This window comes from Pseudomonas sp. GW821-FHT09E12 (genome assembly GCF_059416085.1).
In genome coordinates, this window is sequence record NZ_JBWKOM010000011.1 from 114,363 (window position 1) to 226,764 (window position 112,402).

110 protein-coding genes (1 of these 110 running past the window's edge) are annotated in these 112,402 nt (G+C 62.7%); 89 read left to right on the forward strand and 21 right to left on the reverse strand.

From position 1 onward, the window contains the following. The 42 genes from AC07PQ_RS27325 to AC07PQ_RS27530 form a co-directional block, all read left to right on the forward strand. Positions 1–325, forward strand: the end of a protein-coding gene (locus tag AC07PQ_RS27325) for a motility associated factor glycosyltransferase family protein (RefSeq protein WP_493186496.1). It extends 968 nt beyond the left edge of the window; only the last 325 of its 1,293 coding nucleotides appear in the window; its start codon lies beyond the left edge, outside the window; its stop codon occupies positions 323–325. Further along, on the forward strand, positions 322–591 hold the full coding sequence (locus tag AC07PQ_RS27330; protein WP_007922648.1) for a hypothetical protein: 270 nt from the start codon (positions 322–324) through the stop codon (positions 589–591). Before AC07PQ_RS27325 ends, AC07PQ_RS27330 begins: the two co-directional genes overlap by 4 nt. Before the next feature lie 251 nt (positions 592–842). Continuing rightward, positions 843–1,694, forward strand: coding sequence for a flagellin domain-containing protein (locus AC07PQ_RS27335; protein ID WP_007922647.1), 852 nt, complete (start codon positions 843–845; stop codon positions 1,692–1,694). A gap of 72 nt (positions 1,695–1,766) precedes the next feature. Further along, positions 1,767–2,132, forward strand: a complete 366-nt coding sequence (locus AC07PQ_RS27340) for a flagellar protein FlaG (RefSeq protein ID WP_007922645.1) — start codon at positions 1,767–1,769, stop codon at positions 2,130–2,132. 82 nt (positions 2,133–2,214) lie between these two features. Continuing rightward, on the forward strand, positions 2,215–3,633 hold the full coding sequence (gene fliD, locus AC07PQ_RS27345) for a flagellar filament capping protein FliD (RefSeq protein ID WP_007922643.1): 1,419 nt from the start codon (positions 2,215–2,217) through the stop codon (positions 3,631–3,633). A gap of 128 nt (positions 3,634–3,761) precedes the next feature. Continuing rightward, positions 3,762–4,157 carry a flagellar export chaperone FliS gene (fliS, locus tag AC07PQ_RS27350; RefSeq protein WP_007922642.1) on the forward strand — a complete coding sequence of 132 codons (396 nt, stop codon included), beginning with the start codon at positions 3,762–3,764 and terminating at the stop codon, positions 4,155–4,157. A 10-nt stretch (positions 4,158–4,167) separates the two neighbouring features. Then, positions 4,168–4,464 (forward strand): flagellar protein FliT, encoded by a 297-nt coding sequence (gene fliT, locus AC07PQ_RS27355; RefSeq protein ID WP_007922640.1) that lies wholly within the window; start codon positions 4,168–4,170, stop codon positions 4,462–4,464. Between the two features lie 173 nt (positions 4,465–4,637). Continuing rightward, the gene (locus tag AC07PQ_RS27360) at positions 4,638–6,113 is read left to right on the forward strand and encodes a sigma-54 dependent transcriptional regulator (protein WP_007922638.1); all 1,476 of its coding nucleotides are present in this window, start codon (positions 4,638–4,640) and stop codon (positions 6,111–6,113) included. 110 nt (positions 6,114–6,223) lie between these two features. Continuing rightward, complete coding sequence (locus AC07PQ_RS27365) at positions 6,224–7,435, forward strand: ATP-binding protein (protein ID WP_007922636.1); 1,212 nt, start codon at positions 6,224–6,226, stop codon at positions 7,433–7,435. 5 nt (positions 7,436–7,440) lie between these two features. Continuing rightward, a complete protein-coding gene (gene fleR / locus AC07PQ_RS27370; RefSeq protein ID WP_493186495.1) occupies positions 7,441–8,850 on the forward strand; it encodes a sigma-54-dependent response regulator transcription factor FleR in 1,410 nt (469 codons plus the stop codon). A 128-nt stretch (positions 8,851–8,978) separates the two neighbouring features. Then, positions 8,979–9,305 (forward strand): flagellar hook-basal body complex protein FliE, encoded by a 327-nt coding sequence (gene fliE, locus AC07PQ_RS27375; RefSeq protein WP_007922633.1) that lies wholly within the window; start codon positions 8,979–8,981, stop codon positions 9,303–9,305. A gap of 15 nt (positions 9,306–9,320) precedes the next feature. After that, positions 9,321–11,108 (forward strand): flagellar basal-body MS-ring/collar protein FliF, encoded by a 1,788-nt coding sequence (fliF, locus tag AC07PQ_RS27380; RefSeq protein ID WP_007922632.1) that lies wholly within the window; start codon positions 9,321–9,323, stop codon positions 11,106–11,108. After that, the gene (gene fliG, locus AC07PQ_RS27385) at positions 11,101–12,120 is read left to right on the forward strand and encodes a flagellar motor switch protein FliG (protein ID WP_007922630.1); all 1,020 of its coding nucleotides are present in this window, start codon (positions 11,101–11,103) and stop codon (positions 12,118–12,120) included. The genes fliF and fliG overlap by 8 nt, the downstream gene beginning before the upstream one ends. A gap of 9 nt (positions 12,121–12,129) precedes the next feature. Further along, positions 12,130–12,951: a flagellar assembly protein FliH gene (fliH, locus tag AC07PQ_RS27390; protein WP_493186494.1), complete on the forward strand. Its 822-nt coding sequence runs from the start codon at positions 12,130–12,132 to the stop codon at positions 12,949–12,951. Further along, on the forward strand, positions 12,941–14,299 hold the full coding sequence (fliI, locus tag AC07PQ_RS27395) for a flagellar protein export ATPase FliI (RefSeq protein WP_007922626.1): 1,359 nt from the start codon (positions 12,941–12,943) through the stop codon (positions 14,297–14,299). Before fliH ends, fliI begins: the two co-directional genes overlap by 11 nt. Positions 14,300–14,305: 6 nt before the next feature. Beyond that, complete coding sequence (gene fliJ, locus AC07PQ_RS27400; protein ID WP_493186493.1) at positions 14,306–14,755, forward strand: flagellar export protein FliJ; 450 nt, start codon at positions 14,306–14,308, stop codon at positions 14,753–14,755. A 118-nt stretch (positions 14,756–14,873) separates the two neighbouring features. Then, the gene (locus AC07PQ_RS27405; protein ID WP_007922622.1) at positions 14,874–15,179 is read left to right on the forward strand and encodes an STAS domain-containing protein; all 306 of its coding nucleotides are present in this window, start codon (positions 14,874–14,876) and stop codon (positions 15,177–15,179) included. A 5-nt stretch (positions 15,180–15,184) separates the two neighbouring features. Further along, entirely contained in the window at positions 15,185–16,891 is a 1,707-nt protein-coding gene (locus AC07PQ_RS27410; RefSeq protein WP_007922620.1) for an ATP-binding SpoIIE family protein phosphatase, read from the forward strand. Positions 16,892–16,921: 30 nt separating this feature from the next. Next, positions 16,922–17,266 (forward strand): Hpt domain-containing protein, encoded by a 345-nt coding sequence (locus tag AC07PQ_RS27415; RefSeq protein WP_007922619.1) that lies wholly within the window; start codon positions 16,922–16,924, stop codon positions 17,264–17,266. A 110-nt stretch (positions 17,267–17,376) separates the two neighbouring features. After that, positions 17,377–18,735 (forward strand): flagellar hook-length control protein FliK, encoded by a 1,359-nt coding sequence (locus AC07PQ_RS27420; protein WP_493186492.1) that lies wholly within the window; start codon positions 17,377–17,379, stop codon positions 18,733–18,735. A 178-nt stretch (positions 18,736–18,913) separates the two neighbouring features. Then, positions 18,914–19,417 (forward strand): flagellar basal body-associated protein FliL, encoded by a 504-nt coding sequence (fliL, locus tag AC07PQ_RS27425; RefSeq protein WP_053277964.1) that lies wholly within the window; start codon positions 18,914–18,916, stop codon positions 19,415–19,417. Positions 19,418–19,426: 9 nt separating this feature from the next. Then, positions 19,427–20,395, forward strand: a complete 969-nt coding sequence (gene fliM, locus AC07PQ_RS27430; RefSeq protein ID WP_007922528.1) for a flagellar motor switch protein FliM — start codon at positions 19,427–19,429, stop codon at positions 20,393–20,395. A 54-nt stretch (positions 20,396–20,449) separates the two neighbouring features. Next, complete coding sequence (fliN, locus tag AC07PQ_RS27435) at positions 20,450–20,917, forward strand: flagellar motor switch protein FliN (protein WP_007922527.1); 468 nt, start codon at positions 20,450–20,452, stop codon at positions 20,915–20,917. Beyond that, positions 20,918–21,355: a flagellar biosynthetic protein FliO gene (gene fliO, locus AC07PQ_RS27440; protein WP_087088873.1), complete on the forward strand. Its 438-nt coding sequence runs from the start codon at positions 20,918–20,920 to the stop codon at positions 21,353–21,355. It abuts the gene before it with no gap. Continuing rightward, on the forward strand, positions 21,355–22,104 hold the full coding sequence (gene fliP / locus AC07PQ_RS27445) for a flagellar type III secretion system pore protein FliP (RefSeq protein WP_007922525.1): 750 nt from the start codon (positions 21,355–21,357) through the stop codon (positions 22,102–22,104). The genes fliO and fliP overlap by 1 nt, the downstream gene beginning before the upstream one ends. 24 nt (positions 22,105–22,128) lie before the next feature. Then, positions 22,129–22,398, forward strand: a complete 270-nt coding sequence (gene fliQ, locus AC07PQ_RS27450) for a flagellar biosynthesis protein FliQ (protein ID WP_003184009.1) — start codon at positions 22,129–22,131, stop codon at positions 22,396–22,398. A gap of 3 nt (positions 22,399–22,401) precedes the next feature. Next, positions 22,402–23,184 (forward strand): flagellar biosynthetic protein FliR, encoded by a 783-nt coding sequence (gene fliR / locus AC07PQ_RS27455; protein ID WP_007922510.1) that lies wholly within the window; start codon positions 22,402–22,404, stop codon positions 23,182–23,184. A 3-nt stretch (positions 23,185–23,187) separates the two neighbouring features. Next, on the forward strand, positions 23,188–24,324 hold the full coding sequence (flhB, locus tag AC07PQ_RS27460) for a flagellar biosynthesis protein FlhB (RefSeq protein WP_007922509.1): 1,137 nt from the start codon (positions 23,188–23,190) through the stop codon (positions 24,322–24,324). 236 nt (positions 24,325–24,560) lie between these two features. Beyond that, positions 24,561–26,690 carry a flagellar biosynthesis protein FlhA gene (gene flhA, locus AC07PQ_RS27465; RefSeq protein ID WP_037033952.1) on the forward strand — a complete coding sequence of 710 codons (2,130 nt, stop codon included), beginning with the start codon at positions 24,561–24,563 and terminating at the stop codon, positions 26,688–26,690. A gap of 11 nt (positions 26,691–26,701) precedes the next feature. After that, positions 26,702–28,018, forward strand: a complete 1,317-nt coding sequence (gene flhF / locus AC07PQ_RS27470; protein ID WP_007922507.1) for a flagellar biosynthesis GTPase FlhF — start codon at positions 26,702–26,704, stop codon at positions 28,016–28,018. A gap of 118 nt (positions 28,019–28,136) precedes the next feature. Further along, the gene (fleN, locus tag AC07PQ_RS27475) at positions 28,137–28,967 is read left to right on the forward strand and encodes a flagellar synthesis regulator FleN (protein WP_007922506.1); all 831 of its coding nucleotides are present in this window, start codon (positions 28,137–28,139) and stop codon (positions 28,965–28,967) included. Then, complete coding sequence (gene fliA / locus AC07PQ_RS27480; RefSeq protein WP_007922505.1) at positions 28,964–29,704, forward strand: RNA polymerase sigma factor FliA; 741 nt, start codon at positions 28,964–28,966, stop codon at positions 29,702–29,704. Before fleN ends, fliA begins: the two co-directional genes overlap by 4 nt. 160 nt (positions 29,705–29,864) lie before the next feature. Next, positions 29,865–30,236 carry a chemotaxis response regulator CheY gene (locus AC07PQ_RS27485; RefSeq protein WP_003183998.1) on the forward strand — a complete coding sequence of 124 codons (372 nt, stop codon included), beginning with the start codon at positions 29,865–29,867 and terminating at the stop codon, positions 30,234–30,236. 29 nt (positions 30,237–30,265) lie between these two features. After that, positions 30,266–31,054 carry a protein phosphatase CheZ gene (locus tag AC07PQ_RS27490; RefSeq protein ID WP_007922504.1) on the forward strand — a complete coding sequence of 263 codons (789 nt, stop codon included), beginning with the start codon at positions 30,266–30,268 and terminating at the stop codon, positions 31,052–31,054. A 12-nt stretch (positions 31,055–31,066) separates the two neighbouring features. Continuing rightward, positions 31,067–33,358 (forward strand): chemotaxis protein CheA, encoded by a 2,292-nt coding sequence (locus AC07PQ_RS27495; protein WP_007922502.1) that lies wholly within the window; start codon positions 31,067–31,069, stop codon positions 33,356–33,358. Between the two features lie 49 nt (positions 33,359–33,407). Further along, positions 33,408–34,538 carry a protein-glutamate methylesterase/protein-glutamine glutaminase gene (locus AC07PQ_RS27500; RefSeq protein WP_007922501.1) on the forward strand — a complete coding sequence of 377 codons (1,131 nt, stop codon included), beginning with the start codon at positions 33,408–33,410 and terminating at the stop codon, positions 34,536–34,538. Further along, the gene (locus AC07PQ_RS27505) at positions 34,538–35,278 is read left to right on the forward strand and encodes a flagellar motor protein (protein ID WP_007922500.1); all 741 of its coding nucleotides are present in this window, start codon (positions 34,538–34,540) and stop codon (positions 35,276–35,278) included. Before AC07PQ_RS27500 ends, AC07PQ_RS27505 begins: the two co-directional genes overlap by 1 nt. Positions 35,279–35,293: 15 nt before the next feature. Continuing rightward, the gene (gene motD / locus AC07PQ_RS27510; RefSeq protein WP_007922499.1) at positions 35,294–36,178 is read left to right on the forward strand and encodes a flagellar motor protein MotD; all 885 of its coding nucleotides are present in this window, start codon (positions 35,294–35,296) and stop codon (positions 36,176–36,178) included. A gap of 50 nt (positions 36,179–36,228) precedes the next feature. After that, positions 36,229–37,017, forward strand: a complete 789-nt coding sequence (locus AC07PQ_RS27515; RefSeq protein ID WP_007922498.1) for a ParA family protein — start codon at positions 36,229–36,231, stop codon at positions 37,015–37,017. 84 nt (positions 37,018–37,101) lie between these two features. Next, complete coding sequence (locus tag AC07PQ_RS27520) at positions 37,102–37,998, forward strand: CheW domain-containing protein (protein ID WP_007922497.1); 897 nt, start codon at positions 37,102–37,104, stop codon at positions 37,996–37,998. A 78-nt stretch (positions 37,999–38,076) separates the two neighbouring features. Beyond that, positions 38,077–38,559, forward strand: coding sequence for a chemotaxis protein CheW (locus AC07PQ_RS27525; protein ID WP_007922496.1), 483 nt, complete (start codon positions 38,077–38,079; stop codon positions 38,557–38,559). Further along, positions 38,560–38,952 (forward strand): DUF2802 domain-containing protein, encoded by a 393-nt coding sequence (locus tag AC07PQ_RS27530; protein ID WP_037033950.1) that lies wholly within the window; start codon positions 38,560–38,562, stop codon positions 38,950–38,952. It begins immediately after the preceding gene. 110 nt (positions 38,953–39,062) lie between these two features. Here the strand turns inward: AC07PQ_RS27530 and AC07PQ_RS27535 are convergent, their stop codons facing one another. Together AC07PQ_RS27535 and fliK are read right to left on the reverse strand one after the other, a co-directional pair. Next, entirely contained in the window at positions 39,063–39,392 is a 330-nt protein-coding gene (locus AC07PQ_RS27535; RefSeq protein WP_053260133.1) for an EscU/YscU/HrcU family type III secretion system export apparatus switch protein, read from the reverse strand. Continuing rightward, positions 39,389–40,960 carry a flagellar hook-length control protein FliK gene (gene fliK / locus AC07PQ_RS27540; protein WP_493186491.1) on the reverse strand — a complete coding sequence of 524 codons (1,572 nt, stop codon included), beginning with the start codon at positions 40,958–40,960 and terminating at the stop codon, positions 39,389–39,391. Before fliK ends, AC07PQ_RS27535 begins: the two co-directional genes overlap by 4 nt. A gap of 198 nt (positions 40,961–41,158) precedes the next feature. Here fliK and ccmA point away from each other — a divergent pair, with 198 nt between their 5' ends. The 11 genes from ccmA (at position 41,159) to AC07PQ_RS27595 (ending at position 49,791) form a co-directional block, all read left to right on the forward strand. Next, positions 41,159–41,794 (forward strand): cytochrome c biogenesis heme-transporting ATPase CcmA, encoded by a 636-nt coding sequence (gene ccmA / locus AC07PQ_RS27545; RefSeq protein ID WP_007922031.1) that lies wholly within the window; start codon positions 41,159–41,161, stop codon positions 41,792–41,794. After that, on the forward strand, positions 41,791–42,459 hold the full coding sequence (gene ccmB, locus AC07PQ_RS27550) for a heme exporter protein CcmB (RefSeq protein WP_007922033.1): 669 nt from the start codon (positions 41,791–41,793) through the stop codon (positions 42,457–42,459). The genes ccmA and ccmB overlap by 4 nt, the downstream gene beginning before the upstream one ends. Positions 42,460–42,535: 76 nt before the next feature. Next, entirely contained in the window at positions 42,536–43,291 is a 756-nt protein-coding gene (locus AC07PQ_RS27555) for a heme ABC transporter permease (protein WP_493186490.1), read from the forward strand. Further along, entirely contained in the window at positions 43,288–43,464 is a 177-nt protein-coding gene (gene ccmD, locus AC07PQ_RS27560; RefSeq protein ID WP_007922041.1) for a heme exporter protein CcmD, read from the forward strand. Before AC07PQ_RS27555 ends, ccmD begins: the two co-directional genes overlap by 4 nt. Beyond that, positions 43,461–43,916, forward strand: coding sequence for a cytochrome c maturation protein CcmE (gene ccmE, locus AC07PQ_RS27565; protein WP_009047728.1), 456 nt, complete (start codon positions 43,461–43,463; stop codon positions 43,914–43,916). The genes ccmD and ccmE overlap by 4 nt, the downstream gene beginning before the upstream one ends. 3 nt (positions 43,917–43,919) lie before the next feature. Then, a complete protein-coding gene (locus AC07PQ_RS27570) occupies positions 43,920–45,908 on the forward strand; it encodes a heme lyase CcmF/NrfE family subunit (protein ID WP_007922045.1) in 1,989 nt (662 codons plus the stop codon). Further along, positions 45,905–46,441, forward strand: coding sequence for a DsbE family thiol:disulfide interchange protein (locus tag AC07PQ_RS27575; RefSeq protein ID WP_007922047.1), 537 nt, complete (start codon positions 45,905–45,907; stop codon positions 46,439–46,441). The genes AC07PQ_RS27570 and AC07PQ_RS27575 overlap by 4 nt, the downstream gene beginning before the upstream one ends. Continuing rightward, positions 46,438–46,908 carry a cytochrome c-type biogenesis protein gene (locus AC07PQ_RS27580; RefSeq protein ID WP_007922049.1) on the forward strand — a complete coding sequence of 157 codons (471 nt, stop codon included), beginning with the start codon at positions 46,438–46,440 and terminating at the stop codon, positions 46,906–46,908. The genes AC07PQ_RS27575 and AC07PQ_RS27580 overlap by 4 nt, the downstream gene beginning before the upstream one ends. Continuing rightward, positions 46,905–48,107: a c-type cytochrome biogenesis protein CcmI gene (gene ccmI, locus AC07PQ_RS27585; RefSeq protein ID WP_053260138.1), complete on the forward strand. Its 1,203-nt coding sequence runs from the start codon at positions 46,905–46,907 to the stop codon at positions 48,105–48,107. The genes AC07PQ_RS27580 and ccmI overlap by 4 nt, the downstream gene beginning before the upstream one ends. A gap of 11 nt (positions 48,108–48,118) precedes the next feature. Next, positions 48,119–48,520 (forward strand): hypothetical protein, encoded by a 402-nt coding sequence (locus tag AC07PQ_RS27590; protein WP_493186489.1) that lies wholly within the window; start codon positions 48,119–48,121, stop codon positions 48,518–48,520. Between the two features lie 128 nt (positions 48,521–48,648). Beyond that, entirely contained in the window at positions 48,649–49,791 is a 1,143-nt protein-coding gene (locus AC07PQ_RS27595) for a hypothetical protein (RefSeq protein WP_493186488.1), read from the forward strand. Between the two features lie 6 nt (positions 49,792–49,797). Here the strand turns inward: AC07PQ_RS27595 and AC07PQ_RS27600 are convergent, their stop codons facing one another. Further along, entirely contained in the window at positions 49,798–50,697 is a 900-nt protein-coding gene (locus tag AC07PQ_RS27600) for a LysR family transcriptional regulator (RefSeq protein WP_007922059.1), read from the reverse strand. A 62-nt stretch (positions 50,698–50,759) separates the two neighbouring features. Next, on the reverse strand, positions 50,760–51,677 hold the full coding sequence (locus AC07PQ_RS27605) for a LysR family transcriptional regulator (protein WP_007922060.1): 918 nt from the start codon (positions 51,675–51,677) through the stop codon (positions 50,760–50,762). A gap of 112 nt (positions 51,678–51,789) precedes the next feature. Between AC07PQ_RS27605 and AC07PQ_RS27610 the strand changes: the two genes are divergently transcribed. The 3 genes from AC07PQ_RS27610 to AC07PQ_RS27620 all read left to right on the forward strand — a co-directional run bounded on the left by AC07PQ_RS27610 (position 51,790) and on the right by AC07PQ_RS27620 (position 55,299). Next, a complete protein-coding gene (locus AC07PQ_RS27610; RefSeq protein ID WP_007922061.1) occupies positions 51,790–52,602 on the forward strand; it encodes a phytanoyl-CoA dioxygenase family protein in 813 nt (270 codons plus the stop codon). Positions 52,603–52,680: 78 nt separating this feature from the next. Next, positions 52,681–53,868, forward strand: coding sequence for a M20 aminoacylase family protein (locus AC07PQ_RS27615; protein ID WP_007922066.1), 1,188 nt, complete (start codon positions 52,681–52,683; stop codon positions 53,866–53,868). An 87-nt stretch (positions 53,869–53,955) separates the two neighbouring features. After that, positions 53,956–55,299 carry an MFS transporter gene (locus AC07PQ_RS27620; protein ID WP_493186487.1) on the forward strand — a complete coding sequence of 448 codons (1,344 nt, stop codon included), beginning with the start codon at positions 53,956–53,958 and terminating at the stop codon, positions 55,297–55,299. 8 nt (positions 55,300–55,307) lie between these two features. On the opposite strand, the gene AC07PQ_RS27625 is transcribed toward AC07PQ_RS27620, so the two are convergent. Continuing rightward, positions 55,308–56,516: an MFS transporter gene (locus tag AC07PQ_RS27625; protein WP_493186486.1), complete on the reverse strand. Its 1,209-nt coding sequence runs from the start codon at positions 56,514–56,516 to the stop codon at positions 55,308–55,310. 265 nt (positions 56,517–56,781) lie between these two features. Here AC07PQ_RS27625 and AC07PQ_RS27630 point away from each other — a divergent pair, with 265 nt between their 5' ends. Together AC07PQ_RS27630 and AC07PQ_RS27635 are read left to right on the forward strand one after the other, a co-directional pair. Next, on the forward strand, positions 56,782–57,411 hold the full coding sequence (locus AC07PQ_RS27630) for a DUF5666 domain-containing protein (protein ID WP_007922071.1): 630 nt from the start codon (positions 56,782–56,784) through the stop codon (positions 57,409–57,411). A 105-nt stretch (positions 57,412–57,516) separates the two neighbouring features. Next, the gene (locus AC07PQ_RS27635) at positions 57,517–57,966 is read left to right on the forward strand and encodes a RidA family protein (protein ID WP_493186485.1); all 450 of its coding nucleotides are present in this window, start codon (positions 57,517–57,519) and stop codon (positions 57,964–57,966) included. Positions 57,967–58,020: 54 nt separating this feature from the next. Here the strand turns inward: AC07PQ_RS27635 and AC07PQ_RS27640 are convergent, their stop codons facing one another. The 8 genes from AC07PQ_RS27640 to gcl form a co-directional block, all read right to left on the reverse strand. Next, positions 58,021–59,019: a sulfate ABC transporter substrate-binding protein gene (locus AC07PQ_RS27640; protein WP_007922075.1), complete on the reverse strand. Its 999-nt coding sequence runs from the start codon at positions 59,017–59,019 to the stop codon at positions 58,021–58,023. Between the two features lie 94 nt (positions 59,020–59,113). Continuing rightward, complete coding sequence (locus tag AC07PQ_RS27645) at positions 59,114–59,959, reverse strand: ion transporter (RefSeq protein WP_493186484.1); 846 nt, start codon at positions 59,957–59,959, stop codon at positions 59,114–59,116. Positions 59,960–59,980: 21 nt separating this feature from the next. Further along, the gene (locus tag AC07PQ_RS27650) at positions 59,981–60,904 is read right to left on the reverse strand and encodes an urea transporter (protein WP_277588137.1); all 924 of its coding nucleotides are present in this window, start codon (positions 60,902–60,904) and stop codon (positions 59,981–59,983) included. 164 nt (positions 60,905–61,068) lie between these two features. Next, on the reverse strand, positions 61,069–62,484 hold the full coding sequence (gene pyk / locus AC07PQ_RS27655; protein ID WP_277588138.1) for a pyruvate kinase: 1,416 nt from the start codon (positions 62,482–62,484) through the stop codon (positions 61,069–61,071). Beyond that, entirely contained in the window at positions 62,474–63,754 is a 1,281-nt protein-coding gene (locus AC07PQ_RS27660; protein WP_007922094.1) for a glycerate kinase type-2 family protein, read from the reverse strand. The genes pyk and AC07PQ_RS27660 overlap by 11 nt, the downstream gene beginning before the upstream one ends. A 172-nt stretch (positions 63,755–63,926) precedes the next feature. Beyond that, the gene (locus AC07PQ_RS27665; RefSeq protein ID WP_007922096.1) at positions 63,927–64,817 is read right to left on the reverse strand and encodes a 2-hydroxy-3-oxopropionate reductase; all 891 of its coding nucleotides are present in this window, start codon (positions 64,815–64,817) and stop codon (positions 63,927–63,929) included. 89 nt (positions 64,818–64,906) lie between these two features. Then, a complete protein-coding gene (gene hyi / locus AC07PQ_RS27670; protein ID WP_007922097.1) occupies positions 64,907–65,689 on the reverse strand; it encodes a hydroxypyruvate isomerase in 783 nt (260 codons plus the stop codon). 137 nt (positions 65,690–65,826) lie between these two features. After that, a complete protein-coding gene (gene gcl, locus AC07PQ_RS27675) occupies positions 65,827–67,602 on the reverse strand; it encodes a glyoxylate carboligase (RefSeq protein WP_493186483.1) in 1,776 nt (591 codons plus the stop codon). 264 nt (positions 67,603–67,866) lie between these two features. Between gcl and AC07PQ_RS27680 the strand changes: the two genes are divergently transcribed. Then, positions 67,867–68,307, forward strand: a complete 441-nt coding sequence (locus tag AC07PQ_RS27680; protein WP_493186482.1) for a GlcG/HbpS family heme-binding protein — start codon at positions 67,867–67,869, stop codon at positions 68,305–68,307. Positions 68,308–68,427: 120 nt separating this feature from the next. Here the strand turns inward: AC07PQ_RS27680 and AC07PQ_RS27685 are convergent, their stop codons facing one another. Continuing rightward, positions 68,428–69,036: a TetR/AcrR family transcriptional regulator gene (locus AC07PQ_RS27685; protein WP_007931453.1), complete on the reverse strand. Its 609-nt coding sequence runs from the start codon at positions 69,034–69,036 to the stop codon at positions 68,428–68,430. Positions 69,037–69,171: 135 nt separating this feature from the next. On the opposite strand from AC07PQ_RS27685, the gene AC07PQ_RS27690 reads away from it, so the two are divergent. Then, positions 69,172–70,098: a DUF808 domain-containing protein gene (locus AC07PQ_RS27690; protein WP_101337188.1), complete on the forward strand. Its 927-nt coding sequence runs from the start codon at positions 69,172–69,174 to the stop codon at positions 70,096–70,098. A 48-nt stretch (positions 70,099–70,146) separates the two neighbouring features. On the opposite strand, the gene AC07PQ_RS27695 is transcribed toward AC07PQ_RS27690, so the two are convergent. Continuing rightward, positions 70,147–71,562, reverse strand: coding sequence for an aminotransferase-like domain-containing protein (locus AC07PQ_RS27695; protein WP_493186481.1), 1,416 nt, complete (start codon positions 71,560–71,562; stop codon positions 70,147–70,149). A 275-nt stretch (positions 71,563–71,837) separates the two neighbouring features. Here AC07PQ_RS27695 and AC07PQ_RS27700 point away from each other — a divergent pair, with 275 nt between their 5' ends. From AC07PQ_RS27700 to AC07PQ_RS27745, 10 genes are all read left to right on the forward strand, one after another. Then, positions 71,838–72,842: an SGNH/GDSL hydrolase family protein gene (locus AC07PQ_RS27700; protein ID WP_007931458.1), complete on the forward strand. Its 1,005-nt coding sequence runs from the start codon at positions 71,838–71,840 to the stop codon at positions 72,840–72,842. Between the two features lie 185 nt (positions 72,843–73,027). After that, positions 73,028–75,205, forward strand: coding sequence for an iron-containing redox enzyme family protein (locus tag AC07PQ_RS27705; RefSeq protein ID WP_493186480.1), 2,178 nt, complete (start codon positions 73,028–73,030; stop codon positions 75,203–75,205). Positions 75,206–75,221: 16 nt separating this feature from the next. Beyond that, positions 75,222–76,265: an inosamine-phosphate amidinotransferase gene (locus AC07PQ_RS27710; protein ID WP_007931460.1), complete on the forward strand. Its 1,044-nt coding sequence runs from the start codon at positions 75,222–75,224 to the stop codon at positions 76,263–76,265. A gap of 14 nt (positions 76,266–76,279) precedes the next feature. Further along, the gene (locus AC07PQ_RS27715; RefSeq protein WP_493186479.1) at positions 76,280–76,906 is read left to right on the forward strand and encodes a LysE family translocator; all 627 of its coding nucleotides are present in this window, start codon (positions 76,280–76,282) and stop codon (positions 76,904–76,906) included. Between the two features lie 65 nt (positions 76,907–76,971). Next, a complete protein-coding gene (locus AC07PQ_RS27720) occupies positions 76,972–78,813 on the forward strand; it encodes a carbamoyltransferase family protein (RefSeq protein ID WP_007931462.1) in 1,842 nt (613 codons plus the stop codon). A gap of 34 nt (positions 78,814–78,847) precedes the next feature. Then, on the forward strand, positions 78,848–78,991 hold the full coding sequence (locus AC07PQ_RS27725) for a hypothetical protein (protein ID WP_007931463.1): 144 nt from the start codon (positions 78,848–78,850) through the stop codon (positions 78,989–78,991). Positions 78,992–79,018: 27 nt separating this feature from the next. Then, on the forward strand, positions 79,019–80,341 hold the full coding sequence (locus AC07PQ_RS27730) for an aspartate aminotransferase family protein (RefSeq protein WP_493186478.1): 1,323 nt from the start codon (positions 79,019–79,021) through the stop codon (positions 80,339–80,341). Between the two features lie 60 nt (positions 80,342–80,401). Continuing rightward, complete coding sequence (locus tag AC07PQ_RS27735; protein WP_007931465.1) at positions 80,402–81,004, forward strand: formyltransferase family protein; 603 nt, start codon at positions 80,402–80,404, stop codon at positions 81,002–81,004. An 81-nt stretch (positions 81,005–81,085) separates the two neighbouring features. After that, positions 81,086–81,715, forward strand: a complete 630-nt coding sequence (locus tag AC07PQ_RS27740) for a LysE family translocator (protein ID WP_007931466.1) — start codon at positions 81,086–81,088, stop codon at positions 81,713–81,715. A gap of 89 nt (positions 81,716–81,804) precedes the next feature. Next, positions 81,805–82,410, forward strand: coding sequence for a LysE family translocator (locus tag AC07PQ_RS27745; protein ID WP_007931467.1), 606 nt, complete (start codon positions 81,805–81,807; stop codon positions 82,408–82,410). A gap of 69 nt (positions 82,411–82,479) precedes the next feature. On the opposite strand, the gene AC07PQ_RS27750 is transcribed toward AC07PQ_RS27745, so the two are convergent. The 3 genes from AC07PQ_RS27750 to AC07PQ_RS27760 all read right to left on the reverse strand — a co-directional run bounded on the left by AC07PQ_RS27750 (position 82,480) and on the right by AC07PQ_RS27760 (position 86,743). Continuing rightward, the gene (locus tag AC07PQ_RS27750) at positions 82,480–84,510 is read right to left on the reverse strand and encodes an FUSC family protein (protein ID WP_493186477.1); all 2,031 of its coding nucleotides are present in this window, start codon (positions 84,508–84,510) and stop codon (positions 82,480–82,482) included. A 153-nt stretch (positions 84,511–84,663) separates the two neighbouring features. After that, on the reverse strand, positions 84,664–85,452 hold the full coding sequence (locus tag AC07PQ_RS27755; RefSeq protein WP_493186476.1) for an MlaA family lipoprotein: 789 nt from the start codon (positions 85,450–85,452) through the stop codon (positions 84,664–84,666). Beyond that, positions 85,445–86,743 (reverse strand): hypothetical protein, encoded by a 1,299-nt coding sequence (locus AC07PQ_RS27760; RefSeq protein ID WP_007931472.1) that lies wholly within the window; start codon positions 86,741–86,743, stop codon positions 85,445–85,447. The genes AC07PQ_RS27755 and AC07PQ_RS27760 overlap by 8 nt, the downstream gene beginning before the upstream one ends. Positions 86,744–86,984: 241 nt before the next feature. Between AC07PQ_RS27760 and AC07PQ_RS27765 the strand changes: the two genes are divergently transcribed. Further along, positions 86,985–87,356: a hypothetical protein gene (locus AC07PQ_RS27765; protein WP_493186475.1), complete on the forward strand. Its 372-nt coding sequence runs from the start codon at positions 86,985–86,987 to the stop codon at positions 87,354–87,356. An 89-nt stretch (positions 87,357–87,445) separates the two neighbouring features. Here the strand turns inward: AC07PQ_RS27765 and AC07PQ_RS27770 are convergent, their stop codons facing one another. After that, positions 87,446–88,999, reverse strand: coding sequence for a glycoside hydrolase family 17 protein (locus AC07PQ_RS27770; RefSeq protein ID WP_274305958.1), 1,554 nt, complete (start codon positions 88,997–88,999; stop codon positions 87,446–87,448). A gap of 341 nt (positions 89,000–89,340) precedes the next feature. Here AC07PQ_RS27770 and AC07PQ_RS27775 point away from each other — a divergent pair, with 341 nt between their 5' ends. The 3 genes from AC07PQ_RS27775 (at position 89,341) to AC07PQ_RS27785 (ending at position 92,616) form a co-directional block, all read left to right on the forward strand. Continuing rightward, complete coding sequence (locus tag AC07PQ_RS27775; RefSeq protein WP_007931479.1) at positions 89,341–90,192, forward strand: glycine betaine ABC transporter substrate-binding protein; 852 nt, start codon at positions 89,341–89,343, stop codon at positions 90,190–90,192. 457 nt (positions 90,193–90,649) lie between these two features. Continuing rightward, the gene (locus AC07PQ_RS27780) at positions 90,650–90,961 is read left to right on the forward strand and encodes a DUF485 domain-containing protein (RefSeq protein ID WP_493186474.1); all 312 of its coding nucleotides are present in this window, start codon (positions 90,650–90,652) and stop codon (positions 90,959–90,961) included. Then, complete coding sequence (locus AC07PQ_RS27785) at positions 90,958–92,616, forward strand: cation acetate symporter (RefSeq protein WP_007931491.1); 1,659 nt, start codon at positions 90,958–90,960, stop codon at positions 92,614–92,616. Before AC07PQ_RS27780 ends, AC07PQ_RS27785 begins: the two co-directional genes overlap by 4 nt. Positions 92,617–92,917: 301 nt before the next feature. On the opposite strand, the gene gltA is transcribed toward AC07PQ_RS27785, so the two are convergent. Continuing rightward, the gene (gltA, locus tag AC07PQ_RS27790) at positions 92,918–94,207 is read right to left on the reverse strand and encodes a citrate synthase (RefSeq protein ID WP_007931493.1); all 1,290 of its coding nucleotides are present in this window, start codon (positions 94,205–94,207) and stop codon (positions 92,918–92,920) included. Between the two features lie 351 nt (positions 94,208–94,558). Here gltA and sdhC point away from each other — a divergent pair, with 351 nt between their 5' ends. The 12 genes from sdhC (at position 94,559) to AC07PQ_RS27850 (ending at position 108,978) form a co-directional block, all read left to right on the forward strand. Beyond that, positions 94,559–94,945, forward strand: a complete 387-nt coding sequence (gene sdhC / locus AC07PQ_RS27795) for a succinate dehydrogenase, cytochrome b556 subunit (protein WP_169915034.1) — start codon at positions 94,559–94,561, stop codon at positions 94,943–94,945. Next, entirely contained in the window at positions 94,939–95,307 is a 369-nt protein-coding gene (gene sdhD, locus AC07PQ_RS27800; RefSeq protein WP_007931497.1) for a succinate dehydrogenase, hydrophobic membrane anchor protein, read from the forward strand. Before sdhC ends, sdhD begins: the two co-directional genes overlap by 7 nt. Positions 95,308–95,310: 3 nt before the next feature. Further along, positions 95,311–97,083 (forward strand): succinate dehydrogenase flavoprotein subunit, encoded by a 1,773-nt coding sequence (gene sdhA / locus AC07PQ_RS27805; RefSeq protein ID WP_007931499.1) that lies wholly within the window; start codon positions 95,311–95,313, stop codon positions 97,081–97,083. A 12-nt stretch (positions 97,084–97,095) separates the two neighbouring features. Further along, positions 97,096–97,800, forward strand: a complete 705-nt coding sequence (locus AC07PQ_RS27810) for a succinate dehydrogenase iron-sulfur subunit (protein ID WP_007931501.1) — start codon at positions 97,096–97,098, stop codon at positions 97,798–97,800. A gap of 276 nt (positions 97,801–98,076) precedes the next feature. Next, entirely contained in the window at positions 98,077–100,908 is a 2,832-nt protein-coding gene (locus AC07PQ_RS27815) for a 2-oxoglutarate dehydrogenase E1 component (protein ID WP_007931503.1), read from the forward strand. 42 nt (positions 100,909–100,950) lie between these two features. Further along, positions 100,951–102,171 carry a 2-oxoglutarate dehydrogenase complex dihydrolipoyllysine-residue succinyltransferase gene (gene odhB / locus AC07PQ_RS27820; protein WP_009042789.1) on the forward strand — a complete coding sequence of 407 codons (1,221 nt, stop codon included), beginning with the start codon at positions 100,951–100,953 and terminating at the stop codon, positions 102,169–102,171. Between the two features lie 112 nt (positions 102,172–102,283). Beyond that, on the forward strand, positions 102,284–103,720 hold the full coding sequence (lpdA, locus tag AC07PQ_RS27825) for a dihydrolipoyl dehydrogenase (protein ID WP_007931507.1): 1,437 nt from the start codon (positions 102,284–102,286) through the stop codon (positions 103,718–103,720). Between the two features lie 224 nt (positions 103,721–103,944). Further along, positions 103,945–105,111, forward strand: a complete 1,167-nt coding sequence (gene sucC, locus AC07PQ_RS27830) for an ADP-forming succinate--CoA ligase subunit beta (protein ID WP_007931510.1) — start codon at positions 103,945–103,947, stop codon at positions 105,109–105,111. Continuing rightward, entirely contained in the window at positions 105,111–105,992 is an 882-nt protein-coding gene (gene sucD, locus AC07PQ_RS27835; protein ID WP_007931513.1) for a succinate--CoA ligase subunit alpha, read from the forward strand. Before sucC ends, sucD begins: the two co-directional genes overlap by 1 nt. 359 nt (positions 105,993–106,351) lie before the next feature. Next, complete coding sequence (gene brnQ / locus AC07PQ_RS27840; protein WP_007931515.1) at positions 106,352–107,665, forward strand: branched-chain amino acid transport system II carrier protein; 1,314 nt, start codon at positions 106,352–106,354, stop codon at positions 107,663–107,665. Between the two features lie 174 nt (positions 107,666–107,839). Continuing rightward, complete coding sequence (locus AC07PQ_RS27845) at positions 107,840–108,577, forward strand: DUF599 domain-containing protein (RefSeq protein ID WP_007931525.1); 738 nt, start codon at positions 107,840–107,842, stop codon at positions 108,575–108,577. Next, complete coding sequence (locus AC07PQ_RS27850) at positions 108,577–108,978, forward strand: MAPEG family protein (protein ID WP_009042792.1); 402 nt, start codon at positions 108,577–108,579, stop codon at positions 108,976–108,978. Before AC07PQ_RS27845 ends, AC07PQ_RS27850 begins: the two co-directional genes overlap by 1 nt. Before the next feature lie 64 nt (positions 108,979–109,042). Here the strand turns inward: AC07PQ_RS27850 and AC07PQ_RS27855 are convergent, their stop codons facing one another. Continuing rightward, on the reverse strand, positions 109,043–109,294 hold the full coding sequence (locus AC07PQ_RS27855; protein WP_007931529.1) for a hypothetical protein: 252 nt from the start codon (positions 109,292–109,294) through the stop codon (positions 109,043–109,045). Between the two features lie 158 nt (positions 109,295–109,452). Between AC07PQ_RS27855 and AC07PQ_RS27860 the strand changes: the two genes are divergently transcribed. From AC07PQ_RS27860 to htpG, 3 genes are all read left to right on the forward strand, one after another. Beyond that, entirely contained in the window at positions 109,453–109,929 is a 477-nt protein-coding gene (locus AC07PQ_RS27860) for a PaaI family thioesterase (protein WP_053260157.1), read from the forward strand. Then, entirely contained in the window at positions 109,926–110,378 is a 453-nt protein-coding gene (locus AC07PQ_RS27865) for a PaaI family thioesterase (protein WP_007931532.1), read from the forward strand. Before AC07PQ_RS27860 ends, AC07PQ_RS27865 begins: the two co-directional genes overlap by 4 nt. An 88-nt stretch (positions 110,379–110,466) precedes the next feature. Then, the gene (gene htpG, locus AC07PQ_RS27870) at positions 110,467–112,371 is read left to right on the forward strand and encodes a molecular chaperone HtpG (protein WP_493186473.1); all 1,905 of its coding nucleotides are present in this window, start codon (positions 110,467–110,469) and stop codon (positions 112,369–112,371) included. Positions 112,372–112,402: the final 31 nt, after the last annotated feature.

Below are 112,402 nucleotides of genomic sequence, written 5' to 3' on the forward strand. Positions count from 1 at the left end.
TGGCAGCGTGATTCATCCCGCGGTGGACCTGGCGGTAAAAATGGGCGCCGAGCAGGTCACCTTGTTCGGTGCCGACTTTGCCTTCCCGATGAACAAGACGCATGCCGGCTGGCTCGACGGCGAGTTGGGGCCGCAGCTGGGCGCGGCCCGGCACTGGGTGCTGGACGGGCATGGCCAGCGAGTCAGGACCCAACTCAATTTCCGCAGTTACCTGTGCGAGCTGGAGCGGTTTATCGCCGGTCATCCACGGGTGCGCTTCTATAACAGCAGTCGGGACGGGGCGATGATTGCCGGGACGACCTACCATCCGGAGTTCAGCCAATGAGCGCGATCGAGGGGCTGATCGCCCGCTTGCAGCAATGCGCCGAGGGCTTCCGCCTGGGGCACGATGTCGAGACGGCCGTGACCATGGTCCAGTTGATGGGGGCGATCCAGCCGCTGATCGATACCGCGCCGCCAGCGCAGCGCCAGGACTGGGAGACTTTGCTTGGCCTGATGTTCGAATGTCAGCAAGGGCAAAACTGGCTGGCCCTGGCCGACTACCTGCAATATGAATGCGTTGAAGTGCTGCGCTCCCTCTCTGCTGGCTGAAGCATTCCCTGCCTGCGCGGGTGATCTTCGCGCCCGGACCTTCTCCGGCATTTTCCTGGCGCCATTTTTCCACGTATTTAAAAATGCCGAGCCCTTGATTTACGGGGGGTGGCACGCTGATGGCAAATTTTTTTGAAAATCCCCTAAAGCAACTTGCATTGCCGACGATAACTATTACGAAGGTTCTCTAGGCCATACCCGGCGGTTGCCAGGGCCGGAAGCCGCAGTACCCAACCAACGAGGAATTCGTCATGGCTTTAACAGTAAACACTAACGTCACATCGTTGAACGTTCAGAAGAACCTGAACCGCGCTTCCGACGCTCTGTCGACTTCGATGACTCGCCTGTCTTCCGGCCTGAAAATCAACAGTGCAAAAGACGACGCCGCCGGCCTGCAAATCGCTACCCGTATGACTTCGCAGATCCGCGGTCAGACCATGGCGATCAAAAACGCCAACGACGGTATCTCCATCGCTCAGACCGCTGAAGGCGCGATGCAGGAATCCACCAACATCCTGCAACGTATGCGCGAACTGGCTATTCAATCGCGAAACGACTCCAACGGTACCGCTGACCGTGTTGCACTGAACAAAGAATTCGCTTCGATGTCGGACGAGCTGACTCGTATCGCCAAGTCGACCAACCTGAACGGCAAGAACCTGATCGACGGCAGTGCTGGCACCATGACCTTCCAGGTCGGTTCCAACACCGGTGCTACCAACCAGATCACCATCACTCTGGCCAGCGGCTTCGACGCTGCAACTCTGAGCGTAGGTTCTGCAACCATCGCCATCACCGGTAACAGCAGCGCCACCGCCGAAGCCAGCACCAAGGCTTCGATCGACGCAATCGAAAAGGCCCTGGCAACCATCAACTCCAGCCGTGCTGACCTCGGTGCTGCACAAAACCGTCTGACCAGCACCATTTCCAACCTGCAGAACATCAACGAAAACGCCAGTGCTGCACTGGGTCGCGTACAAGATACCGACTTCGCTGCTGAAACTGCGCAGATGACCAAGCAGCAGACTCTGCAACAAGCTTCCACCGCAGTTCTGGCCCAGGCCAACCAACTGCCGTCCGCTGTACTGAAACTGCTTCAGTAATAGCTGGCTAAGCTTTGGCGGGGGAGTGCGCTGGTCGCGCTCTCTCGCTTTTTACTTTAAGAGGTGATGGACATGGATATGAGCATGAAGCTGAACTTGTCTTATCCAACAGCCAAGCCGGCAACGCCTGTTGCTGACAAGCCTGTGGAGAAGCCTCAAGCGGACGTTGTGGCGCTGTCGACTGTCAAGGAAGAGAGTAAGAGTGCGCAAACCGAGCAGGACAAACTGAAAATGGCCATTCAGGAAATTGAAAAGTTTGTGCAATCGGTCAAACGTAATCTGGAATTCTCTATCGACGAGCCTTCTGGCAAGGTCGTCGTCAAGGTCATTGCCAGCGACTCCGGTGAGGTGATTCGTCAGATCCCCAACGAAGAAGTCCTGAAGTTGGCCAATAGTTTGAATGATGCGAGCAGCTTGTTGTTCAGCGCTAAAGTCTGACAGCTGGCATGAAATTTGTTGCTATGTTCTTTTGGGCGTTGTAATGGTCAAAAGACCGGCGACACACTGAAGGGAGATCTCCATGGCAAGTCCAATTCTACCGGGTACCGGTCTAGGCTCCGGCCTCGATACTGGTGCTATCGTCAAAGCCTTGGTAAACGCTGACAAAGCGCCCAAGCAAGGTCAGATCGACCGGGGAACTGCGAACAACACCGCAAGCATCTCCGGCATCGGCACCTTGAAGTCTTTGTTGTCGACCTTTCGGACCACCATTACCGAACTCAGCAGCAAGACCAATCCGCAATTTCCCGGCTATGCCGCCACCACTTCCGACAACAAGTATGTAACGGCGGTCGCTGGCAACACCGCGGTCAACGGCAACTATGTCGTCTCGGTCGGCAATCTTGCGACCGCCTCGAAAGTCACCAGTGCTGCCTTCGCTGGTGGCGCTACCAGTGCTATTCCGACTGGTACCCTGAAAATCAGTCAAAATGGCACTAACTACAATCTCGATATAAAAGCTGGCGCTACCTTGCAGTCGGTACGTGACTCGATCAACGCCGACGCATCGCTCAAGAGCGCGGGTATCAGCGCGAACATCGTGACCGATTCCTTTGGATCGCGTTTGGTGGTGGGTTCGACCACTACCGGTGCGGGGTCCGATATTTCTCTGAGTGGCATTGCCGGTCTGGAAATCGACGGTAGCAACGTCGTGGGCGCTTCCGGTTCGCCGATGACCGCCACTTCCGCCGGCTCCATTGGTGCCTTGGCCAGGGATGCCAATTTCACTGTTGACGGCATGGCCTTGACCAGCAAGAGCAACGCCGTGGACAAGGCGGTTTCCGGGATGACCTTCAATCTGGTCGCGCCAGGCACCTCGACCATCACCGTCGCGGCCAATACCGATGGTTTGAAGGCTTCGATCCAGAAGTTCGTCGACGCCTACAACGCGGTGGCCAACAGTGTGACCGCGCTGACCAAGCCGTCCCTGGATGACAATGGCAAGCTGACTATCCCGGCGCAGCTGACCGGCGACTCGTTGCCGCGTTCGATCCTGGCGGCCATTCGTGCGCCGCTGTCTGAGGTCGGGTCTGGTGACAAGCTGACCGTTCTGTCGCAATTGGGGGTTACCACCAACCCGAAGACCGGTGCCCTGGATTTCGATTCCACCAAGTTCACCGCGGCGATGAACGACAAAAAGCTGGGTGGCGAGGTGCAGACCCTGTTCACCGGTGAAAACGGCCTGCTAAGTCGCATGGACGACGCCATCAAGCCTTTTGCCCAGACTGGCGGTGTTCTCGATCAGCGCACCACTGAGCTAAACAAGGCCAAGGCCAAGCTGACTCTGGATCAGGAGGCCCTGGATCGTCGTATCGAAACTCTGACGACGGTACTGACCAAGAAGTACAACGACATGGACACCCTGGTGGGCAAGTTGAAAGCCACCGCGAGCAACATCACCTCGATGTTCGAGGCGTTGACTGCGCAACAGAAAGGCTGATTGATACCAGGCGCCAAAAGCCCGGCAACGTTTGTAGCGTTCCGGGCTTTTGGCTTTTGATCTAAAGTTTTTTGACGCCCGGTCGATACGCTGGTTATACGAACCCTTGAGTTTTGATGAGGTAGAACATGAATCCGATGTTAGCCCTTCGGCAATACCAGAAGATTGGTGCCCAGGCGCAGACTTCCGAAGCCAGCCCCCATCGTCTGGTGCAGATGCTGATGGAAGGCGGCCTGGATCGTATCGCCCAGGCCAAGGGGGCGATGGAGCGCAAGGATATTCCCGGCAAGGGTGTGTTCATCAGCAAGGCCATCGGCATTATCGGCGGCTTGCGTGAAGGGCTCGATCTGGAAAACTCACTCGACACCCTGGGCGATCTGGATGGCTTGTACACCTACATGATGACGCGCCTCACCGAGGCGAACATCAAGACCGATCCAAAGATTCTCGACGAGGTCGCCGATCTGCTGCGCACCGTCAAGGAAGGCTGGGATGCCATCGCTGCGCCGGGTCCGCAGTTCTAAGGAGATCACCATGAGTCTTGTATTGCAGCGCATCGAAGAAACCCGTGAAGCACTGGTCGCCGCCCTGGCCGAGCGTAATTGGGAAGCGATCGGTCAGTTGGATCTGGCCTGCCGTTCCTGCATGGAAGACATCTTGAGTGAAGCTCCGGAAGATGAAGCCGCGTTGCGCGAGAATTTGCAGGAACTGTTGGGGGTTTATCGGCAGCTTCTTGAAGTGACGACAGGGGAGCGTCAGGCGATAGTCGACGAGATGTCGCAGATCCATCAAGCACAGAACGCGGCAAAGGTTTACCATCTGTTCGGTTAATTAACCCCTAAGTTAATCCGAATCCAGTGCGCCATAAATTTGACTGTGCACGCTTTTTTGACTTAACTAGTGGCTGTTTTCAGATTTCAGACGTCTATCAGGCTCAAAATGCCTACAAGCGTCTAGCTTGCCCTGATTCCGGGCATTGAGTTGACTAGGGAAGTTGCTATTGCATGTGGCGTGAAACCAAAATTCTGCTGATTGATGACGATAGCGTCCGCCGCCGCGACCTGGCGGTGATTTTAAATTTTCTTGGCGAAGAAAATTTACCCTGCGGTAGCCATGACTGGCAGCAGGCTGTCGGCTCATTGTCATCCAGTCGTGAAGTAATCTGTGTCCTCATCGGGACTGTAAATGCTCCTGGTGCACTTTTGGGCCTGTTAAAGACACTCTCAACCTGGGATGAGTTCCTTCCAGTTTTGTTAATGGGCGATAATTCTTCCATTGACTTGCCGGAAGACCAGCGTCGTCGAGTGCTTTCCACCCTGGAAATGCCACCCAGCTACAGCAAGTTGCTCGATTCCCTGCATCGCGCCCAGGTCTATCGTGAGATGTACGATCAGGCCCGCGAGCGCGGTCGCCATCGCGAACCCAACCTCTTTCGCAGTCTGGTCGGCACCAGCCGGGCGATCCAGCATGTCCGGCAGATGATGCAGCAAGTGGCCGATACCGACGCCAGCGTGCTGATCCTCGGCGAGTCCGGGACTGGCAAGGAAGTGGTGGCGCGTAACCTGCACTATCACTCCAAGCGTCGCGAAGCGCCGTTCGTGCCCGTCAACTGTGGTGCGATTCCGGCCGAGTTGCTGGAGAGCGAACTGTTCGGCCATGAGAAGGGCGCCTTCACCGGGGCCATCACCAGCCGTGCCGGGCGTTTCGAACTGGCCAACGGCGGCACCCTGTTCCTCGACGAAATCGGCGATATGCCGCTGCCGATGCAGGTCAAGCTGTTGCGCGTGCTGCAGGAGCGTACCTTCGAGCGCGTGGGCAGCAACAAGACCCAGAGCGTCGATGTGCGGATTATCGCCGCGACTCACAAGAACCTCGAGAGCATGATCGAGGTCGGCAGTTTCCGCGAAGACCTGTACTACCGCCTGAACGTGTTCCCGATCGAGATGGCGCCGCTGCGTGAGCGGGTGGAAGACATTCCGCTGCTGATGAACGAGCTGATCTCGCGCATGGAGCATGAGAAGCGCGGTTCGATCCGCTTCAACTCCGCGGCGATCATGTCGCTCTGCCGCCATGGCTGGCCGGGCAACGTCCGCGAGTTGGCCAACCTGGTGGAGCGCATGGCGATCATGCATCCCTACGGCGTGATCGGCGTGGTCGAATTGCCGAAGAAATTCCGCTATGTCGACGACGAAGACGAGCAGTTGGTGGACAGCCTGCGCAGTGATCTGGAAGAGCGGGTGGCGATCAATGGTCATACACCGGACTTCGCCGCCACCGCCATGCTGCCGCCGGAAGGCCTGGATCTGAAGGACTACCTCGGTGGTCTGGAGCAGGGCCTGATCCAGCAGGCGCTCGACGACGCCAATGGCATTGTCGCGCGGGCTGCGGAGCGCCTGCGTATTCGCCGCACCACGCTGGTGGAAAAAATGCGCAAGTACGGCATGAGCCGTCGTGAGGGTGATGAACAGGCGGATGATTGACGCCTGTTTTTTAACCTGTTGAAAACCGGGCAGTTTTTTTCCGGCACGGGTATTGCTAAGTCTCTCTCAACGTTCCGTTTAACTGACGGTCAGCCACGCGAGAGAGCACGATGCCCCAAGCCGCCCAGATGTCTCCTGTTCCTGAAAGCCAGGGGCAAACGTCGTCCGTAGAGCAGGCAAGCCGGCTTGGCCTTGAGCAGGCGTTCGCCTTGTTCAACCAGATGTCGAGCCAGCTTACCGACTCCTACAGCATGCTTGAGGCTCGGGTGACCGAGCTCAAGGGCGAACTGGCCGTGGTCAGCGCCCAGCGCATGCAGGAGCTGGCGGAAAAAGAGCGTCTGGCCAACCGTCTGCAAAACCTCCTCGATCTGTTGCCTGGCGGCGTCATTGTCATCGACGCCCAGGGCATTGTCCGCGAAGCCAACCCTGCCGCCTGCGACCTGCTGGGCCTGCCTCTCGAGGGCGAACTCTGGCGGCATGTCATCGCCCGTTGTTTCGCGCCACGGGAAGACGACGGCCATGAGATTTCGTTGAAGGATGGGCGGCGGTTGTCGATCTCCACCCGTTCGCTGGATGCCGAGCCGGGCCAATTGGTGCTGCTCAACGACCTGACTGAAACCCGTCACCTGCAAGATCAGCTGGCCCGCCATGAGCGCCTGTCGTCCCTGGGGCGCATGGTGGCGTCCCTGGCGCATCAGATCCGTACGCCACTGTCCGCCGCGCTGCTGTATGCCAGTCACCTGACCGAGCAGGAGCTGCCTGTCGCCACCCAGCAGCGCTTTGCCGGGCGGCTGAAGGAGCGGTTGCATGAGCTGGAGCATCAGGTCCGCGACATGCTGGTGTTTGCCCGAGGCGAGTTGCCGCTGACCGATCGCGTGACGCCCAAGGCGCTATTGCAGTCGCTGCAGGCGGCGGCCCTGACCCATGTGCAGGACGTGCCCGTGCGCTGGCAGTGCGACAGCCCTGCGGGTGAGTTGCTGTGCAGCCGCGACACGCTGGTGGGGGCGGTGCTCAACCTGATCGAGAACGCCATCCAGGCCAGTGCCGGCCAGGTGCGCCTGAAAGTCCATCTTTATACCCGTGGCAACAGCTTGCGGTTGTGCGTCAGCGATAGCGGCAGCGGTATCGACGCTGCGGTACTGGCGCGTTTGGGTGAACCGTTTTTCACCACCAAGACCACTGGAACCGGACTGGGGCTGACAGTCGTCAAGGCGGTGGCGCGTGCCCATCAGGGAGAATTGCTGCTGCGCTCGCGTCCTGGGCGCGGTACATGTGCGCTGGTGGTTCTGCCACTGTTCTGCGGCGCTCAAGGAGTGGAGTGAAGGTAATGGCAATCAAGGTTCTACTGGTTGAAGACGATCGCGCCCTGCGCGAAGCCCTGGCGGATACGCTGCTGTTGGCCGGTCATGACTACAAGGCGGTCGGCAGTGCGGAGGAAGCGCTGGAGGCGGTGTCTGGCGAGTCGTTCAGCCTGGTGGTCAGCGACGTCAACATGCCGGGCATGGACGGTCATCAGTTGCTGGGCTTGCTGCGTGCGCGCCAGCCGCAATTGCCGGTATTGCTGATGACCGCCCATGGTGCGGTCGAGCGTGCGGTCGAGGCCATGCGTCAAGGCGCCGCCGACTACCTGGTCAAGCCCTTCGAGCCCAAGGCCCTGCTGGATCTGGTGGCGCGACATGCCCTGGGTTGCCTTGGGGCTGCCGAGGGCGAAGGGCCGGTGGCATTCGAGCCGGCCAGCGCTCAACTGCTCGAACTAGCGGCGCGGGTCGCTCGCAGCGATTCCACCGTATTGATCTCGGGCGAGTCCGGTACCGGTAAAGAGGTGCTGGCGCGTTACATCCACCAGCAGTCCCATCGCTCCAGCCAGCCCTTTATCGCCATCAACTGCGCGGCGATTCCGGACAACATGCTCGAAGCCACACTGTTCGGTCACGAGAAGGGCGCCTTTACCGGCGCCATCGCCGCCCAGCCCGGCAAGTTCGAACAGGCCGATGGCGGTACCCTGCTGCTGGACGAGATTTCCGAAATGCCCCTGGCCCTGCAGGCCAAGCTGCTGCGGGTGTTGCAGGAGCGCGAAGTCGAGCGGGTCGGGGCGCGCAAGCCCATCGCCCTGGATATCCGGGTAGTGGCGACCACCAACCGCGACCTGGCCGGCGAAGTGGCCGCGGGGCGGTTCCGGGAAGACCTTTACTATCGGCTGTCGGTATTCCCGCTGGCGTGGCGCCCGCTGCGCGAACGTACCGCCGATATCCTGCCGCTGGCCGAGCGCCTGCTGGCCAAACACGTCAATAAAATGAAACACGCTGCCGCGCGGCTGTCGGCTGAAGCGCAGGCGTGCCTGCTCGGTTATCCATGGCCGGGCAACGTGCGCGAACTGGACAACGCCATCCAGCGCGCACTGATCCTGCAGCAGGGCGGTCTGATCCAGCCGGAAGATTTCTGCCTGGGCGGACCGCTGGCCTGTGCGCCGCTGCCTGCCATGGCGCCCGCCGCGGTGGCGATGGTGCGCAGTGCGCCGGTGGAGGCCGAGGTGCCGCCAGCCGAGTCGGCAGGGGCCTTGGGCGACGATCTGCGGCGTCGGGAGTTCCAGATGATCATCGACACCTTGCGCACCGAGCGTGGCCGACGCAAGGAGGCGGCCGAGCGCCTGGGTATCAGCCCGCGAACCTTGCGCTACAAGCTGGCGCAAATGCGCGATGCCGGAATGGATGTCGAGGCGTATCTGTTTGCAACATGAGTCGTTTAAGGCTGAAGCCATGCAGGCTTTTGTTCGGTGTCGCCGCGGAGCTGGCACCCTTGTTGCTAACACCTCACTAACCGCTGCGTGAGTGTCAAAAAATTGCGGGTCGTCGGAGAGAGTAGACCATGAGCCAAGGTATTGAATTTAATCGGTTGATGTTGGACATGCGGGCCATGCAAATGGACGCCATGGCCCAGCCAAAATCGGCCGCGGTGCCGCAGGTGAGCGGCAGCAGTTTTTCCGACATGCTTGGGCAGGCGGTGAACAAGGTCAACGACACTCAGCAGGCGTCCAGCCAGCTGGCCAGTGCCTTCGAGATCGGCAAGAGCGGTGTCGACCTGACCGACGTGATGATTTCCTCGCAGAAGGCCAGTGTGTCCTTCCAGGCGTTGACCCAGGTGCGCAACAAGCTGGTTCAGGCGTACCAAGACATCATGCAGATGCCGGTTTAAGGACGAGATTGAGTCATGGCAGAAGCAGTCGCCGATAACGTACCGGCCAAGGCCACTCCGACAGAAGGCAAGCCGCCGCTGTTCGGGTTGTCCTTTCTGGAAAACCTCTCCGAGATGACCATGTTGCGTCAGGTTGGCCTCATGGTCGGTCTGGCTGCCAGCGTGGCGATTGGTTTTGCCGTGGTATTGTGGTCCCAGCAACCCGATTACCGTCCGTTGTACGGCAGCCTTGCCGGCATGGACGCCAAGCAGGTCATGGACACCCTGGCCTCCGCCGACATTCCCTACACCGTCGAACCCAACTCCGGTGCCTTGCTGGTCAAGGCCGACGACCTGTCGCGCGCGCGCCTCAAGCTGGCCGCTGCCGGCGTGGCTCCGGGCGACGGCAATATCGGTTTCGAGATTCTCGATAAAGAGCAGGGCCTGGGCACCAGCCAGTTCATGGAGGCGACCCGTTACCGTCGTGGCCTGGAAGGCGAGCTGGCGCGGACTATTTCCAGCCTGAACAACGTCAAGGGCGCACGCGTGCATCTGGCGATTCCGAAAAGCTCGGTGTTCGTGCGCGACGAGCGCAAGCCCAGCGCTTCGGTACTGGTCGAGCTGTATTCCGGCCGTTCGCTGGAACCGGGCCAGGTGGTGGCCATCGTCAATCTGGTGGCGACCAGCGTTCCCGAGTTGAGCAAGTCGCAGATCACCGTGGTCGACCAGAAGGGCAACCTGCTCTCCGACCAGGCGGAAAACTCCGAACTGACCATGGCCGGCAAGCAATTCGACTACAGCCGCCGCATGGAAAGCATGCTGACCCAGCGTGTGCACAACATCCTGCAGCCGATCCTCGGCAACGACCGCTATAAGGCTGAAGTGTCCGCCGATGTGGACTTCAGTGCTGTCGAGTCGACCTCCGAACAGTTCAACCCGGACCAGCCGGCCTTGCGCAGCGAGCAGTCGGTCAATGAACAACGCTCCAGCAGCCTGGGCCCGCAAGGCGTTCCTGGCGCCCTGAGCAACCAGCCGCCGTCGCCGGCCAGCGCACCGCAGACCACCGGTGGCGCCACCGCTGCCGCCGGCATGGTGCAGCCAGGCCAGCCGCTGCTGGATGCCAACGGCCAGCAGATCATGGACCCGGCCACCGGCCAGCCGATGCTGGCGCCGTACCCGAACGACAAGCGTCAACAATCCACCAAGAACTTCGAACTGGATCGCTCCATCAGCCACACCAAGCAACAGCAGGGGCGTCTGAACCGGCTGTCGGTGGCGGTGGTGGTGGACGATCAGGTCAAGGTCAATCCGGCCAACGGTGAAACCAGCCGTGCGCCGTGGAGCGCCGACGAATTGGCGCGCTTTACCCGCCTGGTGCAGGACGCCGTGGGCTTCGACGCCAGCCGTGGCGACAGCGTCAGCGTGATCAACGTGCCGTTCTCGGCCGATCGCGGCGAGGTGATCGCCGACATTCCGTTCTACTCGCAGCCCTGGTTCTGGGACATCGTGAAGCAGGTCCTGGGTGTGCTGTTTATCCTGGTCCTGGTGTTCGGCGTGTTGCGTCCGGTGCTCAACAACATCACCGGTGGCGGCAAGGGCAAGCAACTGGCAGGTCTGGGCAGCGATGTCGAACTCGGCGGCATGGGCGGCCTGGATGGCGAGCTGGCCAACGATCGCGTCAGCCTCGGCGGCCCGCAAAGCATCCTGCTGCCTAGCCCGAGCGAAGGCTATGACGCACAGTTGAACGCAATCAAGAGTCTGGTGGCAGAAGACCCGGGTCGAGTGGCCCAGGTCGTGAAAGAGTGGATTAACGCAGATGAGTGATAACCGAGCCGCTACCGCCAAACTGACCCGGGTCGACAAGGCCGCGATCCTGCTGCTGTCCCTGGGTTCCACCGACGCCGCGCAGGTGCTGCGCCACATGGGCCCCAAAGAGGTCCAGCGAGTGGGCGTGGCCATGGCGCAGATGGGCAACGTGCATCGCGAGCAGGTCGAGCAGGTGATGAGCGAGTTCGTCGACATCGTTGGCGACCAGACCAGCCTTGGCGTGGGCTCCGACGACTATGTGCGCAAGATGCTCACCCAGGCCCTGGGCGAGGACAAGGCCAACGGCCTGATCGACCGCATCCTGCTGGGCGGCAACACCAGCGGCCTGGACAGCCTGAAGTGGATGGAGCCGCGCGCCGTGGCGGACGTGATCCGTTACGAGCACCCGCAGATCCAGGCGATCGTGGTGGCGTACCTCGATCCGGACCAGGCGGGCGAAGTGCTTGGCAACTTCGACCACAAGGCGCGCCTGGACATCATCCTGCGGGTTTCCTCGCTCAATACCGTGCAGCCGGCCGCCCTGAAAGAACTCAACCAGATTCTCGAGAAGCAGTTCGCCGGCAACTCCAACGCCTCGCGTACCACCCTGGGGGGTATCAAGCGCGCTGCCGACATCATGAACTTCCTCGACAGCTCGATCGAAGGCCAGTTGATGGACTCAATCCGCGAAGTCGACGAAGACCTGTCCGGCCAGATCGAAGACCTCATGTTCGTGTTCAACAACCTCGCCGATGTCGACGACCGCGGCATCCAGGCATTGCTGCGCGAAGTGTCTTCCGACGTGCTGGTCCTGGCCCTCAAGGGGTCGGACGAAGGCGTCAAGGAAAAGATCTTCAAGAACATGTCCAAGCGGGCTGCCGAACTGCTGCGCGACGACCTCGAGGCCAAGGGCCCGGTGCGCGTCAGCGATGTGGAAACCGCGCAGAAGGAAATCCTCACCATTGCCCGCCGTATGGCCGAAGCCGGAGAAATCGTTCTCGGCGGGAAGGGCGGCGAAGAAATGATCTAAGGTCGCGTTATGTCGTCCAGCAGTGATGAATCCCACAGCGACCTGATTCGCGCTCGGGACGTCGGTGGTTTCGACGTCTGGGCGCTGCCCAGTTTCGACCCCCATGTACCCGAGCCCGAGCCGGAGCCGGTGGAAGAGCCGCCGGCGCAGATCGAGGAAGTGCCGCTGGAAGAAGTCCAGCCGCTGACCCTCGAAGAGCTCGAGAGCATTCGCCAGGAAGCCTATAACGAAGGCTTCGCCACGGGCGAAAAGGAAGGTTTCCATAGCACCACGCTGAAGGTCCGCCAGGAAGCCGACGTGGCCCTGAGTGCCAAGCTGGAGGCGCTGGAAACGCTGATGGGCAATCTGTTCGAACCCATCGCCGAGCAGGACACACAGATTGAAAAGGCCCTGGTCAACCTGGTGCAGCACATGACGCGCCAGGTGATCCAGCGCGAGCTGGCCATCGACTCCAGCCAGATCGAACACGTCATGCGCGAAGCCCTCAAGCTGCTGCCGCTGGGTGTGGGCAACGTGCGGCTGTACATCAATCCGCAGGATTTCGCCCAGGTCAAAAGCCTGCGCGAGCGCCATGAGGAAAGCTGGCGCATCGTCGAGGACGAAGCCATGTTGCCGGGCGGCTGCCGGGTCGAGACCGAGCACAGCCGGATCGACGCGACCATGGAAACCCGGATCGCCAAGATCATGGACAAGCTGTCCGACCAGCTTCATGAGCAGGCTTTGCATCCCGCCGAATCGGACCTGAGCGTCGAGCTGGGGGCCGCCACCGGCAAGCCCGCCGCGGATGTCGACCCTGTCGACGCCGCGCAGGACCCCGCCGATGCGCCTTGACCGCACCAGCTTCGGCAAGCGCCTGAGCAGCTACGCCGAAGCCACCGAACTGCCGAACCAGCCGATTCTCGAAGGCCGCCTGCTGCGCATGGTCGGCCTGACCCTGGAGGCCGAAGGCCTGCGGGCGGCCATGGGCACGCGCTGCATGGTGATCAACGACGACAGCTATCACCCGGTGCAGGTCGAGGCCGAGGTGATGGGCTTCTCCGGCAGCAAGGTATTTCTGATGCCGGTCGGCAGCGTCGCCGGCATCGCGCCCGGCGCCCGGGTCGTGCCGCTGGCCGATACTGGCCGCCTGCCGATGGGCATGAGCATGCTCGGGCGGGTCCTCGACGGTGCTGGCCGTGCGTTGGACGGCAAAGGCGGGATGAAGGCCGAGGACTGGGTGCCGATGGACGGTCCGACCATCAACCCGCTCAAGCGCGACCCCATCAGCCGGCCGCTGGACGTGGGCATTCGCTGCATCAACGGATTATTGACGGTGGGCCGCGGTCAGCGTCTCGGCCTGTTCGCCGGTACCGGTGTGGGCAAGAGTGTGCTGCTGGGCATGATGACCCGCTTTACTGAGGCCGACATCATCGTGGTCGGTCTGATCGGTGAGCGGGGCCGTGAGGTCAAGGAGTTCATCGAACACATCCTCGGTGAAGAGGGGCTCAAGCGCTCCGTGGTGGTGGCATCGCCGGCGGACGATGCGCCGCTGATGCGCCTGCGCGCGGCCATGTACTGCACGCGTATCGCCGAATACTTTCGGGACAAGGGCAAGAACGTCCTGTTGCTGATGGATTCCCTGACCCGTTTCGCCCAGGCCCAGCGGGAAATCGCCCTGGCCATCGGCGAGCCGCCCGCGACCAAGGGCTATCCGCCGTCGGTCTTCGCCAAGCTGCCGAAACTGGTGGAGCGCGCGGGCAACGCCGAGGCCGGTGGCGGCTCGATCACCGCGTTCTATACCGTGTTGTCCGAAGGCGACGACCAGCAGGACCCGATCGCCGACTCGGCGCGTGGTGTGCTCGACGGGCACATCGTGCTGTCGCGGCGCCTGGCGGAGGAGGGGCATTACCCGGCGATCGATATCGAGGCGTCCATCAGCCGGGTCATGCCGGCGGTGGTGACCCCGGATCATATGACTCGCGCCCAGTATTTCAAGCAGCTGTGGTCGCGTTACCAACAGGCGCGCGACCTGATCAGCGTCGGCGCTTACGTACCGGGCGGCGATCGCGAAACCGACACCGCCATCTCGCTGCAGCCGTCGATGGTTGCGTACCTGCGCCAGGGGCTCAACGACAGCATCAGCCTGGGTGAAAGCGAAGCCCATCTGGAGATGGTTTTCGCTCCGGCGCCGGGCGGTTAATTCGTCATGGCCAACAGCCGTGCCGCGCGTCTGGCGCCGGTGGTCGATATGGCCGAAAGCGCCGAGCGCACCGCCGCCCAGCGCCTGGGGCATTTCCAGGGCCAGGTGCGCCTGGCGGAAAGCAAGCTGGGGGACCTGGAACGCTTTCGTGCCGAATACCAGCAACAGTGGATCGAGCGGGGCAGTGCTGGGGTTTCCGGCCAGTGGCTGATGAACTACCAGCACTTTCTCAATCAGCTGGAAATCGCCGTGGGCCAGCAGCGGCAAAGCCTGGCCTGGCACCAGAACAACCTCAACCGCGCCCGGGAAACCTGGCAGCAGGCCTATGCCCGGGTCGAGGGTTTGCGCAAGCTGGTGCAACGCTACATCGATGAGGCCCGCCAACTGGAAGACAAGCGCGAGCAGAAGCTGCTCGACGAGCTGTCCCAGCGCCTGCCGCGCCAGGATCCGTACTGAGCGCCACCCCATTCGTCGCCGCCAGGCGCTCGTCAGCGACGCTTCGGCGGTTCGGGTTGCCCAGGCTTGTACGGGGTGCTAAACCTTGTACAGATTGCCAATCACAAGGAAGCGAATCATGTCAGTCGTTACTGAAGTTTCACCGGACGGGCACAAACTGACGATTTCGATCAAGGGGCGTTTCGATTTCGGCCGTCATCAAGAGTTTCGCGAGTCCTACGAGCGCCTCAACAAAAGGCCCGACTCCATAGTGGTGGACCTGAAAGACGCCACCTACCTCGACAGTTCCGCCCTGGGCATGCTCCTGTTGCTGCGCGATCACGCCGGCGGCGACGATTCCGACGTGCGAGTGATCAACAGCAACTCGGACGTGCGCAAGATTCTCGCCATTTCCAATTTCGACAAGCTGTTCGACATCAGTTGATCGACATGCAGTCGAGTGAGGCACCTCTGTGCGTGCTGATCGCCGAGGACGGCACCAGCGACCGCATGTTGCTGTCGAGCATCGTCCGGCGCCAGGGGCACGAAGTGCTGACGGCGAGTAACGGCGCCGAGGCGGTGGAGCTGTTCGTCCAGCAGCGCCCGCACCTGGTGTTGATGGACGCGATGATGCCGGTGATGGACGGTTTCGAGGCCGCCCGGCAGATCAAGCGTCTGGCTGGCGAAGCGCTGGTGCCGATCATTTTCCTGACCTCGCTCACTCAGAGCGAGGCGTTGGCGCGCTGCCTGGAAGCCGGTGGCGACGATTTTCTGGCAAAACCCTACAGCCCGGTGATCCTGGCCGCCAAGATCAAAGCCATGGATCGCTTGCGGCGCCTGCAGGAAACCGTGCTGCAGCAGCGCGACCAGATCACCCAGCATCATGACTACCTGCTCAACGAGCAGCGGGTGGCCAAGGCGGTGTTCGACAAGGTGGCGCATTCCGGCTGCCTGAGCGCGCCGAATATCCGCTACCTGCAGTCGCCGTACGCGCTGTTCAATGGCGATTTGCTGCTGGCTGCCTTTACCCCGACAGGCGACATGCATGTGCTGTTGGGGGATTTCACGGGCCACGGCTTGCCAGCGGCGGTGGGCGCGATGCCCCTGGCCGAGGTGTTTTACGGCATGACGGCCAAGGGTTACGGACTGCCCGAAACCCTGCGCGAGATGAATGCCAAGCTCAAGCGCATCCTGCCGGTCGGCATGTTCTGTTGTGCGACGCTGCTGTGCCTGAGTTTCCAGCGGCGGGCGGTGGAGGTGTGGAACGGCGGCATGCCGGATGGCTACCTGCATCGTTTGGCAAGCGGGGAGCGGGTGCCGCTGGTGGCGCACCATTTGCCGCTGGGGGTGCTGGGCGCCGAGGCATTCGACGACCGCACCGAAGTCTTTCCCATGGCCCTGGGCGACCGGGTTTTCCTGTTGTCCGATGGGGTGATCGACACCTGCGACGCCAATGAGCAACTGTTCGGTGTCGAGCGCCTGCAGCGGGTGTTTGCCGCCAACCGCGAGCCGGAGCTGTTGTTCGAGGAGATCCAGCGGGCCCTGAGCGAGTTTGGCGGGGATGCGCGGGACGATGTGAGCATGGTCGAGGTCAGCCTGCTCGAGGCCCGGCAGCTGACGCCGCCGGCGCTGGTGTACTCCGACAGCGGTCAGTCCTGCCCGTTGGACTGGTCGGTGAGTTTCGAGTATCGCGCCGCGACCCTCAAACGTTTCAATCCTTTGCCTTACCTGTTGCAACTGCTGCTGGAGGTGCATGGCCTGCGGGCGCAGAGCGGGGCGCTCTACAGTGTGTTGGCCGAGTTGTATTCCAATGCCCTGGAGCATGGCGTATTGGGCCTGGACTCGAGTCTCAAGCGCGATGCCCAGGGGTTTTCCCGCTATTACCGGGAGCGCGCGGTACGCCTCGAAGCCTTGCAGGAGGGGTTTGTGCGGGTGCACCTGCAAGTGGAGCCTCAAGGGGCTGGCGGTCGTTTGCTGATCCGGGTCGAGGACAGTGGCAGCGGTTTCGATGTCGGGCGGGTGATGGCGCGGCCCATCGATGGCGATCGTCTTTCCGGGCGCGGCGTCAGCCTGATCCGTCAGCTCAGCCGGCGTGCCAGCTGGTCTGACGATGGTCGTAGTGCCTGCGTGGAGTTTTCTTGGGAGCCTCTGGCATAATTCGCCGATTCTTGATCAAGGAGTGAGCAAGTGTCTGAGATTCATCTGGATCACGAGGTGCTGAACGCATTGCAGGAAGTCATGGAGGATGAGTATCCGTTGTTGCTCGACACCTTCCTCTGTGACTCCGAAGAGCGTTTGCGCCAGTTGCACAAGGTCGACGACCCCCGTCAACTTGTCGCCACTGCCCATAGCTTCAAGGGCAGCAGCAGCAATATGGGGGCGATTCGCCTGGCCGAGCTCTGTCATCAGTTGGAGCAGCGTGCCCAGGGCTCGTCGTTGCGCGGTATCGAGCAGTTGGTGGGCGAGATCGATGGCGAATTCGCCATTGTCCGCCAGCTGTGCGAGCAGGAACGCCAGCGTTTTCACTGCTGAAAAACCGCTGCAGCCCAGGTTTTTTCCCGCGAGCCAGCAAAGCTGGCTCGACCTTTGCACACAAGTCTCCCAACTGTACCTACGATCCCAGTGCAGCGGAGACCGTTTTCATGCCCCTTACCCCGAACATGTTTCTTCAGGCCGCTTCCCAGGCCAAGACTCAAGCGTCTTCCGCCACCCCCCAGGCCAGCGCCGCCGAGCCCGGGGACAAAGGCGCAAGCTTTGCCCGGGTGTTCGCCAAGGAGGCACTCGGCAAGCCGGTAGCGGCTGCCGACGGCCCGATCAAGCCGGCTCGCGACAAGGGGGGCGAAAGCGCTGCCAAGGTGGATCCGGGCAAGGGCAAGACTGCCGCCTCCGAGCCTGCGGTTGCCGATAGCGGCAAAACCTTGCCTGCCGACAAGGCTGTCGCCAGTGACAAAAAAGTCGCCGATGACCAGGCCGCGAGCAGCGATCAGCCGCTGGCCGAGAGCACGCCGGTCGACCCGACCCTCGATCCGGCGCTGATGCAGGCGACCCAGCCGTTGCCGGCGCCCGAGCCGGAAGTGGCGGTCGCGCCGGTTCCGGCACAGCCGCCAGTGCAGCCGCAAACGCAGCCGGTGATACCGGTGGTGGCCAGCACCGCGACGCCGGTGCCGGTCGATCCGGAATTCGATCCTGAAGCCGATCCGCTGGATGCGTTGCCGGTGGTGCGCCTGGCCATGGAGCAGAGCGGCCATGTCTCGGCTTCCAGTCAGGCGCAGAACAAGGCGTCGCCGAGCGTGGTGGCCGATGACGGACCGACTTCGGCCCAGACCTTCGCCAGCGGCATGGCCACTATGCTGGACCTGCAGGTGGACAAGGACAGCACCGAGCAGGGCGGCGAAAAGGCTTTCAGCGGCCTGCTTGATGACGGTCTCAAGGACCTCAAGGGCGCTGCCAGCGACACCCGCGTCGACGATTTCGCCAACCGCCTGGCAGCCCTGACCCAGGCGGCCACGCCCAAGACCGCCAATGCCGTCCCGGTGAACCAGCCGCTGGCCATGCATCAGAGCGGCTGGACCGAAGAAGTGGTCAACCGGGTCATGTACCTGTCCAGCGTCAATCTGAAGTCGGCCGAGATCCAGTTGCAGCCGGCCGAGCTGGGGCGCCTGGATATTCGCGTGAACATGGTGCCGGACCAGCAGACCCAGGTGACCTTCATGAGTGCCCATGTCGGCGTGCGCGAGGCCCTCGAAGGGCAGATGCATCGCCTGCGCGACATGTTCCACCAGCAAGGCATGGGGCAGGTGGACGTCAACGTCTCCGACCAGTCGCGCAACTGGCAGGGTGGCCAGGAGCAGGCCCAGCAGGGGCAGCATCGCAGCAACGGCACCAGCGCCAGCGGCGGGCGTCTGGATGGGATGGATGAAGAGTTGCCGCCGAGCGTCGCCGAAGTCGCCGCCAGCACCAGCACGGTCATCGGCAGCAGCGCCGTCGACTATTACGCCTGACCCGCTTCGGGCGTCATTGAACAGAAGATCGCCAGCCGTGTGGCGCCGCGGCTGGCGATCTTTTGCTTTGCGCTTCCCCTATCCCTTCAGTTCATCCCAGTTCAGACAAATCTGGCATAACACTTGCTCTTGCCTTGCCGTGCGACTGTGAAAACCCGATTAGTGACGGATTATTGGCATGGCGAAGAGCGAAGCAGCAGAGAAAACACCCGCCGGGAAAGGCAAACTCAAGCTTATCCTCTTGATTGTTCTGGCCTTGTTGCTGGCGATCGGTTTGTCCGTCGGGGCGACCTGGTACTTCATGCACAGCAGTGCCCAGAGCAAGCCTGCCGAGACGGCCGAGGCGACCAGCAGCGTCAAGCCGGCGGCCATCTATGAGCCCATGGCGCCAGCCTTCGTGGCCAACTACACGCAGAACGGCCGCCAGCGCTACATGCAGGTGAGCATCACCCTGCTGGCGCGCAACCAGGCCGATCTGGATGCGCTGAAAGTGCATATGCCGGTGATCCGCAACAACCTGGTCATGCTCTTCTCCGGCCAGAGCTTCGACACCCTGGCGACTCCGGTCGGTCAGGAAATGCTGCGTCAGAAGGCCACCGCCAGCGTGCAGGAAGTGGCGCAGAAAGAGGTCGGCAAAGTGGTGGTCGAGCAGTTGCTCTTTACTAACTTCGTACTGCAGTAGGAACACGACATGGCCGTGCAGGACCTGCTGTCCCAGGATGAGATCGACGCGCTGCTGCATGGCGTCGATGACGGTCTGGTACAGACCGAACACGCCGCCGAGCCCGGCAGCGTCAAAAGCTACGACCTGACCAGCCAGGATCGCATCGTCCGCGGACGCATGCCGACCCTGGAGATGATCAACGAACGTTTTGCCCGCTACACCCGTATCAGCATGTTCAACATGCTGCGCCGTTCGGCGGACGTGGCGGTGGGCGGCGTGCAGGTGATGAAGTTCGGCGAATACGTGCACTCGCTGTACGTGCCGACCAGCCTCAACCTGGTGAAGATCAAGCCGCTGCGCGGTACCGCGCTGTTCATCCTCGACGCCAAGCTGGTGTTCAAGCTGGTGGACAACTTCTTCGGCGGCGACGGTCGTCACGCCAAGATCGAAGGCCGTGAATTCACCCCGACCGAATTGCGCGTGGTGCGCATGGTGCTGGAGCAGGCTTTCGTCGACCTGAAGGAAGCCTGGCAGGCGATCATGGAAGTCAACTTCGAGTACATCAACTCCGAAGTGAACCCGGCCATGGCCAACATCGTCGGCCCGAGCGAAGCGATCGTGGTCTCGACCTTCCATATCGAACTCGATGGCGGTGGTGGCGACCTGCACGTGACCATGCCGTACTCGATGATCGAGCCGGTGCGGGAAATGCTCGACGCCGGCTTCCAGTCGGACCTGGACGACCAGGACGAGCGCTGGAGCAAGGCCCTGCGCGAAGACGTGCTGGATGTGGATGTGCCCTTGAGCGCCACGGTCGCCCGCCGGCAGTTGCGCCTGCGCGACATCCTGCACATGCAGCCAGGGGATGTGATCCCGGTGGAGCTGCCTGAAGACATGATCATGCGCGCCAACGGCGTACCGGCGTTCAAGGTCAAGCTCGGTTCGCACAAGGGCAACCTGGCCCTGCAAGTGGTCGAGCCGATCGAGCGCCGTTGAGCGGCGTTGTTATGAATTCGCTTTGTTAATGATTTTTTGCCCGCCGAGGACAACATGGCTGACGAACACGAAATGACTTCCGCAGAAGACCAGGCCCTGGCTGATGAGTGGGCGGCTGCCCTGCAGGAAACCGGCGACGCCGGGCAAGACGATATCGATGCCTTGCTGGCGGCCGATGCGGCCAGCGCGCCGGCGTCCAATCGCCTGCCGATGGAAGAGTTCGGCAGCGTGCCGAAGAACAACGAGCCGGTGAGCCTCGACGGTCCGAACCTGGATGTGATCCTGGATATCCCGGTATCGATCTCCATGGAGGTCGGCAGCACCGACATCAACATTCGCAACCTGCTGCAGCTCAACCAGGGGTCGGTGATCGAACTCGATCGCCTGGCCGGCGAGCCGCTGGACGTGCTGGTCAACGGCACTCTGATCGCCCATGGCGAAGTGGTGGTGGTCAACGAGAAGTTCGGCATCCGCCTGACCGACGTGATCAGCCCGAGCGAACGCATCAAGAAGCTGCGCTAAGTGAGAAAGGCACTCGCGCTGTTCCTGGCCTGGCCGCTCTGGGCCCTGGCCGCCGAGCCGGTGGCCGGTACCGCCGCGCCAGCGGTTGGCAGCAGCGGCGTGGCCGGGCAGCTGACCCAGCTGGTGCTGGGCCTGTTGCTGGTGGTGGGGCTGATCTTCTTCCTCGCCTGGCTGTTGCGCCGGGTGCAGCAGGCCGGACCGGCCGGCAAGGGCCAGGTCATCGAGCTGATCGGTTCGCGTGCGCTTGGCCCGCGGGACCGGCTGGTGCTGGTGCAGGTCGGCAACGAACAGATTCTGCTCGGCCTGACGCCGGGCACCATCACTGCGTTGCATGTGCTCAAGGAGCCGGTGCAGGTGCCGAGCACCGAGCAGGCGACTCCGGAGTTTGCCCAGCGCCTGATGGAGCTGCTGGGCAAGGATCAGAAGGATAAGAAGTAATGCCGTTGCGCCTCCTCTTGATGTTGGCCCTGATGCTGGCGGCGCCGCTGGCGCTGGCGGCCGACCCGTTGTCGATCCCGGCGATCACCCTCGGCACCAATGCCGACGGCCAGCAGGAATACTCGGTCAGCCTGCAGATCCTGTTGATCATGACCGCGCTGAGCTTCATTCCGGCGTTCGTCATGCTGATGACCAGCTTTACCCGGATCATCATCGTGTTCTCGATCCTGCGTCAGGCCCTGGGCCTGCAGCAGACGCCGTCGAACCAGATCCTCACCGGCATGGCGCTGTTCCTGACGATGTTCATCATGGCCCCGGTGTTCGACCGGGTGAACCAGGATGCCCTGCAGCCGTACCTGGCGGAGAAGCTCAGCGCCCAGGACGCGGTGGCCAAGGCCCAGGTGCCGATCAAGGACTTCATGCTGGCCCAGACCCGCAGCAGCGACCTGGAGCTGTTCATGCGCCTGTCCAAACGCACTGATATCGCGACGCCGGACCAGGCGCCGCTGACGATACTGGTGCCGGCCTTCGTCACCTCGGAGCTGAAGACCGCGTTCCAGATTGGTTTCATGATCTTCATTCCGTTCCTGATCATCGACCTGGTGGTCGCCAGTGTGCTGATGGCCATGGGCATGATGATGCTCTCGCCACTGATCATTTCCCTGCCGTTCAAGATCATGCTGTTCGTGCTGGTGGATGGCTGGGCGCTGATCATCGGCACCCTGGCGGGCAGTTTCGGCGGTGTTTAAAACCTTGTTGGCGGGTGGTGCGCAATGACGCCTGAAGTTGCGGTAGACCTGTTTCGCGAAGCGCTCTGGCTGACCACCATGATGGTCGCCATCCTGGTGATCCCCAGCCTGCTGGTGGGCTTGCTGGTGGCGATGTTCCAGGCCGCCACCCAGATCAACGAACAGACCCTGAGCTTCCTGCCGCGCCTGCTGGTGATGCTGGTGACGCTGATCGTCGCCGGTCCCTGGCTGGTGCAGACCTTCATGGAATACATCCTGCAGTTGTACGGCAGTATTCCGCAGTTGATCGGCTGAATCATGTCTCTGCTGGCGCTTACCGATACGCAGATCAGCACCTGGGTCGCCAGCTTCATGCTGCCGCTGTTTCGTATCGGCGCCGTGTTGATGACCATGCCGGTCTTCGGCACGACCCTGGTGCCGACCCGTATCCGCCTGTATTTCACCCTGGCCATCACAGTCGTGGTGGTGCCGGGGCTGCCGCCCATGCCGGCGGTCAATGCACTGGATCTCGGCGGGCTGCTGCTGATTGCCGAGCAGATCATCATCGGTGCCTTGTTCGGTTTCTCCCTGCAGTTGTTCTTCCAGGCTTTCGTGATCGCCGGGCAGATCATTTCGACGCAGATGGGCATGGGCTTCGCCTCCATGGTCGACCCCACCAACGGTGTTTCGGCGGCGGTGATCGGGCAGTTCCTGACCATGCTGGTGACCTTGCTGTTCCTCGGCATGAATGGGCATCTGGTGGTTTTCGAGGTGCTGACCGAGAGCTTCACCACCTTGCCGGTGGGCAGCGCGCTGCTGGTCAACCATTTCTGGGACATCGCCGGCAAGCTGGGTTGGGTGCTGGGCGCCGCGCTGTTGCTGGTATTGCCGGCGATCACCGCGTTGCTGGTGGTGAACATCGCCTTTGGCGTGATGACTCGCGCGGCGCCGCAGTTGAACATTTTCTCCATCGGCTTTCCGCTGACCCTGGTGCTGGGCCTGGTGATTTTCTGGGTCAGCCTGGGCGACATTCTCAACCAGTACCAACCGCTGGCCGTCGAGGCCCTGCAGTTGCTGCGCAACCTGGCACAGGCGCGTTGAGCCATGGCTGAGAGCGAGAGCGGTCAGGACAAAACAGAAGACCCCACGGAGAAACGCAAGAAGGACTCCCGGGAAAAGGGCGAGATTGCCCGCTCCAAAGAACTCAATACCCTGGCGATCACCATGATCGGCGCCGCCGGCCTGCTGATCTACGGCGCGGGAGTGGCCCGGGACCTGCTGGAAATCATGCGCCTGAATTTCTCCCTGCCGCGCGAGGTGCTGCTCAGCCCCGGCGCCATGGGCCTGTACCTGCTGCATTCGGGCAAGATCGCGATTATCGCCGCGATGCCGATCCTGCTGCCCCTGGTGCTGGCGGCGCTGATCGGTCCTATCTCCCTGGGCGGCTGGCTGTTTTCCACCAAGAGCCTGGCGCCCAAGTTCAGCCGCATGAACCCGCTCAGCGGCATGAAGCGCATGGTGTCCCCGACCTCGCTGATCGAGTTGCTCAAGGCCTTCGCCAAGTTCGTAGTGATCTTGATCGTGGCCTTGTCGGTGCTGTCTTCGGACATCGACGACCTGCTGCGGATCGCCCACGAGCCGCTGGAGCAGGCGATTATCCACAGTGTGCAAGTGGTGGCCTGGAGCACCTTGTGGATGGCTTGCGGGCTGATCCTGATCGCCGCGGTGGACGTGCCGGTGCAGCTGTACCAGAGCTACAAGAAGCTGCTGATGACCAAGCAGGAAGTGCGTGACGAGCACAAGGACCAGGAAGGGCGCCCCGAGGTCAAGCAGCGGATTCGCCAGGTCCAGCGCGAGATGTCGCAGCGGCGGATGATGGCGGCGATTCCCGAGGCGGATGTGGTCATCACCAACCCGACCCACTACGCCGTGGCGCTCAAGTACGACGCCGAGAAGGGTGGGGCGCCGGTGTTGCTGGCCAAGGGCAGCGATTTCCTGGCGCTGAAGATCCGCGAGATCGCCGTGGCCAACGAGGTGCTGTTGCTGGAATCGCCGGCGCTGGCGCGTTCGATCTACTACTCCACCGAGCTGGAGCAGGAAATCCCCGCCGGGCTTTATCTGGCGGTGGCCCAGGTGCTGGCGTATGTCTATCAGATTCGCCAGCACCGGGCCGGTAAAGGCAAGCGTCCCGATCCGCTCAAGGACCTGCCGATTCCGCCGGATTTGCGTCGCGATTCCTGAGGTCGGCGTTGGCTGTGCCGACGTTATCGCGAGCAGGCTCGCTCCTACAGAATCCACGCCCGGCCTGTAGGGGCGAGCTTGCTCGCGATGGTGCGAAAGCGCCTTGTGTGACGACTGATGGCGCAACGCCATAAATCAGTTTGCCTTCCAGGCAAAAGTTGGAAGGCTTCTTGCAATACCCGCCCTGCGCCGCCTCCAGGCGTCAAAAGTTTGCTTCAAGGGAACGGGGAATACCGGTGGATCGCTCTCAGTTAATCAGTACGGCTCGCACTAACCTGGCCGACCTCAGTCGAGGGAACCTGGGGGTGCCGCTGTTGCTGCTGGTCATGCTGGCCATGATGATGCTGCCGGTGCCGCCGTTCCTGCTGGACGTGTTCTTCACCTTCAACATCGCCCTGTCGATCGTCGTGCTGCTGGTCTGCGTGTATGCCCTGCGGCCGCTGGATTTCGCGGTGTTCCCGACCATCCTGCTGGTGGCGACCCTGTTGCGCCTGGCGCTGAACGTGGCCTCCACGCGGGTGGTGATGCTCCACGGCCAGGACGGTCACGCCGCCGCCGGTAAAGTGATCCAGGCCTTCGGCGAGGTGGTGATCGGCGGTAACTATGTGGTCGGTATCGTGGTGTTCGCGATCCTGATGATCATCAACTTCGTGGTGGTGACCAAGGGGGCCGGGCGGATTTCCGAGGTGAGCGCGCGTTTCACCCTCGATGCGATGCCGGGCAAGCAGATGGCCATCGACGCCGACCTCAACGCCGGCCTGATCGACCAGGCCCAGGCCAAGGCCCGCCGCTCGGAAGTGGCCCAGGAGGCCGAGTTCTACGGTTCCATGGACGGTGCCAGCAAGTTCGTCCGCGGTGACGCCATCGCCGGCCTGCTGATCCTGTTCATCAACCTGATCGGCGGCATGGCGGTCGGTATCTTCCAGCACCACATGTCCTTCGGCGATGCCGGCCGGGTCTACGCCTTGCTGACCATCGGTGACGGTTTGGTGGCGCAATTGCCATCGCTGCTGCTGTCCACCGCGGCCGCGATCATGGTGACCCGTGCTTCCGGTTCCGAAGACATGGGCAAGCAGATCAACCGGCAGATGTTCGCCTCGCCCCGGGCCCTGGCTGTCGCCGCTGGCCTGATGGCGGTGATGGGCCTGGTGCCGGGCATGCCGCACTTTTCCTTCCTGAGCATGGCGGCCCTGGCGGCCGGTGCCGCGTACCTTTTCTGGAAACGCCAGAACGTGGTCAAGGTCAAGGCGCTGGAAGAGGTCAAGCGCCAGCAGGAGCTGCTGCCTTCGCCGGCCCGCGCCCTGGAAACCAAGGAACTGGGCTGGGACGACGTGACCCAGATCGACATGATCGGCCTGGAAGTCGGTTACCGCCTGATTCCCCTGGTGGACCGCAACCAGGGTGGGCAATTGCTGGCGCGGATCAAGGGCGTGCGCAAGAAGCTGTCCCAGGACCTGGGCTTCCTCATGCCCACCGTGCATATTCGCGACAACCTCGACCTGGCGCCCAGCGCCTACCGGCTGACGCTGATGGGGGTGATCCTGGCCGAGGCCGAGATTTACCCGGATCGCGAGCTGGCGATCAACCCGGGGCAGGTCTATGGCACGCTCAACGGCATCAACGCCAAAGATCCGGCCTTCGGCCTGGAGGCGGTGTGGATCGAGATCAGCCAGCGCGCCCAGGCGCAGTCGCTGGGCTACACCGTGGTCGACGCCAGCACCGTGGTCGCCACCCACCTCAACCAGATTCTGTACAAGCACTCCAGCGAGCTGATCGGCCACGAAGAAGTCCAGCAGCTCTTGCAATTGCTGGCCAAGGGTTCGCCGAAGCTGGCGGAAGAGCTGGTGCCGGGCGTGCTTTCGTTGTCCCAGCTGCTCAAGGTGCTGCAGGCGCTGCTGGCCGAACAGGTGCCGGTGCGCGATATCCGCAGCATTGCCGAGGCCATCGCGAACAATGCCGCCAAGAGTCAAGATACTGCCGCTTTGGTGGCCGCGGTGCGTGTCGGATTGTCGCGCGCCATCGTGCAAAGCATTGTAGGTACTGAGTCCGAGCTGCCTGTGATCACCTTGGAGCCCAGGTTGGAACAGATTTTGCTCAATAGTCTGCAGAAGGCAGGACAAGGCTCGGAAGAGGGTGTCCTGTTGGAGCCAAGCATGGCTGAGAAGCTGCAGCGTTCGTTGATCGAAGCCGCGCAGCGCCAGGAAATGCAAGGTCAACCGGTGATTCTGCTGGTAGCCGGTCCGGTCCGCGCGATGCTCTCGCGGTTCGGGCGCCTGGCGGTCCCGGGCTTGCACGTGTTGGCGTACCAGGAAATCCCTGACAACAAGCAAGTGACCATCGTTGCGACAGTAGGGCCCAACGGCTGAGGTAGTGGGTTATGCAAGTTAAGCGTTTTTTCGCCGCCGATATGCGTCAGGCCATGAAGCTGGTTCGTGATGAGCTGGGCGCCGACGCCGCCATCATTGGCAATCGCCGCATCGCCGGCGGTGTCGAGCTGACGGCTGCCCTGGATTACAAGCTGTCGGCGCTGGCGCCACGGGTGCCGAACATGGAGCTCGAGGACGAACTGCGCAAGACTCAGTCGCGCATCGTCACCGCCCAGGCCGAACTGAGCCTGCGTGGCGACGGCGATGCCAGCACCAATCGCCAGCTGTTCGCCGGCCTGCCGCTGACCGCCGCCGAGCCGCTGATCGAACCTACATTCAACGAGCCCCAGCGCCCGGCCCCGGTAGTCGCCGCGCCGGCTGTCGATCAGCGGGCACTGGACTCGATGCGTTTTGAACTCAATGGCCTGCGCGAGCTGCTGGAAGTCCAGCTCGGCTCCCTGGCCTGGAGCCAGCTGCAAGGCAGCCGGCCCGAACAGGCCAACCTGTGGCGGCGCCTGCAGCGTATCGGCTTGTCCGGTCCGCTGGCCCGCGACCTGCTGGCGCTGATCACTGAAATCGACGAACCCCGCCAGGCCTGGCGCATGCTCCTGGCCCACCTGGCGCGGATGATCGTGACCCCGGAAGTCGAGCCACTGGAGGAGGGCGGTGTGATCGCCATGGTCGGCCCCGCCGGCATGGGCAAGACCACCACCCTGGCCAAGCTGGCCGCGCGTTATGTACTCAAGTACGGCGCGCAGAACATCGCGCTGGTGAGCATGGACAGCTACCGCATCGGCGCCCAGGAACAGCTCAAGACCCTGGGCCGGATCCTCAACGTCTCGGTGACCCATGTCGACCCGGGCCAGTCCCTGGCGCAAGCCCTCGATCCGCTGCTGCGCAAGCGTGTGGTGCTGATCGACACCGCCGGCCTGCAAGCCAGCGACCCGGCCCTGCGCATGCAGCTGGAAAGCCTGGCTGGACGTGGCATCCGGGCAAAAAATTATCTGGTCTTGGCAACCACCAGCCAGAAACAGGTTCTAACCGCCGCATACCACAGCTACAAGCGTTGCGGGCTGGCCGGCTGCATCCTGACTAAACTGGATGAAACCGCCAGCCTTGGTGAGGTGTTGAGCCTGGCGATCAGTCATGAACTCCCTGTTGCCTATCTGACCGATGGCCCGCGGATTCCGGACGATCTGCACTTGCCGCGTCGTCACCAGCTGGTCAGTCGTGCGGTGAGCGTGCAGATGCAGGAAGAACCCAGCGAAGAAGCCATGGCTGACATGTTCGCTGACCTCTACCACAACCCGACCAAGCGGGTTGGCTGAGGGAATCATGAAAAGATTGCAATGTACCTACATCGATGGTCTGCCAGGCATTGTTCCGTTGGTGAACGCGCAGCCAGTTATGTGGCCCCGTCTAAGTAAGACAAGGTAAAGAACGAACATGGGCAGCATGCATCCCGTACAGGTGATCGCGGTGACCGGCGGCAAAGGTGGCGTCGGCAAGACTAACGTGTCAGTGAACTTGTCCCTGGCCCTAGCGGAGCTCGGCCGGCGCGTCATGCTGCTGGACGCCGACCTGGGCCTGGCCAACGTCGACGTGCTATTGGGGCTGACCCCCAAACGGACCCTCGCCGACGTGATCGAAGGCCGCTGCGAGCTGCGCGATGTGCTGCTGCAGGGGCCGGGTGGAATCCGTATCGTGCCGGCGGCGTCCGGCACCCAGAGCATGGTTCATCTGAGCCCGGCGCAGCATGCCGGCCTGATCCAGGCCTTCAGCGACATCGGCGACAACCTCGATGTGCTGGTGATCGACACCGCCGCCGGCATCGGCGACTCGGTGGTCAGCTTTGTCCGCGCGGCCCAGGAAGTGTTGCTGGTGGTCTGCGACGAGCCGACCTCGATCACCGACGCCTACGCGCTGATCAAGCTGCTCAACCGCGACTACGGCATGAACCGCTTCCGCGTGCTCGCCAACATGGCGCAGAGCCCGCAGGAAGGGCGCAACCTGTTCGCCAAGTTGACCAAGGTCACGGATCGCTTCCTGGACGTGGCCCTACAATATGTCGGCGCCGTGCCTTACGACGAATGCGTGCGCAAGGCCGTGCAAAAGCAGCGTGCGGTCTATGAAGCGTTTCCGCGTTCGAAATGCGCGCTGGCATTCAAGGCCATCGCGCAGAAGGTCGATACCTGGCCGTTGCCGGCCAACCCACGTGGACATCTGGAATTTTTCGTCGAGCGGCTCGTGCATCAGACAGCGGGACCGGTGCTATGAGCGCCAGCGGCTACAACCTTTACAAAAAGTCGGCACGTGACAGCCAGTACGAATTGATCGAGCGCTATGCGCCTCTGGTCAAGCGTATTGCCTATCACTTGCTGGCGCGCCTGCCGGCCAGTGTCCAGGTCGAAGACCTGATCCAGGCCGGGATGATCGGTCTGCTCGAAGTGTCGACCAAGTACGACGCGAGCAAGGGCGCGAGTTTCGAGACCTACGCGGGTATCCGTATCCGTGGTGCGATGCTCGATGAGGTCCGTAAAGGTGACTGGGCGCCGCGTTCGGTACATCGCAATACCCGGATGGTGAGCGATGCCATTCGCGCAATTGAAGCTAAAACCGGTCGTGACGCTAAAGATCATGAAGTTGCGGCCGAACTTCAATTGAGTCTCGACGATTATTACGGGATTTTGAACGACACCTTGGGCAGTCGCCTGTTCAGCTTCGACGACCTGTTGCAGGACGGCGAGCATGAAGGGCTGCATGAGGATGGCGCGAGTGCTCATCTCGAGCCGTCGCGCGACCTGGAGGACGAACGTTTCCAGGCCGCGCTGGCGGACGCGATTGCCAATTTGCCGGAGCGTGAGCGACTGGTCTTGGCGCTGTACTACGACGAAGAGCTGAACCTCAAGGAAATCGGTGAGGTCCTGGGAGTCAGCGAATCGCGGGTCAGCCAGTTACACAGCCAGTGCGCGGCCCGTTTGCGGGGGCGTTTGGGAGAGTGGCGAGCGCGCTGACAGGCAGTGTGGGGGACACTGCGGGCGAGACTGGCACGACGTGGCCGGACTTGCGGTGTGTATTCCATGCAGTCGTTGAGTGCTCTGCCTGATTGATTGAATGGCGCGTTCAGGTGCTGGACGCGTTTAAGACTGCTTGGAGGTCGAATTGGACAAGAACATGAAAATCCTCATCGTTGATGACTTCTCAACGATGCGGCGGATCATAAAAAACCTGTTGCGTGACCTGGGCTTCACCAACACGGTCGAGGCTGACGATGGCACCACCGCCATTCCGGTCCTCAACAGTGGGAGCATCGACTTTCTGGTAACGGACTGGAACATGCCCGGCATGACCGGTATCGACCTGCTGCGCCATGTGCGCGCCGATGAAAAACTCAAGCACCTGCCGGTACTCATGGTGACCGCTGAAGCCAAGCGCGAACAGATCATCGAAGCTGCCCAGGCCGGCGTAAACGGTTATGTGGTCAAGCCCTTCACGGCCCAGGCGTTGAAAGAGAAGATCGAGAAGATCTTCGAACGCATCGGTTGAGAGTGGAATCATTCCGCCACGGGGGAGCTATGGAGCACAACGAATCTTCATTGGGCGATTTCGAATCGACCCTGAAAAAACACGCACTCGAACTGGTCGACAGCCTTGAAAAAGGCAAGTTCGGCGAAGCCGTGCAACTGATCCATGAGCTCAACCAGACCCGTGATCGCGGCCTGTACCAGGAGGTCGGCAAGCTCACCCGCGAGCTGCATAGCGCCATCGTCAATTTCCAGATTGACCCGCATATGCCGCAAGCCGAGGAAGTTTCACAGATCACGGATGCCACCGAGCGCCTGTCCTATGTGGTCAGGCTGACCGAGGCCGCGGCCAACCGCACCATGGATCTGGTCGAGAGCGCGACCCCGCTGGTCAATGGCCTGAGCAGCGAAGCCCAGGCCCTGAGCGCCGATTGGGGGCGTTTCATGCGCCGCGAACTGGGCGCCGAGGAATTCCGCGACCTGGCCCGCCGGGTGGACGGTTTCCTGACCCGCAGCGAGCAAGACACGCGCGCGGTATCGAGCAACCTCAACGACATTCTGCTGGCGCAGGACTACCAGGACTTGACCGGTCAGGTGATCAAACGCGTGACCCAGTTGGTCACCGAAGTCGAGAGCAACCTGCTCAAACTGGTCCTGATGGCCAGCCAGGTCGATCGTTTTGCCGGCATCGAACATGACCGTGAATCGATCCTCGCTGAAAAAGATCCGCAAAAACATCTGGCCAAGGGTGAAGGTCCGCAGATTCATGCCGATAAACGTGAAGACGTTGTATCCGGTCAGGACGATGTCGACGATTTGCTTTCCAGCCTTGGATTCTAGGAGCACCCATACATGAGCTTCGGCGCCGATGAAGAAATCCTTCAGGATTTTCTGGTTGAGGCCGGCGAGATTCTAGAGCAACTGTCCGAACAACTGGTCGAGCTGGAAAGCCGGCCGGACGATGCGGATCTGCTCAACGCAATTTTTCGCGGTTTTCACACTGTAAAAGGGGGCGCCGGCTTCCTCCAGCTCAACGAGCTGGTGGAGTGCTGCCACATCGCCGAGAACGTGTTCGACATCCTGCGCAAGGGTGAGCGTCGCGTCGACGCGGAACTGATGGACGTAGTGCTCGAAGCGCTGGACGCGGTGAACGGCATGTTCGGCCAGGTGCGCGAGCGTACCGAGATCACCGCCGCCACTCCGGAGCTGCTGGCTGCCCTGGCCCGTCTGGCCGAGCCTGCGGGGGCCGAGGAGGTCGCCGCGCCGGTGGCCGACGTTGAGGCAGTTGTTGAAGCCGTTGCCGAGCCGGTCGCCGAATCGACCGAAAGCGAGTCCGGCGATATCACCGACAGCGAGTTCGAGCAGTTGCTCGATTCGCTCAATGCCGCCAAGGCCGAGGCCGAAGCCCCGGCTGCTGTTGCTCCCGCGGCACCCGCCGCCGGCAGCGAAGCGGCCAGCGACGAAATCACCGACGCCGAGTTCGAGTCGCTGCTCGATCAATTGCATGGCAAGGGCCAGTTCGCACCGGATGCGGTGGCCCCTTCGGCCACGGCGCCGGCTGCGGAAAAAACCGCGGCCAGCGACGAAATCACCGATGACGAGTTCGAAGCCCTGCTGGATCAGCTGCATGGCAAAGGCAACTTTGCGGTCGATGCGCTGGACTCCGCGGTAGCAGCGGCGGTACCGCCGGCTGCGCCAAGCGCGGCCGCCGCCGGTAGCGACCTGATCACCGACCAGGAATTCGAATCCCTGCTCGACGAGCTGCATGGCAAGGGCAAGTTCTCTGAAGTGCCCGCTGCCGCGGCGACCGTGGGTAGCGCAACGGCCGTCACGGCTCCGGCGCCTGCCGCCGTCGCCAAGCCAGCGGTGAAGAAGCCCGAAGCCAAGGCCGAAACGCCAAAACCGGCTCCAGCCGCTGCTCCGGCGCCTGCTCGTGCTCCGGCTGCCGCCCCGGCGGAAAAGCCGGTCAGCGAAGCCGAAACCACCGTGCGGGTCGATACCGCGCGGCTGGACGAAATCATGAACATGGTCGGCGAGCTGGTGCTGGTACGTAACCGCCTGGTGCGCCTGGGGCTCAACAGCGGCGACGAAGCCATGTCCAAGGCCGTGTCGAACCTCGACGTGGTCACGGCCGACTTGCAGACCGCGGTGATGAAGACCCGGATGCAGCCGATCAAGAAGGTCTTCGGGCGCTTCCCGCGCCTGGTTCGCGACTTGGCCCGCCAGCTCAAGAAAGAGATCAACCTGGAGCTGGTCGGCGAAGAGACCGACCTCGACAAGAACCTCGTCGAGGCCCTGGCCGACCCGCTGGTGCACTTGGTGCGCAACGCCGTCGACCACGGTATCGAGTCGCCGGAAGAGCGCGAGGAAGCGGGCAAGTCCCGTGGCGGCAAGGTGGTGCTGGCGGCCGAGCAGGAAGGCGACCATATCCTGCTGTCGATCTCCGACGACGGCAAAGGCATGGACCCGAACGTCCTGCGCGCCATTGCGGTCAAGCGTGGGGTGATGGACAAGGATGCCGCCGATCGCCTGAGCGACACCGAGTGCTACAACCTGATCTTCGCCCCGGGCTTCTCGACCAAGACCGAGATCTCCGACGTGTCCGGCCGCGGCGTGGGCATGGACGTGGTGAAGACCAAGATTTCCCAGCTCAACGGTTCGATCAACATCTACTCGACCAAGGGGCAGGGTTCGAAGATCGTCATCAAGGTGCCGCTGACCCTGGCGATCATGCCGACCCTGATGGTGATGCTGGGCAACCAGGCGTTCGCCTTCCCGCTGGTCAACGTCAACGAAATCTTCCACCTGGACCTGTCGCGCACCAACGTGGTCGACGGCCAGGAGGTGGTGATCGTCCGCGACAAGGCGCTGCCACTGTTCTACCTCAAGCGCTGGCTGGTCAGTTCCGCCGCTCACGAAGAGCAGCGCGAAGGCCATGTGGTGATCCTTTCGGTCGGCACCCAGCGGATCGGCTTCGTCGTCGATCAACTGGTCGGCCAGGAAGAAGTCGTCATCAAGCCATTGGGCAAGATGCTCCAGGGGACTCCAGGCATGTCGGGCGCCACCATTACCGGTGACGGCCGCATCGCCCTGATTCTCGATGTTCCGAGCATGCTCAAGCGTTACGCCGCACGGCGTATTTGAATACCGGAGGGGCGGGGCCATTTGCCTTGCCCCGCCTAACGGAGTGTTTATGGCAGTCAAGGTCCTGGTGGTGGATGATTCGGGTTTTTTCCGCCGCCGCGTCTCGGAAATTCTTTCAGCGGATATCAATATCCAGGTCGTCGGTACCGCGACCAACGGCAAAGAGGCGATCGATCAGGCGCTGGCGCTCAAGCCGGACGTGATCACCATGGACTACGAGATGCCGATGATGGATGGCATCACGGCCGTGCGGCACATCATGCAGCGCTGCCCGACACCGGTATTGATGTTCTCCTCGCTGACCCATGAAGGCGCCCGGGTAACCCTGGATGCGCTGGATGCCGGCGCGGTGGATTTCCTGCCGAAGAACTTCGAAGACATCTCGCGCAATCCCGAGAAGGTCAAGCAACTGCTGTGCGAGAAGGTCCATAGCATCTCGCGCAGTAACCGTCGTTTCAGCAGCTACAGTACGCCGGCGCCACAACCGGCGGCGACACCGAAGCCTGCGCCAACGAGCACCGGCAGTTTCGGCGGCACGGCCACGGCGCGCCCGGCGGCGACGCCGATTCCCGCCCGTACGCCGGCCGCTGGCGCGTCGTCGCCGGCGCCCAAGCGCAAGGCCTACAAACTGGTGGCCATCGGTACCTCCACTGGTGGCCCGGTGGCGCTGCAGCGGGTGCTGACCCAGTTGCCGGCCAACTTTCCGGCGCCGATCGTGCTGATCCAGCACATGCCGGCGGCCTTCACCAAGGCGTTCGCCGAGCGCCTGGACAAGCTTTGCCGGATCAGCGTCAAGGAAGCCGAGGACGGCGACATCCTGCGTCCGGGCCTGGCGCTGCTGGCACCGGGCGGCAAGCAGATGATGGTCGACGGCCGTGGCGCGGTGAAAATCCTCCCGGGCGACGAGCGCCTGAACTACAAGCCGTGCGTGGACATCACCTTCGGTTCGGCGGCCAAGTCCTACGGCGACAAAGTTCTGGCGGTGGTCCTCACCGGCATGGGCGCCGACGGTCGCGAAGGCGCGCGCCTGCTCAAACAGGGCGGTAGCGCGGTCTGGGCCCAGGATGAGGCGAGCTGTGTGATCTACGGGATGCCGATGGCGATCGTCAAGGCGGAGCTGGCGGATGCGGTGTACGGCCTGGACGACATCGGCAAGCATCTGGTCGAGGCCTGTCTCTGATGGATGTTCTAAGCCTCATCGGGATCATCATGGCGTTCGTCGCCATCATCGGTGGCAACTACCTGGAAGGCGGTCATCTGTCGGCCCTGGCCAATGGTCCGGCGGCGCTGATCGTGCTGGGTGGGACCATCGGTGCGGCGTTGCTGCAATCGCCGCTGAGCGCCTTCAAGCGCGCGATGCAGATCCTCGGCTGGATCCTGTTTCCGCCGCGAGTCGACCTGCCCGGGGGCATCGACCGCGTCGTCAACTGGAGCCTGACCGCCCGCAAGGAAGGCCTGCTGGGCCTGGAAGGCGTGGCCGATGCCGAGCCCGACACCTATTCGCGCAAGGGCCTGCAACTGCTGGTGGACGGCGCCGAGCCGGAATCCATCCGCAGTATCCTGGAGGTGGATTTCTACACCCAGGAAAGCCGCGACATTGAGGCGGCCAAGGTCTTTGAAAGCATGGGCGGCTACGCGCCGACCATCGGTATCATCGGTGCGGTCATGGGCCTGATCCATGTGATGGGCAATCTGGCCGACCCTTCGCAGCTGGGCAGCGGCATCGCCGTGGCCTTCGTCGCGACCATCTACGGCGTGGCCAGCGCCAACCTGGTGTTGCTGCCGATCGCCGCCAAGCTCAAGTCCATAGCCTTGCGGCAGTCGCGTTATCGCGAAATGTTGCTTGAAGGAATCCTGTCGATTGCCGAAGGTGAAAACCCTCGTTCCATTGAGTTGAAGCTGCAAGGCTTCATGGATTGATGGGGGTAATGGACTATGTCCCGTCGTCGCCGGCATGAAGAACACGTCAACCACGAGCGTTGGCTGGTGTCCTACGCGGACTTCATCACCTTGCTGTTCGCCTTTTTCGTGGTCATGTACTCGATCTCCTCGATCAACGAGGGCAAGTACAAGGTCATTTCCGAAGCGCTGATCGGTGTGTTCACCGATTCGGACCGCGCCCTCAAACCGATTCCCATCGGTGAGGAGCGGCCCCAGACCGTGACCCCGGCCAAGCCGCTGGTCAAGGACAGCGAGCAGACCGACGCCGGTATCGCCGGTGCCAGCGATCCGCTGAAAAGCATCGCCGACGATATCAGCGCGGCCTTTGGCGACCTGATCAGTTCCAACCAGATGACCGTGCGCGGCAACGAGCTGTGGGTCGAGATCGAACTCAACTCCAGCCTGTTGTTCGGCAGCGGCGATGCCATGCCCAGCGACCTGGCGTTCAACATCATCGACAAGGTGGCGGCGATCCTCAAACCCTTCGACAACCCGATTCACGTCGAGGGCTTTACCGACAACCAGCCGATCCAGACCGCGCAGTACCCGACCAACTGGGAACTGTCGTCGGCCCGCTCGGCGAGCATCGTGCGGATGCTGGCGATGCAGGGGGTCAATCCGCAGCGCCTGGCTTCGGTGGGCTACGGCGAGTTCCAGCCGGTAGCCAATAACGCGACGGCCGATGGCCGTGCCCGCAACCGTCGGGTGGTGCTGGTGGTGTCGCGCAATCTCGACGTACGCCGCAGCCTGACGGGCACCGGCACCGCCCATGCAACACCGGATGCGGCATTGAAGCGGGCTGGCACACAAACTGCACCTACGTCAGTCAAGACGCCGGGACGCGAGAGTGCCGTCAATTCTCCGTCACCGGCTTTATAACTGGGTGCTATTTCTCGGTGGGCCCGTGCTTGCCGGGAGGAACAATCTGAATGAGAGTCTGGGCAGTTGCCAATCAAAAGGGTGGCGTCGGTAAGACCACCAGTTCCATCGCTTTAGCCGGGTTGCTGGCCGAGGCGGGCAAGCGCGTGGTCGTGGTCGATCTCGACCCCCACGGCTCCATGACCAGCTATTTCGGCTATGACCCCGACAGCCTGGAACACAGTAACTACGACCTGTTCCTGCACAAGGGCAGCGTTCCCGAGGGCTTGCCCGGGCAGTTGCTGCTGTCGACCAGCGACGAACGTATTTCCCTGCTGCCCTCGAGTACCGCGCTGGCTACCCTGGAGCGCCAGTCGCCGGGGCAGAGCGGCCTGGGCCTGGTGATCGCCAAGAGCCTGGCGCAGCTGTGGCAGGATTTCGACTATGCGGTGATCGACAGCCCGCCGTTGCTCGGCGTGCTGATGGTCAATGCCTTGGCGGCGAGCCAGCAACTGGTGATCCCGGTGCAGACCGAGCACCTGGCGGTCAAGGGCCTGGAGCGCATGGTCAATACCTTGGCGATGATCAACCGCTCGCGCAAACAGGCGCTGCCGTTCAGCATCGTGCCGACCCTGTTCGACCGCCGCACCCAGGCGTCCCTGGGCACCTTGCGGGTGCTGCGCGACAAGTTCCCGGATGAGATCTGGCAAGGCTATATCCCGGTCGATACGCGCCTGCGCGATGCCAGCCGGGCCGGGTTGACACCTTCGCAGTTCGACGGCAAGAGCCGCGGCGTACTGGCCTATCGCGCCTTGCTCAAGCACCTGCTGGCCCAGCAACTTGTCCCGCAGGTGGCCTGACGTGGCGGAGCATTCAAGTCTGCTGCCGGTCTGGCCGATAAACCCTACAGGTCACTGTGCTGGGTTTTATCCGTGGGCATCCTTATGAACCGTCCTGTCGACGTCACGTCCCGGCCGCAGTTGGCGCTGCAGTCCTACCTGGACGCGTTGCTGCAGGACGCCACCGAAGAAGAATTCGCGGTTCCCGAGGCGCTGCCGCAGGTTCAGGCAGCCGTTGCAGAGGTGGCAGTGTCGAGCGAGGTACTGGATGAGTTCCAGGCCGCGGTGCTCGAAGAACAGGCTCGCGATGCCCAGGCCCAGCCTGCGCCGGCTGCGGTTGTCGCGCCGGTAGTGCGGGTCGAGGAAGCGGTGGTCGCCCCCGTGCTGGAGGCGCCCGCGCCATTGCCGGCCACCTTGTCGACCGTTGCGCCCTTGTTGCAAGGCCTGGTCGAACCGGTGGTCGAGGTGCATCGGCCGCCAAGCAGCACGCCGCCCCCGGTGGCGGGTGACGACCGGCCGAGCTGGGCGGCGGAACCCTTCGAGTGCCTGCTGTTCGATGTCGCCGGGTTGACCCTGGCGGTGCCGCTGGTCTGCCTGGGGTCGATCTACTCCCTGGCGGGGCATGAACTGACGCCGCTGTTCGGTCAGCCGGAGTGGTTCCTCGGGATCCTGCCGAGCCAGGCCGGCAACCTGAAGGTGCTGGATACCGCGCGCTGGGTGATGCCGGATCGCTACCGCGACGACTTCCGCCAGGGCCTGCAATACGTGATCTCGGTCCAGGGCTACGAGTGGGGGCTGGCGGTGCATCAGGTCAGCCGCTCGTTGCGCCTGGACCCGAACGAAATCAAATGGCGCAGCCACCGTGGCCAGCGGCCATGGCTGGCGGGCACGGTCATCGAGCATATGTGCGCGCTGCTGGACGTTTCCGAGCTGGCCGAACTGATCGCCAGCGGCGGTGCGAAACACATGGCTATCAGTAAACCGGCGCCGAAGCCGATATAGACCAACAACAGGCTGCGCCGACGGTGCGGCCACACAGAACACACACCGTTTCCAACGGTTTTTTGAGGGGTCAGGGGTATGAATAAGTCGTCGTCTGCACAGAGTTCCGAAGATCCGATCCTGCAATGGGTAACCTTCAAGCTGGATAACGAGTCCTACGGCATCAACGTGATGCGCGTGCAGGAAGTCCTGCGCTACACCGAGATCGCACCGGTACCGGGTGCCCCGAGCTACGTGCTGGGCATCATCAACCTGCGCGGCAACGTGGTGACCGTGATCGACACCCGCCAGCGTTTTGGCCTGGTGCCCACCGAGGTCAATGACAACACCCGTATCGTGATCATCGAAGCCGACAAGCAAGTGGTCGGGATCATGGTCGACAGCGTGGCGGAAGTGGTTTACCTGCGTCAGTCGGAAGTCGAGACCGCGCCGAACGTCGGTAACGAAGAGTCGGCCAAGTTCATCCAGGGCGTGTGCAACAAGAACGGCGAGCTGCTGATTCTGGTTGAGCTGGACAAGATGATGAGCGAAGAAGAGTGGTCGGAACTGGAGAGTATCTGATTGATTCTCGAGGTTGCGGTTATTGTCCTGTTCCTCTTTTGGGCAGGCACACTGGCGATGTTCCTGGCCTATATTCGCGCTCAGCGGCAGATCGCCGCCCAGCAGGCCCAGGGCGATGCGCTGCGCGATCAGCGCATCAAGGACCTGGCCAAGCGCGTCGACGATTACCAGAACGGTACGGTGCGCATGGGTGAAGACCTGCATGAGCTGCGCGCGGTGGTCGGCCCGTTGCCGGACAAGCTGGCCCAGTTGGAGCAGCGCGATCCGTCGAGCTTGTCCTTCGCCCAGGCCGCGCGCCTGGTGGGCATGGGCGCCAGCGTCGACGAACTGACTCAGTCCTGCGGCTTGACCCAGGCCGAGGCTGAGTTGATGAGTAAGTTGCACAAAAGCTGAAATCCCTCTGTAGCCGCTGCCGCAGGCTGCGCCAAGGCCGAAGGCCTTCAGCGATCCTGAGATCCCTGCGGCCGTACCGGCCGATCGCAGCCTGCGGCAGCGGCTACAGATCAGTAATCCTCCCCGCTTTCCGTCACATCTTTCTCCAGCGCCGCTTCCTGCGGCTCATGCCCGGCCGGGAACTTGCCCTTGAGGTTCCAGGCGAAGGCGATGATTTCGGCAATGGTCCGGTACAACTCCTCGGGAATGCTGTCGCCCAGTTCCATGCGCGCCAGCAGTTTCACCAGCTCGGCGTTCTCATAGATCGGCACTTCACAGTCGCGGGCGATTTTCAGGATGGCTTCGGCCAGTTCGTCGTCACCCTTGGCGGTCAGCGTGGGGGCGTGCTGGCCGTCGTACTTGAGGGCGATGGCCTGGCGTGGCGGGTTGGGATTATTCATGCGGTTTCATCGACCCAGCGTTGTTCCAGTCGGGTTTTCGGGCCCTGCGGCGGTGTGCCGAGATGGCAGTCCAGATCGCCCACATCCAGGCCGGACGCGAGCAGCCGTTCACGCAGGCTGCCCAGATGGCTTTCGATCAGGCTCGCGGTAAATGGCCGCTGCGCCCAGAGCTGGCTGGACAGGCGGCCCTTGAGCAATTGCGCCTGCACCTGCAGCGGGCCCAGGGGCTCGAGGTCGAACGCCAGTTCGACGCGCCACAGCTGCTGTTTCGGTTCGCGTTCCTCGCGTTTTTCCTCGGGCGGTTTTTCCGCCGGGTCTTCGCGCTGGAACTTGACCTGCAGGGGCACGACGTCCTGCATCGTGCGCATCGGGATCTCCAGTTGCCAGGTGGTCAGCAGCCGCCCGTCATCGGTCAGGCCGCTCTGTTCCAGGCTCGCCAGCTGATGGCTCTGCAGGCGCGAAACAGCGGCCGCGGCCAGGCGCAGCAGGTGTTCCAGGTCGCCTTCCTCCTCAAGGCTTTGCAGCAGCCGCGAGGGCAGGGGGAAGCCACCGGGCTGGGGCTTGGCGCTGACCTGGCCGAGGGTCCCCAGGGCGCTGCGCACGAAGCTCGGCAGCACCTGGGCCAGGGTGTTGGCGGCAATGATCGCGTTGAAGCTGGTGCTGGCCGGCAGGCCCGGGGTTATCTGGGCGATCAGGCGCAGCAGGTTGCCTTTCAGGTCAGCCGCCAGGGCCGGATTGTCGCCGGCCAGCAGCCGCGATTCGAGGAAGGCGCCGCTGTTGCCCAGGGCCTGGGCCAGCGCCTTGGGGTTGCTCAGTTGCTGCAGGTCGGGCAGGCCGGCGAGCAGTTTGTCCACCGCGGCGCGCAGTTCGCTGGAGGTGTCGTCGGAGGGCGGCAGGTTCTGCAACGCATTGATCAGGCCCGTCAGCGAGGCTTGGCGGCTTTGCTGGGCGGCCAGTTGCTGGGCGATCGCCAGTTGCTCCTGGCGCCCGCTCAGCGGCACGAAGCTCAAGCTCTGCGAGCCTTGCACCAGGGCGCTCAGCAGGCTGCCGATGCGCAGGGGTTGCGGGCTGTCGATGCTCAGGGTGCTGCCGATCAGGGCGGTGTTGAACAGGCTCACCAGCGAGCGGTAGACCGCCGGTTGTCCGGCTGCCTGGGGTTGTAGCTGGGTGGTCAGCACCTTGCCCTGCAGCAGGGTGCCCACGGGAAGCTGTGCGGTGTCGAGGCGGGTCAGGGTGGCGACGCTGGCGGCAATCGCCTGCTGCACGGTGATGGCCAGGTTGCCGGCCGAGGGTTGGGTCACCGCCAGGCTGGTGCCCAGGGGCAGCGGCTGGTTGCTGGTGGCCTGGACGGTGGTCTGCCGGCCGCTGTCGAGGGTCAGCTTGAGCAACAGTTGGAACGTCTGGTCCGCCTGCTTGAGCGACAGTACTTCGGCCTTGGCCGATTGGCCGGCGGCGATCAGGCCTTCCAGGGGCTGCAGCAACTTGAGCAGCTCACCGCTGATCGGCAGCGCGCGCACGGTTCCCGGCGTCAGTTGGGGCAGCGGAGGAAGGGTGATTTCGCCTGTCATCTGGACACAACCTGTGGAGAAATAAGCCCTCTTGAGAGTAGGGCATCGCATGTATAATGCCGCCCGTCTTCGGGGAGCGTGGCGAAAACATCGCAAAAGTTTGACGCAGCTCTCTGGAACAGGCCGCCGATGCGTTTATTCTGCATCTCTTTAACGGCTGCTCCACCGCCGACTTGAACCGTAAAGGCCCGCGATCATTTGACCAGTCCTCTTCTAGAAGCCGTAGCGCTTGCCTGTGAGCGCGACCTGCGGCTGCTCTTCGAAAAGCTCGAACTGCGTCTGGCCAGCGGCGACATGTTGCAGATCAGCGGTCCCAACGGCAGCGGCAAGACCAGCCTGTTGCGCCTGCTGGCAGGGCTGATGCAGCCGACCAGCGGCCAGGTGCTGCTCAACGGCCAGCCGCTCAACGCCCAGCGCGCGGAGCTGGCGCGCAACCTGTTGTGGATCGGCCATGCGGCGGGGATCAAGGACCTGTTGACCCCCGAGGAAAACCTCAGCTGGCTCTGCGCCCTGCATCAGCCTGCCGATCGCGAGGCGATCTGGCAGGCCCTGGCGGCGGTCGGCCTGCGCGGTTTCGAGGATGTGCCCTGTCACACCCTGTCCGCCGGCCAGCAGCGCCGGGTGGCGCTGGCCCGGCTGTACCTGGACAGCCCGCCGCTGTGGATTCTCGACGAACCCTTCACCGCCCTGGACAAACAGGGCGTGGCGCAACTGGAAGAACACCTGGCCGGCCACTGCGAACGCGGCGGCATGGTGATCCTCACCACCCACCACACACTGAGCCGCCTGCCGGCCGGCTATCGCGACATCGATCTGGGGCATTGGGCCGTATGAGTGTTTTCGGACTGCTGGTTGCCCGCGAATCCCGGCTGCTGTTCCGCCGTCCCGCCGAACTGGCCAACCCGCTGGTGTTTTTCGCCATCGTTGTCTCACTGTTCCCGTTGGCGGTGGGACCTGAGACACAATTGTTGCAAACCTTGTCTCCAGGGCTAGTCTGGGTAGCGGCCTTATTATCGGTTTTGCTCTCGCTGGACGGGCTTTTTCGCAGTGATTTCGAGGACGGATCCCTGGAGCAGTGGGTCCTTTCGCCGCACCCCCTGCCTCTTCTGGTTCTGGCCAAGGTGCTGGCACACTGGGCCTTTTCCGGCCTGGCACTGGTATTGCTTGCGCCCCTGTTGGCACTGATGCTCGGTCTGCCCACAGCCTGTCTGCCGGTGCTGTTGCTGTCCCTTCTGTTGGGCACTCCGGTGCTCAGCCTGCTGGGAGCGGTGGGCGCGGCGTTGACGGTAGGACTCAAGCGTGGCGGCCTGTTATTGGCGCTGCTGATCCTGCCCCTGTACATCCCGGTATTGATTCTCGGCAGCGGCGCCTTGCAGGCGGCCTTGCAGGGTATGCCGGCGACCGGTTACCTGCTGTGGCTTGGGAGCCTGACCGCCCTGGCAGTAACGCTGACACCTTTTGCAATAGCGGCTGGCCTGAAGATCAGCGTCGGCGAATAATGAGGTCTGATCAAATTTTGATCAGTAAAGACCCTGGCTGTGCGTGACAACGCGCGGCACCCGTGATGGAAACAGTATGAACTGGACCTGGTTTCATAAGCTCGGCTCGCCCAAGTGGTTTTACGGCATCAGCAGCAAGCTGTTGCCCTGGCTGAGCATCGCAGCCTTGCTGCTGATCACCGTCGGCGTCGTTTGGGGCCTGGCCTTCGCGCCGCCGGACTATCAGCAAGGCAACAGCTTTCGCATCATCTACATCCACGTTCCCGCCGCCATGCTGGCCCAGTCCATCTACGTGATGCTGGCGGTGTGCGGGGTGGTGGGCCTGGTGTGGAAGATGAAACTGGCCGACGTCGCCCTGCAATGCGCGGCGCCCATCGGTGCCTGGATGACCACCGTGGCGCTGGTCACCGGGGCCATCTGGGGCAAGCCGACCTGGGGCTCGTGGTGGGTCTGGGACGCGCGCCTGACCTCCATGCTGATCCTGCTGTTCCTGTACTTCGGCCTGATTGCCCTGGGCAACGCCATCAGCAATCGCGACAGTGCGGCCAAGGCCTGCGCGGTGCTGGCCATCGTCGGGGTGATCAACATCCCGATCATCAAATACTCGGTGGAGTGGTGGAACACCCTGCACCAGGGCGCGACCTTCACCCTCACCGAAAAGCCGGCGATGCCCGTCGAGATGTGGCTGCCGCTGTTGCTGACCGTGCTGGGCTTCTATTGTTTCTTCGGCGCCGTGCTGTTGCTGCGCATGCGTCTCGAAGTGCTCAAGCGCGAAGCCCGCGCCAGCTGGGTCAGGGCCGAAGTGCAGAACAGCCTGGAGGCGGCATCATGAGTTTTTCGTCCTTCGCCGACTTTCTCGCCATGGGCCATCATGGCCTGTATGTCTGGTCAGCCTACGGCATCTGCCTGGTGGTGCTGATCCTCAACGTGGCGGTGCCGTTGCTGGCCCGCAAGCGTTACCTGCAACAAGAGGCGCGTCGTCTGCGCCGGGAGAACAATCAGTGAATCCGCTGCGTAAAAAGCGTCTGTTGATCATCCTCGGTGTGCTGGGCGGCGTGGGCGTTGCCGTCGGCCTGGCGCTGAGCGCCCTGCAACAGAACATCAATCTGTTCTACACCCCGACCCAGATCGCCAACGGCGAAGCCCCCCATGACACGCGGATCCGCGCCGGCGGTATGGTGCAGATGGGCTCGCTGCAACGCTCGGCGGACTCGCTGGACGTGCGCTTCGTGGTCACCGACTTCAACAAGGCCGTGACCATCACCTACCGCGGCATCCTCCCGGACCTGTTCCGCGAAGGGCAGGGCATCGTCGCCCTGGGCAAGCTCAACGCCGATGGCGTGGTGGTGGCCGACGAAGTGCTGGCCAAGCACGATGAGAAGTACATGCCGCCGGAAGTGACCAAGGCCCTGAAAGACAGTGGGCAAATGGCGCCGGCTCCGGCCAAGGAGGGCTGAGCGATGACATCCGCAATCTTCATTCCCGAGCTCGGCCATCTGGCGATGATCCTGGCCCTGTGTTTTGCCCTGGTCCAGGCCGTGGTGCCGCTGCTCGGCGCCTGGCGCGGCGACCGTCTGTGGATGGGCCTGGCGCAGCCTGCGGCCTGGGGGCAGTTTACCTTTCTCGCATTTGCCTTCGGCTGCCTGACCTATGCCTTCATGGTCGACGATTTCTCGGTGGCCTATGTCGCCAGCAACTCCAACAGCGCCTTGCCCTGGTACTACAAGTTCAGCGCGGTATGGGGTGCCCACGAGGGCTCGTTGTTGCTCTGGGCGCTGATCCTCGGGGGCTGGACCTTCGCCGTGTCGGTGTTCTCCCGGCAGTTGCCGCAAGTGATGCTGGCGCGGGTGCTGGCGGTGATGGGCATGATCAGCACCGGCTTCCTGCTGTTCCTGATCGTCACCTCCAACCCCTTCGCGCGGATTCTGCCGCAGGTGCCCGGCGACGGCCGTGACCTCAACCCGCTGCTGCAGGACATCGGCCTGATCGTGCACCCGCCGATGCTCTACATGGGCTATGTCGGTTTCTCCGTGGCTTTCGCGTTTGCCATCGCAGCCTTGCTTGGCGGTCGCCTGGACGCGGCCTGGGCGCGCTGGTCGCGGCCCTGGACCATAGTCGCCTGGGCATTCCTCGGCATCGGTATCACCCTCGGCTCCTGGTGGGCCTACTACGAACTCGGCTGGGGTGGCTGGTGGTTCTGGGACCCGGTGGAAAATGCCTCGTTCATGCCGTGGCTGGTGGGCACCGCGTTGATCCATTCGCTGGCGGTCACCGAAAAGCGCGGCGTGTTCAAGAGCTGGACCGTGCTGCTGGCCATCGCCGCGTTCTCCCTGAGCCTGCTGGGGACCTTCCTGGTGCGTTCCGGGGTGCTGACCTCGGTCCACGCCTTCGCCTCGGACCCTGAGCGCGGCGTGTTCATCCTGATCTTCCTGCTGTTCGTGGTCGGTGGTTCGCTGACCCTGTTCGCCCTGCGCGCGCCGGTGGTCAAGAGTCAGGTCGGCTTCAACCTGTGGTCGCGGGAAACCCTGCTGCTGGGCAACAACCTGGTGCTGGTGGTGGCGGCCTCGATGATCCTGCTGGGCACCCTGTACCCGCTGGTACTGGACGCCCTGACCGGGGCCAAGCTGTCGGTCGGCCCGCCGTACTTCAATGCGCTGTTCATTCCACTGATGGCGCTGCTGATGGTGGTGATGGCGGTGGGCGTGGTGGTGCGTTGGAAAGACACCCCGGTGAAATGGCTGGTAAGCATGCTGACCCCGGTGCTGCTGGGCAGCGCCGCACTGGCGGTGGTGGCCGGTATCGTCTACGGCGACTTCAACTGGGCAGTGCTGGCGACCTTCATGCTGGCGGCCTGGGTGTTGCTCGCCGGGGTCCGCGACATCTTCGACAAGACCCGCCACAAAGGCCTGGTCAAGGGCCTGCCGGGCCTGACCCGCAGCTACTGGGGCATGCAACTGGCGCACCTGGGCATCGCGGTCTGCGCCTTGGGCGTGGTGCTGTCGAGCCAGAACAGCGCCGAGCGCGACCTGCGCCTGGAGCCGGGCGAGTCCATGGACCTGGCCGGTTATCACTTCATCTTCGAGGGCGCCAAACATTTCGAAGGCCCCAACTTCACCTCCGACAAGGGCACGGTGCGAGTGGTCCGCGACGGCAAGGAGGTTGCTGTGCTGCACCCGGAAAAACGCCTCTACACGGTACAGAACTCGGTGATGACCGAGGCTGGCATCGACGCCGGTTTCACCCGTGACCTCTACGTCGCCCTCGGCGAGCCGCTGGGTGATGGCGCCTGGGCCGTGCGGGTGCACGTCAAGCCGTTCGTGCGCTGGATCTGGTTCGGCGGCCTGCTCACCGGTTTCGGCGGCCTGCTGGCGGCCCTCGACCGGCGTTACCGGGTCAAGGTGAAGACCCGGGTGCGCGAAGCCCTGGGCATGACAGGAGCCACTGCATGAGACGCTGGATAATGTTGTTGCCGCTGGCGCTGTTCCTGCTGGTGGCGGTGTTCCTGTACCGCGGGTTGTACCTGGACCCGGCCGAGCTGCCGTCGGCGATGATCGGCAAGCCGTTCCCGGAGTTCTCCCTGCCGTCGGTGCAGGGCGACAAGACCCTGACCCGCGCCGACCTGCTGGGCAAGCCGGCGCTGGTCAACGTCTGGGGCACCTGGTGCATTTCCTGCCGGGTCGAGCACCCGGTGTTGAACAAGCTGGCGCAGCAGGGCGTGACCATCTACGGCGTCAACTACAAGGACGTCAACGCCGACGCCCTGAAGTGGCTGGTCGAATTCCACAACCCCTATCAGCTGGATATTCGCGACGAGGAGGGCACCCTGGGCCTGAACCTCGGGGTGTACGGCGCGCCGGAAACCTTCTTCATCGACGCCAAGGGCATCATCCGCGACAAATACGTCGGGGTGATCGACGAAACGGTGTGGCGCGAGAAGCTGGCTGCCAAGTATCAGGCCCTGGCCGACGAGGCCAAGCCATGAAGCGTTGGCTGGCCGCGGCCGTCCTGGGCCTGAGTATCGCTGGCGTGGCCCACGCCGCGATCGATACCTACGAATTCGCCAACGACGCCGAGCGCGAGCGCTTTCGCGAGTTGACCAAAGAGCTGCGGTGCCCCAAGTGCCAGAACCAGGACATCGCCGACTCCAATGCGCCGATCGCCGCGGACTTGCGCAAGGAGATCTTCCGCATGCTCGGCGAAGGCAAGGACAACCAGCAGATCATCGATTTCATGGTCGACCGCTATGGCGACTTCGTGCGCTACAAGCCGGCCCTGACCGGCAAGACCGCCTTGCTCTGGTTCGGCCCCGCCGGCCTGCTGTTGGGGGGCGTGGTGATCATCGCCGTGATCGTCCGGCGTCGGCGCGTGCAGCGCAGCGACAACCCGAGCACACTTTCCGCCGAGGAGCGTCAGCGCCTCGACCAACTGTTGGATAAAGACCGCGAATGATTGATTTCTGGCTCGCCGCAGGCCTGCTGCTCCTGGTAGCCCTGAGTTTTCTGCTGATCCCGGTTCTACGCGGCCGTCGCGCCCAGCGTGAAGAGGATCGTACCGCGCTGAACGTGGCGCTTTATCAAGAACGCGTGGCTGAGCTGCAAGGCCAGCAGGCCGAAGGCGTGCTCAGCGCCGAGCAGATGGACAGCGGCCGCGCCGAAGCCGCGCGCGAATTGCTGGCCGACACCGAGGGCGCGGAACTGGCTGGGGTATCGCGCCTGGGCAAGCCGCTGCCATTGCTGGCGGCGCTGCTGGTGCCGCTATTGGGCCTGGGCCTTTACCTGCATTTCGGCGCCAGCGACAAGGTCGAGCTGACCCGTGAATTCGCCCAGGCCCCGCAATCCATGGAAGAGATGACCCGCCGCCTCGAGCGCGCGGTCGCCGCCCAGCCGGATTCCGCCGAGGGCCTGTACTTCCTCGGTCGTACCTACATGGCCCAGGACCGCCCGGCGGATGCGGCGAAGATCTTCGAGCGCACCGTGGCCCTGGCCGGGCGCCAGCCGGAACTGCTCGGCCAGTGGGCGCAGGCGCAGTATTTCGCCGACGGCAAGCGGTGGTCGGACAAGGTCCAGGCCCTGACCGACGAAGCGCTGAAGGCCGATCCGAAGGAAGTCACCAGCCTCGGCCTGCTGGGCATCGCCGCCTTCGAAGGCGAGCGTTATCAAGAGGCCATCGATTACTGGAACCGCCTGCTGGCGCAATTGCCGGCGGACGACAACTCGCGCGCCGCGCTGCAGGGCGGTATCGACCGGGCCACCGAGAAGCTGCTGGCCAGCGGCGGCAAAGTGGCCCAGGCGCCCGCGCCCAAGGCCGCCGCGCTGCTCAAGGTGCGTGTCGACCTGGCCGCCGAGCTGAAAGCCAAGGTGCAGCCGGGCGACAGCGTGTTCATCTTTGCCCGCGCCACTTCCGGGCCGCCGGCGCCACTGGCGGCCAAGCGCCTGACCGTGGCCGACCTGCCGGTGACGGTGGAGCTGGGGGATGCCGACGCGATGATGCCGCAGTTGAAACTGTCGAACTTCCCGGAAGTCCAACTGGTTGCACGCATTTCCCGCGCCGGCCAACCGACTGCCGGCGAGTGGGTCGGTCGCAGCAAGCCCCTGGCCAGCAGCACCACCGCGCCGCAACAACTGACCATCGACAGCCCGGATAAATAAGAGAAGCCGCCATGACCGCCATTGCTCGTATCACCCTGTTAACACTGGTCCTGGGGTTGAGCGCCTGTGCGGTCCAGCAGCCGACGCCACCCGAGACGCTGCCACCGATTCCACCCGCGCAACCCACTACCAAGCCGACGCCCGGCCCCCCGAGCAAACCCGCCACGCCGATCAAGCCGGCCAAGCCGTTGCCGCGCACTTCCGCGAGCTTCGCGCCGCCACCGGGCGGCAACAGCCACTGGGATCCGCGCCTGGGCGTCTATGTGCTGGATAACCAGACCAACACCTTCTACCGCCAGCGCACCTACTACCGCTGGAACAACGGCTGGAGCCGTTCCATCAGCCCCGACGGGCCATGGGAAGAGACCGATATCCACGGCGTGCCGTCGGGCCTGGGGCGCCAGTTCCAGTAAGCGGCTCTCAGTAAGCTCCTCCCCGTAAGCGGCGACCACTGAGCGGACCGCGGGCGAGTCCGGTTCAAGCGGTCGGTTGGATGGCCGATACCCCGGGGTGTTCCTGAGTATCGCCATCCGAGCGCCCGATGAAGAAAAGCCTGAACAAACCCTATTTCGCGCCCATGGCCTTCGGGCTCTGTGTTGTCGCTGTGCTGCTCGCCCTGCATGGCTTCGCCGATGTCGAAGTGCCGCAGCTGATCTACTTCTCCCTGGCACCGGTGTATTTGCTGGTGCTGTTCATCTTCCTCTACTACTTCTTCTGCTGGAGCTTCATCTCGGTCTTTCCCCTGGGCGAGATCGGCTGGAAGCGCGTGGACTACGGCTGGCTGTTGCTGGCGTCGCTGGCGCTGATCGGCGAGACCCAGAGCGTCAGGACCGAATGGTTCCAGAGCGACTATCGACTGGCCGAGTCCCATGAAGCCTCGACCCAGAGGCGCCTCAAGGCCGAGATCGACGATCTGTTGGGGCCGGAGCATTGCCGTGCCGCCGCGACTCTCTATAGCGCCGCCGATGCCGCGCAGGTGAACGAGCTCTGTCAGCGTTTTGCCACGTTGGAGAGAACGGCGCAGGAGCGGCTGACGGCGCTCTCGGTGGGGACGGTGGTCCAGGCGCTGGATGAGCTTCGCGCCCGGTATTCGGCGCCGCCCGTATTGGCCTGGCTCGGCCGCCTCGATGAAACCCTGGGCGACCAGCGCAAGGCCCGGGGCGAGGTTTCCAGGCTGTATGAGCTGACCCGCGCCACCGAGACGGAGACGGTTTATCGCTACTTCGTTCCAGTATTGCTGGTGTTCGCCCTGGCCCTGCGCGCCTCGAAGGTCACCGGCGAGGTGCTGCTCAAGGCCCCGCGCAAACGCAAAGTGTGGATGATCATCAACCGGCGCATGGTGATCGATGGCCTGGGGTTTGTCCGCGGCGCCCGCAGCCGCTTCGACGAAGCGCTGCGCAACTGGCGCGTGGCGAAGTGGGACGTGGTGCACCTGGCCTGTCCGTTCCTGCCTGAAGTCAGTGCCGTCGATGCCCAGGTCGCCGTGGTGCCCGGCTTCTACGAAAACGAGTTCCAGCTGGCGGCTATCGACACCTTCGAGCAGTGCGGGTTTGTCGAGTGGGCGGCTGCCCAATCGATCGAAACCTTGTATCTGGTGGGCGAAACCGACCCTGCGCTGATCGAACGGGTCCAACGCTGGGGCGAGGCGGCCAAGGTCGAAGTGCTGGTACGTGGGCGAATCTGACGTCGCTCAACCTTGAGTGGCATCCGGGCGGGCCAGCAGCTGCTGGACAAACTCGACGAAGGCCCGGGCCTTGGCGCTGGTCAGCCGCCCGGTAGGGAACACCGCCCATAGCTCCTGGCGGGGCAGCGTCCAGTCCGACATCACTTCGCGCACCGTGCCACTGGCCAGCTCGGGGGCGAACATCCATTGCGAGGCCATGGTCAGCCCCTGATGGCCCAGCACCGACTCGCGCAACCCCTCTGCGGCGCTGACGCGAATCCGCCCGCGGACCGTCACCGATTGCTGTTCGTCGCCCCGTTCGAAGCGCCAGTGGGCACCGCCGCCGAGGCTGTAGACGATCGCCTGGTGCTTGCTCAGGTCGGCGGGGCAGGCGGGTTCGCCGTGGCGGGCGAAGTAGTCCGGGGTGGCCAATACCACGCGCCGGCATTCGCCGATCCGCCGCGCGGTCAGCCCGGAGTCGCTCAAGGGGCCCATGCGCAGGGCGACGTCGATGCCGGCCTCCACCAGATTGATATTGCGGTCATCCAGCACCACGTCGATGTCGAGCTCGGGGTGGTGTTCGAGAAAGGTCCCCAGGTGCGGCACGATGTGCAGGCGGGCGAAGGTCACCGCGGCGCAGACTCGCAGCGTGCCGCGCAGCCCCGTACCGGCTCCGCGCGCCGCGAGATCGGCTTCGTCGGCCTCTTCGAGGGCCCGCCTGGCGCGCTCGAAAAACGCCATGCCGGCCTCGGTGGGCGTCAGGCCGCGGGTCGAGCGCAGCAACAGCCGCACCGCCAGCCGCGCCTCCAGCTGGGCGATGGTTTTCGATACGGCCGGCTGGCCGATATCCAGAAGCCGGGCGGCGGCGGAAAAGGACCCGCTTTCCACCACATGAACGAAGGTTTGCATGGCTGCCAGCCGGTCCATTGGGACTCCTTGTGTGTGAACGATCGAGTGTTGTGTGGAACGCCGTCGAGCCGCGGCGCCGCTTATGGGTGCCAGCCAAACCCCGGGCTTTCGCCGAACCATTGCCGGGCCTGTTCCCGCAGGGCGTTGACCAGCGGCGAATGGCTGCGGGCCCGAGACTGGGCGAGCACGATGCGTTGCAGCGGCAGCGGTTCGGCAATCGGCCGGATCGCCAGCGGCCGCCCGTCATAGCTGTGGTCGCCGAAAGGCCGGGTATAGGCCACGGCCACGCCAAAGCCGTTGGCCACCAGCCCGCGCTGCAGTTCGAAAGAATAGGTCTTGCTGAAGTTTTGCGGCTGCAAGCCATGGAAGCGGAACAGGTCGAGGAAATGCTGCCAGCTGTAGGCCTGTTCGGTCAGCACCAGGGGGTAATCGCAGAGCTGGCGCAGGCTGACCTCGCGGTGACCGGCCAGGGGATGCTCGGCCGGCAATAGCGCATGGGCCGACAGTTCGCACAGCACTGTGCTCTGTACCCCATCCGGCAAGCCCAGGTCATAGCTCAGCGCGGCGTCCAGGCTGCCGTTGCTCAATTGCTTGCCGATCTGGTCGAAGCCGTATTCGCGAATCGTCACCTCGATCGCCGGGTGGCGTTCCTTGAGGCCGCGCAACAGCTGCGGCAGGCAATAGGGCGCCAGGTCCTCGAAGCAGGCCAGCATCAGTTCGCCGGACAAGGTGTCGTCGTGGTCCGCCAGGCGTTCCAGCTCATGCACGCCGGCCACTATCTGCTGGGCCTTGTCCATCGCCAGGCGGCCGAACGGCGTCAGCGTCACTCCCTGTCCGCGCTGGCGAATGAACAGCACTTGCCCCAGGTGTCCTTCCAGTTCGCTGAGGGCGGCGGAGACCGCCGGCTGCGATACGTTCAGATGCTCGGCGGCCTGAGTGATGTTGCCGTGGCGGGTGACCGCCAGGGCGCAGCGCAGGTGGCGCAGACTGATCTTCATAAGAAATTCCGAGGAGCCAGATCGGATCATATTATTTTATTTTTGGATGAGCCTGGGGCAATAGTCTGGCGGTGGTCGCCGCGATCATGGCGGCCGTCACGCAGGAGCCCCTATGAACAGGTCAGTCAGCCCTTTGGTATCAGCGGCGGATATCGCGGCTTTTCAACGCGATGGCGCCATTTGTCTACGTGGTGTGTTCAAGGACTGGGTCGGGTCGATCGCCGCAGGTATCGAGCGTAACCAGCGCGAGCCGGGCCCCTATGCCACCAACGTGGTGGCGGCCGGCGAGCCGGGTGGTTTTTTCGACGATTACTGCAACTGGGAGCGCATTCCCGAATTCGTTGCCATGGTCCGTGAGTCGCCCGCGGCGGCGATTGCGGCAGCGGTGATGCAGTCGCCCAGTGCGCAGTTCTTTCACGATCATGTACTGGTCAAGGAGCCGGGCACCCAGAAGCCGACACCCTGGCACCAGGACATTCCCTATTACTTTCTCGATGGCGAGCAGACCGTCAGCCTGTGGATCCCGGTGGACCCGGTGCGCGAGGCGACCTTGCGCCTGATCGCCGGCTCCCACCTCTGGCCGCAATGGGTGCTGCCGCTGCGCTGGAAGGACGACAGCAGCTTTTACGAGGATGTCAGCCGCTATCGGCCGGTGCCGGACCCGGATGTCGACCCCGGCATGCAGGTGCTGGAGTGGCAGATGGAGCCGGGGGACGCGGTGCTGTTCGACTTCCGCACCGTGCACGGCGCACGCGGCAATCTCAGCCAGGCCCGCCGGCGCGTGCTGTCGCTGCGCTGGCTGGGCGAGGACGTGCGTTATGCCGAGCGCCCTGGCAGGACATCGCCGCCGTACCCTGACCACGGTATGCAAGCAGGCCAGCGCCTGCGCCAGGACTGGTTCCCACAGATCTGGCCGCCAGCCTGATCTGCCTGAAAGACCTACAAGAGCCTGACAGCGTCTCAGCCGACGATCAGGCCATCTATCACTGCTGAGGAGAAACCCATGCCGAGCCCAACGATCCTGCCTGAGATACGCGAGCTGACGACGCCCATGGTTGCGCTGCGCCAGCATCTGCACGCCCATCCTGAACTGAGCTACGAGGAGTTCGAAACCAGCCGCCTGGTCGCCGACAAGCTGCGCGGCTGGGGTTATGAGGTTCACCACGGGCTGGCCGGCACCGGCGTCGTGGCGTCGTTGCGCAAGGGCCGGGGCAACCGGGTCATCGGCCTGCGCGCGGACATGGACGCCTTGCCGATCCTGGAAACCAGCGGCTTGCCCTATGCCAGTCGGCATGACGGCAAGATGCATGCCTGTGGCCATGACGGGCATACCGCGATGCTGCTGGCCGCCGGCCAGTGCCTGGCCCAGAGCATCGACTTCGATGGCACTGTGCGCCTGATCTTCCAGCCCGCCGAGGAAGGGCATGTGGGCGCGCGGAAGATGATCGAGGATGGGCTGTTTCAGCTGTTTCCCTGCGATGCGGTCTTTGCCATGCACAATTGGCCGGGGTTGCCGGTGGGTAAGTTCGGTTTTCTCCCCGGGCCGTTCATGGCCTCGGCCGACACCGTGACGATTGGCATCAATGGCCGTGGCGGTCACGGCGCCATGCCCCAGGACACGGTCGACCCGATAGTCGCCGCGGCCTCGCTGGTCATGGCGTTGCAGACGGTGGTGGCGCGCAACCTGCCGCCCCTGGAAATGGGCGTGGTCGGGGTCGGGGCGATTCACGGCGGCAGCAGTTCGTCGGTGGTTCCCACTCGCGTCGAACTGGCGGTGACGGTCAGGGCATTGAAAGAGACGACCCGTGAGCTGTTGCTACAGCGCATCGAGGCGCTGGCCCACGCCCAGGCCCAGGCATTCGGCGCGACTGCCGAGGTCACGGTCAGCGCCAACGCGTTCCCGGTGCTCTACAACCACCCGCGGGAAACCGCCCTGGCGCGGGCGGTGGCCCTGGAGTGGCTGGGCGAGGAGGGGCTGGTCGCCGATATGCAGCCGATGACCTGCAGCGAGGATTTCTCTTTCATGCTGCAAGCCTGCCCCGGCAGCTACCTGATCATGGGCAACGGCGAAGGGACGGCGGGCGGCTGTCTGTTGCATAACCCGGCCTATGACTTCAATGACGCCTGCCTGCCTTACGGCGCCAGCTACTGGGTGAAGCTGGTGAGTGCCTTTCTCGAGCCGGTCGACTGACTTGCAGCCTCTGGTGATCGCTCCGGCCGGGCCTGTTCGGGCCCGGCCGGTCGTGGGTGCGTAGCCCTTGTCTGCAAGGAGAATGTCATGGCCGTTGTTTCCGAATCCTTCGCGCCGGTTGCGGCGACGAATCTGTGTGTTTCCCGTCGGCGGGTGATTGTCGGTACCACTATCGGTAATGCCCTGGAGTTTTTCGATTTCACGGTGTTCAGCTTTCTGATGCTGTTTATCGGGCCGCTGTTTTTCCCTGCGGCGTCCGCTTACGGGCAGTTGCTGCTGACCACCGCGACCTTTGGCGTGGGTTTCCTGATGCGCCCGATCGGCGCGCTGCTGATCGGTTCCTACTCCGACCGCTTCGGCCGTCGCTCGGCGATGACCCTGACCCTGTTCCTGATGGGCCTGGGCTGCGGCCTGATGGCCTTGACCCCGACCTATGGCCAGATCGGCATGGCCGCGCCCCTGATCATGGCGCTGGCGCGACTGATCCAGGGTTTTGCCGCCGGTGGCGAAGTGGGGGCGGCGACCACCCTGCTGGTGGAACACGCCCCCGCATCGCAACGGGGTTTTTATGCCAGCTGGCAGTTCGGCAGCCAGTCGCTGGGGATCTTCCTCGGCGCGATCATGGTTGCGGCGCTGGTGGCGGGGCTGGATCAACAGGCGATGAACGAGTGGGGTTGGCGGGTGCCGTTTTTCATCGGCATGCTCACCGCCCCGGTGGGCTGGTACATCCGTCGCCATCTGGAAGACACCCTGGTGGTCGGGCTGTCGACTGCCCACAGCCAGCAGGCCAGGGAACATGCGGCCCGCAGCAGTCCGCTGCGCGAGCTGTTCGGCCAGCACAAGCGGGCATTGGGCAAAAGCGTGCTGCTGATGCTTGGGGCCATGGTCTCGACCCAGATCATCGCCTTTTACATGCCGGCCTATGCCGCCAGGGTGCTGGGCCTGCCGACCACCTCCAGCCTGCTGGCCAGCGTGGTGGTGGGGGCGGTCTGTTTTGTGTTGTCGCCGCTGGTGGGCTGGCTGGCCGATCGCTGTGGGCGCAAGCGGGTGATTTTCTGCTCGCGCCTGCTGACCCTGGTGGTGATAGTGCCGTGTTTCCAGTGGCTGATCGCCGCCCCCAGCCTGTTCAACCTGCTGCTGATCATCGGCCTGCTCTCGGTGTTGCTGACCCTGCAGACGGTGCCGGGCATCACCATGTTGCCGGAGATGTTCCCCAAGTCGGTGCGCACCACCGGCATGGCGGCGGCCTACGGTATCGGGGTCTCGGTGTTTGGCGGCTTCGCCCAGTTTTTTGTCACCTGGCTGCTGCAGGTGACCGAGCAGGCGCTGGCGCCGGCCTGGTACATGATGGCGACGGTCGCCTTGTCCACCCTGGTGTTGCTGTGGATTCGCGACCGCACCGGTGAAGACATCGATCAGGCTGCGGCTTGAGCCCGGGCTCAGGCCGGGACAGGCAGCGCCTTCTGCGAAGTGCTCAGGAAACGCAGCAGGGCCAGCAACGGCAAGGCGCTGCCGACGCCGACTATGCCCAGCCAGCCGGCGTGTTCGTACACCGCGCTGGCAATCGACGAGCCGACGGCGCCGCCGATGAAGATGCTGGTCATGTACAGCGCGTTGAGGCGGCCGCGGCTATGAGCATCCAGCGCATAGACCGCGCGCTGGCCGAGGACCATGTTCATCTGCACGCAGAAATCCAGGACCACGCCGGTCACTGCCAGGCCGATGACGCTGTAGGCCGGGTGGACAAAGGCCGGCAGGAAGCTCAAGGCGGCGAACAGCATGGCCAGCAACGAGGCGACGCGGGTGTGGCCGGCATCCGCCAGGCGTCCGCTGATGGGCGCGGCGATGGCGCCGATGGCTCCGACCAGGGCGAACAGGGCGATCTGGCTTTGCGACAGGCCGTGATTGCGCGCCAGCTCCAGCGGCACCGCGGTCCAGAACAGGCTGAAGGTGGCGAACATACAGGCCTGGTAAAACGCTCGCTGGCGCAGCACCGGTTGCTGGCGCAGCAGGGTGCCCAGCGAGCGCAGCAACTGGCCGTAGGTGGCGCTGTGGGCAGGCTGGCGCTTGGGCACGGTCAGCAGCAGGACCAGGCTGATGGCGGCCATCAGCACGGCGGCGGCGATAAACATCGCGCGCCAGCCGAACAGGTCGGCCACCACACTGGACACCGGGCGTGCCAGCAGGATGCCCAGCAGCAGGCCGCCCATGATGCCGCCGACCACCCGGCCGCGGGAGGCTTCCGGCGTCAGGTGCGCGGCCAGGGGAATCAGGATCTGTACCGACACCGAGCTGAAGCCGATCAGCAGCGAGACCAGCAGAAAGGCGTTGGGTTGCTCGGTGAACCCGGCGCCCAGCAGGCTGGCGATGGCTACCAGGCTGGTGAGGATCATCAGCCGGCGGTTTTCCAGCAGGTCGCCCAGGGGCACCAGGAAGAACAGGCCCAGGGCGTAGCCGATCTGGGTCAGGGACACGATCAGGCTGGCCATGGTGCTGCTCAGGCCGATGTCCGGGGCGATCAGCTCGATGATCGGCTGGGCATAGTAGATGTTGGCGACGATGGCGCCGCAGCAGAAGGCGAACAGCAGCACCATGCCGCGGGTCATGGTCGTGGTGGCGGCGGGCAGCCCCTGGGTCGTGGAAGTCATGGCGATTCTCGTTGCAGCGAAAGGGATGCGGGCGAGGCTAAGGGGCTGGCCCGTGACGCGGTAGAAGCTGACGAGCGATAGCATTCATGCCCGGGAGGAATAAATGCCTGGCGGGGCCGGCCGAGAGCGGCAGACGACGACCGGGATCGCGTTGCGATGATACATTTACTTACATTCAGTTCCATAGCTCGCTCATTGTTCCGTGGACGCTGGAGTGCTTTCGTTTAGACCTCTGTGCCACCTTTCATCACAGGAAGCCCGTCCCATGAATCTGTGCCTTCGCCGCCTGCTCGGCGGCGCCCAAGCGATCACCCTCGGCGCACTGCTGCTGGCCGGCCTGGCCCAGGCCCAGGACGCACCGGGCATGCGCATCGGCGTGCGCGGGGAAATCACCAGCATCGCCGGCGACGCGGTGCGGGTGCACGTCAACAGTGGTGAGAACGTCACCATCAACCTCACGCCGCAGACCCAGGTCCGCGCCGTGACCCTGGCCAATATCGAGGACATCAAGCCCGGCAGCTACATAGGTTCGGCCGCCGTGCCGCAGGCCGATGGCAGCCTCAAGGCGCTGGAGGTCCATGTTTTTCCACCGCAGATGGCCGGCACCGGCGACGGTCATCGGCCTTTCGATCTGGTCAAGGGCAGCAGCATGACCAATGGCCGCGTCGGCGACTTGGTGGTGAGCAACGGCCGGACCCTGACCGTCAACTACAAGGGCGGCCAGCAGACGATCCTGGTGCCGGACGACGTGCCCATCGTCAACCTGGTGCCGGGTGACCGCAGCCTGCTCAAGGCCGGGGTCAAGGTGGTGATGTTCGTCTCCCAGAGCGCGGACGGCACGCTCACCGCGCAATCGATCTCCGCCGGCAAGGATGGGGTGACGCCGCCGATGTAGCTGGCTGGCGGTTACGTTGCCAGGTGTTTCAACGGCCTGGTTTCGGATGGCCTTGTGCAGGGGCTTGGTTTAGGGTTTGCGGTCGTCTATCGCAGCGGAGGTCCCATGCACACATCAGTCTTCAATCCGCCCAGTGTCTTCAATTCCCAGCAGTACGGTTTCAGCCAGGCCGTGGAGGTGCGCGGTGGGCGGCGCCTGCTGCTGTCCGGCCAGGTGGGTGTCGATGAGCGCGAGGTCTGCGTCGGCCCGGGGCTGCGCGAGCAGACCGAGCAGAGCTTCGACAATATCGCCCGGGTCCTGGCGGCGGCGGGCGGCGACCTGAGCCACGTGGTCATGCTGCGGATCTACATTGCCGAGGCAGCCCGCGACCAGCAGGAACAGATCAGCCAGGTGCTGTTGCAGCGTTTCCCCCAGCAGCCGCCGGTGTCCTCGTGGATCATCGTCAGTGGCTTGTCCTTGCCCGAGTGGCTGATCGAGGTCGAGGCCGAGGCGATGTTGCCTGAGTTGCACGAGGTTCGGGGCGCCGCCCTGGTCGATGTAGCCGCCGGGCTTTAGGCGCGAGCAATAAAAAAGCGACCCGAGGGTCGCTTTTTTCATGGGCCGGGGGCGTTATTTGCCGCCGTAGATCTGGTCGAAAACCCCGCCATCGTTGAAGTGGGTCTTCTGCACGGTGCGCCAGTCGCCAAAGGTTTTCTCCACCGAGAGGAAGTCGACTTTCGGGAAACGGTCGGTGTACTTGGCCAGGACTTTCGGGTCCCGTGGGCGCAGGTAGTTGTTGGCGGCGATTTCCTGGCCTTCCGGCGACCACAGGTACTTCAGGTACTCCTCGGCCGCGGCACGCGAGCCTTTCTTGTCGACCACCTTGTCGACCACCGACACCGGTGGCTCGGCTTCGGCGGAGACGCTCGGGTAGATGACTTCGAACTGATCGCGGCCGAATTCGCGGGCGATCATTTCCGCTTCGTTCTCGAAGGTCACCAGCACGTCGCCGATCTGGTTGGTCATGAAGGTGGTCGTCGCGGCGCGGCCACCGGTGTCGAGCACCGGTGCCTGCTTGAACAGCTTGCCGACGAAGTCCTTGGCCTTGTTCTCGTCGCCGCCGTTCTTCAGCACATAACCCCAGGCCGACAGGTAGGTGTAGCGGCCGTTACCCGAAGTCTTGGGGTTCGGCACTATCACCTGCACGCCATCCTTGAGCAGGTCCGGCCAGTCTTTCAGGGCCTTGGGGTTGCCCTTGCGCACGATGAACACGGTGGCCGAGGTGAAGGGCGCGCTGTTGTTCGGCAGGCGGGTCACCCAGTTGTCCGGCACCAGCTTGCCATTGTCCGCCAGGGCGTTGATGTCGGTGGCCATGTTCATGGTGATGACGTCGGCCGGCAGGCCGTCGATCACCGAGCGCGCCTGTTTGCTGGAACCGCCGAAGGACATCTGCAGGGTGATGTTCTCGTTGTGCTCGGCCTGCCAGTGCTTCTGGAAGGCAGTGTTGTAGTCCTTGTAGAAGTCTCGCATCACGTCATAGGAAACGTTGAGCAGGGTCGGAGCGGCCTGGGCGGCGCTGCCCAGTGCCAGGCCGGCGGCCAGGAGAGAGGCGCTAACGAGTTTTTTCACTGCACATTCCTTTTATTAGAGAGTGAAGGCAATTTGCCGCCGACTATAGCCGGGGCGGTATATCTCTTTAAAGATTAAAAAGTGCTTTGCTTATTCAGTTTTCCTGGACCACTTTCGGGAACAGCGCGTTGCCACACCGCGAGCAGAACGCGGCGCCGTGCTCATGGTCGTTCTTCCTGCACACCGGGCAGTCGTGCTTGAGCTGTTCGCCGCGCAGGGCATTGGCCAGTTCCGCGGTGAAGATCCCGGTGGGCACGGCGATGATCGAGTAACCGGTGATCATCACCATCGATGAAATCACCTGGCCCAGTGGCGTCTTCGGCACGATGTCGCCAAAACCCACGGTAGTCAGGGTGACGATGGCCCAGTAGATGCCCTTGGGGATGCTGGTGAACCCGTGCTCCGGCCCCTCGACCACATACATCAGGGTGCCGAACACCGTGACCAGGGTCGATACGCTGAGCAGGAACACGATGATTTTCTGCTTGCTGCCGCGCAGCGCCGACATCAGGTAGTTGGCCTGCTTGAGATACGGGCTGAGCTTGAGCACGCGGAAGATGCGCAGCATGCGGATCACCCGGATGATCAGCAGGTACTGGGCGTCGCTGTAATACAGGGCGAGGATCCCCGGCACGATGGCCAGCAGGTCCACCAAGCCGTAGAAACTGAAGGCGTAGCGCAACGGCTTGGGCGAGCAGTACAGGCGCAGGCTGTATTCGATGGCGAAGATCAGGGTAAAACCCCATTCGATATAGGCCAGCACATTGGCGTAGTTCTGATGCACCTCGTCGATGCTGTCGAGAATCACGATCACCAGGCTGGCGAGGATGATCAGCAACAGGGTGCTGTCGAAGCGTCGACCGGCCACGGTGTCGGTCTGGAAAATCATGACGTAGAGACGCTCGCGCCAGTGCCGGTTGTTGTCCGTGTTGCTGTCCATGTTGTTCGCCTGAATCGAAGGTCAGCGAAGCCTAGGGGGATTGGCCCCGGTAGCGCAAGGCGTGCTGTCCACGGCGGCCTGGCGCAGCACCCGCAGCGCGGCGCGAACCAGCCAGCAGGCGAGGATAAAGGGTGCGGTGAGCACGGGCAGGCCCAGCGCGGCGAAGCCCGGGGCGAGCAGCAGCGCCAGGAGCATTCCCGGCAGGGCCAACCAGGATCGGCGGCGGTCCTGGCTCAGGGCCAGGGCGACCAGGGCACAGTTGTAGCCGCCAAGGCCCGGCAGGGCGCCGGCGTGGTCCTGTTGCAGCAGGGCGAAGCCCAGGCCCACCGCTGAACCGAACAGCGCCCAGGCAGCCGCCCGGCGATCAGCCAGCAGCAACCCCAGGGCAATCAGCACCCCGGCCAGCGGATGTTCGAGGAACATCACCTGGCCGAGCCCCTGGATCAGTGCCTGCAGCAGCGCCAGCGCATCGGGCTCGACCCAGGGCGCGGCGGCACTGGCGGGCAGCGGCGCGGCCAGGCCCAGCAGCAGCCAGCCGAGGCCGACGAAGGGCGCGGTGTAGGCCGGTAGGCAATATTGATCGCGGGCGCGTTTGAGCCATTGCCGGGTGAGGATCGCACTGACGCCGCCGCAGGCGATGATCAGCGGTGGCAGCAGCACCGACCAGTCGAAGCGCAGGCTCAGGAGCAGGCCGAGCAAGACCCCGTTGTAGCTGAACAGCCCGGCTTGCCGGTCGGCCTTGGCATAGCCCCGGCGCTGCGCGGTGAGCAGCCCGGCCACGCCACCCAGCAGCGCGCCACCGAGCAACGCCGGAGCGCTCAGCAGGATGGCCAGCATGCACAGCAGGCCGCACAGCGGATGGCGCTGGAGGAAGATCTGGCTGAAGCCGTTGAGCAGGGCGGTGGCCCAGTCGGGGCAGTGCGCGTTGAAGTGTTCTGAAGGCATGAGGTGGGCTCTTGTAGCCGCTGCCGAGCACAGCGAGGCTGCGATCGGGCGCGTAGCGGCCGTCAATCAGGCAATGCCGTGTTCCACAGGCAAGTCCAGTGCTCGGGCCTGGCGAAGACTGCGTTTTCGAGCGCAGCCTCGCAGGCTCGGCAGCGGCTACATGCTCAGATCAGGGTTTCGATGCGCAGTGAGTTGGTCGAGCCCGGCTGGCCGAATGGCACGCCGGCGGTGATTAACAGCGTGTCGCCGCGTTTGGCCATGCCTTGCGCCTGGGCGATTTCCAGGGCGGTGGAGCAGACCTCGTCGACCTGACGCAGGCGGTCGTTGACCACCGAGTGCACGCCCCAGGCCACCGTCAGGCGCCGCGCGGTGGACAGGTTCGGCGTCAGGTTGAGGATCGGCACCGTCGGCCGTTCCCGGGCCGCGCGCAGGCTGGAGCTGCCGGACTCGCTGTAGTTCACCAGCACCGCCACCGGCAGGATGCTGCTGATGCGGCGGATCGCGCAGCTGATGGCATCGGACACCGTGGCTTCGGCCTGGGGCCGGCTGACGTCGAGCTGGGCCTGGTAGTCCGGGCCGCTTTCCACCTGGCGGATGATCTTGCTCATCATCTGCACCGCTTCCAGCGGGTATTCGCCGGAGGCGGTTTCCGCCGAGAGCATCACCGCGTCGGCGCCTTCGGCCACCGCGTTGGCCACGTCCGTGACCTCGGCCCGGGTCGGGGCAGGGGAGAAGCGCATGGATTCGAGCATCTGCGTGGCCACCACCACCGGTTTACCCAGCTGGCGGCAGGTGCCGATGATGCTCTTCTGGATCTGCGGCACGCTTTCGGCCGGCACCTCCACCCCCAGGTCGCCACGGGCCACCATGATCGCGTCGCTCAGTTCGGCGATCTCGCGCAGTTGGGTGACCGCCGAGGGTTTCTCGATCTTGGCCATCAGGAACGCCTTGTCGCCAATCAATGCGCGGGCTTCGCGGATGTCCTCGGGGCGCTGCACGAACGACAGGGCGACCCAGTCCACCCCCAGCTCCAGGCCGAACTCCAGGTCGCGGCGATCCTTGGCGGTCAGCGGGCTGAGGTCGAGCAGCGCCTGCGGGACGTTGACGCCTTTGCGGTCCGACAGCTCGCCGCCGTTGAGCACCGTGGTGTCGATGGCGTCGGCGTGTTTGGCGATGACCCGCAGGCGCAGCTTGCCATCGTCCAGCAGCAGGTCCATGCCCGGCTCCAGGGCTTTGAGGATTTCCGGGTGGGGCAGGTTGACCCGGCGCTGGTCGCCCGGGGTGCTGTCCAGGTCCAGGCGCAGGGCCTGGCCGCGGTGCAGCTGGACCTTGCCTTCGGCGAACGTGCCGACCCGCAGTTTCGGGCCTTGCAGGTCCATGAGGATGCCCAGCGGGTAGTTCAGCTGTTTTTCGACTTCGCGGATCCACTGGTAACGCTGGGCGTGATCGGCGTGGTCGCCGTGGCTGAAGTTGAGGCGAAAGATATTCACCCCGGCCTGCACCAGCTCGCGGATATCGTCGATGCCGTCGATGGCCGGGCCGAGGGTGGCGAGGATTTTGACCTTTTTGTCAGGCGTCATGTTTTGGGCTCTCGAGGATCAGGATGGCGCGGAAGTCGTTGACGTTGGTGCGGGTCGGCTCGGTGACGATCAACCCATCCAGGGCCGCGAAATAGCCATAGCCGTTGTTGTTGTCCAGCTCGTCGCTGGCACTCAGGCCCAGGGCGGCGGCGCGGGCATGGCTGTCCGGGGCCATGATCGCGCCAGCGTTGTCTTCGGAGCCGTCGATGCCGTCGGTATCGCCCGCCAGGGCGTAGACGCCGGGCAGGCCCTTGAGGCTGTCGGTGAGGCTCAGGAGGAACTCGGCATTACGCCCGCCGCGGCCATTGCCGCGCACGGTGACCGTGGTTTCGCCGCCGGACAGGATCACGCAGGGCGCCGCCAGCGGCTGGCCATGCAGCACCACCTGGCGGGCGATGCCGGCGTGGACCTTGGCCACCTCGCGGGACTCGCCTTCCAGGTCGCCGAGGATCAGCGGGCTGAAACCGGCCTGGCGGGCTTTCACCGCGGCGGCCTCCAGCGACTGCTGCGGCCGGGCGATCAGCTGGAAGTGACTGCGGGCCAGGCTCGGGTCGCCGGGCTTGACGGTTTCCGACTCCGGGCTTTGCAGCCAGGTGCGCACCGCCGCCGGGACCTCGATGGCATAGCGCTTGAGGATCGCCAGGGCCTCGGCCGAGGTGCTGGGGTCGGCCACGGTGGGGCCGGAAGCGATGACCGTGGCCAGGTCGCCCGGTACATCGGAAATCGCGTAGGTGTAGACGGTGGCCGGCCAGCAGGCCTTGGCCAGGCGGCCGCCCTTGATCGCCGAGAGGTGTTTGCGCACGCAGTTCATCTCGCCGATGGTGGCGCCGGACTTGAGCAGGGCTTTGTTGATCGACTGCTTGTCCGCCAGGCTGATGCCCGCGGCGGGCAGGGCCAGCAGGGCGGAACCGCCGCCGGACAGGAGGAAGATCACCCGGTCCTGTTCCGACAGGTCGCTGACCAGCTCCAGCACGCGCTTGGCCACGGCCAGGCCGGCGGCATCGGGTACCGGATGGGCGGCTTCGACCACTTCGATTTTTTCGCAGGGCGCGCCGTGGCCGTAGCGGGTGACGACCAGCCCGCTGACTTCACCCAACCAGCAGCGTTCGACCACCTGGGCCATGGCCGCGGCGGCCTTGCCGGCACCGATGACGATCACCCGGCCGCTGCGGTCGCTGGGCAAATGGGCTTCGAGGACGTGCTGCGGGTGGGCGGCGTCGATGGCTGTGGCGAACAGCTCACGGAGGAATTGTTGCGGATCGACCGACATGGCGGGCTCCCGGATTTCTTGTTATTCGAGGTGTGGCTGTAACGCAGCCTGTAGCCGCTGCCGAATGCTGCGATAAGGTTCGAAGAACCTTCCTGCGATGTGCAAGTGCACGCCTGCTGCGCAGGCGATCGCAGCCTTCGGCAGCGGCTACAGGGGATTTCCTGGCGTTCTCTTACTGGTCGCGGATCGAGAAGTTGGCCATGTGTTCCAGGCCCTTGATCAGCGCCGAGTGGTCCCAGTTGCTGCCGCCGATGGCCGCGCAGGTGCTGAACACTTGCTGGGCGTTGGCGGTGTTCGGCAGGTTGATGTTCAGCTCCTTGGCGCCTTGCAGGGCCAGGTTCAGGTCCTTCTGGTGCAGGCTGATACGGAAGCCCGGGTCGAAGGTGCCCTTGATCATGCGCTCGCCGTGCACCTCGAGGATCTTCGAGGAGGCGAAGCCACCCATCAGCGCCTCGCGCACCTTGGCCGGATCGGCGCCGTTTTTCGCGGCGAACAGCAGGGCCTCGGCCACCGCCTGGATGTTCAGGGCGACGATGATCTGGTTCGCCACCTTGGCGGTCTGGCCGTCGCCGTTGCCGCCGACCAGGGTGATGTTCTTGCCCATGGCCTGGAACAGCGGCAGGGCGCGCTCGAAGGCCTGGCTGTCGCCGCCGACCATGATGCTCAGGGTCGCCGCCTTGGCGCCGACTTCACCGCCGGATACCGGGGCATCCAGGTACTGCGCGCCTTTCTCGTTGATCCTGGCGGCGAAGGCCTTGGTCGCGGTCGGCGAGATCGAGCTCATGTCGATCACCACCTTGCCCGGGCCGACGCCCGCCGCCACGCCGTCGGCGCGGAACAGCACGTCGTCGACCTGCGGGGTATCCGGGACCATGACGATGATGAACTCGGCTTCCTGGGCCACTTCCCTGGGGCTGGCCAGGGCAACTGCGCCGGCGGCGACCAGGTCGGCCGGGGCCGCGTCGTGGTGCTGGGACAGGAACAGACTGTGACCGGCTTTCTGCAGGTTGGAGGCCATTGGGTGGCCCATGATGCCGGTGCCGATGAATCCAATTTTAGCCATGAGAAAATCCTCTTTTTGTTAGGTAGCACGCCCTCTGTAGGAGCGAGCAAGCTCGCTCCTACAGCGATAAACGATGACGCGGTTGCCGATCAGATTGCGTTGTGGCTCTTGAGCCAGCCCAGGCCCGCTTCGGTGGTGGTCAGCGGCTTGTATTCGCAGCCGACCCAGCCCTGGTAGCCGATCTTGTCCAGGTGCCCGAACAGGAAGCGGTAGTTGATCTCGCCGGTCCCCGGTTCGTGACGCCCCGGGTTGTCCGCCAGCTGGACATGGTTGATCGCGTCCAGGTGGCCGGACAGGGTCCGGGCCAGATCGCCCTCCATGATTTGCATGTGGTAGATGTCGTATTGCAGGTACAGGTTGCTGCTGCCGACCTGTTCGCGAATCGACAGGGCCTGGGCCGTGTTGTTCAGGTAGAAGCCCGGGATGTCGCGGGTGTTGATCGCTTCCATCACCAGCTTGATGCCCGCGGCCTGGAGTTTCTCGGCGGCGTACTTGAGGTTGGCGACGAAGGTCTTTTCCACCGTGGCATCGTCGAAACCTTGCGGACGAATACCGGCCAGGCAGTTGATCTGGGTGTTGCCCAGCACCTGGGCGTAGGCGATGGCCAGGTCGACCCCGGCGCGGAACTCTTCGACCCGGTCCGGCAGGCAGGCGATGCCGCGCTCGCCTTTCACCCAATCGCCCGCGGGAAGGTTGAACAGCACTTGGGTCAGGCCGTGGGCGTCGAGTTGCGCCTTGATCTCGGCGGAGCTGAATTCGTAGGGGAACAGGTATTCGACACCACTGAAGCCAGCCTCGGCGGCGGCCTTGAAGCGGGCGAGGAAGTCCTGTTCGGTGAACAGCATGGACAGGTTGGCGGCAAAACGCGGCATGGTGGTCTCCTGTAGAGGTATCAATCCCTGTAGCCGCTGCCGCAGGCTGCGATAAGGCCGAAGGCCTTCGACGATCCTGAGATCTTGCGCATCCTGCGGATGCAATCGCAGCCTTCGGCAGCGGCTACATCGGGGGGTCAGTCGAGCAGGGAAATCGCGGTCGGGGCGTCGTTGCCGACCAGCGCCAGGTCTTCGAATTCGTTGACTGCGTTGATCTCGGTGCCCATGGAGATGTTGGTGACACGCTCCAGGATGATCTCGACGATCACCGGCACCTTGAACTGTTCGAGCATTTCCTGGGCCTGGCGCAGGGCCGGCTGGATGCCCGACGGCTCGAATACCCGCAGCGCCTTGCAGCCCAGGCCCTCGGCGACCGCGACGTGGTCCACGCCATAGCCGTTGAGTTCCGGTGCGTTGAGGTTGTCGAAGGACAGCTGCACGCAGTAGTCCATGTCGAAACCGCGCTGTGCCTGGCGGATCAGGCCCAGGTAGGAGTTGTTCACCACCACATGGATGTACGGCAGCTTGAACTGCGCGCCGACGGCCAGTTCTTCGATCATGAACTGGAAGTCGTAGTCGCCGGACAGCGCCACTACTTTGCGCGATGGATCGGCCTTGACCACCCCCAGCGCCGCCGGAATGGTCCAGCCCAGCGGGCCGGCCTGGCCGCAGTTGATCCAGTGGCGTGGCTTGTACACGTGCAGGAACTGCGCGCCGGCAATCTGCGACAGGCCGATGGTGCTGACGTAGCAGGTGTCCTTGCCGAACACCTGGTTCATCTCTTCATACACGCGCTGTGGCTTGACCGGCACGTTGTCGAAGTGGGTCTTGCGTTGCAGGCTCGATTTGCGCTGCTGGCAATCCTGCAGCCAGGCGCTGCGGTTCTTCAGCTTGCCGGCGGCCTGCCATTCGCGAGCGACTTCGATGAACACGGTCAGCGCCGAGCTGGCGTCGGAGACGATGCCCAGGTCCGGGGTGAACACCCGGCCGATCTGGGTCGGCTCGATGTCCACGTGGATGAATTTGCGGCCCTCGGTGTAGACGTCCACCGAACCGGTGTGGCGGTTGGCCCAGCGGTTGCCGATGCCCAGGACCACATCAGACTTGAGCAGGGTGGCGTTGCCGTAGCGATGGGAGGTCTGCAGGCCGACCATGCCGACCATCTGCGGGTGATCGTCGGGGATGCTGCCCCAGCCCATCAGGGTCGGAATGACCGGGATGCCGGTCAGCTCGGCGAACTCCACCAGTAGCTCACTGGCATCGGCATTGATGATGCCGCCACCGGCGACCAGCAGCGGACGCTCGGCCTGATCCAGCAGGGCCAGGGCTTTTTCGACCTGGACCCGGGTCGCCGAAGGCTTGGCTAGCGGCAGCGGCTGGTAGGCGTCGATGTCGAATTCGATCTCGGCCATCTGCACGTCGAACGGCAGGTCGATCAGCACCGGGCCGGGGCGGCCGGAGCGCATTTCATAAAAGGCTTTCTGGAAGGCGTAGGGCACTTGGCCGGGTTCCAGGACGGTGGTCGCCCACTTGGTCACCGGCTTGACGATGCTGGTGATGTCGACGGCCTGGAAGTCTTCCTTGTGCAGGCGGGCACGCGGGGCCTGGCCGGTGATGCAGAGAATCGGGATCGAGTCGGCCGAGGCGCTGTACAGGCCGGTGACCATGTCGGTGCCGGCAGGGCCGGAAGTACCGATGCACACGCCGATATTGCCGGCCTTGGTGCGGGTGTAACCCTCGGCCATGTGCGAGGCGCCTTCGACGTGGCGAGCGAGGACGTGATCGATGCCACCGACCTTTTGCAGGGCGGAGTACAGCGGGTTGATGGCGGCACCCGGGATGCCAAAGGCGGTATCGACCCCTTCACGGCGCATCACCAGAACGGCGGCTTCGATTGCTCTCATTTTGCTCATGGTTTTGTGCCTCTTACGTTTTGTAATTGTATACAAGTTTCTTTGCGCAGAGTGTATTCACGGCGAGCGTCGCAGGTCAATCCATTTTCTCTAGCGCTGGGGTGCGTTCGTCCGGTGCCGGTAAACAGGCGGCTTTTCGTCGTAAGCAGGGGTTTATGAAAATTATTGTATACAAAAACATAATTTGTTGTGCTCTATTTGTTGTATCGATCTTCTTATCGGAACTCCCAGATTTTTCCCAATAACAAAATAAGGACGGCACCCATGAGCGCTTTAACCTTGAACGTTGCAGTCAGCCTGGCCGGCAAGGCCCTGGCCTTCGGCCGCGAGATCAGCGCGGCACCCTTGACCATCGCGGTACTCGACGCCGGCGGGCATCTGGTGACCTTGCAGCGCGAAGACGGGGCCAGCTTGCTGCGGCCACAGATCGCCATCGGCAAGGCCTGGGGCGCGATCGCCCTGGGCAAGGGCTCGCGCCTGCTGGCGCTGGATGCGCAGCAGCGGCCGGCGTTCATTGCCGCGCTCAACAGCCTGGGGCAGGGCAGCGTGGTGCCGGCACCGGGTGGGGTATTGATTCGTGATCAGCAGGGGGCGGTGGTGGGGGCGATCGGCATCAGCGGCGACACCTCGGACATCGACGAGCAGTGCGCGATCAGCGCCATCGAGGCGCAGGGCTTGCTGGCGGATGCGGGCGTGAGTGCCTGATCTGTAGCCGTGTAGCCGCTGCCGCAGGCTGCGATCGCACACAACGGGTGCGCAAGATCTGAAGATCGCTGAAGGCCTTCGGTCTTATCGCAGCCTGCGGCAGCGGCTACAAGGGCTGGCTTACTTGTCCGTTTCGCAGCCCTTGAGCACCAGGCGGATGATGGTCTGGGCGGCGGCTTCGTAATCGGACTCGTCCAGCTTGGCCTTGCCGGTCACCACCGAGATCTGCCAGTCGAAGTCGGCGTAGGTCTGGGTCGCGGCCCAGATGCTGAACATCAGGTGGTGCGGGTCGATGGGCGCGATCTGGCCACGATCGATCCAGGTCTGGATGCAATCGATGTTGTGCTTGGCCTGGGCGTTGAGTTGTTCGACCTGGTCCGGGCTCAGGTGCGGAGCGCCGTGCATGATCTCGCTGGCGAACACCTTGGAGGCGAAGGGCAGGTCGCGGGAGATGCGGATCTTCGAGCGGATGTAGCCGCTCAGCACTTCACTGGGCACGCCGTCGGCGTTGAACGGGGTCGAAGCCTGGAGGATCGGCTCGATGATGCTTTCCAGGACCTCGCGGTAGAGGTTTTCCTTGGATTTGAAGTAGTAGTAGACGTTGGGTTTGGGCAATCCTGCCTTGGCCGCGATATCGCTGGTTTTGGTCGCAGCGAAGCCTTTGTCGGCAAACTCTTCACTGGCGGCACGCAGGATCAGTTCTTTGTTGCGCTCGCGGATGGTGCTCATAAACCAGGTGATTCCTTGCCTGTTCGGGCGGTTGCGCATGGTAGCACCGGCCTTGCGCGAGGCTCAAGAATGCCCCGGCGGCCCTCGTTGCGCGTTATGCTTCGCAGCATTTATCACCTCAAGGAACCCTGATCCATGGCCGGAAGCAGTTTGCTGGTGCTGATCGACGATATTGCCGCGGTACTCGACGACGTGGCGCTGATGACCAAGATGGCGGCGAAGAAGACCGCCGGGGTGCTGGGGGACGACCTCGCGCTCAATGCCCAGCAGGTCTCCGGGGTGCGCGCCGAGCGTGAGTTGCCGGTGGTCTGGGCGGTGGCCAAGGGCTCGTTCCTGAACAAGCTGATCCTGGTACCCGCGGCCCTGGCCATCAGTGCCTTCGCGCCCTGGCTGGTGATACCGCTGCTGATGCTCGGCGGTGCCTATCTGTGCTTCGAGGGCTTTGAAAAGCTCGCCCACAAGTTTCTCCACAGCAAGGCCGAGGATCAGGCCGAGCACCAGCAACTGATCGAAGCCGTGGCGGACCCGGCCACCGATCTGGTGGCCTTCGAGAAGACCAAGATCAAGGGCGCGATCCGTACCGACTTCATTCTCTCGGCCGAGATCATCGCCATTACCCTGGGCACCGTCGCCGACGCACCGTTGATGCAGCAGGTGGTGGTGCTTTCGGGCATCGCCATCGTCATGACCGTCGGCGTGTATGGCCTGGTGGGCGGCATCGTCAAGCTCGACGACCTTGGCCTGTGGCTGACGCAGAAGCCGGGCCAGGTGGCGAAAAGCATCGGTGGCGCGATCCTGCGCGCGGCGCCCTACATGATGAAAAGCCTCTCGGTGATCGGCACCGCAGCCATGTTCATGGTCGGCGGCGGCATCCTGACCCATGGCGTGCCGGCGGCGCATCACTGGATCGAGACTGTCACCGCGCACACGGCCGAGGCGGTTGGCGGGTTTTCGCTGATCATGCCGACGCTGCTCAATGCCGTGGCCGGCATCATCGCCGGCGCCGCGGTACTGGTCGTGGTGTCGCTGGGCGGCAAGCTGTGGCGCGCGGCCAGGGCCTGATTCGCACCTGCCTCTCGCCGCGGTGGCGAGGGGCAGGTGCGAGGGGTGTCAGGCGGGGAGCAGTTGCGCGACCGCCAGGCCGATCTTGTTGATCGCCTGTTCGATCTTGCGGTTGGGCACGCCGGCAAAGTTCAGCCTGAGGCAATTGCGGTACTTGCCGGCCGCGGAAAAGATATTGCCGTTGGCGATCTGGATGTCCTCGGCTTCTAGCAGCCGGTTCAGGGTGTAGGTGTCGAACTCGTCTGGCAGCTCCACCCACAAGGTGAACCCGCCCTGGGGTTTGCTGACCCGGGTGCCTTCCGGCAGATAGCGGCTGACCCACTCGGTCATCAGGTCGCGATGGCGCTGGTACTGTTTGCGCATCCGCCGCAGGTGCGGCAGGTAGTGACCCTTGGCAATGAATTCGGCCACCGCCAGCTGCGGCTGGGTAGCGGTGGTGCCGGAGCCGACGTATTTCATGTGCAGCACTTGCGGCAGGTAACGTCCCGGGGCGATCCAGCCGATCCTCAGTCCTGGCGCCAGGGTTTTCGAGAACGAACTGCACAGCAGCACGCGCCCGTCGTCGTCGAATGACTTCAGGGTGCGCGGCCGCGGGTAGCGGAACGCCAGGTCGCCATAGATATCGTCTTCGATGATCGGCACGTCGTAGCGCTGGGCCAGGCGGATCATCGCGCGCTTGCGATCGTCCGGCATGATGTAGCCCAGCGGATTGTTGCAATTGGGCGTGAGCTGGATGGCCTTGATCGGCCATTGTTCCAGGGCCATTTCCATGGCTTCCAGGCTGATGCCGGTGACCGGGTCGGTGGGAATCTCCAGGGCCTTGAGGCCGGTGGCCTTGAGCAGCTGGATGATGCCGTGGAAGCAGGGGGAGGCGATGGCCACGATGTCGCCGGGTTCGCACAGGGCGCGGATGGCGATGGACAGGGCTTCCTGGCAGCCGCTGGTGACGACGATTTCCGCGGGCGTCAGGCGGCAACCGGAATCGACGCCGAGGCGGGCAATCTGCTCGCGCAGGCTCAGCACACCTTGCAGGTGGTTGTATTGCAGGCTAGGGCTGTCGCTGCGCCGGCTGATCCGCGCCAGGGCGGTCAGCAGCGGCTTGAGGGTCGGCGCGGTGGTGTCGGGCATGCCGCAACCCAGTTGAATGGCATTGGCGTTCTGCTCCTGGCGCATCAGCTCCTGCACCAGGTCCCACTGGGAGATATCCACAGGCCGCAACGACGGCCGTCCCATCTTTGGCAGCTCCGGCAAGCGCCGGCCGGCTGGGACGAAATAGCCCGACTTGGGCTTGGGAATAGCCAGTCCCGAGCTTTCCAGAACCCGATAGGCCTGTTGCACGGTGGTGAGGCTGACGCCGTGCTCGAGGCTCAGGGCCCGCACCGAAGGCAGACGCTCCCCCGGTCCGTATAACCCCTGCTCAATGCGGCTGCTGATGTATTCGGCGAGATTCAGGTATCGAGTCATGCGGGGGACTGTAGCGACTCATCTGTCGTATAAAAAGTTACAGATTTCACTTTTTTTGAAAATTTTTTAGGGCGAAAAGGCAATCTGTACTGAGAAAAATCATCCGTCGTGTACCTATAAGACAGTGGTTGCCTTTGGGAAGATGGCCCGCATCGCACTGTACTGGTTGTTCTTAAATACAGTTGCGGCGCAATTCAGAGTCCCCCCGGGCAACGTGTTACGGGCTTCCCCCTCAGGCTACTTTAGACGATGACTTCTCAAGGAAGAGCAGGGTAATGACGGCAAGGATCAAACTGACTCCGCAGATGGCTGAGTACGAGCAGAAATTCACCGACGGTGGTGAGGTTCGCTGGCTTCCTTATTTGATGTATTTCCATCCTACCGACCACCGTTCGGAGGTGGTCAATACAGATGCCTCGGGCTTCCGCTATTCGGAGTTGCTGGGCATACAGTATTCGGTGGTCAACAGCCGCCACGCCAAGAGCGTGCGGGTGCTGGCCGGCAGCTCGACCGTGTTTGGCATCGGTGCCAGCTCGGATGCCTGGACACTGCCTTCGCGCCTGGCCGAGAACGATCCGGACAGCAAACCCTGGATCAACTTCGGCGGACGCAGCTTCAACTCGACCCAGGAACTGACGCTCTTCACCCTTTATCGTCATTTGCTGCCCAAGGTCGACGAGATCGTGCTGTTTTCCGGGTTCAACAACCTGGGACTGGCCCGCCAGCCACACAGCAGCCGTGGCGAACACGGCGCTTTCTTCAACTGCAATCAGTTCTTCGACGCCATGCGTCCGGAGACTCAGGCCCCCAAGCGCGGCATGTTCCGCGCCTTGCTCGGCAAGGAACAGGAAGAGCCGACGCCCGAGCCGCCACCGACCATGGAAGAGCAGATCGACTACGCCGCCGACCTGACCCTGCGTCACCTGGATACCTGGCGCGCACTGGCGGCCGATATGGGCGCCAAGCTGACCTTCATTCTGCAGCCGCTGGCCGGCTGGGTCCGGGAAAAGGGGTGCGACGAGGAAGAACAGCTGTTCGCCGAGCTGGATCGCGCCGGCAGTTTCAGCGAGGTCTATGGCGACATCCTGCAGCCCAGCGTCTGCGAGGCCTATGCCGCCCGCCTGCGCGAAGGCGCACAGAAGATGGGCGTGCGTTTCGTGAACATTACACCGCTGCTGTCCGAGGCCCTGCGGCCTGAACAGTGGTTGTTCGTCGACCGTATTCACTTCACCGACCAGGGGAACGATTTCGTCTCGAAAATCATCCTCGATGTTCTTTAAAGGAGTCTGCCATGAGTTACATCAAGAGCTTGTTCCAACGCCTGTTCGGCAAGAAGAAAAAGAAGAAGCCGGACTCTTCGATCTACCCGATGTTCTGATCTCGACACCCGACGTCATTGCTTGCCGATGACTGAGGGCCGGCAATGGATTGCCTTGGTCTCCAACCTGGAAGGGAAGTAAACAGTATGTGGCGCCAGTTTTATCGATCAGTCAGCAATCCCGAGAGCTTTCTGGGGGATGTCAGTATTCGGCGACTGATGGGCCTGGCCGCACCGGGTGAAGCCGGTGCGGGTGGCCTGGCCGGGTTGCGGGTACAGATCGAGCACTGGCGTGACGAGCAGGCCCGGGCTTACCGCGAACTGGCCAGCCAGGCCGCGGAGCTGGGCAACCAACGGGAATTCGCCGAGGCGCTGCTGGTGCACTCTGCGCCACTGGCCTCGGTATTGGGCTGCTGGTTGCAAGGCATGAGCGCCCCCGGTGTCTTCGAGGACAGCGCGCAGCTCAAGCTCATGGAGCTGCTGGCCCACGACGTGGGCGTCGGGCGGCCCCTGGCATCGCGCGCCGATCACTTCAAATCGCTGTTGGTACAGTCGGGGCTGACCGCCTATGCGGTTTCGCCGTTCGAACTTTCCACGCTCCCCGACCTGCCTGACGAACTGTTCGAATTACCTGCATTGCTGCAAGCGGTCAGCCGCCGCAGCGATGCCTTTGGTGACACCCTGTGCGGCATCGATTATGCCTGGCGTGCCCTGGGGCTGAGCCCATGGTGGTCGGTGCTGGATGCGCAGCAGCTGGACGTCCACCGGCTCGACCTGAACCAGCTGGATGAAACCGCGGGCGACAGTTCGGCGCTGGAAGTCTCCCAGTGGGTCTGCGAGCAGGTCGCCAGCCAGGGCAGCCTTCGCCGCCTGCAACTGGAGGCGGGCGCCCAATGGTTGTTCGCGGCCCTGAAAACCTTCAACGAACGATTGCTGGCGCACTGCCGGGCCGCGGTATCGCCCGAGCGCCTGATGGGCAAGATGATCCAGCGCATGGCCCGGGCCGGCGCGGTCTATCACCAGGATTACAAGATGGAAGGCCGCAGCCTGGCGCAGTGGCTGCGTGAGGCCCAGGTCGACCCCGTGCCGCTGCTGGAAATGCTTTCGCGCAGCCGTCTGATCGTGCCGGGCAATGCCGAGAAGAGCCTGCTGGTCAATACACTGGTCGCGCCGAACGGGCGCATGTTCCGGATTTTCAGCGAGGCTGACCTGAGCGTCATCCGCAAGTGGATCGATGGTCTGCCCGGCCCGATCCAGCGTGCGGAAGCTGCCGAAGCACCAGCGCCAACCCCTTGCAATGCAGAGGTTCGGCAGGTGCTGGGCGAGAACATTGCAGAGCAGGGCCAGTGGCCCAAGAGCTTGCGCGAGGCCTATTTCGTTTTGCAGGGCAGGGCGCTGGCGCCGCGCACCCAGGCTTTTGCCCAGGCTTATGTGACCCGTTGGCTGGAACAGTCGCGGCGCTCGCTGCAAAGCTCCGAACGCACTTTGCCTGAAGCCTGGAATGTCGGCGTCTTGCGCGAATGGTTGCTGGACAAGCACGACCGCCACGGCCAGGAGTTCGAAGAAAGCGACCCGGCGGCCATGCCGTCGCGCGAAGAAATCGTCGACTCCACCCTGCAACTGGCGCCGCTGACCCTGATCGACGGCGCCTGGCTCCAGGGTTTTACCGACCTGACGCTGGCCTCGTCCCATGTCGGTTACGCGCTGTTCCAGACCTATTGGGATGAGCTGGGTAACGGCTCCTATGCGTTGAACCATCCGAAAATCTACCGCGACGGCCTGCGCCAGATGGGGCTGGAGCTGGCGCCCACCGGTGCCCGCGAGTTCGCCGAGGATGAGCGGCTGCGCGAGGCGTCGTTCCGCTTGCCGGTCTACTGGCTGTGCCTAGGCAAGTTGCCGGTGACCTTCATGCCGGAAATCCTCGGCATGAACCTGGCGATGGAGCTGTCGGGGGTGGGCGGCAGCTATCGCTCGGCCCGGCGCTTCCTCAGGCACTACGGCTTCAGCACCGCGTTCGTCGACCTGCACAACACCATCGATAACGTCTCCACCGGGCATTCGGCCTGGGCGGTGGACGCCATCGACGCTTATATGCGCCAGGTCGCCGCGTCGAAGCCGGCGGAGCTGGCAGAGCACTGGCAGCGGGTCCGCGTCGGCTACGAGTCCCTGGCACCGCAGCCGGACCGCCTGACGTCCTGGTTGCGGCGCCTGGGTATCGGCTCCGCGGGTGCGGTGCTGCCCCGGAGCAAGACGCGGGGCGAGGACCAGGCGCTGTTTCATCACGAACCTATTGTCCCTGCCGTGCCGGTGGGCGTAACGGCCTGAACATCAAGGAGTGTCCATGTCTCTGGTCAATGTGCACAACGAGTGGGATCCGCTGGAAGAAATGATCGTCGGTGTCGCCCAGGGCGCACAGGTGCCGCGACCTGATCGCGGGCTGTTCGCCCTGGACTACAGCGAGCAGCACGATTACATCGAGGAGATTCCATCCGGCCCCTATCCGCAGCAGGTCATCGAGGAGGCCAGCGAGGACCTGGACGCCTTTGCCGCCTTTCTGCGTTCCCACGGGGTCATAGTGCGGCGGCCGGACGTCACTGATCATCGCGCGGTATTCGGCACCCCAGCCTGGAAAACCGATGGCGAATACAACTACTGCCCGCGGGATGTGCTGCTGCCCATCGGCCAGACCATCATCGAGGCGCCGATGGCGCTGCGCAGCCGTTACCTGGAACCGTTCGCCTATCGCCGGCACCTGGCCGAATACTTTGCCAGCGGCTCCAACTGGATCTCCGCGCCCAAGCCGCAGCTGCTGGACAGCACCTACCGGATCAACCCCAAGGACGGCTCGATCATTGCCAATGACGAGCCGATCTTCGACGCCGCCAACGTAATCCGCATCGGCGAGGACATCCTCTATCTGGTTTCCCGCAGCGGCAACGAATTGGGCTGTCAGTGGTTGCAGCGGGTGCTGGGCGAGCGTTACCGGGTGCACCCGGTGAGCGGCGTGTACGACGGCACGCACCTGGATACCACCATCACCGTGGTCCGCCCGGGGCTGGTGGTGCTGTGTCCGGAGCGGATCCGCAAGGACCAGGTACCGGCGCTGTTCAAGAACTGGGACATCATCTGGGCGCCGGAAATGGTCGACACCGGCTATTGCTGGTCCTACCCGCGCGCATCGATCTGGCAGGGCATGAACTTCATCATGGTCAACCCGGCGCTGGCGGTGATCAACGACCAGCAGGTGCCGCTGATTCGCGCCCTGGAAAAACACGGTATCGATGTGGCGCCGCTGAAAATGCGCCATGCCCGCAGCCTCAGTGGCGGCTTCCATTGCGTGTCGGTCGACATTCGTCGCCGCGGCACCCTTGAAGACTATCGTTGAGCGGAGCCTGGGGCATGCAGAATCTGGACTACTACGCCGTCATCCTGTTCGCGATTTCCACCTGCGTGACGCCGGGGCCGAACAACGTGATGCTGATGTCCTCCGGGGTCAACTTCGGCATCAGCCGCACCCTGCGCCACGTTGCGGGCATCAACATCGGCTTTCCGCTGATGCTGATCGCGGTGGGATTCGGCGCCGGCGCGGTATTCCATCGTTATCCCAGCCTGCACGACATCCTGCAGGTGGTCGGTGCCCTGTACATGCTGTACCTGGCCTATCGGATCGCCACGGCGCCCACGGTCGATCTCGATGACCAGGGCGGGCGCCCGCTGGGCTTCACCGGCGCCGCGCTGTTCCAGTGGGTCAACCCCAAGGCCTGGATCATGGCGGTGGGTGCGGTGCTGGCCTACACCACGCCGGTCGGTTCCTACAGTGCGCAGATCCTGCTGATCGCCTTGATCTTCTTTCTCTTCGGCTCGCCCTGCTCGATGGTCTGGGTGCTGTTCGGACGTTATTTGCGGCGCTTTCTCAGCGAGCCGAACCGGCTGCGGCTGTTCAATATTTCAATGAGTGTGTTGTTGGTGGTGTCGTTGATTCCGGCATTAAAAAGCCTGCCGGTCTCAAGTTGGTTGCACGGATGACGGACTGTGCACAGACACAGGGAATTTCCATGGATTGGCATGAAGCTATGAGGATGAGCGTTTAAATGGCTACTTACGTATTAGGGATTTCGGCGTTCTATCACGACAGCGCAGCAGCGTTGGTGAAGGACGGGGTGCCGGTGGCGGCGGCCCAGGAAGAGCGCTTCACGCGGGTGCGGCACGACGCGGCGTTTCCGGCCAATGCCATCAAGTACTGCCTGGACGCCGAGGGTATCGGCCTCGATGAGCTGACCGCGGTGGTCTACTACGAAGACCCGCAGGAAAAGTTCTCGCGGATGATTTCCTCCTTCGCCAGTGGCGGCATCAGCGGCGCGCGCACCTTCATTAGCACCATGCCGGAATGGATCCGCTGGAAGCTCAATGTGCTCAAGTTCATCGACGAGAAGCTCGAGGAACTGGGGCGTGGTACTGGTCCGCTCACCATCGCCTCGCAGCACCACCGTTCCCATGCCGCGGCGGCGTTTTTCCCGTCGCCGTTCGAGCAGGCGGCGGTGCTGTGCATCGACGGCATCGGCGAATGGCATTCGACCACGATCTGGAAGGGCGACGGTTCCAAGCTCGACCTGATGAACTCGATTTCCTATCCGCACTCGGTCGGCCTGTTCTACTCGGCGTTCACCTATTACTGCGGCTTCAAGGTCGACTCCGGCGAGTACAAACTCATGGGCCTGGCGCCTTACGGCCGGCCGATCTATGCCGACAAGATCCGCAAGGAACTGATCAACATCCGCGCCGACGGCTCCTTCACCCTGAACATGAAGTACTTCGAGTACCTGCGTGGCGAGCGCATGGTCGGCGAGGCGTTCGAGGAGCTGTTCGGCGGTCCGGTGCGCAAGCCGGAGAGCCCGATCACCCAGCGCGAATGCGACCTGGCGGCCTCGGTACAGCAGGTGACCGAGGAAGTGGTGCTGGGGCTGGCCACCGCGGCCGTGCGGCAGACCGGTTACCGCAACCTGTGCCTGGCCGGTGGCGTGGCGCTCAACTGCGTGGCCAACGGCGTGCTCAGCCGTTCCGGACGTTTCGACGCGATCTGGATTCAACCCGCGGCCGGCGACGCCGGTTGTGCCCTGGGGGCGGCCATGGATTATTCGGTCAAGCGCACCGGGCGCCCGCACCTGGGCAGCAAGAAGCTCGACGCCATGAGCGGCAGCCTGTTGGGGCCGGGCTTTGGCGATGAAGAGATCCAGGCGTTTCTCGACGCCAACCAGTATCCATACCGGCGCTTCGAGGGTGCCGAGCTGTATGACGAAACCGCGCGGCACCTGGCCGACGGCGCCGTGGTCGGCTGGTTCCAGGGGCGTATGGAATTTGGCCCGCGAGCCCTGGGCGCGCGCTCGATCCTCGGCGATCCACGCAATCCCGAGATGCAGCGCACCATGAACCTGAAGATCAAGTACCGCGAATCCTTCCGGCCCTTTGCCCCGGCGGTGCTGGACGAGGACGCCCAGGTCTACTTCGACATCTGCGAGAAGAGCCCGTACATGTTGATGGTTTCGCAGGTCACCGACTCGATCAAGACCGAGGAATCGCGCAAGCCGGGTGGCCCTGAGCGTGGCCTGGGCAGCATCAACTCGATCCGTTCGCAGCTGCCGGCGGTGACCCACGTCGACCTGTCGGCACGGGTGCAGACGGTGACCGAAGAAAACAACGCGCCGTTCACCCATCTGCTGCGCAGTTTCAAGAAGCGCACCGGCTGCTCGGTGCTGGTCAACACCTCGTTCAACGTGCGCGGCGAGCCGATCGTGTGCAAGCCGGAAGAAGCCTACGCCTGCTTCATGCGCACCGAGATGGATGTGCTGGTACTGGGCAACTTCATTCTCGAGCGCACGACCCAGCCGGAGTTCGTCGAAGAGGTCGACTGGCGCAACGAGATCCCGCTGGACTGATCGCTCACTCACTTTTTATTCAGGAGACAAGGCCATGCTCAGGTTGCTTTCGTTGTTGATGTTCGCTGTGGTGTTGCTACCGATCGGCTGGGCGCGCCGGATATTCAATTCCTCGCGCTTCAGCCAGCGTTTCCATCAAGGCTCGACGGCGTGGGACCACCCGGAAAACACCCGTTAGGCCGCATAACTGCAAGGGCTCGGATCCATGTCAACGGTCATCTACAAGAACTTGAATGCCTCACCGATTCTCGCCGTCAATGGCGCTGGGGTCTGGCTTGAGGATGCCTCGGGCAAACGCTACCTCGACACGTGCGGCGGGGTGGCCGTTTCCAGCCTGGGACATGGACACCCACGGATCGCCGCGGCCATCGAGCAGCAGGCGAAAAAACTCAGTTGGGCCCACGCCGGCAGCTTCACCACAGCCGCCGCCGAGGAGTTGGCGGACCTGCTGGTGGGGTCCTCCGGCGGGTTGGCCAAGGCGCAGTTTCTCTCCGGCGGCTCCGAGGTCATGGAGCTGGCGATGAAAATTGCCTACCAGTATCAGTGCGAGCGCGGGCTGCCGGGCAAATCGATCTTTATCTCGCGGCAGCAGAGCTACCACGGCAGCACCCTGGGGACCTTGTCGATATCCGGCAACCTGCAGCGTCGCGGGGTCTTCGAGCCGTTGCTGGGAGCCGCCGAATTCGTCTCGCCCTGTTATGCCTATCGCCATCAGGGGACCGATGAAAGCGACGAGCAGTACGGGACGCGCCTGGCGCTGGAGCTGGACGAAAAAATCAGGTCGCTGGGTAGCGACAGGGTCGCGGCGTTTTTCGCCGAGACCGTGGTCGGCTCCACCAACGGCGCGGTGCCGCCGGTGCCGGGGTACTTCCGCAAGATCAAGGCGGTGTGCGAGCGCCACGACGTGCTGCTGATCCTCGACGAGGTGATGGCCGGCATGGGCCGTACCGGCAGGTTCTTCGCCTACGAGGACGACGGCATCGTGCCGGACATGGTCGCGGTCGGCAAAGGGCTGGCGGCCGGTTACCAGCCGATCTCGGCGTTGCTGGTCAGCAGCCAGGTGCATGAGGCCATGGCGGGCAACTCCGGGGTGCTGGGCAACGGCCAGACCCACGTCAACCATCCGCTGGCCTGCGCCGTTGCGCTGGAGGTGCAGCGGGTCATCGAGGACGAGAACCTGCTGCAGGCCGTGCGCCTGCGCGGCGAGCAACTGCGCCACGGCCTGCGCGAGTGCCTGGCGCGCTTCGAGCATGTCGGCGATGTGCGCGGGCGCGGTCTGTTCGTCGGCGTGGAGTTCGTTCAGGACCGGAATACCCGCGAGCCCTATCACGGTGGCGGCCGTTACGCCGCGAGCCTCAAGGCGCAGGCGCTGGAACAAGGGCTGCTGATTTATCCGGGCAGCGGAACCGCCGACGGTGTTCACGGTAACCACGTGCTGTTCGCGCCGCCGTTCATCTCCAGCGAAGCGGAAATCGCCGAAATGGTCGAGCGCTTCACGGCGGTGGTCGAGGCCTGCCAGCAGGGTTAGCGGGGAGGGCGGACCGGGGGTGTTTTCGAAATGTACCAACAGCCAATAGTGGAAAAGACTATGCAGACCATCGAACCATGCAAGGACAAAGTTCTATTGTCGGTGTGCACCATGGACTGGTGCGATCACGGCGTTGAATTCGCCAAGACGGTTTTTTCCAACCTGGAAGTGTTCTGTTGGGACCCGGGCGACCCCTATCCGTATCACCTGGAAGACTGGGAAGGCGACTGGATCATTTCCTATCGTGGCGACTTCATCTTCCCGCCGAGCATCTATCAGCGGGCCCGCAAGGGCGCAATCAACCTGCACCCGGCGCCGCCCAAGTACCGTGGCCTGGGCAGCCAGCACTACGCGATCTACTACCAGGATGAAACCTACGGCTCGACCTGCCATCACCTGGCGCCCTCGGTGGACAGCGGCGACATCATCCATGTTGCGCGTTTCAATATCGCCCCGGCGGAAACCGCGTCTTCGCTGCGCCTGCATGTCGGCGCCTATTGCCTGCAGCAGTTCATCCACCTGTTGACCGACTACATCCTGCAAGGCCGTCCGCTGCCGGTTTCGCCCGAGCGCTGGGGCGAGCGGCTGTACAAGCAATCCGAACTCAAGCCCTGGATGGAAAAGATCCGGGCCGAAGAACCCGATCATCGCTGCTTCAAGTAGCGAGGATGGATGCCGGCCCGAGCGGGGCGGCATCCCCGGTTGGTAAACCCTGCTCCCGCGACTTCTACGAGAGACCGTCAAATGTTTGATTTATCGAGCTTTGGTGCTGCTATGGCCGTTTATGTCATCGGAACCGCCAGTCCTGGCCCGGGTAACCTGGCGATTGCCAACACCTCGCTCAGCTACGGGCGTACCCCGGGGTTGGCGCTGGCGGCCGGGGTCATTTCCGGTTCGTTGTGCTGGGGCGCGATGACGGCCGCGGGCGTCTCGGCCTTGCTGATGTCCAACACCCAGGTGCTGGTCTGGCTGAAGATCCTCGGCGCCTGCTATCTGTTGTGGCTGGCCTACAAATCCATCCGCGGTGCCCTGAGCTCGAGCGCGGTCAACCTCAACCGCGCCCGGGCCAAACAGAGCCGCACGCTGGGGTTCTACCTGCAAGGGCTGGGCATCCACCTGACCAACCCCAAGGCGGCCCTGACCTGGTTCACCGTGACCACCGTCGGCCTCAGCGCCACGGCGCCGTCCTGGGCCAGCTTCGTGCTGGTGGGCAGCTGTGCGGTCGCCGGTTTCGTGATTTTCTGCGCCTATGCCCTGGCCTTTTCCGCGCGTTCGGCGGAGCCGTTTTTCGTCCGCACGCGCAAGGCTTTCGGCCTGGTCTGCGGCGCGTTCTACGCGATGGTCGCCGCGGGCTTCATCGGGTCCTTGCTGTAAGCGTGGATAAGCCTCGCCCGTGGCGATCGCCGGGGCGAAAACAATGACTCAGGGCTCTGTTCGGAGCATGTACTTCTCAGGATGACTGTATGCCGTTGTCGATCGACTTGTTGTTGGCTTTCGCCTTGTTTGCCTTTGTCACCTCGGTAACCCCCGGACCGAATAACGCCATGCTGCTAGCTTCGGGCGTGAATTTCGGATTCCGCCGCACGGTGCCGCATATCCTCGGGATCAGTTCGGGGTTCCTGGTGCTGGTGCTGGCCGTGGGCCTGGGCCTGGGCGCGGTGTTCGAGGCCTACCCGGTGCTGTACAAGGTGCTGCGCTACGTCGGTGCGGCCTATCTGCTGTACCTGGCCTGGAACATCGCCCGTTCCGGGCCGGTGTCCCAGGAAGTCGACGGCAAGGGCCGGCCGCTGGGGTTCTGGGGCGCCGCGGCGTTCCAGTGGGTCAACCCCAAGGCCTGGGTCATGGCGCTGGGGGCCATCAGCACCTACACGCCGTTGCAGGGCTACTTTTTCAACGTGGTGGTGATCGCCAGCCTGTTTGCCTTGATCAACGCCCCGAGCGTCGGGGTCTGGGCCGGGTTCGGCAGCGTGCTGCGCAATGTCCTGCGCGACCCGCGCTGGCTGCGCCTGTTCAACTACGGCATGGCCTTGCTGCTGGTGATTTCGCTGTTCCCGTTGCTGCAAGCCTGAGGGGCTTTCCCAGGGCGTTATGCCGCTACCCGCCGCCACCGGCGCGTGGCGGTTTTTTTTGCTCGCTCATTACCCCTGGGCGACAGCCGCCACGCCGGGTTCGTGGCGAGTCAGGCGGCACCATTTGTGCCAGGTGAATTGCAGTTGCAGCAGCGCCGCCCTGGCCATTTCCAGATCCTGTTCCGGCAGTTGCGGCGCCTGTTCCAGAGCCTTGAGCAGGGCGACGGTCGGAGCGTCGAGTCGATCGCTGCGGTGTGGCGCCGGACCGCCTGACTTGAGCAGCGTGGCGATGCTCAGCAGGTAGTGCCCGCGTTCCACGGCCAGGGCGCCGGTCGCCGCGCCCAGGCTGGCGCGCAGTTGCAGCAGTTCGTCGCCCAGGTCGAGCCCGAGCAGGCCGTTGTCCCAGTGCTGGCGGCGTTCCTGGGGCAGGCTTTCGGAATAGCGCGCCAGGCGGATCAGGCGGTCGGCCATGCGCCCGCCGAACCAGCTCTCGGCTTGCTCCAGCGGGCGCGAGGTGAGTTGCGCCAGGTCGAACAGCGAGGCGCGGAACATCCGCCGATAGTGATGTTCGCCGGGGTTGAGGCTGACCAGGCGGAACACCAGGACCGCGATGCCGACGCCAACCAGGGTGGCCATGGCCTTGTTGAGGAAGTTGGCCAGGTCGTAGGTCATCAGGTTGCCGGGGCCGACGTTGTTGATGAAAAAGATGCAGAACGCCGAGGCGATCGGCGCCATCCGCGGCTTGCTCATACACAGCGAGGCGCAAAACAGCGGCACCCCCAGGCCCACGCACAACAGCGGGAAACCGTCCCAACCGGGCAGCAATCCCAGGCCGACGAAGCCGGCGACCGGCACCGACAGGGCGATGCCCTTGAGAAAGCTGAGGCTGGAGGCGGAAGGGTTTTCCCGGCCGGCGAACAGGCTCAGCACCACTCCGCAGATCGATACCGCGCCCAGGCCTGAGGGCCAGGCCGAGAGCACCCAGAAGCCGGCCACGGCGAGAAACGCCAGGGCGCTGCGCAGGCCGCCGAGAATGCCTTGCTCGATATCGCGGTGCCAGGACAGGGCGCCAGGCGCGCCATCGGGCACTCGGGCTTGCTCGACGGCCTGCAGGGTTTGCGCACTGCGTTCGAGCAGCACCGGCACTTGTGCCAGTTGCATCAGGCACAGATGCGCGTCCTGAGGCAAGCTGCGGTCCTGCAGCGCCTCTTGAAGGCGTGAGGACAGTTGGGCGATGTCTTGCTGGTGGCTGTGTTCCAGGGCCGTGGCCAGCTGTTCGATCAGGGGAGCCACGCTGGCATTCGCCGCGCTGTCGAGCATCAGCCGCTGGCGGGCCACGCCACGGGCCGCACGCAGCAGGCTCAGCAAGTCGCGACTGAGCACCCGCAGGGCCTGTGAACGTCGCCGTCCCTGGGGGCCTTCGAACCAGGCGTGATCGCGCTGGGCATCGACCGCCACCAGCTTGCCGAGGGCTTCCAGCAGCCCCTTGCGCTGGTCCTGGCCGATCAGTTCGGAGGCCGCGGCGCGCATGCCGGCTTGCCACGCGAGCTTGCCCTGGGTGGCCAACGCCTGTTCGACCCGGCGTGGCCAGAGCACGGTGCTGGCGATCGCCGCGCAGATGATCCCCAGGCTGATTTCCGAACAGCGGGCCACGGCCTGATCGAACACCAGCAGCGGATGTGCGGTGGCGGGCAGGGCGACGATCGCTGCGGTGTAGCCGGCCAGTACGAAACCGTAGGAGGCGTGATTGCGCAGCAGCGAGGCACCGGTGGTGCAGAAGGCCAGCCACAGCGCCATCGCCAACAGAAACAGCAGGGGCGCCTGGCCGAACAGGCCGATCAGCACGATCGAGGCCACGGCCCCGCTAAAGGTGCCGAGCAGGCGGAAGGCGCCCTTGGCCAGGACCATGCCGCTGCTGGGCTGGCTGACGATGAATACCGTGGTCAGGGCCCATTGCGGCTGCTCGAGGTTGAAGCGAAAGGACAGGTACAAGGCAATGACCCCGGCGATCATGTTCCTGATGGCGAACAGCAGGTCGTTGCGGCTGGGAGCCAGGACGGCCAGCCAAAAATCGGGGATTCGCAGGGCGAGGTTTTTCATTGGCAAGGCACATAGATAGCTAGCTAATGATTAGCATCGTATCTACTTGCCTGGAAAATTCCAATGAGGATTTTTCCGGGTCCGGAGAAGGTACAGGTGGTGAGGGGAGGGCGAAGAAAAGAGCCCTGCGAGGATGGCAGGGCCCTGGAGGGATCACTCGGCGATTTGCAGCTTGCGCGATTCGGTGTAGACGTAGCGGACTTTCTCGTATTCGAACGGCGAGTCCAGCTGGCCATAGCGGAAGCTGGTCTGATAACGCTTGTCGACAGCGCGCAGGACCCAGAGTTCCGGGTGATTCGAGCTGACCTCGGACACGTTGAGGAAGTTGATCGCCGACTCGGTGGTGTAATCCACGGCCAATCCGGCGGTGTCGCGAAGGTTCGAGGGCCCGAGGATCGGCAGGACGAAATAGGCGCCGCCCGGCACGCCGTAGAAGCCCAGGGTCTGGCCGAAGTCTTCGCTCTGGCGTGGCAGGCCCATGCGGGTGGCGGGGTCCCAGAGACCGCCGATACCGAGGGTGGTGTTGACCAGCAGGCGGGCGGTGGTGTTCAGCGAGCGCTGGCCCTTGAACTGCAGCAGGCTGTTGACCAGGTTCGGCACGTCGCCCAGGTTGTTGAAGAAGTTGCTCACACCGGTGCGCAGGAAGCTCGGGGTGATGTAGCGGTAACCGTCGACCACCGGCAGGAACACCCACTGATCGAAGCGGTAGTTGAAGTGGTACACCCGGCGGTTCCACGACTCCAGCGGGTCGTAGACGTTCAGCGCGTTGAGGGTCGAGCGCTCGAACTCGCGCTGGTCCAGGCCCGGGTTGAACTTGAGTCGCTTGAGCGGTTGGGTGAAGCCGTCCCCGTCTGCGACCACGGGTGTTGCGGTCTGGCCGTCGTCGGCATTGGCATAGCCTGCGCAGAACAACGCAGCGATGAGCAGGAAATGTTTAGCCACGGAAGAACTCCAGCATGGCGTCGCTGTTGACGCGGTAGTTGAGGTTGCCGCAATGGCCGCCATGGGGGTAGACCGTCAGCCGGTCGCCAAAGGTCTTGCGCAGGAACCCCAGGTCGCCCGGGCCGAGGATCACGTCGTCGGCGTTGTGCATCACGGCGATTTTCGGGCTGTCCTGCAGGTAATCCTTGAGTGCGTACAGGCTCACCTGGTCGATCAGTTGCAGCACGCTGCCGCCGTCGGTGCGGGCGCGCCACATCGGAATCACCTGCTCGGTGAGGTAGCAGTCGAAGTCGCATTGCAGGGCGCGCTTGAGGAACGGCGTGAGGTTGGTGCCTTCGCTGATCGGGTACTTGGGCGGGGTGATCAGGCCGCGGCGGTTGATCAGGTCCGAGGTGAACGCGATATCGGCGGCGGAGAAGCGGAACGAGGTGCCGATCAGCATCGCCATCTGCTCGTTGCTCAGGTGCTGCTTGGACTGCTGGAAGTCGTAGAGCAGGGCATCGTTGAGGTCGATGTAGCCCTTCTGCTGGAAGTAGCGGGTCAGCTTGTTCAGTACCAGCTCGTAGAAGGTGGTGGTGTTATTGATGCCCTTGACCTCGGTCTGCACCAGCTTGTCGAGGTTGGTGATGGAGGTATAGAGGTTGACCGGCGGGTTGAGCAGCAGGACTTTCTTGAAGTTGAAGCTGCGTCGGGTTTCGTCCAGCTTGCTGACGAAGGCCGCATCCAGGGCGCCGAGGCTGTAGCCGGTGAGGTAGAAGTCGGTGACCGGCAGTTTCGGGTTCTGCGCGCGTACTGCCTGCATCACACGGTATAGGTCTTCGGCGTCTTCCTTGGTCACGCCGGGGGTGGCGAACCGCGAGGCGGCGCTGATGAAGTCGAAGCTGGTGGGCGAGGACAGCTGCACCACGTGGTAGCCGGCCTGGTAATAGAGCTTTTTCAGGTACTCGTTGAGGCTGCTGTCATAGCGCGCGCCGGTGCCGGCGATGAGGAAGATCAGCGGCGCGGCATGATCCTGCTCGGCGATGCGGTAGGTGAGCTTCTTCACGGCCCAGAAGTTGTCCGGCAGGATGAACTCGCGCTCGGGGCGCAAGGTCAGGCTGCGGTCCGCCTGATTGATGTCGTCGTCACTCGGAAGCTTCGGACGCAGGTCCGGCGGAGTGGTGGCAATGGTCGCCTCGAACGGATTGGTCAAGGGGTAGCCATAGCTGGCGGCATCGATGTCGACCGCGAGCGCGGACGCACTCGAAATAAGGCCGCCAAACAGGGCAGCGAAGCGCAAGGAACGGAGCATGACTAAATCCCTGTAGAGGAAGGTGCCGGGTGAAGTTCGCAGGCTATGACCACCGGGTTGCTGCCGAAGTGCCATGGCACGGCACAAAAAACGATCAAGGCAGGGCAAAGCCGGATCGGCGGTAATAGTTGCCAGACGATACACTTTGCCGCTGTTTGCTCAACAGTTATCTGTGTAACAAGCTTGCTTACCGGCCTCGGGCGATTATGCTGGGCGCCGTTTTCGCTTATCGGAGTGCTTCATGTCCCGCCGTCTTCCCCTGATTCTGCTGCTTGTTGTCCTGTCGTTGTGGCTGGCCGCCAGTTATGGCGTGCGCTACGGCTTCATGGAGGACGCTCGATGGGTCGGCGTCTGTGTCGACGAGGCCAGCCGCTGGGAGTGCCAGGCGCGTTCCAGCCTGGGGTTGCTGATCCACTTCAAGGTCATGGGCTGGGCGGCGCTGGCGGCGTCCCTGATCGCCTTCGTGGTGCCGGGCCGTTCCGGCTGGGGCCTGGCGGTGCTGGCGCTGCTGTTCGGCTTTCCGGCGCTGGCGCTCTACAACACCAGCCTGGCGGTGTTTGCCATCGTGATCGGTGCCTTGCGGCTGGTGCGAGCGCCTCGCGCGGTGGCGTAGGAGCGAAGCTTGCTCGCGATGCACGATGGCGCGGTATTGCTGCTACACCGCGGTGCTGCCATCGCGGGCAAGCCTCGCTCCTGCGGGCATCAGGCTTTGCGAGCCCGCAAGCTGCGCCACAGGGCGGCGACCATCAGCACGCTGACCAGGGCCCAACCCCAGGCCTGCTGGTTTTCCAGGCCTTCGCGATACAGCTGGGGAGCGATGCCGGCACCGACGATAAAGGTCAGCAGGGCGATTTCGCGACGCGGCACCCGCACCGGGCGGCACAGGTAGACCAGGGCCGGCAGGAGCAGGGCGGCGCTGGGGAAGCTGCGATAACGCGGGTCGAACACCAGCTCCAGCATCATCACCGCGGCGGCGAAACCGGCGCCGGCGAGCAGCCAGCCCGCATGCTTTTCCAGGCGATTGAACATACGTTGGCGCCAGCCGGCGCGGGTGCTCAGGCTCAGTGCCGCGTGGGCCAGCACCAGCAGGTTCAGGGCCAGCAGCAGGCCCGCCCAGAACCATTCCCCGGCAAAGCGGCTGGTGACCCGCGCCAGCTCGCCCCAGGCGCCGATGGAACAGGCAGCCAGGGCGCCGAGCAGTGGCAGGGTAAGCGCCGCGCGAGTACCGCGGACCCGGCCACCGAGGATTAGCGTGGCAACGAAGATCACCCCGCCCACGCCCAGCCACAATGGCCAGTAAGGCAGGTTCGACACCGGCCCGGCGAGTACGCCCTTGTCCTGGCGATCGGCGTCGAACAGCCCCCAGTAACCGCCGACCGCACCTTCGCTGGCGCGCTTCCACGGCTGGTCGAAGGCTTCGATCAGGTTGTAATGCCAGCCATTCTGTTCGGCCATGACCACAAAACCACGGATGAACTTGGCCTCGTTGACCCGGCTCGGCAGGGCGGTTTCACGCTGGCGGCCTTCGCTGGGCCAGCCGGTCTCGCCGATCATCACGTCCTTGGGCGCGAACTTGTTGCCGAACACCTGGCGCACCTGCGCCACATGGTTCAGTGCGGCATCGATGTTGGACGGATCGTCTTCCCAGTAGGGCAGCAGGTGGATGGTCAGGAAGTCCACCGCCGGCGCGATTTCCGGGTGCTTGAGCCAGAACTCCCAGACGTCCGCGTAAGTGACCGGCTGCTTGACGTGGGCCTTGACCTTGTTGATCAGCCTGGCCAGTTGCGGGCCGGTGACTTCCTTGCGCAACAGGGCTTCGTTGCCGACGATCACCGAGCTCACCACGTCCGGGTTGGCATTGGCCGAGGCGATCAGCAGGTCGACCTCTTTTTCGCTGTCCACCGGGTTGCTGTTGACCCAGGCGCCGATCATCAGTTTCAGGCCGTGCTTGCGCGCCAGGTCCGGCAGGGCTTCGAGGCCGGTCATGGAGTAGGTGCGGATGCACTCGAAGCGGGTCGCCAGCAGCGCCAGGTCGGCGTCCATGCGCTCCGGGCGCAGTTTGAACGGCTGGTCGAAGGGCGACTGGTCCTTGTCGAACGGCGTGTAGGACGCGCATTGCAGCTTGTGGCTGGCGCTGGCGACATCCGGCAGCACCACCGGCTGGCCGAGGCCGTACCAGAAACCGCAGAGCGCGAAGACTCCCAGCAGGCAGGCGAATAGATAGGGCAGGAGCGGGAAGCGGGCAATCGAGGGCATGGTCAGGCCGTCAGGAAACAAAGCGGGGCATCTTACCCGGATTTGCCGCTGCCCAGGTGGCCTGCATGATTTTGCCATGCAAAGTTCGGGCGGGATTGGGCGACTGTTTTGGGCATGCCCTGATTACTGGCGAACTAGTGTCGTTGCTGAATGTTTTGAGGTCGCAGTCAGAGCAGGTCGCCTTTGGCGTCAGGTTGATGATCGACGCGTCAGAGCTCTCATAGGGCAATCGCGCTGATGTTCGAGCAAGTTGGTGGGGCGTGATGAGGGCGCTGTGCACCATAACAACAGGTTGACGCGGCTCGGCATCCGTCGGGCGCAGCACTTTCGGGGAAGTAACGATGAAGATGCGACGACTCTTAGGCGCAGGTGCCGGTCTGGTACTTGCGATCAGTTCAACCCTGGCCAGCGCCGATAGCAAAACCCTGAGCATCGGCTATGTCGACGGTTGGTCGGACAGTGTGGCGACCACCTATGTAGCGTCTGAGGTGATCAAGCAGAAACTCGGTTATGACGTGAAATTGCAGGCCGTGGCGACCGGGATCATGTGGCAGGGCGTGGCCACCGGCAAGCTGGACGCCATGCTGTCGGCCTGGCTGCCGGTGACCCACGGCGAGTACTGGACCAAGAACAAGGACAAGGTGGTCGACTACGGTCCCAACTTCAAGGACGCGAAAATCGGCCTGATCGTGCCGGAGTACGTCAAGGCCAAGAGCATTGCCGACCTGAAGGGTGACACCACCTTCAAGAACAAGATCGTCGGTATCGATGCCGGCTCGGGCGTGATGCTCAAGACCGACCAGGCCATCAAGGACTACGGTCTGGACTACAAACTGCAAGCCAGCTCGGGCGCGGCAATGATTGCCGAGTTGACCCGCGCCGAAGAGAAGAACGAATCCATCGCGGTCACCGGCTGGGTGCCGCACTGGATGTTCGCCAAGTGGAAGCTGCGCTTCCTGGACGATCCGAAAGGCGTTTACGGCGCCGCTGAAACCGTCAACAGCATCGGTAGCAAAGGCCTGGAGAAGAAGGCGCCGGAGGTTGCGGCTTTCCTGAAGAAGTTCCAGTGGGCCTCCAAGGATGAAATCGGCGAGGTGATGCTGGCTATTCAAGAGGGCGCCAAGCCGGAAGCGGCGGCCAAGGACTGGGTGGCCAAGCACCCTGAGCGCGTTGCCGAGTGGACCGCTAACTGACCGGGAAGCGTCTAGCTCGCAGGTCTCGAGGCCGCCGGGTGTTCGCACCCGGCGGCCTTTTGTTTTGCCCGGTGCAAAAGCCTGTGTCGGGGGTACTGTCGTTCTAATACTAAGGTCGTCTGGAACCGGCTCCAGAGCTGCATAGAGTGGCTGAGGGTCTGTTGACGCTTGGTGACGAACCGCGTTGCTGGGCCAACTTGTGCGAGGCAAGGCGCGGGATGCCGCCAATGGTTGTTCCCTTGGCAAATCCCGCAACGCAGCCTCGCGCAAGTTGGCACGCAACCCGAAGGGACGGGGCCCACTGGGCGCAGGGCGGCGTTACTCGGAACTTATTTGGAACAACCAAACTGCGTTCCTCGTGCCTTGCCCTGCACCCAGTGGGCCGCCGTCGCGGTCGTCACCAAGCGCCAACAGACCCTCGGTTCCAACTAAAATCTGTGCTGCGAGGATAAAAACAATGAACGACAGCATTTACCTCTCGATTCAAAACAGCTCGCGTTTCAAGGAGCTGGTCAGCAAGCGCGAACGATTCGCCTGGATACTGTCGGCGGTCATGCTCGGGCTCTATTCGGGCTTCATCCTGCTGATTGCCTACGGACCCCATGTGCTGGGGGCAAAACTCAGTCCTGAATCATCCATCACCTGGGGTATTCCCATTGGTGTCGGGTTGATTGTCGCGGCCTTTGTCCTGACCGGTATCTACGTGCGACGCGCCAACGGCGAATTCGACGACCTGAACAATGAGATTCTCAAGGAGGCTCAGCAATGATCCGGCGTCTGTTGGCTTTTTTTAGCGTCGCGGCCTTTGCTCCCAGTCTCTGGGCGGCCGATGCCCTGACCGGCGAAGTGCATAAACAACCCCTCAATGTCTCTGCGATCATCATGTTCGTGCTGTTCGTCGGGGCCACCCTGTGCATCACCTACTGGGCCTCCAAGCGCAACAAGTCGGCGGCCGACTACTATGCCGCGGGCGGCAAGATCACCGGTTTCCAGAACGGCCTGGCGATTGCCGGTGACTACATGTCGGCGGCGTCCTTCCTGGGGATTTCCGCTCTGGTGTTCACCTCCGGCTACGATGGCCTGATCTATTCGATCGGCTTCCTGGTGGGCTGGCCGATCATTCTGTTCCTGATCGCCGAGCGCCTGCGCAACCTGGGCAAGTACACCTTTGCCGACGTGGCGTCCTATCGCCTGGGGCAGACCCAGATCCGCTCGCTGTCGGCCTGCGGCTCGCTGGTGGTGGTGGCGTTCTACCTGATCGCGCAAATGGTCGGTGCCGGCAAGCTGATCCAGCTGCTGTTCGGCCTCGATTACCATGTGGCGGTGATCCTGGTGGGTATCCTGATGGTGCTGTACGTGCTGTTCGGCGGCATGCTGGCGACCACCTGGGTACAGATCATCAAGGCGGTCCTGCTGCTGTCCGGTGCCTCGTTCATGGCGCTGATGGTCATGAAGCATGTCAACTTCGACTTCAACATGCTGTTCTCCGAAGCCACCAAGGTTCACCCCAAAGGTGAAGCAATCATGAGCCCGGGCGGTCTGGTGAAGGATCCGATCTCGGCGTTCTCCCTCGGCCTGGCGCTGATGTTCGGTACCGCGGGCCTGCCGCACATCCTGATGCGCTTCTTCACCGTGAGCGACGCCAAGGAAGCGCGCAAGAGCGTGCTGTATGCCACCGGCTTCATCGGCTACTTCTACATCCTGACCTTCATCATCGGTTTTGGCGCGATCCTCCTGGTCAGCACCAACCCGGCGTTCAAGGACGCGGCGGGCGCTCTGCTCGGCGGCAACAACATGGCGGCGGTGCACCTGGCCAATGCCGTGGGCGGCAGCGTGTTCCTCGGCTTCATCTCGGCGGTGGCCTTCGCCACTATCCTGGCGGTGGTGGCTGGCCTGACCCTGGCCGGTGCCTCGGCGGTTTCCCACGACCTGTACGCCAGCGTGATCAAGAAAGGCAAGGCCAACGAGAAGGATGAGATCCGCGTCTCGAAGATCACCACCGTGTGCCTGGGTGTGCTGGCGATTGCCCTGGGCATCCTGTTCGAGAGCCAGAACATCGCGTTCATGGTCGGCCTGGCGTTCTCCATCGCGGCGAGCTGCAACTTCCCGGTGCTGCTGCTTTCCATGTACTGGAAGAAGCTCACCACCCGCGGCGCGATGATTGGCGGCTGGCTGGGCCTGGTCAGCGCCGTTGGCCTGATGGTCCTTGGCCCGACCATCTGGGTGCAGATCATGGGGCATGAAAAAGCCATCTTCCCTTACGAGTACCCGGCGCTGTTCTCGATGATCATTGCCTTTATCGGGATCTGGTTCTTCTCCATCACCGACAAGTCCACTGCGGCTGACAATGAGCGGGCGCTGTTCTTCCCGCAGTTCGTACGCTCGCAGACCGGCCTGGGAGCCAGCGGGGCGGTATCGCACTAAGGCCCCTGTGTATCGGCTTCTATATATAAGCTGAGTTGCAAACCAGTGCCCCTGTCGAGAGACAGGGGCATTTTTATTGGCGTCGCCCTTTGTAGCCGCTGGCGCAGCCTGCGATCGAGTGCGCAGTGCTCGCAAGCTCGTTCAGCGTGAGAGTGATGTGGAGTTGGCATTCCACATCCGCTGTGCGGCCGAATGCAGGCAGCTACAGGGAAATGGCGGGGGAGGGGAGCACAAACAAATACGGCCTCTATAAAGAGGCCGTATCCGCTGCAGTCAAGACGTTAGCGCAAGGCAACAGGTCTTACTTGCGGTCTTCCAGCTTGGTGATGTCGCGCGACTCGTAGCCGGTGTACAGCTGGCGAGGACGGCCGATCTTGTAAGGGCTGGAGAGCATTTCTTTCCAGTGCGAGATCCAGCCGACGGTACGCGCCAGGGCGAAGATCACGGTGAACATGCTGGTCGGAATGCCGATGGCCTTGAGGATGATCCCCGAGTAGAAGTCGACGTTCGGGTACAGCGAGCGCTCGATGAAGTACGGGTCGGTCAGGGCGATCTCTTCCAGGCGCATGGCCAGTTCGAGTTGCGGATCGTTGGTGATGCCCAGTTCCTTCAACACTTCGTCGCAGGTCTGCTTCATGACGGTGGCGCGCGGGTCGCGGTTCTTGTAGACGCGGTGACCGAAGCCCATCAGCTTGAACGGATCGTTCTTGTCCTTGGCCTTGGCGATGAACTTGTCGATGTTCGAGACATCGCCAATTTCGTCGAGCATGGTCAGTACGGCTTCGTTGGCGCCGCCGTGAGCCGGGCCCCAGAGTGCAGCGATACCGGCAGCGATACAGGCGAACGGGTTGGCGCCCGAGGAGCCCGCCAGGCGTACGGTGGAGGTCGATGCGTTCTGCTCGTGGTCGGCATGGAGGATGAAGATCCGGTCCATTGCCTTGGCCAGCACCGGGCTGATCGGTTTGATCTCGCACGGGGTGTTGAACATCATGTGCAGGAAGTTTTCCGCGTACGACAGGTCGTTGCGCGGGTACATCATGGGTTGGCCCATGGAGTACTTGTAAACCATCGCGGCCAGGGTCGGCATCTTGGCAACCAGGCGGATCGCGGAAATTTCGCGATGCTGCGGGTTATTGATGTCCAGGGAGTCGTGGTAGAAGGCCGAGAGGGCGCCGACTACGCCGCACATGACCGCCATCGGGTGGGCGTCGCGACGGAAGCCGTTGAAGAAGGTCTTCAACTGCTCGTGAACCATGGTGTGGTTCTTCACGTTGCCGACGAACTGGGCCTTCTGTTCTGCGGTCGGCAATTCGCCGTTGAGCAGCAGGTAGCAGGTTTCCAGGTAGTCCGACTTTTCAGCCAGCTGTTCGATCGGGTAGCCGCGGTGCAACAGAATGCCGTTGTCGCCGTCGATATAGGTGATTTTCGACTCGCAGGAGGCGGTCGACATGAAACCCGGGTCAAAGGTGAAGCGGCCCGTGGCCGTCAAGCCCCGAACATCGATTACATCGGGACCAACGGTGCCGGTTAAAATGGGCAGCTCGACGGGGGCTGCGCCCTCGATGATCAACTGCGCTTTTTTGTCAGCCATGTGGCCTCCTATTTATGCTTGAAATCATCAGACAGACCCCCCACGCAGGGCCCGCACCACTATAGTGAGATAAATCCGAATGTCAATTTGCCTAAAGTCTTGCCCCAGAAGGCTTTAACCGGACTTTTTCCTCGAAATTCCCCGCCATTTACGCCTTTTATCCGCCTAACGCAATGAGCTATTAGGGGAAGGTGATTGCGTTGTCATTAGTAGCCTAACTGTCTATACTCGGCCACCGACCGCCATGGGCTTTCGGGCCCGGTTTGATGGGGGTCGTCACTCCCTGGGTGGTGGGTACCTGACCAGTGCACTCCCCAACAACTTTGCCCTGATTGTTAGGGGCTCTTCAGTGTGAAAAAAGCCGTGAATAGCCAACGACCTGTAAACCTAGACCTAAGGACCATCAAACTCCCAGTCACTGCTTACACGTCCATCCTTCACCGTATTTCCGGTGTCATCCTCTTTGTGAGCCTTGCCATCATGCTTTATGCATTGGACAAGTCGCTCAGCTCCGAGGAAGGCTTCGGCGAGGTGAAAGCGTGTCTGACCAGTCCGCTAGCCAAGCTAGTGATTTGGGGCATCCTGTCCGCCTTGCTGTATCACTTGGTTGCCGGTGTGCGCCATTTGATCATGGACATGGGCATCGGTGAGACGCTGGAAGGCGGCAAGCTGGGCTCTAAAATCGTTATCGCCGTATCCGTGGTGGTAATCGTTCTGGCAGGAGTTTGGATATGGTAACTAACGTCACGAACCTGTCGCGTTCGGGCCTCTATGACTGGATGGCACAACGTGTGTCTGCGGTTGTTCTCGCGGCTTATTTCATCTTCCTGATCGGATACCTCGTTGCGAACCCGGGCCTTGGCTACGAGCAATGGCACGCACTGTTCTCCAACAACTGGATGCGTATCTTCAGCCTGCTGGCCATGGTTGCTCTGGGCGCTCACGCCTGGGTCGGCATGTGGACCATTTCGACCGACTACCTGACGCCGATGGCGCTGGGCAAGTCGGCGACTGCAGTACGTTTCCTTTTCCAGGCAGTATGCGGCGTTGCAATGTTCGCCTACTTCGTCTGGGGTGTGCAGATTCTCTGGGGTATCTGATTCATGGCTAACATTCCAACGATTTCTTTCGACGCCATCATCATTGGTGGCGGCGGCGCCGGCATGCGTGCCGCATTGCAGCTGGCCCAGGGCGGCCACAAGACTGCAGTGATCACCAAGGTGTTCCCGACCCGCTCGCACACGGTGTCGGCCCAGGGCGGCATCACCTGCGCCATCGCGTCGGCCGACCCGAACGATGACTGGCGCTGGCACATGTACGATACCGTCAAGGGTTCCGACTACATCGGTGACCAGGACGCTATCGAATACATGTGTCAGGAAGGCCCAGCCGCGGTTTTCGAGCTGGACCACATGGGTCTGCCGTTCTCCCGCACTGAAACCGGTCGTATCTACCAGCGTCCTTTCGGCGGCCAGTCCAAGGACTACGGTAAAGGCGGCCAGGCTGCCCGTACCTGCGCGGCTTCCGACCGTACCGGTCACGCGCTGCTGCACACCCTTTATCAGGGCAACCTGAAAGCCGGCACCACCTTCCTGAACGAGTACTACGCTGTTGACCTGGTGAAGAACCAGGACGGCGCGTTCGTCGGTGTGATCGCGATCTGCATCGAAACCGGCGAAACCACCTACATCCGCGCGAAAGCCACCGTATTGGCGACCGGCGGTGCAGGGCGTATCTACGCATCCACCACCAACGCCCTGATCAACACCGGTGACGGTGTCGGCATGGCGCTGCGTGCCGGCGTGCCGGTACAAGACATCGAAATGTGGCAGTTCCACCCGACCGGCATCGCCGGCGCCGGTGTACTGGTTACCGAAGGTTGCCGTGGTGAAGGCGGTTACCTGATCAACAAGCATGGCGAGCGTTTCATGGAGCGTTATGCTCCGAACGCCAAGGACCTTGCCGGTCGTGACGTTGTTGCCCGTTCGATGGTGAAAGAAATCATCGCCGGCAACGGTTGCGGTCCGAATGGCGACCACGTGATGCTCAAGCTTGACCACCTGGGCGAGGAAGTGCTGCACAGCCGTCTGCCAGGTATCTGCGAACTGTCCAAGACTTTCGCTCACGTTGACCCGGTGGTTGCTCCGGTTCCGGTTGTTCCGACTTGCCACTATATGATGGGCGGCGTTGCCACCAACATTCATGGTCAGGCGATCACCCAGAACGCCGAAGGCAACGACGAAATCATCCCTGGCCTGTTCGCAGTGGGTGAAGTGGCTTGCGTATCGGTTCACGGTGCCAACCGTCTGGGCGGCAACTCGCTGCTCGACCTGGTGGTATTCGGCCGCGCTGCCGGCCTGCACCTGGAAAAAGCGCTGACCGATGGTATCGAATACGACGACGCCACCGACGCCGACATCAATGCGGCCCTGGCACGTCTGTCCGCCCTCAACGAGCGTACCGACGGCGAAGACGTGGCGACCCTGCGTCGCGAGCTGCAAAGCTGCATGCAGAACTACTTCGGCGTATTCCGCACCGGCGAATACATGCAGAAGGGCATCGCCCAGCTGGCCGAGCTGCGTACCCGCATCGCCAACGTCAAGATCAACGACAAGTCGCAGGCGTTCAACACTGCGCGTATCGAAGCACTGGAACTGCAGAACCTGCTGGAAGTGGCCGAAGCCACTGCCATCGCTGCCGAAGTGCGTAAAGAGTCCCGCGGCGCCCACGCCCGTGAAGACTTCGAAGACCGCGACGACGAAAACTGGCTGTGCCACACCCTGTACTTCCCGGGTGAGAAGCGCGTTGCCAAGCGTGCCGTTAACTTCTCGCCGAAGACTGTTCCGACTTTTGAACCAAAAGTCCGGACTTACTAAAGGGTGATCGATATGTTGCAAGTCGAAGTTTATCGTTACAACCCTGACACCGACTCCGCGCCGAAAACCCAGGTTTTCCAGGTCGACACCGGTGGCAAGGATCTGATGGTGCTGGACGTACTGGCGCTGATCAAAGAGCAGGACGAAGGTTTCTCCTATCGTCGCTCCTGCCGTGAAGGCGTTTGCGGTTCCGACGGCATGAACATCAACGGCAAGAACGGCCTGGCCTGCATCACGCCGCTGTCTGCCGTGGTGAAGAACAACAAGCTGGTTGTTCGTCCGCTGCCAGGTTTGCCGGTTATCCGTGACCTGGTCGTCGATATGAGCATCTTCTACAAGCAATACGAGAAGGTGAAGCCATTCCTGCAGAACGACACGCCGGCTCCGGCCATCGAACGTCTGCAGTCCCCTGAAGAGCGCGAAAAGCTCGATGGTCTGTACGAGTGCATCCTGTGCGCTTGCTGCTCGACTTCCTGCCCGTCCTTCTGGTGGAACCCGGACAAGTTCCTGGGTCCAGCTGCCCTGCTGCAAGCTTATCGCTTCCTGGCAGACAGCCGCGACACCAAGACGTCCGAGCGTCTGGCTTCGCTGGATGATCCGTTCAGCGTATTCCGCTGCCGCGGCATCATGAACTGCGTCAACGTTTGTCCGAAAGGCCTGAACCCGACTAAGGCCATCGGTCACATACGTAACATGCTGCTCTCGAGCGGCGTGTGATTCAGCTGCTGTAACCCAGTTGTTGTAAAGGCAGGACCGCTGTACCCGTAGAGGCTACGGCGCAGGCTTCAACCGGCGCCGTAGTTTTAAGCTGAGCAGCAGCTCACAAAGTTGCCGCTCGTATTTTGAAGAAATGAGACAAGCAGGGGCATCCGGGCTGGTACCCGGACTATCAGCGTGATCCTAAGTGGCTTGTTTTGGTCGCTGCACTCGGACTTTTGCAAGTTTGCTCGGTGTCTTCGCCGGTGGTGTTCCCCTAACCGAGGGTGACCAAGCATGCAAGAAAGCGTGATGCAGCGCATGTGGAACAGCGCCTACCTATCCGGTAGTAACGCTGCCTATGTGGAAGAGCTCTACGAGCTCTACCTGCACGACCCTAACGCTGTGCCAGAAGAGTGGCGCACTTACTTCCAGAAGTTGCCTACCGACGGCAGCACTGCCATCGATGTTTCGCACTCGACAATCCGCGATCACTTCGTGTTGCTGGCAAAGAACCAGCGCCGCGCCCAGCCGGTATCCGCCGGTAGCGTGAGCAGCGAGCACGAGAAGAAGCAAGTTGAAGTGCTGCGATTGATCCAGGCCTACCGTATGCGCGGCCACCAGGCAGCCCAGCTGGACCCGCTGGGGCTGTGGCAGCGTCCTGCACCTGCAGACCTGTCAATCAATCATTACGGCTTGACCAATGCCGATCTTGATACGACCTTCCGTGCCGGCGACCTGTTCATCGGCAAAGAGGAAGCGAGCCTACGCGAAATTCACGAAGCGTTGCAGCAGACATATTGCCGCACCATCGGCGCTGAATTTACGCACATCACCGATTCCGAGCAGCGCCAGTGGTTCCAGCAGCGTCTGGAAAGCGTACGCGGCCGTCCGACCTATTCCACGGATATCAAGGGTCATCTGCTCGAGCGCGTCACCGCAGCTGAAGGCCTCGAAAAATACCTGGGCACCAAGTACCCGGGCACCAAGCGTTTCGGCCTGGAAGGCGGCGAAAGCCTGATCCCGATGCTCGACGAGCTGATCCAGCGTTCCGGTTCCTACGGGACCAAGGAAGTCGTGATCGGCATGGCCCACCGTGGTCGCCTCAACGTCCTGGTCAACACCTTCGGCAAGAACCCGCGCGAGCTGTTCGACGAGTTCGAAGGCAAGAAGAAGGTCGAACTGGGCTCCGGTGACGTGAAATACCACCAGGGCTTCTCGTCCAACGTGATGACCACCGGCGGTGAAGTTCACCTGGCCATGGCCTTCAACCCGTCCCACCTGGAGATCGTTTCGCCAGTGGTCGAGGGTTCGGTGCGCGCCCGTCAGGATCGCCGCAACGACCAGACCGGTGACAAGGTTCTGCCAATCTCGATCCACGGTGACGCTGCTTTCGCAGGCCAGGGCGTGGTGATGGAAACCTTCCAGATGTCGCAGACCCGCGGTTTCAAGACCGGCGGCACCGTGCACATCGTGATCAACAACCAGGTCGGTTTCACCATCAGCAACCCGCTGGACTCGCGCTCCACCGAGTACGCCACCGACGTCGCGAAAATGATCCAGGCGCCGATCCTCCATGTGAATGGTGACGATCCGGAAGCCGTACTGTTCGTGACCCAGTTGGCCATCGACTACCGCATGCAGTACAAGCGCGATGTGGTGATCGACCTGGTCTGCTACCGTCGTCGCGGCCACAACGAAGCGGACGAGCCAAGCGGCACCCAGCCTCTGATGTACCAGCAGATCGCCAAGCAGCGCACCACCCGTGAGCTGTATGCCGATCGTCTGGTCCAGGCAAGCGTGCTCGACGCCGAGCGTGTTCAGGCGAAAGTCGACGAATACCGCAACGCGCTGGACAACGGCCTGCACGTCGTGAAGAGCCTGGTCAAAGAGCCGAACAAAGAGCTGTTCGTGGACTGGCGTCCATATCTGGGCCACGCCTGGACTGCACGTCACGACACCACCTTCGATCTGAAGACCCTGCAGGAACTGTCCGCCAAGCTGCTGGAACTGCCGGAAGGCTTCGTGGTCCAGCGCCAGGTCGCGAAGATCTACGAAGACCGTCAGAAGATGCAAGCCGGCGGCCTGCCGATCAACTGGGGTTATGCTGAAACCATGGCATACGCGACCCTGGCGTTCGAAGGTCACCCGATTCGCATGACCGGCCAGGACATCGGCCGCGGTACGTTCTCGCACCGTCATGCGGTCCTGCACAACCAGAAAGACGCCAGCACCTACATTCCGCTGCAGCACCTGTACGACGGCCAGCCACGTTTCGATCTGTACGATTCGTTCCTGTCCGAAGAAGCCGTACTGGCGTTCGAATACGGTTACTCGACCACCACGCCAAACGCGCTGGTGATCTGGGAAGCCCAGTTCGGCGACTTCGCCAACGGTGCCCAGGTGGTGATCGACCAGTTCATCACCAGTGGCGAGCACAAGTGGGGCCGTCTCTGCGGCTTGACCATGCTGCTGCCGCACGGTTATGAAGGTCAGGGTCCGGAGCACTCTTCGGCTCGCCTGGAGCGTTACCTGCAGCTGTGCGCCGAGCACAACATCCAGGTCTGCATGCCGACCACCCCGGCCCAGATCTACCACCTGCTGCGTCGTCAGGTGATTCGCCCGCTGCGCAAGCCGCTGGTGGTTCTGACTCCGAAGTCGCTGCTGCGTCACAAACTGGCCATCTCGACCCTGGAAGATCTGGCGGAAGGTTCGTTCCAGACCGTTATTCCGGAAATCGATGCCCAGGATCCAAAAGACGTGAATCGTCTGATTCTGTGCAGCGGCAAGGTCTACTACGACCTGCTGGAAAAACGCCGTGCCGAAGGCCGCGACGACATCGCCGTCGTGCGTATCGAGCAGCTGTACCCATTCCCTGAGGACGACTTGAACGAAGTCCTGGCTCCGTACACCAACCTCAAGCATGTCGTTTGGTGTCAGGAAGAGCCGATGAACCAGGGTGCCTGGTACTGCAGCCAGCACCACATGCGCCGCATCGTTGGCAATCACGACAAGTCGCTCGTACTCGAGTACGCGGGCCGTGAAGCCTCTGCTGCACCTGCATGCGGTTACGCGTCGATGCACGCCGAGCAGCAGGAAAAACTGCTGCAAGATGCTTTCACTGTTTAACGCCTTCGCGCACCTGAAACCGAATTTAAGGAACCACAGATAATGGCTATCGAGATCAAAGCCCCCACTTTCCCGGAATCGGTTGCCGATGGCACCGTTGCCACCTGGCACAAAAAACCGGGCGACGCCGTCAAGCGCGACGAGCTGATCGTCGACATCGAAACCGACAAGGTCGTGCTGGAAGTTCTGGCCACCGCTGACGGCGTGCTGGGCGCTATCGTCAAGAACGAAGGCGACACTGTTCTGTCCGACGAGGTCCTGGGCTCCATCGCCGAAGGCGCTGCCGCCGCTGCTGCTCCAGCCGCTGCCGCACCGGCTGCCGCCCAGGCCGCAGCGCCTGCCGCCGAAGGCGAAGACGATCCAATCGCTGCTCCTGCCGCGCGCAAGCTGGCTGAAGAGAACGGCATCAACATCGCTTCCGTTGCCGGTACCGGCAAAGGCGGTCGCGTGACCAAGGAAGACGTGGTTGCCGCCGTTGCCGCCAAGAAAGCCGCTCCAGCCGCCGCGCCTGCCAAGGCCGCTGCTCCTGCCGCCGCTGCTCCGGTATTCGCTGCTGGCGACCGCGTCGAGAAGCGAGTTCCGATGACCCGCCTGCGTGCCAAGGTTGCCGAGCGTCTGGTCGAAGCCCAGTCGAACATGGCGATGCTGACCACTTTCAACGAAGTCGACATGACCGAAGTCATGGCTCTGCGTTCGAAGTACAAGGATCTGTTCGAGAAGTCCCACAACGGCGTACGCCTGGGCTTCATGTCGTTCTTCGTCAAGGCTGCTACCGAGGCGCTGAAGCGTTTCCCTGCGGTCAACGCCTCGATCGACGGCTCCGACATCGTTTACCACGGTTACGCCGACATCGGTGTTGCCGTGTCCAGCGACCGCGGGCTGGTGGTTCCGGTTCTGCGTAACGCCGAACTGATGAGCCTGGCTGAAATCGAAGGCGGCATCGCCACCTTCGGCAAGAAAGCCCGTGACGGCAAACTGTCGATGGAAGAGATGACCGGCGGTACTTTCACCATCACCAACGGTGGTACTTTCGGTTCGATGATGTCGACTCCGATCGTCAACCCGCCACAAGCGGCGATCCTGGGCATGCACAACATTCTGCAGCGTCCTATGGCGATCAACGGTCAGGTGGTTATCCGTCCGATGATGTACCTGGCTCTGTCCTACGATCACCGTTTGATCGACGGCAAAGAAGCAGTGACCTTCCTGGTTACCATCAAGAACCTGCTGGAAGACCCGGCTCGTCTGCTGCTGGATATCTGATTTCGTAGCATGGGCCGATCAGCGATGATCGGCCTTTCGCCGAAACGAACAGCTTCGTCCCACGACGGCCTCCACAAGAGGCCGTCCGGTTTGATTCGAGAAGGAATGACACATGACTCAGAAATTCGACGTGGTAGTGATTGGCGCAGGCCCTGGCGGCTATGTAGCTGCCATTAAAGCTGCGCAACTCGGCCTCACGACTGCCTGCATCGAGAAATATACCGACAAGGAGGGCAAGCTGGCCCTCGGCGGTACTTGCCTGAACGTCGGCTGCATCCCTTCCAAGGCGCTGCTGGACAGCTCCTGGAAATTCCACGAAGCCCAAGACGGTTTCGCGATCCACGGTATCAGCCACGCTGGCGTGTCCATGGACGTGCCTGCGATGGTCGGCCGTAAGGCCAATATCGTGAAAAACCTGACCAGCGGTGTTGCCACCCTGTTCAAGGCCAACGGCGTGACCTCCATCCAGGGCCACGGCAAACTGCTGGCCGGCAAGAAAGTCGAAGTCACCAAGCCTGACGGCTCGGTGGAAGTGATCGAAGCCGAGAACGTCATCCTGGCGCCGGGCTCCCGTCCAATCGACATTCCACCGGCTCCGGTCGATCAGAAAGTGATCGTCGACTCCACCGGCGCCCTGGAATTCCAATCCGTACCAAAACGCCTGGGCGTGATCGGCGCTGGCGTGATCGGTCTGGAGCTGGGTTCGGTATGGTCCCGTCTGGGCGCTGAAGTGACCGTCCTGGAAGCCCTGGACACCTTCCTGATGGCTGCCGACACCGCCGTCTCCAAGGAAGCGCTGAAAACCCTGACCAAACAGGGTCTGGACATCAAGCTGGGCGCTCGCGTCACCGGCTCCAAGGTCAACGGCGAAGAAGTGGTCGTGACCTACACCGATGCCAACGGCGAACAGAACATCACTTTCGACAAGCTGATCGTAGCCGTTGGTCGCCGTCCAGTGACCACTGATCTGCTGGCTGCCGATTGCGGCGTGACCCTCGACGAGCGCGGTTTCGTGCACGTTGACGATCACTGCGCTACCACCGTACCGGGCGTTTACGCGATCGGCGACGTGGTTCGCGGCATGATGCTGGCTCACAAGGCCTCGGAAGAGGGCATCATGGTCGTCGAGCGCATCAAGGGCCACAAGGCTCAGATGAACTATGACCTGATCCCTTCGGTTATTTATACTCACCCGGAAATCGCGTGGGTCGGCAAGACCGAGCAGGCCTTGAAAGCTGAAGGCGTTGAAGTTAACGTCGGCACCTTCCCGTTCGCAGCCAGCGGCCGTGCCATGGCAGCCAACGACACCGGCGGTTTCGTAAAAGTCATCGCTGATGCCAAGACTGACCGTGTACTGGGCGTTCACGTGATCGGCCCAAGCGCGGCAGAACTGGTTCAGCAAGGTGCGATCGGCATGGAATTCGGCACCAGCGCCGAAGACCTGGGCATGATGGTTTTCTCCCATCCGACCCTGTCCGAAGCCCTGCACGAAGCAGCACTGGCAGTGAATGGCGGCGCCATCCACATCGCCAACCGCAAAAAGCGTTAAGACAATAAGAAACCACGGCGGATTGCCCGTCGTGAGCCTTGCGAGCAAGACTCACCGCGGAACGTCCGCTGGACTCGACCTCACGGGAATCTTCATGCGCTGTGCCGCAGCCCAGGCTGCGGATGCGGGGCAGGGGAGTCCGGTGAGGAGCGGTCACAGGTGGCGCGGCACTCATCAAGAGCGCAGCGCCGAATGCGCAGTACCTAACGAAGACGGTAAAAAGCATGAATCTTCACGAGTATCAGGGTAAGCAGCTGTTCGCTGAATACGGCCTGCCAGTATCCAAAGGCTACGCGGTAGACACCCCGGAAGAAGCAGCAGAAGCTTGCGACAAGATCGGCGGCTCCGAGTGGGTTGTCAAAGCCCAGGTTCACGCCGGTGGTCGCGGTAAAGCGGGCGGCGTAAAGCTGGTTCGCAGCAAAGAAGACGCTAAAGCATTCGCTCAACAGTGGTTGGGCAAGCGTCTGGTGACTTACCAGACTGACGCCAATGGTCAGCCAGTCACCAAGATCCTGGTTGAATCGTGCACTGATATCGCTAAAGAGCTGTACCTGGGCGCTGTCGTCGACCGTTCGAGCCGTCGCATCGTGTTCATGGCTTCCACCGAAGGTGGCGTGGACATCGAGAAAATCGCTCACGACACCCCTGAGAAAATCCTCAAGGCTACTATCGATCCACTGGTTGGCGCTCAGCCATTCCAGGGTCGCGAGCTGGCTTTCCAGCTGGGCCTGGAAGGCAAGCAAGTCACTCAGTTCGCCAAGATCTTCGTCGGCCTGGCCAAACTGTTCCAGGACCACGATCTGGCACTGCTGGAAGTGAACCCGCTGGTGATCAAGGCTGATGGCGATCTGCACTGCCTGGACGCGAAGATCAACATCGACGCCAACGCCATGTACCGTCAGCCTAAGCTGAAGACTTTCCACGATCCGTCCCAGGACGATCCGCGCGAAGCACACGCTGCCAAGTTCGAACTGAACTACGTAGCGCTGGAAGGCAACATCGGCTGCATGGTCAACGGTGCCGGCCTGGCCATGGGTACCATGGACATCGTCAACCTGCACGGCGGCAAGCCAGCCAACTTCCTCGACGTAGGTGGTGGTGCTACCAAAGAGCGCGTGACCGAAGCCTTCAAGATCATCCTGTCCGACACCAACGTCGCTGCAGTACTGGTCAACATCTTCGGCGGCATCGTTCGTTGCGACATGATTGCCGAAGGCATCATCGGTGCAGTGAAAGAAGTCGGCGTGAAAATCCCGGTTGTTGTTCGCCTTGAAGGCAACAACGCTGAACTGGGCGCTAAAGTACTGGCAGAAAGCGGCTTGAACATCATCGCTGCTACCAGCCTGACCGACGCTGCTCAACAAGTTGTCAAAGCTGCGGAGGGCAAATAATGAGCGTCCTGATCAATAAAGACACCAAAGTTATCTGCCAGGGTATTACCGGTTCGCAAGGTAGTTTTCACACCCAGCAAGCCATCGAATACGGCACCAAGATGGTTGGCGGCGTAACTCCGGGCAAAGGCGGCACCGAGCACCTGGGCCTGCCTGTCTTCAACACCGTGAAAGACGCTGTAGCTGCCACTGGCGCCACCGCCAGCGTGATCTACGTTCCAGCTCCTTTCTGCAAGGACTCCATCCTGGAAGCGGCTTTCGGCGGCATCAAGCTGATCGTCTGCATCACCGAAGGCATTCCTACCCTGGACATGCTGGACGCTAAAGTTAAGTGCGACGAGCTGGGTGTTACCCTAATCGGCCCTAACTGCCCAGGCGTGATCACTCCAGGCGAATGCAAGATCGGCATCATGCCAGGTCACATTCACTTGCCAGGCAAGGTCGGTATCGTTTCCCGTTCCGGCACCCTGACTTACGAAGCCGTGAAGCAGACCACTGACGCCGGTTTCGGTCAGTCCACCTGTGTCGGCATCGGTGGTGACCCGATCCCTGGCTCCAACTTCATCGACATCCTGAAGCTGTTCCAGGAAGACCCGAAGACCGAAGCGATCGTGATGATCGGTGAGATCGGCGGTTCGGCTGAAGAAGAAGCGGCTGCCTACATCAAGGCTAACGTGACCAAGCCGGTTGTTTCCTACATCGCTGGTGTGACTGCTCCTCCGGGCAAGCGCATGGGCCATGCTGGCGCAATCATCTCTGGCGGCAAAGGCACTGCAGACGAGAAATTCGCTGCTCTGCAAGACGCAGGCGTGAAAACCGTGCGTTCGCTGGCAGACATCGGCAAGGCCCTGGCCGAGCTGACTGGCTGGGCTGTCAAGTAAGCCCCGCGCTTAGCTGACGCTCCACCAACAAAGGCCACCTTCGGGTGGCCTTTGTTCGTTAAGAGCAGTTGCAAAGCCTCAAGCGACAAGCTGCAAGAGAAGCTTGTCGCTTGAAACTTGTACCTTGCAGCTGCTTTTGATACGTAAACGCGACACGCAAATGTCGCTGATCGGACAGTTCGCCCTCTAACAGTGCGTTTGTCTTACAAATTCGGTAGTCTAGCCGCCTCTTTTGCGTCTGCGTCCCACAAGGAAGCCGCGCGCTAAACGGGTCAGTCCTATACGGACCGACAGCATTTCCCTCACCCATAAGGGAAATCCCTCTCTAAATTCCGATTCAGTAGTGTGGTATTTCCTTAATGAAAGTGTTGAAAGGCCAGGACATTCTGGCACTGGGTTTTATGACCTTTGCCCTGTTCGTCGGGGCCGGCAATATCATCTTCCCGCCTATCGTCGGCTTGCAGTCCGGACCTAACGTCTGGATCGCGGCGCTGGGCTTTCTGATCACCGCTGTGGGGCTTCCGGTGGTGACTGTCATTGCGCTGGCCAAGGTCGGCGGGGCGATGGACGCGCTGAGCAGCCCGATCGGCAAGATCGCCGGCGGCCTGCTGGCGGCGGTCTGCTACCTGGCGGTCGGCCCGTTGTTTGCAACGCCGCGTACCGCGACCGTGTCCTTCGAAGTAGGCCTGGCGCCCCTGACCGGCGAAAGCCCGCTGGCGCTGTTCCTCTATAGCTCGGTGTATTTCCTGCTGGTGTTTTTCATCTCCCTCTACCCGGGACGCCTGCTGGATACCGTTGGGCGTTTCCTCGCGCCGCTGAAGATCATCGCCCTGGCCGTACTGGGCATCGCCGCGTTCGCCTTGCCGGCCGGTGATATCGGTGTTGCGACGCCCGAATACGTCGCGGCGCCGTTCTCCCAGGGCTTCATCAATGGTTACCTGACCATGGATACCCTGGGCGCGCTGGTGTTCGGCATCGTCATCGTCAACGCCATCCGTTCCCGCGGTGTCGAGTCGCCACGCCTGATCACCCGTTACGCGATCATCGCCGGGCTGATTGCCGGTATCGGCCTGGCGCTGGTGTATGTCAGCCTGTTCCGCCTGGGTTCGGGCAGCCATGAAGTCGCGGCCGGTGCCACCAATGGCGCGGCGGTGCTGCATGCTTATGTGCAACACACCTTCGGCTCCCTGGGCAGCGGCTTCCTCGCCGTGTTGATTTCCCTGGCCTGCCTGGTGACCGCGGTCGGTTTGACCTGCGCTTGCGCGGAGTACTTCAGCCGCGTACTGCCGCTGTCGTACAAGACCCTGGTGATCATCCTGGCGGCGTTCTCGCTGCTGGTGTCCAACCTGGGCCTGACCAAGCTGATCGCCTTCTCCATCCCGGTGCTGACCGCGATCTACCCACCGTGCATCGCCCTGGTGGCCCTGAGCTTCTGCAAGGACTTCTGGCATGAGCAAGGCCGCATCGTCGGTCCGGTAATGCTGGTGTCCTTCCTGTTCGGCCTGATCGACGCCCTCAAGGGCGCCGGCCTGGCGGACTGGATGCCAACCCAGTTGATGCACCTGCCGCTGAGCGAGCAGGGCCTGGCGTGGCTGGTGCCTTCGGTCATGACCCTGGTGGTCGCGGTAGCCTGCGACCGCCTGCTGGGCAAGCGCAGCGAAGCGCTGGCCTAAACCGCTATCTGCCGGGGCCTGTCACAAGCGGGCACCGAGTAGCCATGAAAATGCCCCGTATCCCGCGATACGGGGCATTTTTTATGGGCGGCCGATGGTGTCTTTTTTCCTCGATCAACGTCGAAGCAGTGCCAGTTGTATCCGCACTCTGCCAACGCCTATCCGGGAACCTGCATGTCGTTCGTCGAAGCCAACCTGATCCATCTCATCGCCGCCCTCTGGTTTGTCATCTGCTGGGGCGGCTACACCCGCTACGCCACGTGGAAGGGCCGCGACACCGCGTGCCTGGCCAGCGTGCTGCATTTGTACCGGGAAGACTGGATGCGCCGCATGCTGCTGCGCGATAACCGCATTGCCGACGCCAGCGTGATCGGCAACCTGGAGCGCAACGCCTCGTTCTTTGCCTCCAGCACCCTGATTATCCTCGCCGGTATCCTCACCGTGCTTGGTGCTTCCGAGCGTGCGGTGTCGCTGCTGGCCGACATTCCCATGGTTCAGCAGGCCTCCCAGGGCATGTCGGAGATCAAGCTGCTGTGCCTGGCCCTGGTGTTTGTCTATGCCTTTTTCACCTTCAGTTGGTGCATGCGCCAGTACAACTTCGCGGCCATTCTCGTGGGCTCGGCACCGATGATCGGTGAGCGGCATGTTTCCGAACAGGAGCGAAAAGCCTTTGCAATGCGGGCCGCGCGAGTAATTTCCATGGCCGCCAACCAGTTCAACTTCGGTCTGCGCTCCTATTACTTCGGCATGAGCATGCTGGCCTGGTTCGTCAGCCCCTGGCTGTTTATGTTGATGAGTGCGGGCGTGGTGCTGGTGCTGTACCGCCGGGAGTTTCATTCCGACGTGTTGGACGTGATGGTCTATACCCCTACAGAGGCGCCATTGCCCGAGGCGAACAAGGAGATAGCCTGATGAGTATTGCGTTTTGGTGTGTGTTTATCAGCGCGCTGTTGATTTACGTGGCGCGCATACCAGTAGCCAGAGCGATGAAAGAGCAGGGCGGTTACGACAATCACCTGCCACGTCAGCAACAGACACAACTCACAGGGTTCGGTGCCCGGGCAGTGGCGGCGCACCAGAACAGTTTCGAAGCCTTCATGTTATTCGCGGTCGGGGTCCTGATGGCCCATACCACCCAGACTCAGGGCTGGTTGATCGACGGCCTGGCGATCGTCTTCGTCATTACTCGGGTTATCTATCTGCTTTGCTATTGGGCGGATCTTGCCTGGCAGCGCAGTCTGGTCTGGTTTATCGGTCTGCTCTGCTCATTGCTGCTGATGCTTAGTCCGACTTTTCGCAGCCTGTTGGCTTAGCGTTATTGCAGACAAAGTAAAGCCCGCACTAGGCGGGCTTTCTTTTTGCTGCACTAAAACCGGATTAGTTGGTTTTAGGAGCGGCTTCCTTGGCAGCTTCTTCAGCCGCTGCTTTGCTCGATTCAACCTGATCTTTGGCTGCTTCGGCGTTTTCTTTTGCAGCTTCGTTCACTTTATCCTGAGCTTCATTCATTTTCTGTTGAGCTTGCTCAGCATGTTGGTTGGCATCTTGAGCTTTGTCCTCGGATTTTTTATCGCAGGCAGCGAGACCGAGGGAAGCGGTCAGCATCAGGGCAATAGCTAAAGTCTTACGCATGGGGTGTTTCTCCTTATTGAAGATATCTTCTGGCCTTTCGAGCATGGCTCTACAGGTTAAGTTCCTTGAAAGTTAAAGATATATAAAGTGCCAGCAATATGGAACTTTTACCTGCCGCGTTAACCGAGCGGTTTTGACACCAACTAGAGAATTTCCTTATGGAGCAAAACCCTGTTTTTGAGCGTGCGACGCGATTTTTGTCGGCGTTGCGCCATTGCCAGGTATTGGCCATGAGCGTGCACAGCGCCTCAAAAGACGGCATCACCCTGATGTTGCCTTACAGCCCGCAGATAGTCGGCAACCCCGAGACCGGAGTGATCCACGGTGGTGCGCTGACCTCGTTGATGGACACCGCCTGTGGCATGGCGACCTTGTGCGTCCTGCCGGAGTTCGAGGTCTGCCCGACCCTGGACCTGCGCATCGATTACATGCACCCGGCGCAGCCAGGCAAGAGCGTGTATGGTTTTGCCCAGTGCTACCGGGTGACCACCGATGTGATTTTCACCCGTGGTTTTGCCTATCAGGATGACCCCGAGCACCCTGTTGCCCATGTGGTGGGCACCTTCATGCGCATGGGCAAGGGCATCAAGGGCAGCAAAGGTTTTGCCGGCGCCATCAAGGGTGAGCAGCCATGAGCGACGATTTCCAGAAGCAAGTGCTGCATGCCCACCAGCAAGGCGATTATGCCGCGCTGCTGCAATTGATTCCCTACGCCAGACTGATCGGCATCGAGTGTTCGCGGCAGGGCGATGAGTTGCTGTTTCGCCTGCCCGCCAACCGCGACAATATCGGCAACCCGTTGCTGCCGGCCCTGCACGGTGGGGTGATCGCCGGATTCATGGAGCTGGCCGCGGCCCTGCATCTGTTGATTGGCACCGGCTCGCCGGGCGTGCCGAAGATCATCGACTTTTCCCTCGATTACCTGCGTGCCGGGCAATTTCGCGATACCTATGCCAAATGCCAGGTCTGCCGCCAGGGACGGCGGGTGGCGAACGTGGCCATCACCGCCTGGCAGAGCAGCGCGGAGGAGCCGATTGCCACCGCCCGCGCACATTTCAAGCTCGAAGAAAGTCCAGGGTCTTGAAATCTCAGGTATAGCCCCCAACTCTGTGGACATCCCGCCGTAAGCCCTCCGGGCGCGGCTTATGCCATCTGATTGGAGTTTGATGACCATGAGTGTGGAAACTCAAAAGGAAACCCTGGGCTTCCAGACCGAGGTAAAGCAACTGCTGCACCTCATGATCCATTCGCTGTATTCCAACAAGGAAATCTTCCTTCGCGAACTGATCTCGAACGCCTCTGACGCTGTCGACAAATTGCGCTTCGAAGCCCTGTCCAAGCCTGAGTTGCTGGAAGGTGGCGCGGAGCTGAAAATCCGTGTGAGCTTCGACAAGGAGGCCAAGACCGTCACCCTCGAAGACAACGGCATCGGCATGAGCCGGGACGATGTGGTCACCCACCTGGGGACCATCGCCAAGTCCGGCACCGCCGATTTCATGAAAAACCTCACCGGCGACCAGAAGAAGGATTCGCACCTGATCGGTCAGTTCGGCGTGGGCTTCTATTCCGCCTTCATCGTCGCCGACAAGGTCGATGTCTTCAGCCGCCGCGCCGGCCTTGACGCCAGCGAAGGCGTGCATTGGTCCTCCAAGGGCGAAGGCGAGTTCGAAGTCGCGACCATCGACAAGGCCGACCGCGGTACCCGCATCGTCCTGCACCTGAAGTCCGGCGAAGACGAGTTCGCCGACGGCTGGCGCCTGCGCAACATCATCAAGAAGTACTCCGACCATATCGCCCTGCCGATCGAGCTGCCGAAAGAGGCCGCTGCCGCTGAGGGCGAGGAGAAGCCTGCGCAGGAATGGGAAACCGTCAACCGCGCCAGTGCCCTGTGGACCCGTCCGCGTACCGAAATCAAGGACGAGGAATACCAGGAGTTCTACAAGCACATCGCCCATGATTTCGAGAACCCGCTGAGCTGGAGCCACAACAAGGTCGAAGGCAAGCTGGAATACAGCTCGCTGTTGTACGTGCCGGCTCGTGCGCCATTCGACCTGTACCAGCGTGAAGCGCCGAAAGGCCTGAAGCTGTACGTGCAGCGCGTGTTCGTGATGGACCAGGCGGAATCCTTCCTACCGCTGTACCTGCGCTTCATCAAGGGCGTGGTCGACTCCAACGACCTGTCGCTGAACGTGTCGCGGGAAATCCTGCAGAAAGACCCGATCATCGACTCCATGAAGTCGGCGCTGACCAAGCGCGTGCTGGACATGCTGGAAAAACTGGCGAAGAACGAGCCTGAGCAATACAAGGGCTTCTGGAAAAACTTCGGCCAGGTGATGAAGGAAGGCCCGGCCGAAGACTTCGCCAACAAGGAAAAGATCGCCGGCCTGCTGCGCTTCGCCTCCACCCAGGGCGACGACGGCGAGCAGAATGTTTCCCTGGCCGAGTACCTGGCACGCGCCAAGGAAGGCCAGGACAAGATCTACTACCTCACCGGCGAAACCTACGCGCAGGTCAAGAACAGCCCGCACCTGGAAGTCTTCCGCAAGAAAGGCATCGAAGTGCTGCTGCTGACCGACCGCATCGACGAGTGGCTGATGAGCTACCTGAGCGACTTTGACGGCAAGAGCTTTGTCGACGTGGCGCGTGGTGACCTGGACCTGGGCAACCTGGACTCGGAAGAGGACAAGAAGGCCGCGCAAGAAGTCGCCAAGAGCAAGGAAGGCCTGGTGGAGCGGATCAAGACCGCCCTGGGCGATACCGTCAGCGAAGTGCGGGTTTCCCACCGCTTGACCGACTCCCCGGCGATCCTGGCGATCGGCGAGCAGGACCTGGGCCTGCAGATGCGCCAGATCCTCGAGGCCAGCGGGCAGAAGGTGCCGGATTCCAAGCCGATCTTCGAATTCAACCCGGCTCACCCGTTGATCGAGAAACTCGACGGCGAGCAGAGCGACGAGCGCTTCGGCGACCTGTCGCACATCCTCTTCGATCAGGCGGCCCTGGCGGCCGGCGACAGCTTGAAAGACCCGGCCGCCTATGTGCGTCGTCTGAACAAGCTGCTGGTTGAACTGTCGGTTTAACTGCGTTGTATAAAAACCCGCTTCGGCGGGT

Coding starts and splice junctions, on each gene's coding strand:
- ccmI (WP_053260138.1), top strand. CDS start 46,905: ATGATTGATTTCTGGCTCGCCGCAGGCCTGCTGCTCCTGGTAGCCCTG.
- AC07PQ_RS27645 (WP_493186484.1), bottom strand. CDS start 59,959: ATGGACAGCAACACGGACAACAACCGGCACTGGCGCGAGCGTCTCTAC.
- sucD (WP_007931513.1), top strand. CDS start 105,111: ATGAGCGTCCTGATCAATAAAGACACCAAAGTTATCTGCCAGGGTATT.
- AC07PQ_RS27335 (WP_007922647.1), top strand. CDS start 843: ATGGCTTTAACAGTAAACACTAACGTCACATCGTTGAACGTTCAGAAG.
- AC07PQ_RS27860 (WP_053260157.1), top strand. CDS start 109,453: ATGGAGCAAAACCCTGTTTTTGAGCGTGCGACGCGATTTTTGTCGGCG.
- fliR (WP_007922510.1), top strand. CDS start 22,402: ATGTCTCTGCTGGCGCTTACCGATACGCAGATCAGCACCTGGGTCGCC.
- AC07PQ_RS27360 (WP_007922638.1), top strand. CDS start 4,638: ATGTGGCGTGAAACCAAAATTCTGCTGATTGATGACGATAGCGTCCGC.
- AC07PQ_RS27525 (WP_007922496.1), top strand. CDS start 38,077: ATGAATAAGTCGTCGTCTGCACAGAGTTCCGAAGATCCGATCCTGCAA.
- pyk (WP_277588138.1), bottom strand. CDS start 62,484: ATGACGCCTGACAAAAAGGTCAAAATCCTCGCCACCCTCGGCCCGGCC.
- AC07PQ_RS27365 (WP_007922636.1), top strand. CDS start 6,224: ATGCCCCAAGCCGCCCAGATGTCTCCTGTTCCTGAAAGCCAGGGGCAA.
- lpdA (WP_007931507.1), top strand. CDS start 102,284: ATGACTCAGAAATTCGACGTGGTAGTGATTGGCGCAGGCCCTGGCGGC.
- AC07PQ_RS27505 (WP_007922500.1), top strand. CDS start 34,538: ATGGATGTTCTAAGCCTCATCGGGATCATCATGGCGTTCGTCGCCATC.
- AC07PQ_RS27650 (WP_277588137.1), bottom strand. CDS start 60,904: ATGCCTTCAGAACACTTCAACGCGCACTGCCCCGACTGGGCCACCGCC.
- AC07PQ_RS27695 (WP_493186481.1), bottom strand. CDS start 71,562: ATGACTCGATACCTGAATCTCGCCGAATACATCAGCAGCCGCATTGAG.
- AC07PQ_RS27610 (WP_007922061.1), top strand. CDS start 51,790: ATGAACAGGTCAGTCAGCCCTTTGGTATCAGCGGCGGATATCGCGGCT.
- htpG (WP_493186473.1), top strand. CDS start 110,467: ATGAGTGTGGAAACTCAAAAGGAAACCCTGGGCTTCCAGACCGAGGTA.
- AC07PQ_RS27700 (WP_007931458.1), top strand. CDS start 71,838: ATGACGGCAAGGATCAAACTGACTCCGCAGATGGCTGAGTACGAGCAG.
- AC07PQ_RS27590 (WP_493186489.1), top strand. CDS start 48,119: ATGACCGCCATTGCTCGTATCACCCTGTTAACACTGGTCCTGGGGTTG.
- AC07PQ_RS27665 (WP_007922096.1), bottom strand. CDS start 64,817: ATGGCTAAAATTGGATTCATCGGCACCGGCATCATGGGCCACCCAATG.
- AC07PQ_RS27635 (WP_493186485.1), top strand. CDS start 57,517: ATGCACACATCAGTCTTCAATCCGCCCAGTGTCTTCAATTCCCAGCAG.
- fliN (WP_007922527.1), top strand. CDS start 20,450: ATGGCTGACGAACACGAAATGACTTCCGCAGAAGACCAGGCCCTGGCT.
- AC07PQ_RS27485 (WP_003183998.1), top strand. CDS start 29,865: ATGAAAATCCTCATCGTTGATGACTTCTCAACGATGCGGCGGATCATA.
- AC07PQ_RS27630 (WP_007922071.1), top strand. CDS start 56,782: ATGAATCTGTGCCTTCGCCGCCTGCTCGGCGGCGCCCAAGCGATCACC.
- AC07PQ_RS27720 (WP_007931462.1), top strand. CDS start 76,972: ATGGCTACTTACGTATTAGGGATTTCGGCGTTCTATCACGACAGCGCA.
- AC07PQ_RS27535 (WP_053260133.1), bottom strand. CDS start 39,392: ATGAATAATCCCAACCCGCCACGCCAGGCCATCGCCCTCAAGTACGAC.
- AC07PQ_RS27775 (WP_007931479.1), top strand. CDS start 89,341: ATGAAGATGCGACGACTCTTAGGCGCAGGTGCCGGTCTGGTACTTGCG.
- AC07PQ_RS27785 (WP_007931491.1), top strand. CDS start 90,958: ATGATCCGGCGTCTGTTGGCTTTTTTTAGCGTCGCGGCCTTTGCTCCC.
- odhB (WP_009042789.1), top strand. CDS start 100,951: ATGGCTATCGAGATCAAAGCCCCCACTTTCCCGGAATCGGTTGCCGAT.
- fliM (WP_007922528.1), top strand. CDS start 19,427: ATGGCCGTGCAGGACCTGCTGTCCCAGGATGAGATCGACGCGCTGCTG.
- sucC (WP_007931510.1), top strand. CDS start 103,945: ATGAATCTTCACGAGTATCAGGGTAAGCAGCTGTTCGCTGAATACGGC.
- gltA (WP_007931493.1), bottom strand. CDS start 94,207: ATGGCTGACAAAAAAGCGCAGTTGATCATCGAGGGCGCAGCCCCCGTC.
- AC07PQ_RS27575 (WP_007922047.1), top strand. CDS start 45,905: ATGAGACGCTGGATAATGTTGTTGCCGCTGGCGCTGTTCCTGCTGGTG.
- AC07PQ_RS27520 (WP_007922497.1), top strand. CDS start 37,102: ATGAACCGTCCTGTCGACGTCACGTCCCGGCCGCAGTTGGCGCTGCAG.
- motD (WP_007922499.1), top strand. CDS start 35,294: ATGTCCCGTCGTCGCCGGCATGAAGAACACGTCAACCACGAGCGTTGG.
- AC07PQ_RS27605 (WP_007922060.1), bottom strand. CDS start 51,677: ATGAAGATCAGTCTGCGCCACCTGCGCTGCGCCCTGGCGGTCACCCGC.
- AC07PQ_RS27845 (WP_007931525.1), top strand. CDS start 107,840: ATGTCGTTCGTCGAAGCCAACCTGATCCATCTCATCGCCGCCCTCTGG.
- AC07PQ_RS27410 (WP_007922620.1), top strand. CDS start 15,185: ATGCAGTCGAGTGAGGCACCTCTGTGCGTGCTGATCGCCGAGGACGGC.
- gcl (WP_493186483.1), bottom strand. CDS start 67,602: ATGAGCAAAATGAGAGCAATCGAAGCCGCCGTTCTGGTGATGCGCCGT.
- brnQ (WP_007931515.1), top strand. CDS start 106,352: ATGAAAGTGTTGAAAGGCCAGGACATTCTGGCACTGGGTTTTATGACC.
- AC07PQ_RS27745 (WP_007931467.1), top strand. CDS start 81,805: ATGCCGTTGTCGATCGACTTGTTGTTGGCTTTCGCCTTGTTTGCCTTT.
- AC07PQ_RS27340 (WP_007922645.1), top strand. CDS start 1,767: ATGGATATGAGCATGAAGCTGAACTTGTCTTATCCAACAGCCAAGCCG.
- fliI (WP_007922626.1), top strand. CDS start 12,941: ATGCGCCTTGACCGCACCAGCTTCGGCAAGCGCCTGAGCAGCTACGCC.
- fleR (WP_493186495.1), top strand. CDS start 7,441: ATGGCAATCAAGGTTCTACTGGTTGAAGACGATCGCGCCCTGCGCGAA.
- fliQ (WP_003184009.1), top strand. CDS start 22,129: ATGACGCCTGAAGTTGCGGTAGACCTGTTTCGCGAAGCGCTCTGGCTG.
- ccmB (WP_007922033.1), top strand. CDS start 41,791: ATGAGTGTTTTCGGACTGCTGGTTGCCCGCGAATCCCGGCTGCTGTTC.
- fliE (WP_007922633.1), top strand. CDS start 8,979: ATGAGCCAAGGTATTGAATTTAATCGGTTGATGTTGGACATGCGGGCC.
- sdhD (WP_007931497.1), top strand. CDS start 94,939: ATGGTAACTAACGTCACGAACCTGTCGCGTTCGGGCCTCTATGACTGG.
- fliG (WP_007922630.1), top strand. CDS start 11,101: ATGAGTGATAACCGAGCCGCTACCGCCAAACTGACCCGGGTCGACAAG.
- ccmD (WP_007922041.1), top strand. CDS start 43,288: ATGAGTTTTTCGTCCTTCGCCGACTTTCTCGCCATGGGCCATCATGGC.
- fliP (WP_007922525.1), top strand. CDS start 21,355: ATGCCGTTGCGCCTCCTCTTGATGTTGGCCCTGATGCTGGCGGCGCCG.
- AC07PQ_RS27620 (WP_493186487.1), top strand. CDS start 53,956: ATGGCCGTTGTTTCCGAATCCTTCGCGCCGGTTGCGGCGACGAATCTG.
- AC07PQ_RS27330 (WP_007922648.1), top strand. CDS start 322: ATGAGCGCGATCGAGGGGCTGATCGCCCGCTTGCAGCAATGCGCCGAG.
- flhF (WP_007922507.1), top strand. CDS start 26,702: ATGCAAGTTAAGCGTTTTTTCGCCGCCGATATGCGTCAGGCCATGAAG.
- AC07PQ_RS27750 (WP_493186477.1), bottom strand. CDS start 84,510: ATGAAAAACCTCGCCCTGCGAATCCCCGATTTTTGGCTGGCCGTCCTG.
- AC07PQ_RS27490 (WP_007922504.1), top strand. CDS start 30,266: ATGGAGCACAACGAATCTTCATTGGGCGATTTCGAATCGACCCTGAAA.
- AC07PQ_RS27555 (WP_493186490.1), top strand. CDS start 42,536: ATGAACTGGACCTGGTTTCATAAGCTCGGCTCGCCCAAGTGGTTTTAC.
- AC07PQ_RS27600 (WP_007922059.1), bottom strand. CDS start 50,697: ATGGACCGGCTGGCAGCCATGCAAACCTTCGTTCATGTGGTGGAAAGC.
- AC07PQ_RS27770 (WP_274305958.1), bottom strand. CDS start 88,999: ATGCCCTCGATTGCCCGCTTCCCGCTCCTGCCCTATCTATTCGCCTGC.
- AC07PQ_RS27405 (WP_007922622.1), top strand. CDS start 14,874: ATGTCAGTCGTTACTGAAGTTTCACCGGACGGGCACAAACTGACGATT.
- AC07PQ_RS27705 (WP_493186480.1), top strand. CDS start 73,028: ATGTGGCGCCAGTTTTATCGATCAGTCAGCAATCCCGAGAGCTTTCTG.
- fliK (WP_493186491.1), bottom strand. CDS start 40,960: ATGACAGGCGAAATCACCCTTCCTCCGCTGCCCCAACTGACGCCGGGA.
- AC07PQ_RS27680 (WP_493186482.1), top strand. CDS start 67,867: ATGAGCGCTTTAACCTTGAACGTTGCAGTCAGCCTGGCCGGCAAGGCC.
- AC07PQ_RS27515 (WP_007922498.1), top strand. CDS start 36,229: ATGAGAGTCTGGGCAGTTGCCAATCAAAAGGGTGGCGTCGGTAAGACC.
- AC07PQ_RS27615 (WP_007922066.1), top strand. CDS start 52,681: ATGCCGAGCCCAACGATCCTGCCTGAGATACGCGAGCTGACGACGCCC.
- fliT (WP_007922640.1), top strand. CDS start 4,168: ATGAGTCTTGTATTGCAGCGCATCGAAGAAACCCGTGAAGCACTGGTC.
- AC07PQ_RS27765 (WP_493186475.1), top strand. CDS start 86,985: ATGTCCCGCCGTCTTCCCCTGATTCTGCTGCTTGTTGTCCTGTCGTTG.
- fleN (WP_007922506.1), top strand. CDS start 28,137: ATGGGCAGCATGCATCCCGTACAGGTGATCGCGGTGACCGGCGGCAAA.
- AC07PQ_RS27730 (WP_493186478.1), top strand. CDS start 79,019: ATGTCAACGGTCATCTACAAGAACTTGAATGCCTCACCGATTCTCGCC.
- AC07PQ_RS27580 (WP_007922049.1), top strand. CDS start 46,438: ATGAAGCGTTGGCTGGCCGCGGCCGTCCTGGGCCTGAGTATCGCTGGC.
- AC07PQ_RS27780 (WP_493186474.1), top strand. CDS start 90,650: ATGAACGACAGCATTTACCTCTCGATTCAAAACAGCTCGCGTTTCAAG.
- AC07PQ_RS27685 (WP_007931453.1), bottom strand. CDS start 69,036: ATGAGCACCATCCGCGAGCGCAACAAAGAACTGATCCTGCGTGCCGCC.
- AC07PQ_RS27865 (WP_007931532.1), top strand. CDS start 109,926: ATGAGCGACGATTTCCAGAAGCAAGTGCTGCATGCCCACCAGCAAGGC.
- fliL (WP_053277964.1), top strand. CDS start 18,914: ATGGCGAAGAGCGAAGCAGCAGAGAAAACACCCGCCGGGAAAGGCAAA.
- AC07PQ_RS27500 (WP_007922501.1), top strand. CDS start 33,408: ATGGCAGTCAAGGTCCTGGTGGTGGATGATTCGGGTTTTTTCCGCCGC.
- fliS (WP_007922642.1), top strand. CDS start 3,762: ATGAATCCGATGTTAGCCCTTCGGCAATACCAGAAGATTGGTGCCCAG.
- AC07PQ_RS27760 (WP_007931472.1), bottom strand. CDS start 86,743: ATGCTCCGTTCCTTGCGCTTCGCTGCCCTGTTTGGCGGCCTTATTTCG.
- AC07PQ_RS27495 (WP_007922502.1), top strand. CDS start 31,067: ATGAGCTTCGGCGCCGATGAAGAAATCCTTCAGGATTTTCTGGTTGAG.
- AC07PQ_RS27855 (WP_007931529.1), bottom strand. CDS start 109,294: ATGCGTAAGACTTTAGCTATTGCCCTGATGCTGACCGCTTCCCTCGGT.
- fliJ (WP_493186493.1), top strand. CDS start 14,306: ATGGCCAACAGCCGTGCCGCGCGTCTGGCGCCGGTGGTCGATATGGCC.
- AC07PQ_RS27625 (WP_493186486.1), bottom strand. CDS start 56,516: ATGACTTCCACGACCCAGGGGCTGCCCGCCGCCACCACGACCATGACC.
- AC07PQ_RS27420 (WP_493186492.1), top strand. CDS start 17,377: ATGCCCCTTACCCCGAACATGTTTCTTCAGGCCGCTTCCCAGGCCAAG.
- AC07PQ_RS27710 (WP_007931460.1), top strand. CDS start 75,222: ATGTCTCTGGTCAATGTGCACAACGAGTGGGATCCGCTGGAAGAAATG.
- fliH (WP_493186494.1), top strand. CDS start 12,130: ATGTCGTCCAGCAGTGATGAATCCCACAGCGACCTGATTCGCGCTCGG.
- AC07PQ_RS27815 (WP_007931503.1), top strand. CDS start 98,077: ATGCAAGAAAGCGTGATGCAGCGCATGTGGAACAGCGCCTACCTATCC.
- fliF (WP_007922632.1), top strand. CDS start 9,321: ATGGCAGAAGCAGTCGCCGATAACGTACCGGCCAAGGCCACTCCGACA.
- AC07PQ_RS27690 (WP_101337188.1), top strand. CDS start 69,172: ATGGCCGGAAGCAGTTTGCTGGTGCTGATCGACGATATTGCCGCGGTA.
- hyi (WP_007922097.1), bottom strand. CDS start 65,689: ATGCCGCGTTTTGCCGCCAACCTGTCCATGCTGTTCACCGAACAGGAC.
- sdhA (WP_007931499.1), top strand. CDS start 95,311: ATGGCTAACATTCCAACGATTTCTTTCGACGCCATCATCATTGGTGGC.
- AC07PQ_RS27660 (WP_007922094.1), bottom strand. CDS start 63,754: ATGTCGGTCGATCCGCAACAATTCCTCCGTGAGCTGTTCGCCACAGCC.
- AC07PQ_RS27810 (WP_007931501.1), top strand. CDS start 97,096: ATGTTGCAAGTCGAAGTTTATCGTTACAACCCTGACACCGACTCCGCG.
- AC07PQ_RS27740 (WP_007931466.1), top strand. CDS start 81,086: ATGTTTGATTTATCGAGCTTTGGTGCTGCTATGGCCGTTTATGTCATC.
- AC07PQ_RS27715 (WP_493186479.1), top strand. CDS start 76,280: ATGCAGAATCTGGACTACTACGCCGTCATCCTGTTCGCGATTTCCACC.
- AC07PQ_RS27725 (WP_007931463.1), top strand. CDS start 78,848: ATGCTCAGGTTGCTTTCGTTGTTGATGTTCGCTGTGGTGTTGCTACCG.
- AC07PQ_RS27570 (WP_007922045.1), top strand. CDS start 43,920: ATGACATCCGCAATCTTCATTCCCGAGCTCGGCCATCTGGCGATGATC.
- fliA (WP_007922505.1), top strand. CDS start 28,964: ATGAGCGCCAGCGGCTACAACCTTTACAAAAAGTCGGCACGTGACAGC.
- fliD (WP_007922643.1), top strand. CDS start 2,215: ATGGCAAGTCCAATTCTACCGGGTACCGGTCTAGGCTCCGGCCTCGAT.
- AC07PQ_RS27850 (WP_009042792.1), top strand. CDS start 108,577: ATGAGTATTGCGTTTTGGTGTGTGTTTATCAGCGCGCTGTTGATTTAC.
- flhB (WP_007922509.1), top strand. CDS start 23,188: ATGGCTGAGAGCGAGAGCGGTCAGGACAAAACAGAAGACCCCACGGAG.
- AC07PQ_RS27595 (WP_493186488.1), top strand. CDS start 48,649: ATGAAGAAAAGCCTGAACAAACCCTATTTCGCGCCCATGGCCTTCGGG.
- AC07PQ_RS27735 (WP_007931465.1), top strand. CDS start 80,402: ATGCAGACCATCGAACCATGCAAGGACAAAGTTCTATTGTCGGTGTGC.